This window comes from Bradyrhizobium sp. SSBR45G (assembly GCF_030159255.1).
Taxonomy (GTDB): domain Bacteria; phylum Pseudomonadota; class Alphaproteobacteria; order Rhizobiales; family Xanthobacteraceae; genus Bradyrhizobium.
Genome location: NZ_BSCT01000003.1, coordinates 287,797 through 393,026, shown reverse-complemented (window position 1 = coordinate 393,026; position 105,230 = coordinate 287,797). Strand labels below are relative to the sequence as shown.

The following is a 105,230-nucleotide window of genomic DNA, read 5'->3' as shown; positions in this document are numbered from 1 at the left end:
CCGAGAAGAAAACGTCGCTATCAAATGATGCTAAAACTATCTTAGCGCCTATGGGCGTTCGCCGGGACGACACCGTTGTTCGGGGCAGCCGCTCGACCTGCATTGGCATGAGCGTGCTACGCAAGGCATCAAAAACGAAATCGTGTCCTGCAGCAGCTTGCTGACGGTTGCTCACCGAGTTCCTATCTCCTCAAGAGATCAACCAGTCCCGGACGTCCCCTCCATGCCCACCCGTCAACTCAAGCTTGGCGCCTTCATGCGCCCGGTGTCGATCCATACCGGAGCGTGGCGCTATCCCGGCGCCTGGCCCGACGCCAACTTCAATGTCGGCCATCTCAAGCAGCTGATCCGCAAATTGGAGGCCGGCAAGTTCGACGCCTTCTTCATGGCGGATCATCTGGCCGTGCTGAACATGCCGATCAATGCGCTGAAGCGCAGCCACACCGTGACGTCGTTCGAGCCCTTCACGCTCTTGTCCGCGCTGTCGGCGGTCACCGAGAACATCGGGCTGATCGCGACGGGGTCGACGACGTTCGACGAGCCCTACCACGTCGCCCGCCGCTTCGCTTCCCTCGACCATCTCTCCGGCGGGCGTGCGGGGTGGAACATCGTCACCACGTCCAATCCGGATGCGGCGCTGAATTTCGGCCTCGACGACCATATGGAGCACGCCGAGCGCTACAAGCGGGCACGCGAGTTCTATGACGTCGTCACCGGCCTGTGGGATTCGTTCGCCGACGATGCCTTCGTGCGCGACGTCGAGAGCGGGCTGTTCTTCGATCCCGACAAGCTGCACGTGCTCGATCACAAGGGCAAATATCTCAAGGTCCGCGGCCCGCTGAACATCGCCCGCCCGGTGCAGGGCTGGCCCGTCATCGTCCAGGCCGGCGCCTCCGAGGACGGCAAGCAGCTCGCGGCGGAGACGGCGGAGGCCGTGTTCACCGGCGGCGGCAGCCTGGCAGATGGGCAGAAGCTCTACGCCGACATCAAGGGGCGGATGGAGAAGATCGGGCGCGATCCGGAGCATCTGAAGATCCTGCCCGGCGCCTTTGTCGTGGTCGGCGACAGCGTCGACGAGGCGAAGGACAAGCGTGCCCTCCTCGACAGCATGGTTCACTACGACAGCGCCATCGCCTCGCTCTCCGTCATCCTCGGCACCGATGCCTCCGGCTTCGATCCGGACGGCCCGCTGCCCGAGATCCCCGAGACCAACGCCTCCAAGAGCGGCCGCCAGCGCCTGGTCGACGTCGCGGCCCGTGACAAGCTCACGGTGCGCCAGCTGGCGCAGCGGGTCGGCGGCTATGGCGGGCTCGCCTTCGTCGGCACGCCTGCGACCATCGCGGACCAGATGCAGGACTGGCTGGAGAGCCGCGGCTCGGACGGGTTCAACATCATGTTCCCGTACCTGCCAGCCGGCCTCGACGACTTCGTCGACAAGGTGATTCCCGAGCTGCAGCGCCGCGGGATCTTCCGCAAGGAGTATGAGGGGCCGACGCTGCGGGACAATCTGGGCCTCCCCAGGCCGAAAAACCGCTTCTTCGAGGCCTAGGGGCGCAGATTCTGGCCGGCAAACCTTGACTTTGGGGGCCGGCTGGGTAGGTTGCCGGCCAACGGCGCCCCGTCTTTGGCCGGTGCCCACCCCAGATCCCATTGCAGAGGTTCAAGACATGGCCAAAGCGGTCACCATCAAGGTCAAGCTCGTGTCCACGGCCGACACCGGCTTCTATTACGTTGCCAAGAAGAATTCGCGCACCATGACCGACAAGATGGTCAAGAAGAAGTATGACCCGGTCGCGCGCAAGCATGTCGAATTCCGCGAAGCCAAGATCAAGTAAGATCGCGGTCTGCTGCGACTTCAACGGGGCCGTTTCGGCCCCGTTTTTTATTGTCCTTTGCTCTTCCAGCCATCCGCCGTTACCTCTGCTCCGCTCAAATCGGGCAACCTTCCCGGTTCGGTTGAAATTTGAGCTCCGCCCGTAAGGAACCATCAACCAAACCCATGCAATTCTGGGGTAACGAGGCACCCCGCAGCGCGGCGTCTCCCTTGCGTATCGTCTTTCGGGTGGACCAGCGATGACCGATCTCCAGACCCTGCAATCCCGTCTCGACTTCATCGGCATCGACAACGCGACCCGAGAGCACCTGCGCGAGTTGCGGCCGCTGATCGGCAAGGTGCTGCCCGGCCTGCTCGAGAACTTCTACAGGCATGTCGCCAAGTATCCGCAGCTGGCGAAGATGTTCACCGGCCAGGCCGCCATCAAGCACGCCTCGCAGGCCCAGCTCGACCATTGGATGTCGCTGGCGACCGCCAAGTTCGACGACGCCTATGTGAAGTCGGTGACGCGGATCGGCGAGGCGCACAACCGGATGGGGCTGGAGCCGCGCTGGTACATCGCCGGCTATTCGCTGATCGTGACCGGACTGCAGAAGGCGATCGAGACGGAGCTGTCGGACGGCTGGTTCGGCGGCCAGGCCGCGCGTGAGAAGCGGGCGGCGCTGCAGGCCGCGATCACCAAGGCGGCGATGATCGACATGGATCTCGCGATCTCGGTGTATCTCGACGCCGCGAAAAAGGAGCAGCACGTCGCCATGCGTCGCATGGCCGACGAGTTCGAATCCACCGTCGGCCAGATCATCACCAAGGTCCATGCCGATGCGCGCACGCTCGAAGTCTCGGCCAACACGCTGAGCCGGACCGCCGAGCAGACCCAGCAGCTGTCCACCAGCGCCGCCGCGGCCTCGACGCAGGTCTCGTCCAACGTTCAATCCGTTGCCTCGGCCGCCGAGGAGATGACCTCCTCCGTCCACGAGATCGGCCGCCAGGTCACGGCATCGACGACGATCGCCAAGGAGGCCGTCCGCCAGATCGAGCAGACCGATGTCGGCATCAGCGAGCTGTCGCGCACCGCCGAGCGCATCGGCGACGTGCTGAAGCTGATCACCTCGATCGCCGCCCAGACCAACCTGCTTGCGCTGAATGCCACCATCGAGGCCGCGCGCGCCGGCGAGGCCGGCCGCGGGTTTGCGGTGGTCGCCTCCGAGGTCAAGGCGCTGGCGTCGCAGACCGCCAAGGCGACCGAGGAGATCGGCCAGCAGATCGAGGGCATCCAGAACGCGACGCAGTCCTCGGTCGCATCGATCAAGCAGATCGGCGGCACCATCCAGCAGATCTCGGAGATTGCCGCCGGCATCGCCGCCGCCGTCGAGCAGCAGGGCGCCGCCACAGGACAGATCTCGCGCAACGTCCAGCAGGTGGCCGGCGGCACCGCGCGCGTCGCCGGCAATATCGACGAGGTCAGCCAGGGCGCAAGCGCCACCGGCAGCGCCTCCTCGCAGGTGCTCGCGTCAGCGCACTCGCTGTCGCGCGAGAGCGATCACCTCAAGGACGAGCTGGAAAAATTCCTGCGCAAGGTCCGCGCGGCCTGACGACAAGCCAAGGGCGGATCAGCCTGAGCTGTCCGCCCTGCGACCTTGCGAAGGCAAAGCCGGCCTACATGCCGTGACTTTGGAACACCGCCGAGCAGCGCTTGCTCAGCTTGGCCCGGTTCTGCGTCAGACAATTCTGAACCCCGAAATCGTCGCCGAGCTGACTGCGGCAGAGGCGCTTGGCATCGGGTGCGCACGCCTTCTGTTCTTGTGGCGTCCCCATGTGGCCCTGAGCCAGGGCGAATGACGGCAGAACGGACAGCGATACGGCAGCGGCGAATACCAGCTTTATCATTGGGGGCTCCTCCTTGGGTTCAGACAAACGTCTGCCGCACCGGGCGGTTCCGGTGGAACCACGACCTCAAAGGTCGCGGATGCCCCTGCGCTGACCGATGCTCCGACCGGACTAAGCCACGGCCCGCGTCAGCGCCGCGCGCGCGAGCAGCCGCGTCGAGTCCAAGGTCGGCAAAGGCGAGTTGGTGTCGTCGATGATCAGCGGGATCTCCGTGCAGCCGAGCGCGACGGCGTCGCAGCCTTTCGCCTTCAGCCGCGCGATGATCGCCTGAAATGCGGCGATGGATTGCGGCTCGAACCGGCCGCAGACGAGCTCATCCATGATGATGCGGTTCGCCGTGATGCGGTCGGCCTCGTCTGGTCGCGCGAAGCTCAGGCCGTGCGCCGCAAGGCTGTCGGGATAGACATCGCTGTCGACGAGCCATGTCGTGCCGGTGATGCCGACACGCTTGTAGCCTCTCTTGGCAGCTTCCTTCGCGACCTCGTCGGCGATGTGCAGCCACGGCAGCGGTGAGCGCGGCAGCACCAGCGGCAGCGCCTGATGGATGGTGTTATCGGGGCAGATCAGAAAGTCCGCGCCGGCCGCCGCGAGCTTGCGCGCCGAGGCCAGCATCAGCTCGGCCACCCCTTCGAGATCACCGCGGTCGAGACATGTCACGTAGTCGGCGAGCGACGGCGTATGCATCGACACTTCGGGATGCGCGTGCGCGCCGAGGAGCTCGGTACCCTCCTTGCAGATCGTGCGATAGCACAGCGCGGCGCCCTCGGCGGAGCAGCCGACGATGCCGATATGGTGTCTCATGCGTCGCGTCCTCTCACGCTGCCTCGCCGCTGATGTTCGGAAACGTACGACTTCTCCTGCATCATTGCGAGCGCAGCGATTTGTCCTCGCCAGAGCAGATCAAGCAGATCCGCCCTGGCGACGACCACCGCGATGTCCAGCGTCGGCGCCGGGTCGCGCGCAGCTACATCACGCCGCGCGACATCATGAGATGGGCCGTGTTGTCCTTGAACCGTTCGAGAGCACGGTGCGCGGCGATGTGGTCGATATCGACTCGGCTCAAGCCGATATCCACCAGCTGCGCCTCGCTCAGGTCACTGAGATCGAGTCTCATCCGCCTGCGCCGGCGACCGTCCTGAAACGCGAGCCAGTATTGCGCGAGCCGGCCAAGCCATCCCGGCGCCGCTGCGCCCGGCGGCCCCGCCGCGTCCTTTTCCGACACGGCGTCACGCAGCACCGCGATGGACGCGGCCGGTCGCGGCGCGGCTTGCACGCCACGTGCAGCGTTCGCCGCTGCGGTCTTGGCGCGATCGAGACCGAGAGCGGCGCCATCGCGCGCGATCTCGGCAGTGAGGTGGGTCTGGGGCGGCATCGGATGCTCCTGCTGTGGGGTGCCAGCAGGGAGCGTGGCCAACAAAAAGGCCCCGTCCGATGCCGGCGGGGCCTGGTGGAATGATCGTGTCGACGAAAACCTAGCGCACGACTCCTCCCACGGCCCGGCTGCAGCGGGTCGTATGTTTGCGGTTGGAGCGGCGCACGACGTTGATCATGATTTGCAAATACCACGAAGGTGACGCGAGATCAAGCGATGGATGCCGCTCTCATCACATCTCAGCTTGAGAGTCCGATCAGCTCGCGCGAGGGGCGCGCAACGCTCATGCTCACAGGCGCAGTATGATCTCGTTGTTGCCGCCGCCGCGCTCATCCGACAGCACGACCGTCACGCCGGCCTTGAAGACGGGCAGCTTGCGCAGGCGCTGCTCGATCCGCGTCATGTCGAACTCCGTATTGGCGAACACCTGCGCATCCGGACAGAACGTGATCTCCGTCCCACGCCGGGGCGTGCCATCAACGACCTCGGCATCGCCGACGATGCGCAAGGGTCCATCGGGACGGCCGCGGCGGAAGCGTAGGCGATGCTCCTTGCCGTTGCGCCAGATGCGCAGATGCAGCCATTCCGACAGCGCATTCACCACGAGCAGCCCCATCGGGCCTAGCGCGCCACGACGAGTCATGATGAGCTCGACGGCTGGGATGCCCTCGGTTGGATGCCTATCGGTGGGAATGCCGCGGCCATGGTCGCGAACGCTGACCGCGCCGTCGGCCTTCAGGACAATGTCGAGCCGATCGCCATGGCCGGCCAGCGCTTCGTTGATGGCATTGTCGACCACCTCGTCGATCATCCGGTGCAATCCCGAGCCGTCGGTCGTATCGCCGACATACATGCCAGGACGCTTCTGCACGGCCTCGATAGGATCCAAACGTCCCTCCTACAGGCACGCGGCGCGTGTTGCTTCAAGACAGACTGATGATCAGATCGATCATAGCACGCGGAGCTGATCAGCGTAAGCATCATCCGCGGACAGACCCTCGCGATGAAGACCGCTTGAGCAGGACCACGGGCATGGGCAGCGATGTGAGCGATTTGGAGCGATGCGATGACGAACCGTCATGACCTTGCCCGAGCCTGGATCGACTATCACCGACTGCCCCAGCGCGAGGCCAACGCCCACCCTCTCTTCTCTGCATGGGAAACGCTGGATGCGCTCGTCCGCGACCAGCCCGAAGCGGCGTGGCCGATCATCCGGGACCTCTGGGCGCTCGACCCGTCTGATCGCATGCTGGCCCTCATCGCCGCAGGCCCCGTCGAAGATCTGCTGTGTCAGCACGGCGCAGATTTCATCGGGCGGATCGAGCAACTCGCCCGGCAGGAGCCGGTGGTGAGAAAGATGCTCGGCGCCGTCTGGGGACAAAGCCGCATGGCTGACGACGTCTGGCGCCGACTGAAGGCCGTGGCAGGTCCGAGCTTCTAGCAACGCAAGATCGCCGACTCCCGGCGCCACGAGCCGGATCAGCACGCTGTCATCGCGGCCAAAAGCGAGCGGCGGATCACGCGGCACTGATCCGCCCCTCAGCGATTGACCGTGACCTGCCATCGGCTACATCACGCCGCGCGACATCATGAGGACATCGTCCTTCAGCCGGTCGAGCGTGCGATGCGCCGCGATGAAGTCGATCTCCGCGCGCGTGATGCCGATATCGGTCAGCTCCCGTTCGCTCATGTCGGACAAGCTCGCGCGCACGCCCTCACATTCGCGCCAGTCCTGGTATGTGCGCCACCATCGTCCGATCAGGCGAATGATGGTCCAGGTCGGTGCGGCCGGTGGTCCCGCGGCCTGCTTTTCCGACAGCGCATCTCTCGGCGCCGCAACGGGTGCATCGGGACGAGCCGCGGCTTGCGCTTCCTTCCATGCGGTGGAGAGGTCGACACCGAACGCGGCGGCATCGCGCTCCGTCTCGGCGGTGAGGTCGGTCTGATGAGGTGGCATCGGTCGCTCCTGCTGTTGTGCCGGCAGGGACCGTGGCCAAACAAAAGGCCCCGTCCGATGCCGGCGGGGCCTGGTGGAAAGATCGTGTCGTCGAAACCCTAGCGCACGACTCCTCCCACGCCCCTGCCGAAGCGGGCCATGTGGTTGAGGTTTACGATGCGCACGTATTTGCTCATGGCATCTAACTACCACAACAGCGCCACCGCATCAAGCGACATGTCGGTGTGATACGCAACCTCTCAGCGAATGGCAGGAGCTGTCAGCATGAAGGCCTATCTGTTCGATCTGGACGGCACGCTGGTGCAGAGCGAGGCGCACAAGGCGCGGGCTCTGGCCGCGGCATGTGCTGCGTTCGGGGCTCCGCACGCGGATCCGACATTGTATTCCGAGGTGATGGGCCAAGACTGGGAGACGGTCACCAGCCATTTTTTCACGACATATCGAATCGACGTCGGCCTCGCAGACTTCAACCAGCGGTTTCGCGCGATCTACAGCGATCTCATCGAAGCCGGCGTGCCCCTGACCGACGGAGCAAGGGAGTTCATCCGCGCCTGCCGGAACACGGGCGCGCTGCTCGGCCTCGTCAGTTCGGCCGATCACTGGATGGTCGACAGGATTCTCGATCGCGTGGGCATGGCCGATGGGTTTGATGTCATCATCACGAAGGATGATGTCATGCACCACAAGCCTGATCCGCAAGCCTATCTCCTGGCGATGTCGCGCCTGAACATCGCTCCCGAACGGACGCTTGTGTTCGAGGACTCGGCAGCCGGTCTGAAAGCGGCGACGGACGCCGGCTGCCGCTGCGTCGTGGTTCGCCATCCCTTCAACCAGCGCCATGACCTGTCGGCGGCGTTTCGCGAGATCGTGAGCTTCACTGAACCCGACGTCATGGGACACGATGCCTGTATCGGACAGAGAACCACATGACGAGATCTGACACGACGTCTTCGTTTCGGTTCGCAGCCCATCGAAGCGTTCAGCAAGTGTGATCCGCCGCACGATGGCGAGCAGCGATGAACGGCGGATCACGCCTGTTTGCCTCGGTCACACAGGTTGCGCTCTGCCGATCAGTCCGCCGGGCTTATGAGTTCGGCCGGGCGCCGCGCATCGCCGAGGATCAGCAGCGCCAGCGGCGCGAGTGGACCGACCATCGCGGCGGTCCACAGCCATCGCCGGGCTGATCGGTTGCGCTCGATGGCCATCGCCGATGCGAGCGGGATCGATCCGATCGACACGATCACGAAAATCCACCACGCCATGGTCTTTCTCCTGATCCTCAGCCGGATCTTAGCACGACGGCCGTCGGGTCGATCGATCCTCATCGAAAAGTGAGATTGCCCCCGGGCGACGCAGATCGCCGGACGCGCTGCGCCGAAAAACTCATTTGTTCAATCCGCTTCAAGGACTGTAGGGCGGATTAGCGCAAGCGTAATCCGCCGTTTCACGGGAAGACGAACGGCGGATTGCGCTGACGCTAATCCGCCCTACAGCCCAGGCGCTCGGATACGCAAAGTGATCTCGTTGTTGCCGCCATCCCGCCGATCCGACAGCATGACCGTAACCCCGGCCTTGAACACGGGCAGCTTGCGCAGATGATGCTCGATCCTGGCCAGATCGAATACCACATTGGAGAACACCTCCGGATTCGGACAGAACGTGATCTCCGTCCCGCGCCTTGGTGTGCCGTCCACGATCTCGGCTTCCCCGACGATGCTCAAGGGCGCCTCGGACCGACCGCGGCGGAAGCGCATGCCGTGCTCCTGGCCATTACGCCAGACACGCAGTTGCAACCACTCTGACAGTGCATTGACCACGAAAAGCCACGAAGGCTGACCAAACGCGTAGGAAAGGCGCGTCATGACCAGTTCGACGGCCGGGATGCCTTCCGATGGATGGATCTCGGTCGGAATGCCGCGACCATTGTCGCGGACGGTGACCGAACCTCCAGCATTCAACACGATGTCGAGCCGATCGCAGAACCCGGCGAGCGCCTCTTCGACGGCATTGTCGACCAAGACCTCAATCATCCGGTGCAAACCCGTGCCGTCGGTCGTATCGCCGACATACATCCCGGGACGCCGTTGGACGACATCGATACCATCCAAAGCCATGTGATCCATCACCGCGATCATAATGAGCCGGACAATATCATTTTGTTCTTTCTATTTTTCAGAATTCATGCTATCCCCCACGCATCCCACCTCGCCACGAGGGGCGCATCGCGATCGTCACGAGCGTGAGGTGGGTTGCGGTGGGCGTGTCGGGGTGCAGCGTGGCTTGTCCGCGCCGACGAACATCCTGATGCGCACGGTGAAGCCGTGTGGTCCTGGCCTCCCGACGCTGAGGCCAAGCGGGCGCGTGCTAACGACGCGCGCTCGCGACGGGGGCAAGAACGCCGGTCCCCGGGGAGAGCACGGAGTAAGCCGTAAAGCCATCGCGCAGGGAGGGCCGGATGTCCGGCTCGTACCTGTGGTTCTGCCGCGTGCTTTTTTGCTGCACGCGGACCATGGGTGCGACCTGCACCCGGCCTTCCCTGCGCCCTCTGTTCTCGAAGAGGGTTTCGATGGGCACAGCTCGGGCGCGGATGCGCGGCGAGGATGAAGCGTCATGTGTGGAAGCAAGCTGCTCCAAACTCGCCGTCATTCCGGGGCGCGACGCAGTCGCGAGCCCGGAATCCATAACCACGATCGGGAGTATGGATTCCGGGCTCGCGCTACGCGCGCCCCGGAATGACGATGTGGAAAGAGATTTGGCTACTCACACACGCCCGCACCTGCGGCGACCCGGCAGGTCGTCGCCCCTCTACCGGCCGCGGCCGGCCGCTTGTGGCAGGAACGGCGCCGGCGGGTTGGCAGGCGCGATCGCCACCGCGCGATTGCGGCCTTCGTTCTTGGCGCGGTACAGCGCGGTGTCGGCGCGCTTCATGACGTCGGCGATCGCCTCGCCCTTCTGCTCCAAGGTGGAGATGCCGATCGAGGTCGTGACCTCGATGCGCTTCTCGCCCTTGTGCACGGCGAACGGCTCGTTGGCGACCGAGCGGCGCAGCCGTTCGGCGACCATGCCGGCGACGTGGAGATCGGTCTCGGGCATCACGATCACGAACTCCTCGCCGCCGTACCGGCAGGCGAGATCGATGCCGCGGATCGACTTGCGCACGCGCATCGCGAACTCGCGCAGCACGTCGTCGCCGGCATCATGACCGTAATTGTCGTTGATCGACTTGAAGAAGTCGATGTCGAGCATCATCAGCGCCAGCGGCTTGCCGCGGCTCGCGGCCTGGTCGGCGAGCGTCGCCAGATGCGTTTCCATGTAGCGGCGGTTGTGCAGGCCGGTCAGCGCGTCGGTGATCGCCATCTCGATCGAGTTCTGGACGTTGTCGCGCAGATGATCGGTGTAGCGCCGCTTGCGGATCTGGGTGCGCGCGCGCGCCAAGAGCTCGTTCTTGTCGACGGGACGCAGCAGATAGTCGTTGACGCCGATCTCCAGCCCCCGCAGCAGCCGCGAATTGTTCTCCGCTTCCGCGATGGCCAGGATCGGCACGTGCCGGGTGCGCTCCAGCGAGCGCAGCTGGCTGCACAGCCGCAGGCCGTCGAAATCGTCGAGATCGAGCGAGACGATGACGAGGTCGTAGTTGCCGTCGGCCGCGTTGAACACGGCTTCCGACGGATTGGTCTCGACGTCGACGGTGTGGTCGGTGGCCAGCATCGGCCCCAGCCGTTCGTAGGACGAGGGCCGGTCATCGACCAGCAGAACCTTCCCGCCCCTGCCGGCATCCGCGACCGCGTTGCGCTCGGGCGCCTGCACGCCGATCTCGAGCGAGGTCAGCGCGCGCATGCGCAGCTCGTCGGTCATCATCTTGAGCCGGGTCAGCGAGCGTACGCGCGCGATCAGCACGACGTCGGACACCGGCTTGGTGAGGAAGTCGTCGGCGCCCGCCTCCAGGCCGCGCACGCGGTCGGACGGGCTGTCCAGCGCCGTCACCATCACCACCGGAATGAAATGCGTCGCGGGATTCGACTTCAGCCGGCGGCAGACCTCGAAGCCGTCCATGTCCGGCATCATCACGTCGAGCAGGATGATGTCGCATTCGGCGCGCTGGCAGATCTGCAGCGCCTCGGCGCCGTTCGAAGCGGTCAGCACGTCGAAATATTCGGCCGACAGCCGCGCCTCCAACAGCTTGACGTTGGCCGGGACGTCGTCGACGACAAGGATGCGCGCGGACACTGGAGAAGCTCCCTAGCCGATGAAACGTCGCACGGTTTCAATGAATTTTCCGACCGAGATCGGTTTCGACAGATAGGCCTCGCAGCCACCCTCGCGGATGCGCTCCTCGTCGCCCTTCATCGCAAAAGCCGTCACGGCAACCACCGGGATCGCGCGCAGGTCCGGATCGTCCTTGATCCATTTCGTCACTTCCAGGCCCGACACCTGCGGCAGCTGGATGTCCATCAGAATGAGATCGGGACGCGTGCGGCGCACGATGTCGAGCGCCTCCACGCCGCTGGATGTACCGGACGTCTGGTACCCATGGGCTTCCAACAGATCGCGAAAGAGCTTCATGTTGAGCTCGTTGTCTTCCACGATCAGGACGGTCTTGCCCATCCGCCCCTCCGAATCACTGACACCCGACTGCCCTCCGGTGGACGCCTGTCCACCGCTACCCATCTAATTCAAACTAGCCCCAGATTCGTTCAAAGCCGTTAAGGCGGTATTCCATCTTCGACCGAGATGGTTTCCACTTGCTTGAACCCGCTCCGAAGACTCGGGCATGATGGTCGCAAAGTAGAGACGACAAGTTAATGGAAAGGCAAATGCCCCGTTGAAAAAGCGTTCTCAAAAACCGCGCGAAGTCGCTGAAATCGTTGCCGTTCAGGCCCTCTCTTTCCTGGCCGGGGAGCCCGAGCGTCTCGGCCGCTTCCTGGCCGAGACCGGGATTGGGCCGGAAACGCTGCGATCCTCGGCCGCCGACCCGCAATTCCTGGTCAGCGTGCTCGATTTCGTGCTGCGCGACGACGAGACGGTAAAGGCTTTTGCCGCCCACTCCAAGTTACATCCGACCAATATCATGGCAGCAAGGCAGGTATTGGGCGACCGGCAGTGGGAGCGCGACGTGCCGTGACCACGACAGCGCCAGAGGGAGCGTCGCGCGCGGCCGCCGGGCCGACCTGCTTCTGCCGCGACTGTCTGACGGATCTGGAGATCGGCGCGCGCCGCTGTGCCGCCTGCGGTTCGCCGCGCCTGGTCCGGCACCGCACCCTTTCGGCACTGACGCTCGCCCATATCGACTGTGATGCGTTCTATGCGACCGTCGAGAAGCGCGACAATCCCGAGGTGGCCGACCGCCCCGTCATCATCGGCGGCGGCAAGCGCGGCGTGGTGTCGGCGGCCTGCTACATCGCCCGCACCTATGGCGTGCGCTCGGCGATGCCGATGTTCAAGGCGCTGGAGCTGTGCCCCTCGGCTGTGGTGATCCGCCCCGACATGGCGAAATATGTCCGCGTCGGCCGCGAGGTGCGGCAGGCGATGCAGGCGCTGACGCCGCTGGTCGAGCCGCTGTCGATCGACGAGGCGTTCCTCGATCTCTCCGGCACCGAGCGCGTCCACGGCATGATCCCGGCGAAGGTGCTGGCGCGGTTCGCCCGCGAGGTCGAGGCCAACATCGGCATCACCGTGTCGGTCGGGCTGTCCTGCAACAAGTTCCTGGCCAAGATCGCCTCCGACCTCGACAAGCCGCGCGGCTTCGCCGCCCTCGACCAGGACGAGGCGCGGCAGATGCTGGCGGACAAGCCGGTCGGCTTCATCTTCGGTGTCGGCCCCGCCACCCAGCAGCGGCTGGCGAGCCACGGCTTCCGCAGCATCGCCGACCTGCAGCGCGCCGACGAGATCGAGCTGATGAAGCAGTTCGGCGGCGACGGCCGGAGGCTGTGGCGGCTGGCGCGCGGCATCGACGATCGCAAGGTCGTGGCCGATCGCGGCGCCAAGACGATCTCGAACGAGACCACCTTCGACATTGATATCCGCGACTACGCGCCCCTGGAAAAGACGCTGTGGCGGCTGTCGGAGAAGGTGTCCTCGCGCCTCAAGTCGAGCCAGCTCGCGGGCTCGACCATCACCTTGAAGCTGAAGACGGCGGATTTCCGCCAGCGTACCCGCTCGCAGTCGATCGCGGCGCCGACGCAGCTGGCCGGCAAGATCTTTGCGATCTGCAAGGAGATGCTGGCGCGCGAGACGGATGGCACCGCGTTCCGGCTGATGGGCGCCGGCGTCAGTGCGTTGCGCCCAGGCTCCGAGGCGTCCGACACCGACATGCTCGATCGCCGCTCGGCCTCAGCGGAGCGCGCGATGGACGCATTGCGCAAGAAGTTCGGTCAGGCCGCCGTCATCCGCGGCATCGCCTATGACGGTCCGGAGCAGACGGAATGAGCACGCCGTCAGTTGCTGCGAAGTTAGTTGCTGCAAGGCTTGCCGTCCTTCGCGTCCTTGACGTCGAACTTGCCGAGCGCGCCGGAAATGACGAAGTCGTTGTAGTCGAGCACGAGGGCCCGCGAGACGCCGTTCTCGTACAGCTCGAACGACATCGCATAGACCGGCGTCTGCTCGCCCTCGGTCCGCTTGGCGTCGCGGTCATAATAGCTGACCGTGACTGGCCAGCGCGTCAGCGTCTTCATGTCGTTGCTGTCCGTCGAGGCATCCGGCTTGGCGGGAGCCTTGTCCCCGGTCACCGGCGCTCCGATCACGGTAAGCGTGTTGTAGACCTTCTCGCCATTGTCGGAGCCGTCATACACCGACAGCTCGAGCAGCGACTTACCCTCGCGCGCAGCCGCGATGATGCGCTGGATCTGCTCGGTCGGAAACACGGTCGCCCCGTCGAGCGTGAAGGTCTTCGCCTCCGGCTGCTTGAGCTTGACGGTGATGTGATCGCCGATGCGCTCGGCCATGCCGTCGACCGGGCTGGAGGCCTGATCGTTCATCCGCGAGTCGATCTTGAAGCGATAGCTCTTGCCGGCGCCGTCCTCCCAGGCCGTCGAGCGCAGGTCGCTCAGGGTCACCTTGCCCTCGCCGAGATCGAGCTCGGACACCTGGCGGAAGTCCGAGGTGTAGCCGCTGCAGGCGTTGCCGGAGAAATTATACAGGATGCGGCCGCGCGCGCTGTTGACCGGGCTCGACCCGCGCGACTTGACCAGGCTCAGCTCATACAGCGCCTGATGCGGCAGAAACGGCACGCCCGCCCCGGCCTGCGCCGGACCGAACGTGATCGCGGCAACAGCCAGCGCTCCCATCGACAGTCGAAACGAATAAGCCATGAGTTTTCCTCGGGGGGCGTATCTCTGAACCGTCACATTAAAGACCGCTGCATTACGTCGCAACTGCGGCTGTCTCACGGAAACGTGCGATCAAACCGGCAAGTTAACGGCCGCCGCGGCGGCTTGCATGTCACTGGCAACTGCGCCAAACAGGGCCGCGGTCCGGCACGGGACCGGCGCTCACGCGACAGAATGGGGATTTGAGATGGCGGGTACGGTTGAACAGACTCTGGCAGCACAGGGCATCACATTGCCGGCGCCGAAGGCTCCGGTGGCCAATTATGTCCCGTTCGTGCGTACCGGAAACCTGCTGTTCGTGTCCGGCCAGGTCTGCCTCGGCGGCGACGGCAAGATGATCGCAGCCGGCAAGCTCGGCGGCCCCGTGTCGATCGAGGAAGGCTATGCGGCGGCAAAGGGTTGCGGCGTCAATCTGCTGGCCCAGGTGAAGGCGGCGGTCGGCGATCTCGACAAGGTCGTGCGCGTGGTCCGACTCGGCGGCTTCGTCAACTCGGCGCCCGAGTTTCTCGATGGGCCGAAGGTGCTCAACGGCGCCTCCGACCTGATGGTCGCCGCCTTCGGCGACAAGGGCCGCCATGCCCGCACCACCGTCGGCGTCGCCTCGCTGCCGTCGGATGCCGCGGTGGAAGTCGAAGGCGTGTTCGAGGTCGAGTAGCAGAACGGAACGGATGGACGGGGCGAATGCGCGCACCTGACTGGCTGACGGCCCGCCCCGTCGCTCATCGCGGCCTGCACGATGCGGCCAGCGGCATCATCGAGAACATGCCGGCCGCCGCGCGCGGCGCTGTTGCCGGCAACTTCGCCATCGAATGCGACATCCAGCTGTCGGCCGATGGCGAGGCGATGGTCCATCACGACTACGGGCTCGGCCGTCTCACCGAGGGCTCCGGCCTGGTGATCGAGAAGACCGCCGCCGAGCTGAAGGCCGTCCGCTTCAAGCAGACCGACGAGCGGATGATGACGCTCAAGGAGCTCTGCGACCTGATCGGCGGCCGCGTGCCGCTGGTGGTCGAGGTCAAGAGCACGTTCCAGGGCGATCATCGCCTGGTCCGGCGCATGGCCGAGGTGCTCGCGTCCTATTCCGGCCCGGCGGTGGCGATGTCGTTCGATCCAGACCTGGTTCGCGTCATGCGCGAAATCGCGCCCGGCCTGACCCGCGGCATCGTCGCCCAGCGCACCTATCAGGACGGCTATTGGGAAAAGCTCACCCAAGCGCAGCGCGACGGCATGCTGCATCTCAAGCACGGCCTCGGCACGCAGCCGCATTTCGTGGCCTATTGGGTGCAGCAACTGCCGGCGGCAGCGCCCTGGGTCGCCCGCAACGTGTTCGGCTGCCCGCTCCTGACCTGGACGGTCCGCACGCCAGAGCAGCGCGCCATTGCGGCCCGGTACGCCGATCAGATGATCTTCGAAGGGTTTACGCCGGAGACGTGAGGTCAGCCTTGAAGTCGGTGCTGCGATGCACGATCTTGGGGGAGCAATCCAGACGCCTCCGCTGAGCGTTCCCTGCCAGTCTGATGTTCAAGGGTTCGATGGCCTCACCTGAGATTACGCTCGAAGCCGTTCCCGGGATCAGCGACATCCCGGCCGCCGCCTGGGACGCCTGCGCCAATCCCGCCGGCCGCGTCGCGCCGGGCTCATCCTCGGCCTGCGGCCCCTCCTACAACCCGTTCGTCTCGCACGCGTTTCTCTTGGCCTGCGAAGCCTCCGGCTCGGCCACGCTCCGCACCGGCTGGGCGCCGCGCCATCTGGTGGCGAAGCTGGGCGACGAGATTCTGGGCGTCGTACCCTGCTATCTGAAATCCCACTCGCAGGGCGAATACGTCTTCGACCGCGGCTGGGCCGACGCCTATGAGCGCGCCGGCGGGCGCTATTATCCGAAGCTCCAGGTCTCCGTCCCCTTCACGCCGGCGACCGGGCCTCGGCTCTTGATCCGCGCCGACCAGGACCGCGAATTGATCGGCAATGCCCTGGCGCAGGGGCTCAAGGCGCTGTGCGGGATCAGCGAGGCGTCCTCGGTCCACGTCACCTTCGCCCGTCAATCCGAATGGGAACTGCTCGCCGCGCAGGGTTTCCTGCAGCGCACAGACCAGCAGTTCCACTGGCACAACCAGGGCTTTTCCACCTTCGACGACTTCCTGGCGACGATGAACTCGCGCCACCGCAAGGCCATCAAGCGCGAGCGGCGCGATGCGCTAGCGAATGGCATCACCATCCATTGGCTGACCGGCAAGGACATCACCGAGGAGGCCTGGGACGCGTTTTTCGATTTCTACATGGACACCGGCTCACGCAAATGGGGCCGCCCCTATCTCACCCGCAAGTTCTTCTCGCTGATCGGCGAGAGCATGGCCGAGGACGTGCTGCTGGTGATGGCCAAGCGCGATGGACGCTGGATTGCCGGCGCCATCAACTTCATCGGCTCGGACACGCTGTTCGGCCGCAACTGGGGCGCCATCGAGCACCGCCCGTTCCTGCATTTCGAGGTCTGCTACTATCAGGCGATCGACTTCGCCATCCAGCACAGGCTGGGGGTGGTCGAAGCGGGCGCGCAAGGAGAGCACAAGATCGCGCGCGGCTACCTACCGCAGACCACCTACTCCGCCCACTACATTGCCGACCGCGGCCTGCGCCGCGCGATCGACGACTACCTCAAGCGCGAGCGCGCCTATGTCGAGGAAGCCAGCCGGGAGCTGGCCGAGGCCGCGCCGTTCCGCAAGAGCTCCGACGAGGCGCCTTGACCTCGGATGCATGCCGGTGAGAGTAAGGCGCAACGAGAAACTGCCGAGGGACCGCCCATGACCGCCTATGATCCCAACAACCCGTTCGCAAAGATCCTGCGCGGCGAATTCCCCTGCGTGAAGGTCTACGAGAACGACCATGTGCTGGCCTTCCTCGACATCATGCCGCGCGTGCCCGGCCACACGCTGGTGATCCCGAAGGCCCCGGCCCGCAACATCCTCGACATCACCGAGGACGACTACCTCCATGTCGGCCGCGCCGTGCGCACGATCTCGCGCGCTGCCAAGACGGCGTTCGCCGCCGACGGCATCACCGTGCAGCAGTTCAACGAGCACGCCGGCGGCCAGATGGTGTTCCACCTCCACGTCCACATCATGCCGCGCCACACCGGCGATTCCCTCTTGCCGCCGGCGAGCCGCAAGGAAGATCCGAAGGTGCTGGAAGAGAACGCCGCGAAGCTGATCGCGGCGCTGAAGGGCTGATCACGCCTCGTCGAGCCCGATGTCCAGCGCAGCCGACGAATGCGTGATCCAGCCGACCGAGATCAGGTCGACACCCGCAGCCGCGATGGCGGGCGCGGTGTCGACGGTGATCCGGCCCGACGCCTCGGTGATCGCCCTGCCCCGGGCCATGCCGACGGCCCGTTCGAGGTCCGCCGGCGTCATGTTGTCGAGCAGCACCGCATCGACGCCGAGCGCCAGCGCCTCCTCGAGTTGCGCGAGCGTGTCGACCTCCACCTCGATCTTCACGAGATGGCCGGCATGAGCCTTCGCCCTGGTGATCGCAGCCTTGATGCCGCCGGCGATGGCGATGTGGTTGTCCTTGATCAGGACGGCATCATCCAGCCCGAACCGATGATTGCCGCCGCCCCCGGCGCGCACGGCGTATTTCTCCAGCGCGCGCAGCCCTGGCGTGGTCTTGCGGGTGCACACGATCTGCGCCCGCGTGCCCTTCACCGCCGCGACCAGCGTCGCCGTCACTGTCGCGACGCCGCTGAGATGGCAGAGGAAGTTGAGCGCGACGCGCTCGCCGGTCAGCAAGGCCCTGGCCGGGCCGCTGATGGTGGCGATCACGTCACCAGGCGAGACGGCGCTGCCGTCGCCCCGGATGATCTCCATGCGCACATCGGGCGAGACCATCTGGAACGCAGAGCGCGCCACGTCGAGGCCGGCGATCACGCCAGGCTGGCGGGCCCGCAGCTTGAGGGAGGCGCGCTGCTCGGCCGGCACGATCGCATCCGTGGTGATGTCGCCGGCACGGCCGAGATCCTCGAGCAGCGCCATGCGAACCAGCGGCTCATAGAGCAAGGGCGAGAGAGGATTGAGGGTCATGACACGACGCTCCTGAGAGATGGACGCTCGCTATCCGCAATCTCCCGTGCGGCAGCGATCGCTGATGACAGCGTGAGGCTGGACGGCTGCGCGACGGGCAGCGTATCTGGACAGTCACTGCGGAAATGCCCGCCGCGGCTCTCCTCGCGCGCATGAGCCGCGACCGACATCATCAATCCGACCAGGGCTGGATCGGACGCGACCCCTGCCCCTTGCGCGAGCGGGAGAAGGCTTCGAACAGCCTCCGCCAGGCTACTGCGGTCCCGCAACACGCCGAGCGCGTCGGACAGCAGCGGCCGCACCGCCGACGGATCGGACGCTGGCGGGATCGCCGGGAGCTCGCTCGGCTCGCCCGCGCCGTGCGCGGCGCCGGCCACACTCTCCGCCACCCATTGCGCGCAGACGATCGCTTCCATCAGTGAATTGCTGGCAAGCCGGTTGGCACCGTGCAGGCCGGTGCGGCTGGCTTCGCCACAGGCCCACAAGCCCGCGATCGAGCTGCGCCCCATCGCATCAACGGCGATACCGCCCATATGGTAGTGCACCGCAGGCCGCACGGGAATCGGATCGACAGCGGGGTCGATGCCGGCCATGCGGCAGAACGCGCTGATCACGGGATAGCGCGCCGCGAACGCCTTGCCCGGCTTCTCTCGCGCATCGAGAAACACGCGGTGGCCCTGCGCGCGGCGGCGCCATACGGCACGCGCGACGATATCCCGCGGCGCCAGTTCGGCGCCGGGCTCGTCGGCCATGAAGCGCGTGCCGCTCTCGTCGATCAGCACAGCACCATCGCCACGGATCGCCTCGGTCAGCAGCGGCAGCGGACGGGACGGCCCGTCGAAGGCGGTGGGGTGAAACTGCACGAATTCGAGATCGGACAGCACGGCCCCGGCCCGCGCCGCGAGCGCCAGGCCCTGCCCGAAACAGCCGGATGGATTGGTGCTGTCGAGGAACAGTCCGCCGATGCCGCCGGTGGCGATCACGACGCGCGTCGTGGCGAGAACCACGGCCTCGTCGCCGCGCACCGCAACCACGCCGGTGATCACGTTGTCCTCCACGATCAGCCGGCGCGCCTCGACGCCTTCCAGCAAGGTGACGGAAGCACACCGCCTGACGGCTGCGATCAGAGCGCGCATGATCTCGCGTCCGGTGCCGTCGCCGGTGGCGTGGACAATCCGGTTGCGGCCATGAGCAGCCTCCAGGCCCAGGCGCCAGCGCCCGTCTGCGTGGCGATCGAACGCAACGCCGAGCCGGGCGAGGTGCTCGACCGCGACCGGCGCCGCGCTGACGATGCGGCGCGCCGCGGCTTCGTCGCACAGGCCGGCGCCCGCTGCGATCGTGTCATCGAGATGCAGCGCGGGATCGTCATCGTCACCGACCGCAGCCGCCAGCCCGCCCTGCGCCCACATGCTCGATGCCTCGGCGCCAAGCGGCGACTTCGACAGCAGCACGACGGGTTCGGGAGCCAAGTGAAGCGCGGTCATCAGCCCGGCCGCGCCGCCGCCGATGATCACCGGACGGCCTATCAGTTCAGCGAGATCGTTGCTCATAGCGCCAGCATCCTTTCCACCGAGCGCCGTGCGCGCTCGGCCATGGCAGGATCGATCGTGACCTCATGCGTGTTGGTCTCGAGCGCATGACGGATGTTCTTCAAGGTGATCCGCTTCATGTGCGGGCACAGATTGCAGGGCCGGACGAATTCGATGTCGGGGTACATCACGGCGACATTGTCGCTCATCGAGCATTCGGTCAGCAGCACGACGCGCGCCGGACGCTTCGCGCCGACATAGTCCGACATCGCCGCCGTGGAGCCGGCGAAATCGGCTTCGGCCACCACGTCCGGCGGGCATTCGGGATGGGCGAGCACGGTGACGCCGGGATGATTGTCGCGCAGCGTGCGGACATCCTCGGCGCTGAAGAGCTCATGCACCTCGCAATGGCCCTTCCACGCCGTGATCTTCACCTTGGTCTGGGCGGCGATGTTGCGGGCGAGATATTCGTCCGGCAGCATGATGACGTGATCGACGCCGAGCTTCTCCACGATCGCGAGCGCGTTGCCGGAGGTGCAGCAAATGTCGGACTCCGCCTTCACCGCCACCGACGTGTTGACGTAGGCGACGACCGGGACGCCGGGATGGCGCGCGCGCATCAACCGGACATCCTCGGCCGTGATGGACTCCGCCAGCGAGCATCCCGCCTCAAGGTCGGGGATCAGCACCGTCTTGTCGGGATTGAGCAGCTTGGCCGTCTCCGCCATGAAGTGCACGCCGGCGAGCACGATGATGTCGGCATCGACCTTGGTCGCCTCGCGCGCCAGCAGCAGGCTGTCGCCGACGATATCGGCCACGCCGTGAAAGATCTCGGGCGTCTGGTAGTTGTGCGCCAGCACGACGGCGTTGCGCCGGCGCTTCAGCGCCAGGATGGCTTCGACATCGTCTTCGAAGACCGCCCATTCCGGCGGCGGGATCACCCGCCTCAGACGGTCAGAGAGCGCGGAATTCGGCGCAATCGCAGGCAGGACAAGCTCGGCCATTTATACTCTCCATGAGCATAAGATGGATTATACTTATCCTGAGCATAAGTCTTGTCAAGAGCGCGGGATCACGACCGCGAGAGCGGGAGCTTGGTTCCGACCACGGCCCGTTCGGCCAGCACGCCCTGGCGAAAGCGAAACAGCTTGGCCGGACGCCCGATCGTGTCCGGGGCCATGGCCCCCGTTTCTTCAACGAGCTCCTGCTGCTCGATGAGGCGGCGGAAGTTCTGTTTGTGGACCAGCCGGCCAGCCAACGCCTCGACGCTGCGCTGCAGTTGCAGCAACGTGAATTCGTCCGGCATCAGCTCGAACACGACCGGACGATATTTGATCTTGGCGCGCAGCCGAGCGATCCCGGTGGCGAGAATGCGGCGATGGTCTGAGGTCATCGCGCGGCCGGGCACGATCGCCTCGCTGCCGCCCGTGTCACGGACGCTCTCCGGGATCAGCGCGGCCTCATACAGCAGCTCGTAACGCTGCAGCGCCAGCTCCTCATTCCACTCGCGGCCGTCGAGGCCGAAGGTGATGGCGGCGCGGCGCCACCTCGTCTTCTGCAGCGCCGGCTCGTCGGCGGCGCGCGCCCAGGCCTTGAGCTTCGGCGCGATGATCTTCGCCAGGATCGCCGGCGGTCCATCGCGATGATCCTCCCACGGGAAGTAGTCGTACCAGGATGACCATTGCGCATCCGCGCCCTCGCGCCCCTCCTCCTCGCGGGTGAGGCCGAGATAGCTGATCGAGATCCGGTGCGGCGCGTCCGGACCGCCGCTGCGACCGCGGTCGGCAAAAGTGTAGAGCTGCTCGACATAGCCGAGCGGATGGCCGGTCTGCGCCTCGACCCAGGCGCGCAGGCCCATCTGCAGCGAGCGGTGCCCGAACTGAAACGGTCCACTCGGCAGCGCCGCTTCGTGCTCGATCGTCATGATCCTGGGATCGCCGTCCGTCACCGCCACCAGTACGGCGACGAGGTCCGCGGTAATGGCATCCAGAGCCGTCACGGTCGTCTGTGGCCGCTTGTTCACTTTCGACATTCCTGTCCACCGGCCTGTCGGTCGATTTGTCCTGACAACATGCAAATCATCTAACTGGCTTCGCTCACGCTACGCCAGCACGATAGCTCATGTCAGACGTTTGCGGACTGCTTGCTTCCGAACCAACGGCTCGCTGCGGAACGGCTCGGCGACGACTTGGTGTTCGTCCTCGAAGACCAGATAGCCCGGCCTATCGGTCCTGATCTGACTGACCCCGATGCCGTTCCGTTCAAGAATGGCACTGAGCTCGCGCATTTTGCTGACATGTTCATAAGCGGTTGATTTGAGCCACGACACTCCGGCCGTCCTCCGGCGGTAAAATCCTTTCGACTTGCTGCGATTGAAGCGGCGCGGCACGGCGAGGTTCGCCCCGAGCCAGGACAGCACAACGTCCAACTCCTTGCGATCCTGCGACGACGTCTTCGGGTTTTTCTGGAGACCATAGGCGGCGCGGAAGATCCCCTCGTCCACCCCCGTATCGGGATGGGGCTGTTGCAAGACAAAACGCAGCAGATCTCCCGACAACTAGCTCGCCTCGCCCGCCGCCGCCGGCGTGAACACGCAGTGATCCGGTTTCAGGTCGATCAGCGGCGTTTCGTCGAGGCAATCGAGGCCGCGCACCAGCACGGTGCGGCCCTCCAGCGCGACGAAGCGGACGGTCGACACGCCGATCGGATTGGGACGCACCGGCGAGCGCAGCGCGAAGGTGCCGCGGGTCTCGCCATCATGATGCCGCGGGCTCTGCAGCACGAGATCGCGGCGCGCCCGGTTGAGCCAGTACAGCACCTGCAGATAGGGGAACGCCTCGATGCCCTGAAGCGCCTGCCCCCACGGCTCGAAGATCTCCAGCCGGCATACCGGACCCTCGAAGCTGCCCTGGCGCGGCGTCTCCAGCCGCGAGGTCCAGGGGGTGCGGATGCGGCCGATGAAGGTCAGCGCCGCGTCGCGCGGCAGCGGCGCATCGACGGCGACTTCGCCAGGGCGCAGATCGGTCTCTGTGGTCATCTCGGAGTCCTTCAGTCGTGACGGCAATCTAGCCGAACCCCGGCCTACCGCAATTGCGCACGCGCAACTCAGCCAAGCCACCATTTGCCGGCCAGCATGATGACCTCGCCGCAGACGACGCCGGCGAAGATCGAGCGGCGCGTGGCCATGAAAGCCGCGAGGCCGGCCACGACCGCGCCATAGCGCAGGCCCCAGGGCACGCTGGCGAGCGCGCCCGGCGGCTGCACCAGGATCTGGGCGATGACGCCGGCCAGGATCGCGGTCGCCACCGCCTTGACCCACATCAGGAGGTCCGAGCCCTCGTCGAGCCCGCTGCCGAACCACAGTCCGAGCAGCCGCCAGATCTGGTTCGGGATGACGCCTGCGACCAGCAGCACGACGAGCGCGTGCCAGTCGCCGATGAAATCGCTCATGCCGCCCTCCGCTCGCGCCATTTGTGGACGCTGAACGCGAGCGTGCCGGCCACGACGCCGCTGACGAGAATGTCGACACCGCTGTTGAGCTGCGCGGCCACCGGATAGAGCACGAGGCCGAGGCCGAGCGCGAGCACGTCGGCGAGCTCCCTGGCGTTGCGCAGGGTTGAGAACAGGAACGCCAGCGGAGTCAGCAGCAGCACCGCGGCCCCGAAGGTCTGCGACAGGTTGGCAGCGAGGAGATAGCCGATGATGGTCGCGACCAGTGCCACGCCCATCAGGCCGCAGCCGAGCCCGTGCACGAAGGCGATGCGGCGCTCGCGCGGCACATGCGGCAGGAAGCGATAGCACTCCACCCACAAGGTCACCGCGGTGAAATGCGCGATCAGCACCAGCTGCCGCCGCTTGGTGTCAGGCGAGCGGATCAGCGGCAGCACGGCGACGACCATCGGAAACAGCCGGATCGCGCTCATGGTGACCGCGATCGCCGACTGCAGGATGGTCTGGCCGGAGCCGAGCGTCGACACCAGGATGATCTGGGCCGGCCCGGCCCACACCAGTACGGTGCTCAGGATCGCCCAGAGCATGCTGAAATGGGTGTCGTGCGCGAGCGCGCCGATGCCGATGAAGGTGACGAACAGAACGACCGACAGGATCGTCGCCGAGGTCGCGCGCAGCCCCCAGCCGAAGGCGCGCATCGACCCGTGCCATTGCGGCGAATCGAGTGGAGGAAGTGTCACGGCAGCGAGCGGCCCAGCGGAATGGACCGCGATAAGGCTGGCGAAAGCCCCTCACGTCAACCGTCATCCGGCGCGCGCGGCTCTGCATCCGGCGCAAGCCGTCCCGGCGTCAGGCCCGGTTGCGCAGCACGAAGCACGCGCCGCCGGCCTGGCGGATGCGGCTGCAGAGGTTATTGGCCTCGGGCCGGGTCTCCGCGCCGATCCGCACCTGGTAGAACGCCCGGTTGCCGCGCGAGCGCATCACCGACGACAGCAGGCTCGGATCACGATCGCCGATGACGGGGCCAAGTCCCTTGATGGCCCGCGCATACATCGCGAGCGCCCTGTTCCGATCGAAGCCGGCCGCGAGCTGCACGCCCCAGGTTTTCGCGGCCGAGACGGCGACATGCTGCTCGAGCTGGGTCACGAACGGGTTCGGCGCGCGCTTCAGCAGCGCCATCAGCTGATGACACGAGGTCGGCCGCGCAGCCGGCGGCGTCTTGCTGCCCCTGCCGGCCGCCGCCCAGTCGTCGATCGACGAGCCCGTGATGGCCGAGACGTAGTTGCGGGTCTCCCAGGGAATTTGGCCTTTGCCGCCGAGCCAATCCTGAACGCGGCGCGGGCCGGCATTGTAGGCGGCGGCGGCCAGACCGAGATTGCCAAACTGATCGCGAAGCTCGGCCAGGAAATGCGCCGATTTCGGCAGCGCCTGCACCGGATCGAACGGATCGAGCAGCTGCCGCTCGCTCGCGGTGGCCGGCATGAACTGGGCGATCCCCTGCGCGCGCTGGCCGTTGCGGGTCACCGGCCCGACCGCGTCGGTCTGGAAACGGCTCTCCTGCCAGATGACGCGCGCGAAGAATTCGAGCGGCAGATCGTTGGCCTTGGCCGCGGATTCGATCATCAGGCAGATCGCCTCGCGCGTGCCGCTCTCCTTCGGCTCGGCCGGCTTTGCAGCCGCCTCATCGCGATCTTCCTGTGCCGGAGGTGCACCGTCCACCAACGGCCAGACGGTCTCGCCCTCGTTGGCGGCGACGCTACCGGTCGTCGCGACCATGAGACAGACGACGACACTGAAGGACTGGCAAGCTGCCGCGAGCGAAATAGGCATGGACACAATGAAAAACGGCCGGCCTGGCGCCGGGGACCTCGTGCGGACAGTTAAAGCCCCAGGCTCGCACTGGTTCCAAGGCGCGGCGCCTTGACACGGCTCGCCGCGCGCGAGCAAATCGCCCATGGCTTCAGGGACAAAGGCCTCAGGAACAAGGGCTGCAGGAACAAGACCGATGACCGCATCGACCGACGACAAGCTCGGCTTCGCGCCCGAAAGCGATGCGCCGCTGTCCTACATGGCGCGCACGCGCGACTACTATCTCGCGATCGGCTATGACACGCCCTATCGGTGGGCCCACTACACATCGGCGCCGTTCCAGCCGCTGCGCAAGCCGCTCGCGCAGTCGCGCGTCACGCTCGTCACCACGGCTGCGCCCTATGATCCCGCCAGAGGCGACCAGGGCCCCGGCGCGCCCTATAATGGCGGCGCCAAATTCTACGCGGTGTATGACGGCGACACTTCGGCGAAGCACGATCTGCGCATCTCCCACATCGCCTATGATCGCACGCATACGTCGGCCACCGACTCCGGCACCTGGTTTCCGCTACCGCAACTGATACGGCTCGCCCGCGACGGACGTATCGGCGCCATCGGCCCGCGCTTCTTCGGCGCGCCGACCAATCGCAGCCAGCGCGTCACGATGGCGACGGACGCCCCGGACATTCTCGCGCGCTGCCGTGCCGACGCGATCGACGCCGTCGTGCTGGTGCCGAACTGCCCGGTGTGCCACCAGACCGTGACGCTTGTGGCGCGGCATCTCGAAGCCAACGGCGTCGCCACCGTGGTGATGGGCTGCGCCAAGGACATCGTCGAGCACGCCGCCGCACCGCGCTTCCTGTTCTCGGATTTTCCGCTCGGCAATTCCGCCGGCAAGCCGCACGATTCCGCATCGCAGGCGTTCACGCTCGAGCTGGCCCTGCGCGTTCTGGAGAGTGCGCCAGCCGCACGGACGACCGTGCAATCACCCTTGCAATGGAGCGATGATCACAGCTGGAAGCGCGACTACAGCAATCCCGCCATGCTCGCGCCGGACGAGCTGGCGCGGCGTCGCGCCGAGTTCGATGCGCAGAAGGCCGCCGCACGCGGCGTTCGCGAGACGTTGACCTAGCTCTCGTGGACCCTGCGCTCTTGAACTGCTTCGGTCCTGTGAGAGGAAGTCAAACAATCTTACTTTCCTTCAGCCTTCGGCTCGGGCTTTTGAAATTGAATATTGCACTTCTTCGAGATCGAAGCCTGCTCGATGGCAACCATCTGCCCTTTCATATTGCCCAACTCGGCAGCCGTTTGCTTATCCCCACCGACAAGAAATGCTGCTGGCCAGAATATCACGACGGCAGCAGTGGTCGCGATCGTATCATTCGTCCGCTGCTTGTCTTGAGCCCCAGAAAGTGTGGCTGCACGAGTGGAGACGCTCTGGGCCTCCATCGCCAACTGCTGGCAATTATAGGACTGATAGATCATTGGCGAGACATATGTCGGCGTGATGTCGGCCGAACTCGAGGCACAGGCGCAAAGAAAAAGAGCACCTAGAAAACTGGTATTGCGCCAACGTAAAAACATGATTCACCCCTCGCCCCGAAAAAATGTGAAACAATCTGAGAGCGAACGCAAGATCCGCGGTGAATCTCCAATGGATTTCAGTTGGGATAATCTCGCGATACGGGCGAGGAGATGAATGGCGGTATGATTTAAGGGTACGTTTGTCGCGCTGCAACCGCGTCTCCTGGCGGCCGCAGCGCACGCAGCGGCCGCCACGGAGCTTAACCACCGGCCGCGCTCGCCTCTCCGGTGGCCACCGTGTCCACCGGCAGCGCAAACGCCTCGACCCGGTTGAGCGGCTTCTTGTTGAGCAGCAACCGTGTCACGTCGGGCCGTGAATAGTGCCCGGCCGGATCGGCGGCATTCTTGGCGATGCCGATCATGCCGAGATCGATCTCGGCGATCAGCAGGCCTTCCTGCTCCGGCGGCAGCTTCTCGGCGAGTGAACTGCCGTCGGGCCCGAAGATCGCGGCATGACCGCCGCCGACATGCAGCAGCGCGTGCTTGTCGGGCCGGTCGCACAGCTCATCGATCATCGCCTGCGAGACCGTGGCGCAGGGGGCCAGCACGAAGCACGAGCCTTCCACCGCATAGACGCGCGAGGCGGCGTTGTTGACCTCGGCGCCGAGCGCCGGCGCGAACGGATCGTACAGCGAGAAGCTCGGCCAGGCCGCGACATGCACCTGCTCGTTCTGCGCATACATCGCGTATTTCGACAGCGGCTGCAGATGCTCCCAGCAGCACAGCGCGCCGATCCGGCCGATGTCGGGACGATCATGGACGGCGAGATCGCTGCCGTCGCCCTCGCCAAACACCGTGCGCTCGGCATGGGTCGGCCGCAACTTGCGGCGCCTGGCGATGGTCTCGCCATCCGGCCCGATCAGCCATTGCGCGATGTACAGGCTGCCGCCGTCACGCTCGGACAGGCCGAGCACGGCCGTGAGCTTGGCCTTGCGCACCGCGGCGCGCAGCGCCTCGGCCTGCGGGCTGTCATAGGCCAGCGAATTGTCGAAATAGCGCTGCACGAAGCCACGCCCGATGCACCAGGCCGGCGAGTCCATCCAGATGTGCCAGGGGTAGCCTGGGATGAACACCTCCGGAAACGCGATCAGCTTGGCGCCCTTGTCGGCCGCCTCCTCGATCAGCGCGATCGTCTTCTTGATCGAGGCGTCCAGGTCGAGCCAGGCCGGTGCCGCCTGCACCACCGCCACCTTGTACTTCGGATGTGCCAGTCCCATCGCTGTCGTTCCCTGCTCCCGAGTGGCGGCGCGCGGCGCCGCGTCCTCGCCTACTCTTGACGCCGCAGAGCATTCGCGCTCGTCTCACAGGGAACGAAAACTCGACTGCGGTCGCGACCAAGGGGCCAGGCGGCCCGGAATTTGCTGCATTGCCGGTGATCCGATCGACACCGGTGCAGAGGGAGCGAGAGCGATGCCGATCCTGTTCACCACGGACGGAAGCCCGGGCCACCGCCGGCTGGCGCTGTGGCAGGACATCGTTTGTGACGTCTATGTCGGCCTCGACTGCACGTCCGATCTCGGCAGCGCGTTTCGCGGCTCGGTCACGCATATCCCATTCGGACAAGCCGTCTGCTCCGAGGTCTGCTCGGACCGGCAGCGCGTGCACCGCACATCGCAGCGCATCGCACGCGCGGATGCGGACTACGTGCTGGTCGCGCTGGGGCGCGAGGGACTCGGCGGCGTGATCCAGGATGGCCGCGACACGGTCATCCGTCCCGGCGAGTTCGCGATCTACGATACGACGCGTCCCTATGAGCTGCAGTTCGACGCCGCGTTCAGGCAGACGGTGTTCAAGCTGCCGCGCGAGATGCTGCAGCGCCGGCTCGGCGCCACCGAAGCGGTGACGGCGATCAGCTTCGGGGCCGACATCCCGTTGCAGCCCCTGGCCTTCGACTTCATCGTCAGGCTCTGCGAGCGCGCCGAGCACATCGGCGCCGAGCACGCCGATCGCCTCGCCGATCAGGCCGCCGACCTGCTGGCGATGACGCTGGCCGAGCAGCTCCGGACGCAACCCCTGCCCGCCTCCAGCCACCGCGCGGCGCTGCTGTATCGCATCAAGGCGCATGTGCGGGCACGTCTGGCCGATCCCGACCTCGCTCTGCCGGAGGCCGCGCGCGAGCTCGGCCTGTCGGCCCGCTACATCAACGACCTGTTCTCCGACGAGGAGACCTCGTTCCAGCGCTTCGTGCTGTTGGAACGGCTCAAGCTGTGCCGGCGCGATCTCGCGGCAGCGGCGCTGGCGCATCGCCAGATCGGCGAGATCGCCTTCAGCTGGGGTTTCAACGACCTCTCGCATTTCGGCCGCGTGTTTCGCGACCAGTTCGGCCTATCGCCGCGCGAGTGGCGGCGCAGCAGCCCGGCGCGCTAGACTGGGCCGATGCCGACTCCCTCGATGTGTCGGCCCGCTGACGGGATCGCCTGGATGCGCCGCTTCGCCATGAAAGCCCTGTTCTCCCTGCTGACCCTGCAGCGGGACGATGAGACACGGCTGCGCTGGGATCGCATCGTGCTGATCGGCTCGACCCTGGTGACGCTCGGGCTGATCACGCTTTATGCCTATGGCAAGGCGGAGGGCCGCTGGTAAGCCGCTGCAACCGAGACCGGGAAACGAGGCCCTCAATGAGACGAGCCGTACACGCGCTTGTGCTGCTGCTCCTGACCGCCACCGCCAGCCATGCGCTGGACAGCGAGCAGAGCCGAGGAAAAGCGCTCTTGCAAAGGCTTTGCAGCAGATGCCATGCGGTGGGGGCCAGCGGTGCGAGCCCGCATCCCGATGCGCCACCGTTCCGGACCTTTGGTGACAGCAAACTCTACGACGACGATTTTGCCCAGCGACTGCAGAGCGGCCTCTCCACCATCCACAAGGACATGCCGAGCTTCCGGTTCGATCGGGCCGATGCCGAGGCCGCTGTCAATTATCTCAAGGCGATCCAGGTCCACCCCAAACCGAAATGACGCCGGGGTGTGGCCGGCCGCGCTGGAACGACGTCTCGTCAACTCGCTTGCCTGGTCCCGTTGGTTGTCTGCGGCCCGGCTGCGGCCGGAGCCTGCATCATGACGCCGCCGACCCCGGTCCTGCATACCGACGGCCTGCCGCTGCCGCAGCGGACCTGGGCGATCGTGACGATTGCGCTCGGCATCGTGCTGGCCGTCGTCGATGGCGCGATCGCCAACGTGGCGCTGCCGACGATCGCCCGTGACCTCAATGCCAGCCCTGCGTTCTCGATCTGGATCGTCAACGGCTATCAGCTTGCGGTGACGATCTCGCTGCTGCCGCTGGCTTCGCTCGGCGAGATCATCGGCTACCGCCGGGTCTATCTCGCCGGGCTCGTGCTGTTCACCGCTGCGTCCGCGCTCTGCGCGCTCGCCGACAGCCTGCTGCTGCTGACGCTCGCGCGCATCCTGCAGGGGTTCGGCGCCGCCGGCATCCTCAGCGTCAACTCGGCGCTGGTGCGCTTCACCTATCCGCAGGCCCTGCTCGGCCGCGGCATCGGCATCAACGCCATGGTGGTCGCGGTATCAGCCGCGGTGGGACCGACGATCGCAGCCGGCATCCTCGCGGTCGGCAGCTGGCCCTGGCTGTTTGCGATCAACGTGCCGCTCGGCATCGTCACCTTTGCGTTCGGCTTCCGCTTCCTGCCGCACACGCCGCGCGCGCCGCACATGTTCGACTGGCAGAGCGCGGCGCTCAGCGCGGTCACGTTCGGCTTCCTCATCGCCGCAGTCGACAGCCTCGGGCATGGCGAGGCGCTTCTCACCTGCGCCATCGAGCTCGTCGTCGCCGTCACCGCCGGTGTGTGGCTGGTCTGGCGCCAGACCCACATGGCCTCGCCGCTGCTGCCGCTCGATCTCTTGCGCATCCCGGTGTTCGCGCTGTCGATCGCGACGTCGATCTCGTCGTTCTGCGGCCAGATGCTCGCCTTCGTCGCGATCCCCTTCTATCTCGAAAGCCATTTCGGCTATTCGCCGGTGCAGATGGGCCTGCTGATCACGCCCTGGCCGATCGCGGTCGGGCTGACCGCGCCGATCGCCGGCCGGCTGGTCGAGCGCGTGCCCGCCGGCCTCCTCGGCGGCATCGGGCTGGTGATCTTTGCCGGCGGCCTGTGCGCGCTCGGATTGCTGCCAAAGGACCCGTCGGCATGGGACGTCGTCTGGCGCATGGCGCTGGCCGGCTGCGGCTTCGGCCTGTTCCAGACCCCGAACAACCGCACCATGATCGCGGCCGCCCCGCGCGAGCGCGCCGGCGGCGCCAGCGGCATGCTCGGCACCGCGCGCCTCCTCGGCCAGACCACGGGCGCGGCGCTGGTCGCGATGTTCCTCGCCCTCGACCCGGCCGACGGCACCCGGCTTTCCCTGCTGACCGGCGTCGGCTTCGCGCTGGTCGGCGCGTTCCTGAGCATGCTCAGGCTGTCGCCGGCGGGGGCGCGCGGCGCCGAGCATGTCCGCGTTCACGACGCCCAGCGGCTCAAGGGCGAATGATGCACGCTCCGGAACATCATACCGGCTTCGGCGGGATCAGGCGAGACGAGCGGGCGACATGACGGACTGGACCATGCTCGCTCTGCTCGCGCTCGCCGCCTTCGGCTCCGGCATCGTCAATGCGCTGGCGGGCGGCGGCGCCTTCCTGACCTTTCCGACCCTGCTCGCGGCCGGCATCCCGGCCATTGACGCCAACGCCTCCAGCACCGTCGCGCTGTGCCCGGGGCAATTCGTCAGCGCCTTCGCCTCGCGCGGCATTCTCAACAATTCCGACGCGCCGTGGCGACGGGATCTCATCAGGCTGTCGGTCATCAGCCTGATCGGCGGCACGCTCGGCGCGGTGCTGCTGCTGGTGACGCCATCGGCCGCCTTCAGCCGCCTTGTGCCCTGGCTGCTGCTGTTCGCGACCGCGGTGTTCGCCTTCGGCATGCGCTTCACGCAGAAGGACGGCGCGCGCTGGTTCGGGCCGCTCACCATCCAGGCCGTGCAGTTCGGCATCGCCATCTACGGCGGCTATTTCGGCGGCGGCATCGGCATCATGATGCTGGCAGCGCTGGTGTTCTATGGGATGCGCGACATCCGCGCCATGAACGGGCTGAAGATCTGGCTGGCGGCGCTGATGAACACCATGGCTTCTCTGATCTTCGCGTTTTCAGGCCGCGTGCACTGGCTGGAGACGCTGACCATGATGGCCGCCGCGATGGTCGGCGGCTTCGTCGGCGCCCGGCTCAGCCAGATCATCCCACCGGCCCATGTGCGCCGCTTCGTCATCGCGGTCGGTTGCGGACTGACGGTGTATTTCTTCATCAAGCCGGCATGATCCCGTCGCAGAGAACATCCCGCCACAAACAAAAAGGCCGGCATGACGCCGGCCTTTTGCATTGGTTATTTTTGTCCGAGCCTCAGGCCTTGACCAGCGGGCCCTTGGAGGCCGGGCCCTTCGAGCCACCGCCGCCGGACTTCGGCTTGCGCTTGCGCGCCGCCGGCACTTCCGACTTCGGCGTAACCGGCCCCTCGACGAACTCGAAGCCGATCTTCTCCTCGACCCCGGACTCGTCCTTGACGAGGACGACGCGGACGTGGCCGCCGCCCTTCAGCTTGCCGAACAGCACCTCGTCGGCGAGCGGCTTCTTGATGTGCTCCTGGATCACACGGCCCATCGGGCGCGCACCCATCTGCTCGTCATAGCCGTGCTGGATCAGCCAGGCCTTGGCCGGCTCCGACAGCTCGATCGTGACGTCGCGGTCGGCGAGCTGAGCTTCGAGCTGCAGCACGAACTTCTCGACGACCATTCCGATCACCTCGACATTGAGGTGCGCGAACGAGACGATGGAGTCGAGCCGGTTGCGGAACTCAGGCGCAAACTGCCGATTGATCGCCTCGTGGTCGTCGCCTTCCCGCTTCGAGCGATGGAAGCCGAACGCCTGCTTGGCCATGTCGGCCGCACCGGCATTCGTGGTCATGATCAGGATCACGTTGCGGAAATTGACCTGCTTGCCGTTGTGGTCAGTGAGCCGGCCGTGATCCATGATCTGCAGCAGCACATTGTACAGATCCGGATGCGCCTTCTCGATCTCGTCCAGCAGCACCACGCAATGCGGGTGCTGGTCGACGCCATCGGTCAGCAGGCCGCCCTGGTCGAACCCGACATAGCCGGGAGGTGCGCCGATCAGGCGCGACACCGTGTGCCGCTCCATGTACTCCGACATGTCGAAGCGCAGCAGCTCGACGCCCAAGGTCGAGGCGAGCTGCTTGGCCACCTCGGTCTTGCCGACGCCGGTCGGACCCGAGAACAGATAGCAGCCGATCGGCTTCTCCGGCTCGCGCAGGCCGGCTCGCGCCAGCTTGATCGAGGCCGACAGCGAATCGATCGCCTTGTCCTGGCCGAAAACGACGCGCTTCAGCGTCTGCTCGAGATGCTTGAGCACCTCGGCGTCGTCCTTCGACACGCTCTTCGGCGGGATCCGCGCCATCGTGGCGATCGTGGTCTCGATCTCCTTAATGCCGATCGTCTTCTTGCGCTTGTTCTCGGCCAGCAGCATCTGCGCCGCGCCGGATTCGTCGATCACGTCGATCGCCTTGTCCGGAAGCTTACGGTCGTGAATGTAGCGCGACGACAGCTGCACCGCGGCCTCGATGGCCTCGTTGGTGTATTTCAGCCGGTGATAATCCTCGAAATACGGCTTGAGGCCCTTCAGGATCGCGATCGCATCCTCGACCGACGGCTCATTGACGTCAATCTTCTGGAACCGGCGCACCAGGGCGCGGTCCTTCTCGAAGTGCTGGCGATATTCCTTGTACGTCGTCGAGCCCATGCAGCGGATCGATCCCGAGGCCAGCGCCGGCTTCAGCAGGTTCGAGGCGTCCATGGCGCCGCCCGACGTTGCACCGGCACCGATCACGGTGTGGATCTCGTCGATGAACAGGATCGCGTTCGGATGCGCCTCGAGCTCCTTGAGGACCTGCTTCAGCCGCTCCTCGAAGTCGCCGCGATAACGGGTGCCCGCGAGCAATGTGCCCATGTCGAGCGAGAACACGGTCGCAGCCGAGAGCACCTCGGGCACCTCGCTGTCGACGATGCGCTTGGCGAGCCCTTCGGCAATCGCCGTCTTGCCGACGCCAGCCTCGCCGACGAACAGCGGGTTGTTCTTCTGGCGGCGGCACAGCACCTGGATGGCGCGGTTGATCTCGGAGTTACGGCCGATCACCGGATCGATCTTGCCGTCCCGCGCTTTCTTGTTGAGATTGACGCAATAGGTTTCCAGCGCCTCGCCCTTTTTCTTGGAGTCATCGGTGCCCTTGGTCTCGGTCTCTTCGTCGACGCCGCGCACGGGGCGGGCTTCGGAGACGCCGGGTCGCTTGGCGATACCGTGGCTGATGTAGTTCACGGCGTCGTAGCGCGTCATGTCCTGCTCCTGCAGGAAATACGCAGCATGGCTTTCGCGCTCGGCAAAGATCGCGATCAGCACGTTGGCGCCGGTCACCTCTTCACGGCCCGATGATTGAACGTGAATCACGGCGCGCTGGATCACACGCTGGAAGCCGGCCGTCGGCTTGGCGTCGTCGCTGCCGTCTGTGACCAGGTTTTCGAACTCGGTCTCGAGATAATTCACAAGACTGCCGCGCAGCTTGTCGAGGTCGACGCTGCATGCGCGCATCACGGCCGCTGCATCGCTGTCATCGATCAAGGACAGCAGGAGATGTTCCAGTGTCGCGTATTGATGATGACGCTCGTTGGCAATCGCCAGCGCACGATGCAGGGATTGTTCAAGGCTTTGAGAAAAAGTCGGCATGCGCGTCCTCTGTGGCCCCCTGCCATCATGATCGCCGCCGCCCGGTCAGGCAACAACAACCTTCGTCAAATATAGTTATAACCGAGTGCGACAAAAGACCGGACGAGCACATCGATTACGGGTTCACCGGATCGTCAATGCAAAACCCGTTCCGATTGCGGCAACACCGGCTGCGACAACCGAACGGCGCCCATCGGCCAGACCGGAGGGGATCCCGGCGCTGGCCGTGTTTCTGCGGGGCGGGCCTGGGGCTCGCGCTACCTGTGGCTCGCGCTACGCAGATCTGCCACGGAAGCCGCCGCGGGGGCCTGTCCTGCCGGCCGTCCCCGCCTGCGCGAGGCCCCAGGCTATTTCTTCTCCATCACACACTGCAACGGATGCTGGTGCTTGCGGGCGAAATCCATCACCTGCGTCACCTTGGTCTCGGCGATCTCGTAGGTGAAAACGCCGCACTCCCCGATGCCGTGATGGTGCACGTGGAGCATGATCTTGGTCGCGGCCTCGACGTCCTTGTTGAAGAACTTCTCCAGCACGAGAACGACGAACTCCATCGGCGTGTAATCGTCGTTCAAAATCAGGACGCGATAGAGATTGGGCCGCTTGGTCTTCGGCTTGACCTTGGTGATCACGGATGTGACCGGACCCCCGGTGCCACCGGACTTATTGTCGTTATTGCTCATCCTAGGCGCGGATCGGTTCAATCTGGAAGTTGGCTGCGACATCTTGCACGCGTTAGATATTGGCTGCGAGGACCCCAATAAAGGGTTTCTCGCATTGTCCTTGCCGGGTCACTTCGCCAACCCGGTCCTGCGTTCCAGATCGCCTGTCCCGGCCGACCGGTCCGGTCGGACCGACACCAGGAATATGGGTCAGCGGCCGGTTTGCCGCAAGCGCATCCCTGAACGGATCCGCGCTCCGGCAAGTCCGATTCCCTGCCCCGGCGATGAGTCCGAAGGTTAATCAAACCGACCGCATTTTACAAAGCCGATTCACTGGGCATTGACGGGGAACCCGCGCCGTTGCGAACGCGGTGCCATGCTGCGGTATTTGCTGCGTTTTTCGAGGTTTCGATTCACCCGCCCTTGACGAAGGCGGCCCGAAATGGCCCGCGGAAAACCATGATTGGTGAGCGACATGACCGCCGAGCCCCTCGTCCGCCTCTGCCGCCTTACGCTGCGACGCTTCGCCCGCGACCGCGGCGGCAACATCGCCGTGACCTTCGCCATCGCGCTGTTGCCGATCCTGGCCTTTCTCGGGGCCGGCATCGACTACAGCCGGGCCAATGCCGCCAAATCGTCGATGCAGGCCGCCCTGGACTCGACCGCGCTGATGCTGTCGCGCGATCTGTCCCAGGGCACGATCAGCGCAACCGACATTGGGACGAAGGCTTCCGCCTATTTCAAGGCGCTCTACACCAGCCCCGACGCAAAAAACATCTCCGTCACCGCCAACTATACCGCCTCGAGCAGCACCACGGCGTCCAACATCCAGCTCACCGCCTCCGGCCAGATCGTCACGCAATTCATGAAGCTGGCCGGCTTTCCGACCATGGACCTCAGCACCAAGGCGACCACGACCTGGGGTGACGTGAAGATGCGCGTGGCGCTGGCGCTCGACAATACCGGCTCGATGGCCTCCAGCAACAAGATGACCGCCCTGCAGAACGCGGTCGCCGGCAGCGGCGGGCTGATCGATCAGCTCAGCGCGCTCGCCAAGAGTCCGGGCGACGTCTACATCTCCGTGGTTCCGTTCGCCAAGGTCGTCAACGTCGGCGCCAGCAATTACAGCCAGAACTGGATCGACTGGACCGACTGGCAGAACCCGCCCAACATTCAGCCCAACAACGGCTCCTATCAGGCCGCAATCCCGAACGGGAGCTTCACCCAGGCGCAGTGGGACATGGTCGGACCGGGATCCTCCTGCCCGTTCAAGTCCGGCAACGGCTTCTCGTATTTCGGATGCGTCAGCGGTCCAACCACCGGCAGTTCGAGCACGTCGACGATCCCGAAGACCGGCGACGCCAATGCCGGCCAGATCTGTCCCGGCTACGATTCGGCCTCGCACAGCTACTACAATGGCTGCTGGACGACCGCCAAGACCTCGACCGTGGTCACCTACTGCACCGGCTCGAGCTGCAGGTGCAGCAATGGCGCAAATGAAAGCTGCACCTGCACCGGCACGTCCGGCACGAGCGGTTACACCTGCAAGGTGAACAACTACACCAAGACCTGGGTCGCCAACGCCAAGAGCACATGGACGGGCTGTGTCGCCGACCGCACCCAGCCGAATGACGCGAATGCCGTGTCGCCTGCGATCTCCGACGTGACGACGCTGTTCCCGGCCAACCAGCACATGGAGAACAGCACCCAATATTGCAGCAGCAGCGCCGCGACCAAGCTCGCCGAGATCGTCCCCCTCAGCTACGATTGGAGCGCGCTGAAGAGCGCCGTCAACGCCATGGAGCCCACCGGCGGCACCAACCAGGCGATCGGCCTTGCCTGGGCGGTTCAGTCCTTGATTCCGAATGGTGTGCTGAGCGCACCTGCGGAAGATGCCAACACCACCTACAATCGCGTGATCATCCTGCTGTCGGACGGCCTCAACACGGAGGACCGGTGGCCGGACTACGGCAACGGCTCGTCGCAGGCGTCGGGCAATCCGATCGACGCCCGCCAGGCCCTGCTCTGCTCGAACCTGAAGAGCTCCAAGGACGCGAAGGGCAACGCCATGTACACGATCTACACGATCCAGGTGAACACCAGCTCGCCTGCCGATCCGACCTCGACCGTGCTGCAGAACTGCGCCAGCAGCCCCGACAAGTTCTTCATGCTGACGAGCTCGAGCCAGATCGTGACCACGTTCAACTCGATCGGGACCTCGCTGTCCAAGCTGCGCGTGGCCAAATAGCGGCGGCGCCGTCCGACAGATCGTTTCAGCCAACAAAAAAGCCCGGCGCGAGCCGGGCTTTCCGCTGTCACGACGCGAAGGCTGCGATCAATGCGCGGCCGGCGGGGTGAACTTGGCAGCGATGCCTTCGAACGGCTTGAACGCCTGCTTGGCGAGGTCCGAATACAGGCCCGCGATCTTCTGCGAATCGGCGACGAACGTCTCGTAGGCCGACTTGGCGAATTCGGTCTGAACCTCGAGCACCTTGTCGATCGACTTCACGCCCTGGAGCTTCTCGACGAACGACTTGGTGTCCTCGAAGGACTTCTTGGTGTAGTCGCCATAGGCGGTGGCGATGGCCTGAAGCCCGTGCTGAACCGTGGTCGCGGAATTCACGACGGTCTCGAACTGCTCTTTGCCGTAGTTCTGGAAGTCTTCAACCTTAAACATGTGGCATTCCTTTCCCTGATTTTGAGCGCCCTCAGGGAAGCCCCGGCTCCCTGACGCATTCACAATATAGTGCATCGCACAAAAAGATCAAGAATCTTTGTGCAATGCACCATTGCTGGCATTGCGGTGGAGTCGGCGGCAAGGCGCCTCAGGTCAGGCCAGATCGCGCGAAATCTGCAGCATCGGCGCAAGGTTTCTTTAATCCTTTGGCAACTCGCCCGTCCTAACCTCTCCTGTGGTCCCGGCCAGCGTCGGCCGAACCGTAAAGCTGTTCTAAAACAGCGTCTTAACAAAACCTCAGTTCGGGCCCTTCGATGCAAAGCCGCGTCAAGGCGCGAACCGGAGGTCCGACAGGCAAAGATCACGGGGACGTTTTGGCACAATTTCGCCTCAACTCCCGGTGATCACGTCAGAAATTGGACGGGGATTTCATGCTTCGCAAAAACTTGGCTTCCTCGCGCCTGCTGCGGGTTGGCGTCTACGGTCTCCTCACCCTCACGGTGGCGGCAGTGGTCACGGTCGACAGCGCAGAAGCGCGCCGGCGTCATCGGCACCATCATGCGCGCCACTCCCCCCACAATGACGAGGGCAGCTACAGCCCGGCCTTCGCCTCGATCGTCGTCGACGGCAATTCGGGCGCGACGCTGACCGCGACCAATCCGGACGCCCTGCGGCACCCCGCGTCGCTGACCAAGATCATGACGCTCTATCTGCTGTTCGAGCGGCTCGATTCCGGCAAGTTGAAGCTCGACACCGAGATGCCGGTGTCCGAGCACGCCGCCGAGCAGTCGCCGACCAAGCTCGGGCTGCGCCCGGGCCAGACCATCCGCGTCGAGGATGCGATCAAGGGCCTGGTGACCCGCTCGGCCAATGATGCGGCGGTGGTGATCGCCGAGGCGATCGCCGGCGACGAGGACGAGTTCGCCAAGCTGATGACGCGCAAGGCGCGCTCGCTCGGCATGAGCCGCACCACCTACGTCAACGCCTCGGGCCTGCCCGCCGACGAGCAGATCACGACGGCGCGTGACCAGGCCACGCTGGGACGGGCGATCCAGGACCGCTTTCCGCGCCATTATCGCTACTTCTCGACCGTGGTGTTCAATTACCGCGGCCAGTCGATCCGCAACCACAACCACCTGCTCGGCAATGTCGAGGGCGTCGACGGCATCAAGACCGGCTACACCCGCGCCTCCGGCTTCAACCTCGTGACCTCGCTGCGCCGCGGCAGCCGTCATCTTGTCGGTGTCGTGCTCGGCGGCCGCAGCGGCGGCTCGCGCGACGCCATCATGCGCAACCTGCTCGCCGAGAATCTCGAGAAGGGCGCGACCAGGCGCACCGTCGCGGCGATCGGTGAGCGCGGCGGATCCGATGGCGGCGACGGCGGCGACCAGGGCACGGTCCAGCTCGCCTCGGCTGCGCCGGAGACGCCGGCGCCGAGCCGCGCCGCCAAGCTGATGTCGACCCTCTCGGAGGCGACTGCGGCACTGCCGCCGCCGGCACCGAAGGAAGCCAGGGTCGAGCCCGCCCCGATGACCTCCGGGGTGATCCAGAGCCAGCCGATGTCGATCGCTCCCGGCTCGACCGAGCCGATGAAGCCGGTCAAGGTCAGGACGGTCCAGGTCAAGGCCGGCGCCGTCAAGCTCGCCACCGCCGCGCCGCAGCCGGTGGCTCCCGCTCCCGCGCCGTTCGCGCAGCGCGTCGAGGCGATCGAGCCGGCGCCGCCGATCGCCCGCGCCGAGGCCGCCCGCCCCGACATGCCGCCGCAGCCGCCGGGCCATGGCACCGGCAACGGCATTCTCGGCGTGCTGCCGGCCTCCAGCCTCCCGCCCGCCTCGTCGCAGGCGATGGCCTATGCCGCGCCGCCGGCCCAGCCGGCACCGCCGCCGGCCCAGCTGGCGTCCGCCAGCCCCGCTTCCGAGTCCCCGGCCCGCCCGGCCGCGACGCGCAGCGGCTGGATCATCCAGGTCGGCGCGCTCGACAACGAAGCCGAGGCGCAGAAGCGGATCGAGGCCGCGCGCAGCTCGGCGCAGGGCCTGCTGAGCAAGGCGGATCCCTTCACCGAAACGGTCGCGAAGGGCGACAAGACACTCATCCGCGCCCGCTTCGCCGGTCTCGATCGTGATCAGGCGGAAGCGGTGTGCAAGAAGCTCAAGCGCGCCGACATCTCCTGCATGGCCGTGCACAACTAACTCACCGGCATCACCGCCGAAGATGAGGCCCGCGCGACACACGCGCGGGCCTTTTCATTTGGGGCAGCGCGCGCGATGCCGCGGCTGGCCAGTGCAAACCTCTCGTCAAGGATTTGCCGCTAGAACTTCTTCACCATGAAGAACGATCGCGCCGTGTAACGGCGAATGCCGCGGACCTCGATTTAAGGCCGCGGCGGCAGCAGGTTCTGATCTTGTGGCGTTGGTGGCGTTGCCGGAGTTAGCCGTGATGCGTACGAAGCAGAGTATCCTTGGCCTCGTTCACCCGGGCGGCGAGATACGTCGACCCCCCCTGGTCGGGATGCAGTTTCTTCATGAGCGCACGGTGGGCACGCCCGATCTCGTCGCGCCCCGCGCCCGGCTGCAGGCCAAGGATCTGATAGGCCTCCTCCTGCGTCATTTTGGAGCTCGACGCCGCGCGGCGCTCCCCCCCTGCCGCATCGCGCTGCGCGTGCTGACGCCAAGCGGGAAACCGGCGGTCCAGATACGTTTCAAGTAGCGCGCTGCTGTCGGCGTCGAGGCCCGGCAGCATCGCCACGAGCTGCGACGGATCGAACGCGTCGAGAGGCTGGCCGGCATGGACGCCGGCGATGAAGCGGCCCTGAAGCTGGCCGCTGCGGGGATCGAGCGTCAGCTCGATCAGCTGCGAGCTCATCCGCGAGCCCTGACCGGACGCCCGCGGCCCGCGCAGGCCGAACAGGCTGCCGACATGACCGAGGCCGTCCGGCGACCAGCCCAACAGCCCCGCCCCGAACAGCCCGATCGGGATCGCCACCACCAGCTCGCCACGCAGGCCGGTGAAGGCCGCGACCGCGAGGCAGCCGACGCCTCCAGCCATCTTGACGCCACGCGCCAGCGCCGCCGGATTGGCCGCGCGGAACATCTGCAGCAACAGATAGAGGGTGATGACGGCAATGGCGCCAGCGATCAGTGTCATCAGCCGTATATAAGGCGTGTCGGAGCAAAAAGCATGAACTGCGCCACTGCACCGGGCGGCGCATCCGGCCACGACGAATGGCGCAACGGATCTGCGGCCTCGGCATCACTCCCAGCTGACCCGAGAGACCTCCGGCGCGGGCGGTCAGTGGGTCAGCGGCTTCGCCGGCGTCGCCGTCTTGCCGACCGGCGCATAGGGCGCCACCGGGCCCGGATCGAGCAGCGGCGTCTTGGCCTTGACCGGCCCGATGTCGCTCGAGCTGTCGCTGTCGGCGAGGAACTTGTCGAGCATGGCCTGGATCGACGACTTGGCCTCGTCGGGTCCGGTGTCACGCATGTCGTTGTGCTGGAAGTCGGTCTTGACGACCGTGATGCCTTCCTTCTCGCAGATCTCGTTGTCCGGGATGACGCCAGGATCGGTCTTGAACTGCGGGTCGTTGGAGCGGAACGACAGGATCTTGAACTTGCCTTCCGTGACGAACGGAACGCGCAGATTGTCGAGCGTCACGACCTTCTTCACGTCGTCCGGATACTGCTTGGCGAAATACATCGAGATGTCGCCGCCCATCGAATGACCGACCATCGTCAGGTGCTCGTAATCCGCATTCGGCTGGATCTGGCGCATCTGCTCGACCGCAAAGCGGATGTTGGCGACGCCGCGCTGGATCTGCGGCAGCCGGCCGACATAGGGCTCGCCAACCTTGGTCACCATCGGCGGGTCGGTCGGCAGGTCATGCTGGATGCTGACCGCCATGTAGCCACGCGCGGCAAACACGTTGGCCACGAACGAATACTCGGTGAACTTCACGGTGTTGCCGTGATTGAGGATCGCGACCGGCAGCTTGATCATGCCGGCTTCGGCCTGCATCTCCTTGTCGCGGCGGATGGCCACGGAGACCTCGACGAGGCGATTGTCGCGAGAGGCGTCGTAGAACCGGACGGTCTCGTGCCGGATCGCCCACTTGCTCGCGGTGAAGTAGCCGACGGCCGCCAGGATGCTGACGGACAACAGGACGGTTATTCCACGCTTCATGTTCGTCCCTCGGGAGCTACAATCAAAGGTAGTTCGGAACCTGCAAGACTCTCGTGACCCGTTCTGTTTAGTATATGTAACGGCGCTGTGACAGGAAGGCCAAATGTTGTGTATTCATCGCCCGTTCGTTGTGCGGCGCACCTAGTTGCTGTGCAGCATAGGCCCGCGCCGGCCCTTTCCATGTGACTTGAACCCTGAACGTCGGGTTCAAATCAGTCATGAATTTGACGGTAATCTAGCGAAAAATACGGCCTCGGTCTTGACCTGCAACAAATCCGGCCGCCGGCCGGGGCCATTGACGGAGTCGCGGCGATCGCCAGAACCCATTGTCATGGTGTTGGGTCGTATTGTTAACCAACGCGCCGGCACTGGTTCAAGGCGCACGATGTCTCAGGCCGGGCGGACTCGCGGCGGCGGACACTTCCCCGCCCCGGAGCGCAGAGCGGGCTCAGGCGCTGATGATGTCGTGCAGATCGAGCGGCTTGTCGACCTGGGCGAACCATTCGGCGCGGTTGGCGGCGCGGCGGCGGCCGCGCTCGTCGAGCGGCAGCTTGAGCTGGCGCAGCAGGGTCGTGACTTCCTCGCGCGCCGTGACATGGCCGAGATTGGGGCGCGTGCCCAGGGTCGCCTCGTCGATGTCGTCCAGCGCGGTCAGCCCGCGCGGGAAGAACTCGCGATAGACGACGCGCTCGGCGAAGCCGTCGATGGCGCGAAAGCCGAGCCGCAGCGACAGATCCTTCAGCCCTTCGGCGACCAGCTGCTTGTTGCGCGACCCCAGCATCGACAGCCGGTTGCGGACCACGATCCAGTCGGTCATGGCGCCATCGACCTGGCGGCGCTTGCGCCGGACGTCGCGCACCATCTCCGCATAGTGGCTCTCACCGGTCACCGCATAGGTCGCGGCATCGACCGTTCCCAGCACGTCGAAGTCGAGGAAGCTGTCGTTGATCGGGGTCACCAGCGTATCGGCCATCGAATGCGCCAGCCGCATCAGATAGCTGTCGTTGCCGGGCGTATCGATGACGATGAAATCGAACGACCGTTCGACCGCGCTCACCGCCTCCATGAACTGCTGGAACTCGGTGTTCTCGTTCTCGTCGATCTGCATCGTCTGGCCGAGCTGGATGCAGTAGTGAGTCGGCAGCTCGAGGCGCAGGCCGGTGCGGCGCGCCCAGGCGCTGCGGTTGTTGATGTAGTGCGTGAAGCTCTGCTGGCGGCAGTCGAGATCGATGGTGGCGACGCGCTGGCCAGCCTTGAGAAGTGCCACGGCAATGTGCAGGGCGGTGGTCGACTTGCCCGACCCGCCCTTCTCGTTTCCAAGCACAACCACGTGGGCCGAGCCCGATTGTCCTTGGCTAGTCTGCACCAGCATGTTTTCGACCCCTTACGATCATCTTCGAGTCACGGTCGTCTGCGGTCAAGTGAAATGCATCATCATCGTGAATCCACGGGGGACGCTTCCTCCGCTACTACTTGGCGCGTGCGTTTACCAACTCCGCAAGTGATGCGGAGCTGTGCTAACAGGCGTATTCAAGTAGGCTGAGCGGTGTGCCTCGCCCTTGTTAAGGACGGTCGCAGAAGCGTCAAGGCCGAACAGAAGAACCGCGATTTTTCGCTGTGAGATCGAGCAAAAATGTCACGACATCCGCGCATCGCCCGCACCGTTACCGCCCTCCGCCGCGAGCTCGATACCTTGCGCACGCGAAAAGCCAGCATCGCGCTGGTGCCGACCATGGGCGCGCTGCATGAAGGCCACATCTCGCTCGTTCGCCTGGCGAAGCGCCGCGCCGACAAGGTCGTCGTGTCGATCTTCGTCAACCCGACTCAGTTCGCGCCGACGGAGGATTTCGGCTCCTACCCGCGTACCTGGAAGGAGGATGTTGCAAAGCTCAGCGCCGAGCGCGTCGATCTGATCTGGCACCCCGACGCGAAGGCGATGTATCCGGACGGCTTCGCGACTCGGATCGTTCCGGAAGGCGCGGCGCTGGCCGGTCTGGAGGATCGCTTCCGTCCGCACTTCTTCGGCGGCGTTGCCACCGTGGTCGCCAAGCTGTTCACGCAATGCCGGCCCGACGTCGCGATCTTCGGCGAGAAGGACTATCAGCAGCTCCGCGTCGTCGCGCAGATGGCGCGCGACCTCGATCTCGGCGTCCGTGTCGTCGGCTCGCGTACGGTGCGCGAACGTGACGGGCTCGCGATGTCCTCGCGCAATGTCTATCTCGGTGCAGACGAGCGGCAGGCCGCGCCGACGCTGCATCGTGTGCTGAAGCAACTGGCGCAGCGGCTGCGCGCCGGCGACGACATGCAGCGCGCGGTCCGTGACGGCGCAGCTGAGATCACCGACGCGGGCTTCACCCTGGACTATCTCGAGGTCCGCCACGCCGAGACGCTGGCGCCGATCGCCCCGACCGAGTCCGGCCCGAGGCGGATCCTGGTTGCAGCCAGGATCGGAACCACGCGCTTGATCGACAATATCGCGGGGTGAGACTTCCGAGGGAAAGCCTCACGAGCGCCGGAACCAGAACCAGTCGGATGAAACGACTGCGCCTTGCCAGTGACTGCGCCCTCTCCCCTTGCGGGAGAGGGCATGTACGGCCTCTCGGCCCGCTCGGTTGGGTGAGGGGTATCTATCCACGCCTCGCGCTCGTGGAGAGATACCCCTCACCCCAGCGCACGTGTTGCACTGTCCTACATGCCCTCTCCCGCAAGGGGAGAGGGCGCAGCAACTGGCGCCGCGCGGATGATGCATTGGCCCTGCTGTGGAGGCAGAAGTGCCTTTATGGCGCGTTGCTCACGCCAATGAGCCGCTACAACAACCCGAGATCCCGCAGTTCCCGGCGCAGCGGCTCGGGCATCGCTTCGACGCTGGCCGCGCTGGCCTTGCCGAGATCGGCCGGCGCGTCCTCTGCGCTGAGATAGCGCCAGCCCTGGAACGGGCGCATCGGCCGCGGCGACACCGCGATCACCTTAGGCTGCATGATGATGCGGCAGCGGCCGATGCCGTCGCCGTCGCGGAACGGCTCGAGGCCTGTGATCTTCTCGCGCGCGGCGACCTCGCCGCGAATCACCCAGTACAGCGAGCCGCCGGCGAGGATGTCCTCCACCCGCTTCGGCATCATGCGCGTGACATGGACGTGCTGCTGCGGCAGCCCCTTCTTCTTGGCCGCGAGCATACGCTCGGCGATCCACTCTTTCAGCTCTTTGACCGACTCACAGCCGACGGCCAGCTTGATCAGATTCAGGGGCATGATGGCGGTTCGATCAACGCATTCTACTCGTTGTTGGCCGGCTCAGCGGCGTCAGGCGCGGCCTGCGGCGCGGCCGCCGCGGGCTTCGTCCTCGGCGCGGCCGCCTTCTTGGCTGCGGCGGCCGGCGGAGCCTGGGCATGGCTGGCCGTGACACTTGGCGGCGCTGCAGCGGCCGGCGCGAGCTGGGTCGGCGGCTTCGGCGCCGCGGGCGCAACCGAACGCGTCGAAGCCGTCGGCTCGGGGTTCATGATGCTGACCGGCGGGGTGTTGGCCGAGCTGGGGAACTCCGCATTGGTCGGCTTGCCGGGCGGCGCCGACGGCGCAAGGCCGGCAAAGGTGCCGGCCGCCGGCTGGGCTTGCACGGCCGACGGCGGCGCATTCCACTGCGAGGCGTAGCGCGTCACCAGCCCCTCATAGGTCCGCCCCTCCATGTTGTTGACCAGCTGCTGGCGGTCGGCCACCGCGCGGAACATCACGCAATCATTGGGCGTGCAGCGGTCGCGCGTCAGCAGCACATAGGCCATCAGCCCGTAGCGATCGCGCTCGACGGCCCGGCGCAGCGCCAGCAGCTCCGCTGTCATCACCTTGTTGGCGTTGGCGAGGTCGCCGGCCTGGGACAGCCGGGTCAGTATCCCCGCCGCATAGCTCACGGCGGCCGCCGTCATCTCGGCCGATCCGAACAGGCCCCTCTCGCAATTCGACAGCACGAGGTCGCCGGCGAGGTCATCGATGCAGGCCAGAGCCGGCGGTGAGAGGCCGATCGAGGCGGTCGTCGCGGGATCGCCATTGCCGCCCCGCTGCAAGGCGTCCTGGCTGCGCATCATCGAGGCGACCGCGATTCCGACCGCAAGCAGCGTGATCACGGTCAGCGCGCCGTTGGCAACGGACTTCTCGGCCCGGAGCAGCGTGATCAGGACGATCAAGGCAAAGAAGCCGGCCGCGGCCACGGTGAGCCACATCGGAAACGACGGCGAGTTCAGGAGCTGGTCGAATGACGAGGGCAAAGTGGAATTCATGCGCGCTGATTCCTGACGCGGGCCCACGACAACGGCCCCGATGGCGTCCCGGCAAGGGCCGCCCGTGAAACGATCACCAAATTCAAATGACCACCCAAATCTCTGACCGCCCCACCCCACGACAATACGACGATTCCATGTGCCTTGCGGGCACAGGATGGTGTGAAGCTACCCGCTATCCCCAAAGGGATCGCGCAACACTTCCAAGACCCTCGCCCCAGAGGCTGTCAGCCCCGTGGCGATTGCGGCTTCTCCTTCCTCGATCCAAACCAGCAGAATCAGCCGGCGCACCATCGCTTCGGGCGACCGGCATGCGCGCAGCCGGCCCGCTCAAGACAAGGCCAATTGGCTCTCTCTGGCAACCCGCTCAAAGGCTTCCGTCGAGCTTTTGATCCGGTACTGGCAGTCGTCGCCTTCCGTCGGCAGCTGACGGATGATCTCGTAGGTGCCACTGGCCGCCGGGCGAGACACGTTGCTCGCGGTAAAATAGACTGTCGTTCCAATGGGAAACTTATGTTTCAACGCCCTCTCCTGCTCGCATGCCGGCAGGAGCCCCTGGTCCCGCTGCCCGGGCCGGCGTAACTGAAAACATGGCGTCTTATAGCATGAAGCCGCCGGCGCTGGCCAGCGGCCTCAGATAGGAAATTCGCAATTCGGCTGCTCTATCAGCGGGATACCATAGTCGAACCGGTTCCGGCGGGGGCCGGCAGGTTTCCGCTCAGGCCGAATGCGGCAGCTTGCCGTCGGGGCTTGCGTGGTCGATCGCCAGCGGCAGCTGTTCAGCCAGGATTTTCGACAGCTGGTCCACCGGCACGTTGAAGCGCGCGGCCAGCTGCCTGACGACATCGCTGCCCAGCACCGCCTGCAACTGCTCGGCGGAGATCGGGAGGTTCTGGCCGTTGCCGAGCCAGGACTTGACCTCGGCACCCAACCCGGCCTGCTCGAGCTTGGCCACGATGGCATTCAGGCCGCCCTGCCCGTCCTGGCCGAGCACCTCCTTGAGCACCACCGGCAGCACGGCCGCTTCCAGCTGTCCCAGGGCGCCCTGGAGCGCCCCGGAGTTGCGCAGCGTATCGAACAGTCCCATCGAAGGCTCCCGTGACTGAGATCTCAGCGCTCAGAGGACCGCGCCGGGGCGGCCGCGTCAAGGTTGCGCGGGATCTTCCGCGGTCAGACCTTCTCGACCCGGTCGATGATCCACGTCTCGGCCAGGCCGTCCCTCACCCAGGCCGCGAAGGCGGGCATCGCCATCATCGTGTCCATATAGGCTCGGGTCTCGGCTGACACCGGGACCGCGAAGCTGTGGAAGCGCGTCACGACCGGCGCGAACATCGCGTCCGCCCCGCTGAAGCGGCCGAACAGGAACGGGCCGCCGGCCCCAAAGCTGGCCCGGCAGTCGCGCCAGATGTCCTCGACCCGGGCGATGTTGGCCTTGGCGTCGGCGGACAGCTCCACCGGCCTGATCTCGCGGTGCAGGTTCATCGGACACTCGTTGCGCAGCGCCTGGAAGCCCGAATGCATCTCGGCCGAGACCGATCGCGCCTGCGCACGCGCCGCCGCGTCGGCCGGCCACAGCGCGGCCTCGGGAAAACGCTCGGCGAGATATTCGATGATGGCGAGCGAATCCCACACCGTCACCGCGCCATCGATCAGGATCGGCACCTTGCCGGCGGGAGAATGCTTGAGGATCCGCGCCTTGTCGGCGGGATCGCTGGTGTAGAGAGGAATCACGATCTCCTCGAAGGCGATGTCGCAGCCGCGCAGCGCCAGCCACGGCCGCATCGACCATGAGGAATAGTTCTTGTTGCCGATCACCAGCTTCAGCGTCATGTCGAACCGTCTCCGAGCTCAAGGCGTGTGTGGGCCGCTCATCGTCATCCGCGGCCTTGCTGTCGCGGACGCATACAGGATCAGCGGCCGCTGCGTCGACAGCGACATTGTCCCGGTGTGCCGCTGAGCTGGCGGCGCGCGCGCATGCACCGCCGGGTCAGCGGCTGAAATCCTGCGGCGTGAACGACATTTCGATGACTTTCCACTCGTTGTATCGATCCGGCGGCAGCATCGAATAAGGCTGGCAGGCGTTCAAGGCCTGCACCGCGCTCTCTTTCAGCTGGGCAGCCTTCGACGCCGAGACGACCTCGATCACCTCCGGCTCCGTCGCCAGCCTGCCATCGGGGCTCATCGCGAATCGCAGCCTGACCAGAACGCGATCGTTGGGGGACATCGACGCCGACGGGCGCGCGCAGCTCCGGACCCGCTGCCGCAGGACCGACTCGAGATTGGCCGCGAGGTTCGTGGTCGCGATCGCCCCGGTGTCCTTGCCGTCGTCCGGGCCGCTCGCCAGCGGCAGCGGCGCCGGCAGACCGAGCATGACGCCATATTTCACCGTGAGGTCCGGCTCGGGCGGCACGTAGCTCGGCGCGGGAGCCGGCAGCGGCGACGGCGCGGGCCTGGCAGCAAGCTTGGCCTCGGCCTTCGCCTCCGACTTCTTCGCGGCCCTGGGCGATTGAGTTGGGGTTGGCTGGGGCTGCTCGGGTGAAGGCGAGGTCTGCGGCTGCTTGGCCTCGCGCAGGGGCGTCTGCGAGGGCTGTGGCGCCGCAGGCGGCGCGGCGGCCGCCGGTGAGGCGCTCGGGAACGGCTGCGGCAGGGTCAGCTCGGAGGACGGCGATGGCGACGGCGTGGCGACGGGCTCGGGCGTCTTCTTCGGCTCGTCAGCGTCGACGATGCTGACCTCGATCTCGTCACTCTTGGGCAGCTCAAAGGGACGCACCGAGGTCGAGACCACGGCCCCGCCGACGATGAGAAAATGCGCGAGAACGGACGCAGCGATGCCCCAACGTATGACCTGCCAACGTTCCATGCCGCTTCATTTGCGCCCGCTTGCGACCCGGCGCATGCGCACGCGCCGTCGCGGCGATCATCGCCAGGATTGGGAGCGGACAAGCCGCCCGCCGCACGCACTCTAGCATGCCAGCGCGGGCGCCGCTCAATCCCATTTCGGTGCGAAGGCGAAGTTGGTCATCCGTCCCTCGGGGCTGCCCATGGCGAAGATGTCGGCCATGTCCTGCTCGGACAGCGCGAAGTCGAAGACGTCGAGATTCTCGGACAGCCGTTCGATCTTCGAGGTGCGCGGGATCGCCACCACGTTCTGCTGCACCAGCCAGCGCAGGCAGATCTGCGCCGTGCTCTTGCCGTGGGCGCGGCCGATCCGCGTCAGCGTCGGATCGTTCTTGATCCTGCCCTTGGCGATCGGGCTGTAGGCCACGACCGCCAGGCCATGCCGGGCACAGGCTTCACGCACCTTGGTCTGGTCGAGATAGGGATGATACTCGACCTGATTGCAGACCAGGGGTTCCGGCGAGATCGCCACGGCTTCGTCGAGCATGGCCACGGTGAAATTGGAGACGCCGATGTGCCGCGCCAGCCCAAGCGTCTTGGCATGCGCCAGCGCGCCCAGCGTCTCGGCCAGCGGCACGTGCGAATTCGGCCAATGCAGCAGCAGCAGATCGACCTCGGAGACGCGCAGGCGGACCAGGCTGTCCTTGGTCGAGCGCTCGAGATCATGAGGAGCAAAATGCGTGGTCCACACCTTGGTGGTCAGGAACAGCTCGCTGCGCCTAACGCGCGACGCGCGCAGGCCCTCGCCGACCTCCTGCTCGTTCTCATAGACCTGCGCGGTGTCGATGTGCCGGTAGCCGAGCGTCAGCGCCTGCTCGACGATGCGGGCGCAGGTGCGTCCACGCAATTCCCAGGTTCCGAGACCCAGAGCGGGAACCCTGGCACCATTGGCCTCGATCATCAGCATGGAAGTGCACTCCAAGCGCGTGCATGATTATGCACACCACACGCCTGCCGTGCCACGCGGGACCGGTTTTTAGCTTAAGTCTTAGCTAAGGCCGCGAACACGGTATCGGGCGCATGCGCGATGACCGTCAGTAGCGCGCGCGCCGGGCCTCGCGGCATGCGCTTGCCCTGCTCCCAGTTGCGAATGGTCTCGACGGGAACGCCGAGCTTGGCGGCGAACTCCTGCTGCGTCAGCTGCACCCGCCGCCGGAGATCGCGCACCTCGAGCGGCGCCGCCGGCGCAGCCGTCGACGGCACCAGCGGAAATTCGCCGCCATCGCGCAATTCCACGATTCGTCCGTCTGCCTTCAGCCGCAAGCGTTGCATGGTCCGACTCCGTCTCGCCACACAGTGTCGCCGAGCCGCGTTAAGGCCGGATTAACGATATAAGTCGTTCAGCGGCCGCGCTTATTTCAAGCCGAACCAGAGCGTGGCGATGCCCAGAAACGAGAAGAAACCGACCACGTCGGTCACCGTGGTAACGAAGGTTCCGGAAGCAACGGCGGGATCGGCGCGGACGCGTTCCAGCACCATCGGGATCAGGATGCCGCCGAGCGCGCCGGCCACGAGGTTGGAGATGATGGCGAGCCCGATCACGATGCCGAGCCCCGGCATCTTGAACCAGGCCACCGCGGCGATGCCGGTGATCAGCGCGAAGGCGAGACCGTTGACCAGCCCCACCAGGGCCTCGCGCATCACGACACGCATCGCGTTGTTGGGCCCGAGCTCGCGGGTGGCCAGCGCGCGCACCGCTACCGTCATGGTCTGGGTCGCGGCATTGCCGCCCTGGCTCGCCACGATCGGCGCGAGCACGGCGAGCGCCACCATCTGCTGCAGCTGGCCTTCGAACAGGCCGAGCACCGAGGAGGCCAGGAAGGCGGTGGCGAGATTGATCAAGAGCCAGTTGAAGCGGCCCTTGGCGATGGTCCAGACGCTGTCGGAAAGCTCCTCGTCGCCAGACACGCCGCCGAGCGCCTTGAAGTCCTCGTCGGCCTCCTCCTCGATCACGTCGACGACGTCGTCGATGGTGATGACGCCGGCCAGCCGGTTCTCGGCATCGACCACGGGCGCGGCGACCAGATTGTACTTGCCGAACAGCCGCGCGACCTCGGCGAGATCGTCCGTCACGGTGACGCGGCGGCGGTCCTCGTCGATCAGTTCGGCGAGCGGCACCGGGCGGCGGGCGCGCAGCAGCGCATCGAGCGCCACCGCACCCTGCCAGCGCCGCGCATCGTCCACCGCGTAGATCTCGTAGAAGCGCTCGGGCAGATCCGGCGTCTCGCGCATGTAGTCGATCGCCTCGCCGGCCGTCCAGGCCAGGGGAACCGCGATGAACTCGCTCTGCATGCGCCGGCCGGCCGAGCCCTCGGGATAATCGAGGCTGCGCGCCAGCACGTCGCGCTCCGACGGCGGCAGGCGCTCGAGGATCTCGTCCTTGTCCTCGTCGTCGAGGCTCTCGAGCAGCTCGACGGCGTCGTCGGATTCGAGCTCGCGAACGCCCTCGGCGACGGTGGCCGGCTCGAGCTCTTCGAGGATCTCCTCGCGGACGGCGTCGTCGACCTCGTTCAGCGCCGAGAAGTCGAAATCGGTGCCGGTCAGCTCGACCAGCCGCACGCGGTCGTCGGGCGCGAGCGCCGCGATCAGGTCGCCGAGGTCCGCCTCGTGCAGCTCGGCGACTTCGGCGCGCAGGAACGCCTCGTCCTCGGCCGCGATCGCAGCGCTCATGGCTGCGATGAATTCGGCGCGAATTTCGCCGGACTCCGTGCGCATCGCCGCGCGATCGGCTAGGGTTGCGTCGGCGGGGGCAACGTCCAGGGTGTCGTTCATGACGTGCCTCACGAGCCATCGTTCAGACCATTGGTCTGATGTGTGCTTTCACGCATTACATAATGCGCAACAGCGAGCGCAACGGGAAAAGATGTCTCAGGCACGACGGATAGCGCGATGGGTAAACGCAGCAGCCGCGGTCGCCGCGCTGCTCGTGATGCACGGTGCCGCCGCTCAGCCAGCCGACTGCCCGCGCGAGGGCACGCTGGGGACCTCGCGCGTGCTGAGCGTGAACCCGAAGAACTATCCGCGCGTCGGCCTGAAGAGCTTTCCCGATACCCTGCCGCTGCAGGACGGCGAGGTCGTACTCACCTTCGACGACGGCCCGTCGCCGCCAATGACCAACAAGGTCCTGGCGGCGCTCGCCAGGGAATGCGTGCGCGCGACGTTCTTCCTGGTCGGCCAGCCCGCGTCAGGCCGCGCCGAATTGGTACGGAAGATCGCAGCCGAAGGCCACACGGTCGGCCATCACACCTACACGCACGCGCATCTGGCGCACATCTCGCCCGATCAGGCGATCGAGGAGATCGATCGCGGCATCGCCGCGGACGAGAAGGCGCTCAACGGCGTCGAGACGACGACGCCGTCCACGCCGTTCTTCCGGTTCCCCTACTTCGAATCGACGCCGGCGACGCTCGACCTGCTGCAATCGCGCGGCATCGCCGTGTTCGGCGCCGATCTATGGGCCAGCGATTGGAGGGCGATGTCTCCGCAAGGAACGCTGAAGCTCTTGATTCGCAGGCTGACCCAGGCGCGCAAGGGAATCATCCTGCTGCACGACCCACAGCCACGCACCGTCGCGATGCTGCCGGCGTTCCTGCGATACTTGAAGGATCATGGTTACAGCGTGGTCCATGTGGTGCCGGCCAACCGCGAACAATCGCCGGAACTGCCCCATGAACAACATAGCGAGCGTCCCGCGCCGACGACGCCGCATGAAGGTGGTTAATCCGCCGTTCAGAGCGTCTGTTTACACTTGACTGCTGCGCCAACGGCAAATCCTGCCTCTTGCAACCATGCAACAGCCATGGGGCAAACCGGAACCAGGTACGATGTGATGTCGCGACCGCCGAACATCCCTGCTATGTCTTGGCGGTCGTATGCCCCCTTGGCGCGGCATGCGACATGATCGACCGTCGAACAGCTTCGGCCGAAGGAACTCGGCCGGTCAGGGGAATGTGACAGCGTGATGCGTGATCGTCGAAGGGCCTGCATCGGACGTCCAACATGGCTCGCAATGCTGCTTGGCACCGCCGCCTGCTTTGCCTCGGGTCTCGGATCGTCGGACGCATCGGCGGCGGATTGTCCCGGCCATCCCAACGCGCTCGGCACGTCGCGCATCCTGGTCGTCGACCCGCGCGAGCATCCGCGGCTCGGCGCCATGCAGTACAAGGAGACGCTGCCGCTCAAGGACCACGAGGTGGTCATCACCTTCGACGACGGTCCGCTGCGCAAGTACAGCAATCAGGTGCTGCAGATTCTCGCCGACGAATGCGTCAAGGCGACATTCTTCACGATCGGGCGCCAGGCCAAGGATGATCCCGAAGGCGTTCGCAAGCTCGCGGCCGCCGGCCACACCATCGGCACCCACAGCCAGAACCATCCGCTGAGCATGAACAGGATGACCTTGGACAAGGTCAAGCCGGAGGTCGATCAGGGCATCGCCTGGACCACGGCGGCGCTGACCGATCCGTCGGCGCTGTCGCCGTTCTTCCGCGTGCCCGGCCTGCTCCGCGGCGACGCCGTGGAGAGCTACGCGGCCTCGCTCGGCCTGCAGGTGTGGAGCGCCGATTTCCTCGCCGATGACTGGCGCAGCATTTCCGGCGCCAAGGTCCACGATCTCGCGATCAAGCGGCTGGAAGCGCGCGGCAAGGGCATCCTGCTGCTGCACGACATCCAGGCGCGCACCGTCGCGGCGCTGCCGAAGATCCTCGCCGATCTGAAGGCCAAGCACTACCGCATCGTGCACGTGGTGGCTGCAACGGCCGACCGGCCGGCGACGCCGACCGAGCCCGAGGACTGGCTGGTGCACCGGCCGTCGGACGAGATCCCGGTCGCGCAATGGCCGGCGATCAAGCCCGCTGATCTCGCCGGCGCCGAGACGGATGCGCGCGCGGCACTTGACGATTTCGGTCATCTCGATGTGCCGGCGGCCGCGCGCACGCTGCCCAAGCCCGCCTGGCCGCGTCCCGCGGTGACGGCGCGGATCGCGACGGCGCCGGCGCTGCCCGCCCCGTCGGCCGAGCTGTTCACCTGGCCGCCGGCTGCGCCGTTGCAGGCGCGTCGGCATCAGGTCGTCCGCGTCGAGGGCCAAGCCGCCGGCAGGCCGCAAGCCGCCGGCAAGGCGCAGGCCGCCGCCAAGCCGCCTGCCCGCCCGGTGCGCCTCGCCAGCCTGCGCAAGCGCTGAGGCTCGGGCCACCCAAACGAAAAAAGGGGCGCCAATGCGCCCCTGTTTCGATGCGTCCCCCGGTGCTGTGACGCAGGTCGTCGGCCGGTCAGTTGGTGATCAGCTTGCTGACGCAGAGAATGACGACGGCGGCCAGGAAGAACAGGTCCATGTAGGACTTCTGCTCGCCGTCCTTGCGCAGCGAACCGACGTCGGACACCACCTGCTTGTTGATGACCTGGCCGACCGGCCCTTCGCCGAGCATGCCGGCGAGCCGGCGAACGTCGGACTCCAGCTTCTCGATCCGTCCGAAGAAGTGGAAGGTGCGCACCACCGTCACGGCGCGCATGCCGGCATAGATCAGCACCACGAGCGCGAGCACGGCGCGGTTCTGGTACTTCTCGATGTAGTTCAGGCTGAGAAAGACGGCCGCCAGAAATGTGAAATTCGAGAAGAAGCGATAGGCGAGGCCCGTGAAGTTCATCTGTTCCCCCACACGATGTCAGGATCGCTGGCCGACAGACATCACGAATCGTGCTTCGCCCCGCGTCCTGGCCCAACCCACGCAAACCTAGTCGAGCCGGCTTGCAAATTCGTGAAGCCACCGGCCGCGTGCGGCCATCGCTTACCGATCGCGCGGCACGACGGCTCCTGTGGTAAACAATCAGCTGCAGGGAATGCCGGTTTGCAGCCTGTAATTGCAGCGGCCCCGGCATTCACACGTCCAGCGGCGTGGCCTGGCGAACCTACGCGCCGAATCGCGCCGGCGCACAGGCCGTGGCGTCGACGCTCGGCGCCTCGCCGCTCATCAGCTCGGCGAGGATGCGGCCCGTCGCCGGCCCCAGCGTGAAGCCCTGGTGGCCGTGGCCGAAATGCAGCCACAGGCCCTTGTGCCGCGCCGCCTGTCCGACGACGGGAAGCATGTCCGGCATGCAGGGCCGCGTGCCGAGCCACGGCTCGGGCTCGACCGGCTTGCCGAGATCGATCAGCTGGCGTGCCGCGGCTTCTGCCTTGCCGAGCTGCACCGGCGTCGGCTTGGCGTCCGGCGCTGACAGCTCGGCGCCGGTGGTGATGCGCACGCCCTTGGCCATCGGGTTCATCAGATAGCCGAACGCGGCGTCGCGCAGCGGCAAATCGAGCGGCGCGCCGCCTGAGTAGTGGCGGTGATAGCCGCGCTTGCGCACCATCGGAATGTCGTAGCCGAAGCGCTTCAGGAATTCCGGCGACCACGGCCCGAGCGCAACCACGACCGCCTCGGCCTCGATGCGGCCTTCGGACGTCGTCACGGCCCACCCGCTGCCCTGTGGCGCCAGCGTGGTGGCGTCGCCCTGCAGCAGCTTGCCGCCGCGCTTGACGAACAGGTCCGCATAGGAGGTCACGAGGCTGCCGGGATCCGACACCGTCCACGGCTCCTGCCAGTGCAGGCCGCCGAGGCCGCTCTCGTTCAGGCCGGGCTCGGCCTTGGCGAGATCGCTCGCGCTCAGCAGCTTGAACTTGACGCCGAACGCCTTGCCGATCGCCTCGGCCTCCCCGGCCTCCTTGTCGAACTGCTGTTGATTCCGGTGCAGCACGCGAAAGCCGTCGCGGCGCACGAGATTGCCGGCGCCGGCGGCTTCGATCAGCGGCTCGTGCTCGGGCGCGGCGCGCGAAATCAGCTGCGCATAGGTGCGGGTCAGCACCTCGTGGCGCGCGGGAAACGAATTCCACCAATATTGCAGCAGCGGCCGGACGTGATGCGGCAAGCCGGCGAGCGTGTAGTGCACGTCGTTGGTGTGCGCCAGCGCGATGTCGAGCACGCCGGCGATGTCATGGGGCATCGCGTAGGGCCGGACGGCCTCGCTCTGGATGATGCCGGCATTGCCGTAGCTGGTCTCGCGGCCCGGCTCGCGGCGATCGACCAGCGCCACCGACCAGCCCCTGCTCTGCAGATGCAGCGCTGTGCCGACACCGACCATGCCGCCGCCGAGAACGATTGCGCTTCGCATCGTCATGCCTCCTGTCAGGTCCGCGCCGCCGCGACGACGGTGACCTCTAGTCGAACGTCCGCGATCATCTGGGCCTGCACCGTGGTGCGCACCGGCAGCGGAGCCTTGAAATGCTTGCGATAGGCCGCGTTGTATTCGGCGAAGTCCGCCTTGTCGGCGAGATGCACCATGCAGGACACGACGTCGTCGAGCGTCAGCCCCTCGCCCGCAAGCGTCTCAGAGATGTGCTTGAAGACGAGGTCGGTCTGCGCCGTGATGCCCACCGGAATCGTGCCGTCATCGGCGACCGGGACCTCGCCCGACAGGAATACGAGGCCGCCGGCGCGGCGCACCAGCGAGAACGGCCAGGAAGATGAATCGGACATCGTTAGCTCCAGAACATGTTGATCATGACGGCGCGCCTCAATCCCACGCCATGAAGCCGGGCGCCTGCGCCAGCGGCGGCAGCGCGGCGAGCTTGTCGAGATCAGGCAACGGACGGCGCAGCTCGGCATCATCAGCAAAGGCCTGCTCCAGCGCCGCGGCGACACCGAGCACCAGCGCATCGCCGCCGCGGGGACCGACGATCTGCAGCCCGAACGGCAGGCCGTTCTCATCGACGCCGAGCGGCAGGCTGAGCGCCGGGTGCCCGGCAAGCGTCACCGCATAGGCCAGCGCCAGCCAATGGAAGTAGGACTTCGTCGCCACGCCGTCGATCTCGGCCGGATACAGCTCCGACCACCGCCGCGGACTGAGCGTGATGGTCGGGCTGATCAGCACGTCATGCGCGGCGAAGAAGCTCTGATAGGCGCGGTAGATGCGGGTCTGGTTGGCGGCCGCGCGCGAAAAATCCTCGAGGCTGTAGGACAGCCCCTCCTCGACATTGGCGCGCACGTTCGGCCCCAGCATCTCAGGCCGTTCGCGATAATTCTTGCCATGCTGGGTGAGGAACAGCGAGGCGCGCAGCACCGCGAAGGTCTCGTCGGCGCCGCTGCAATCCGGCGTCGCCTCGCTTGCGCCCGCAAACAGCGGCGCGATGCGTGCCACGCGGGCGCGGAAGGCGCGCCGGATCAGCGCCTCCGTCGGGGCAAAGCCAAAATCCTCGGTGAAAGCGAGCCTGAGCTTGCGCAAGTCGACCGTAGGCGGCACGGCCCAGCGCGCGGGCGTGCCGCGCACCGCCTCGCCCGGCAGCGTGTAGGCGAGCGGATCGCGCGGATCGTCGCTCGCCATCACCGACAGCATCAGCGCCGTATCGGCGACGTTGCGCGCCATCGGCCCGTCGGTCGACAGGCACGACCAGCCATGGGCGCGCTTGTCGCTGGCGACGAGCCCATAGGACGGCCTGATCCCGACGATGCCGGAGAAGCCGGCCGGGTTGCGCAAGCTTCCACCCGTGTCCGAGCCCGAGGCGAGCGGCGCCATGCCGCAGGCCAGCGCCACCGCCGAGCCGCCGGACGAGCCGGCCGCCGAGCGCTGGGGATCGAACGGATTGCCGGTCGCGCCGAACACGGGATTGCGGGTGTTGCCGCCCGCCGCCCATTCCGGCGTGTTGGTCTTGCCGAAGATAACAGCGCCGGCCGCCCGTAGCCGTGCCACCGAGGCCTGGTCTGCCGTCGGCACATTGTCGGCCAGGATCGGGCTGCCATAGGTGGAGCGCATCCCCGCGGTATCCTGGGTGTCCTTGATCAGCACCGGCAGGCCGTGCAGCGGACCCTTGTCCTCGCCCCTGACGAGCTCGGCCTCGGCCACCTTGGCCGCGGCGCGGGCGCCGGCCTCGTCCAGGGTCACGACCGCATTGACCGCCGGATTCACCGCCGCGATCCGCGACAGGCACGAATCGAGCAGGCCGACCGGTGAGATCGCCTTTGTTTTCAGGAGCTTGACCAGCTCGACGGCAGTCTTGTCGGAAATCGATTCCACGGCCACTTCTCTTTTCCAATTCGGAAAACTATTTAGCACATAAGAAATCGAATGCACGATCTGAAAACGCATTGTTCCACGGCAGCTCATGCATGCCGCTCAGGCTGACTCGCAAATGATTGAGTTTCCTGATCTTCTGCGCTGATCTTGCCGAGCCTGCCCCCCAGCCGATAATCTGATCCGCTAAACGGATTTTCCGGAGACCCCCGTGACCGACACAGCCGTCAGCGAGCACGCCTCCGAAGGTCCCCATTCCCAGCTCGGCCAGTGCCTGAAGGCGGCCCGGCAGGCGCGCGGGCTGACCCTGAAGCAGGTGGCGGAGAAAACGGGGATGGCGCTGTCGACGCTGTCCAAGGTCGAGAACGGCCTGATGTCGCTGACCTACGACAAGCTGCTGCAGCTGACCTCAGGCCTGCAGATGGACATCGCCGAGCTGTTCAGCCCGGCCGCGCCGCGCCCCGAGCCGGGCCGGCCGGTGACCGCCCGCCGCAGCATCAGCCGCGCCGGCCAGGGCCAGGTGGTGAACACGAGGTTCTACACCTACGTCTATCAATGCACCGACCTGATCGGCAAACGCATGGTGCCGATGATCGCCGAGGTCCGCGCCCGCACCCTCGACGAGTTCGGCCCCCTGCTCCGCCACAGCGGCGAGGAATACTTCCTGGTCACGAGCGGCACCATCGCCGTCCACACCGAGTTCTACGCCCCCGAGATCCTTCACGAAGGCGACGGCATCTACCTCGACAGCACCATGGGCCACGCCTACCTCAACGCCGGCGAAGCGGACTCGGCGCAGGGCGTGTGCCTGTGCACGAGTGAGCAGGCGGATCTGTTCGAGCAGTTGCATCGGATTGCGAAGAAGGATGCGGTGGAGTGAGATCCGCCCGCCTGGGCCTTGCAGGCAGGCTGCTGGACGCAACGTCAGACATGCGAGCTTCTTGTCACGGGGCGAACGTGATACATCACGCCTTCGAGGCTCGAGCGGTCAGCCGCGCCAGAGTCACAGCGAGCACCGCGAACCATCCCAGCGCCAGCGGCGGCACGATGGTGCTGAGGATCTCGAATGCCGGCACGAGTGAGCGCAGCGCGGTCGTTGCAAAGGCGGCACCGATCACCAGACCGGCGATACCGTTGATGCCAAGATTCGTACGCAGCAGCATGATCCCGACCAGCATCAGCCAGAGGCCGGAGAACAGCTGGACGCCCAGCAATTCGCCGACGCTGCCGGCATAGCTATTGAGCGCGACATAGCTGACCTCGGCCGCGACACGGATGATCGGATCGGTCGTGGCGGCATGGAGCCCGGCGAGGTTCGGCATCGCGCTCAGCCAGCGCACGATGCCGAGCGTCTTCAGGACGGCTGCCGCAACGCCCATGGCCGCCATCGTGTCGGACAAGCCGCCATGCAGGCCTTGCGCCTGTGCAAAGCGGCGCAAGGCGAGCGCGAGCGGCACCATCGCGGTCGCGGTCAGGAGATAGCCCCAATAGCCGATCTGCACGGCCATCGCGTGGCCTGCAATCAGCGGCAGCGCCTCGCTGGCAGGCAGACGCAGGCTGGCTGGCCAGCTGATCGCCCGGCCGAGCACGATCAGCGGGACGAGGAACAGGACGACCTGCGCGGCGACGAGCAGGACGAGCGTGAGCAATTCGGCGCGCGTCATCGGCGCCGCAGGCGATGCGGTGGTCATGGCTTCGATCCTCTTGGAGTTGTGAGTTCAGCTGACAGGTTGGAGCGCCGCCTTGACGGCGTCGTCGAGCGGCGTATGCGGCTCGGCGCCGAGCAGGCCGACGAGCCTGCGGTTGTCGAGCGCGAGGCTCTGCGTCCACAGCCATCTCATTTCCAGCACCTCGCGCATGAAGCGCACGAACGGCGCGCCGATCCAGAGCATGATCCACGGCAACGCCTTCACCGGCAGGTCGCTCCGGCCGAGAACGCGGCGCACCGCATCGGTCATGTCCTGGCCGGTCGCATCGTAATGACCGGCGAAGTTCAGCATCGTGTAGGCGGGCAGATCGGCCCTGATGTCGACGAGGCGCGCGAAGGTCTCGGCGAGATCGGGCACGTAGGCCCAGGCATGGCCGATGCCCGGCTGTGTCAAGCGCTGCACGGATGTGGCGGCCATACCGCCCTTCGCCAGCGCCTGCGCGAACCAGGAATTGCCGACACCGGGGCCGAAGAAGTCCCCGGCCCTGATCGCGATGACGCGGATGCCGTGCTCGTGCGCGGCCTGCTCCAGCATCTGTTCCATCTCCAGCCGCACCTGGCCCTTCCGCGTCACAGGCTGGCGCGGCGTGGTCTCGCTGACGATGGCTGGCGATGCCGACGAATAGACATAGACGTTGCCCGGAAACAGGATCGTCGCGCCGACCGCCTTCGCGGCGGCGATGGTGTGGGCGAGCATCGGCAGCGCGTCCTCGCGCCAGCGGGCATAACCCGGCGGATTGACGCCGTGGACGATCAGGCTGGCGCCTTCCGCCGCGGCGCGGACCGACGCCGCATCCAGGGCATCGCCGTCGCGCCAGTCGACCGCAAAGCCGAGCGCGGGCCGGTCTGCCGCCGGACGGCGCGTCAGGGTACGGATGGCAAAGCCGCGCCGCGCCAGGGCTGCGGCGACGGCGCCGCCAATGGCCCCGGTCAAGCCGAGCACCAGGGCGACGGGGGTTTGGGAGTGATGGGACATGGCTGATCTCCTTGCTGTCCCAGCAATCTGGAGCGGCCGCCGCAAAACGAAAATTGTCAAACAATCTTTAGTCGCTATACTTTTTTGTATGATCGAACTGTCCGACTGGAGCCTGCTGCGCTCCTTCCTCGCCGTCGTCCGGCGCGGAAGCCTGTCCGCCGCGGCGCGCGCCACCGGGCTGACCCAGCCGACGGTCGGCCGCCATATCGCCGAGCTCGAGGCTGGCCTTGGCGTCGCCCTGTTCACCCGCTCCCAGGCCGGCCTGCTGCCAACCGAGGCCGCGACCGCGCTGGTGCCGCATGCGGAGGCGATGGAATCAGCGTTCGCGGCGCTGGTGCGGACCGCCAAGACCGGCGGCGATGCGCTGCAGCCGCGCGGCGTCGTCAGGATCTCGGCGAGCGAGATCGTCGGCACCTTCGTGCTGCCGCCGATCCTCGCCGGCATCCGCCACCGGTTTCCGGACATCGTGATCGAGCTGGTGCTCAACAACCGCACCGACGACCTGCTGCGGCGCGACGCCGACATCGCGGTGCGGATGATCCGGCCGAAGCAGGACGGCCTCGTCGCGCGCCGGCTCGGCAGCATTCCGCTCGGGCTGTTTGCGCATCGCGACTACGTCGATCGGTTCGGCCTGCCGGATACGATCGAGGCACTTGCCACGCATCACGTCATCGGCTTCGACCGCGACGATCATTCGGCGCGCTCGGTCGCCAGCACGCAGCTGCCGATCTCCCGCGAGATCTTCTCCTACCGGGTCGACTCCGATGTCGCCCAGGTCACGGCCATCGAGGCCGGGCTCGGCATCGGCGGCATGCAGAAGGCGATGGCCAGACGCAATCCGGCGCTGGTGCCAGTACTCGCCGACAAGGTCGCCTTCACGCTCGACTGCTGGCTCGCGGTGCACGAGGACCAGAAGGACTCAGCCCCGATCCGTGCGATGTTCGATGGACTTGCGGAAGGGCTGGCGCGGTGGGTCAGCGAAGGAGCGCGGTGAGCAGCGCGCGGACCCGTCCCAAGTGGCGCTCGCGTCTGCCGCGCCGCGGCGTCATGCCGTGTACGACGACAGCCGCGCATCGAGCGAAAACTCGTGCGCGAGATGATTGATGATGGCGCGCACCTTGAGCGGAACGAAGCGGCGTGAGGCATAGACCGCGTGCATCGGCAGCGGCCGCGGCGCGTATTCCTTGAGCAGCACTTGGACTGCGCCGGTCTCGATCTCGCGCGAGAAGGCAAAGGTCGGGATCACGGCGATGCCGAGCCCACCGAGCACGCCATCGCGCACGGCTTCCGAATTGTCGGCGCGAAAGCGGCCACCGACCTCGACGGTGACCGGACCGTCGGGTCCCTCGAACATCCAGCGGTTGCCCGTGGCGAGCCGGGTATAGACGATGCATTGATGCGCGCTCAGATCGGCCGGCACCTTCGGCGCGCGATGCGCCTTGAGATAGGCCGGCGCGGCCACCGTCACGCGCTGCACCGTGCCGATGCGCCGGGCGATCAATCCGGGATCGGTGATGTCGCCGACGCGGATCGCGACGTCGATGCCCTGCTCGACCAGATCGGCAAAGCCGTCGCTCATGATGAGATCGATCGCCACGTCCGGATAGCGTTTCAGGAACGCCAGCAGCCGCGGCACCACATGCAGCCGGCCAAACACGACGGGAGCGGCGAGCCGCAACAGGCCGGACGGCTTCTGCCGCCGCCGCCCGACCGCGCCTTCCGCCTCGGACACGGCCTCCAGCGCGCGCAACGCGTGCTCGTAGAACACCCGGCCGTCATCGGTCAGCGTCAGTGCCCGCGTCGTGCGTGTGAACAGCCGCGTCCGCAGATGCTCCTCGAGCGCGCCGACCTGCCGGCTGATGGTCGGCTGCGTGGTGTTGAGCTCGGCGGCGACCGCGGTGAAGCTGCCGGTCTCCACCACCCGCACGAAGGTCCGCATCGGTCCCAGGAGATCCATCTCGGCCGCCTCATACGGAAAACGTATGAATGATATCAAACCGGCGCCAATTATCCAAGCCTGCCGAATGAGCGATGGTCTTTCCCGTCAGCCACAGCCGGCGCATCGCCGGCGCCACCGTCAGGGAGAGAGCCATGACCCCGTCCTACTTCACCCGCTTCGCCCATCTGCGATTGAGCCGCGATGCGCAGGGCGTCCTGCTGGTCGAGATGCACAGCGACGGCGGCCCGACCCGCTTCGACGCCCGCGACCATACCGAGTTCACCGATGCGTTCTATGAAATCGGCCGCGACCGCGACAACAAGATCGTCATCCTCACCGGCGTCGGCGACTACATGGCCGAGATCGACTTCGCCAGCTTCGGAAATGTCGGCGATGCCAATGCCTGGTCGCGCGTGCACGACGAGGGCACACAGATCCTGGAGAACATCGCCAACATCCGCGTGCCGCTGATCGCCGCGATCGAGGGCCGCGCCCACATCCACACCGAATATGCGCTGTTCGCCGACGTCATCATTGCCGGCCGCAGCGCGACCTTCCACGATCTGCCGCACTTCGCCGGCGGCATCGTTCCGGGCGACGGCATCTTCACCACCTGGTCCTACCGCGCCGGCGCCGGCCGCGCGCAGGCGTTCCTGCTGAACCCGCAGCCGCTGTCGGCGCAGGAGGCCGCAGGCTGGGGCGTGGTCAACCACGTCACCGACGACGGCAAGACGGTCGCCTTCGCGCGCGAGCTCGCGGCGCTCTATCTGCGCCAGCCCGAGGTCACCCGCCGCAACAGCCGCATCCATTTCATCCAGCCGCTGAAGGAGCGGATCGTCCGCGAGGTCGGCTATGGCCTCGCGCTGGAAGGCGCCAGCGCCAACGCGCTGGTGCAGCAGATGATGGCAGGTCAGCGCTGAGCTGCATCGAACATCCTCCCTGCACCACGCGCCCCCGCGCACTGATTGCATCTGGCGATGCCATCCGACCTCTCCGCGCAAGCGGCAGGCGATCGCATACGGCGCTCTATGTGTTGCGCCTGTCTGTTTCTACGTCGTCATGGCCGGGCTTGTCCCGGCCATCCACGTCGGTTTGACGTGGAAAGAACGGCGTGGATGCCCGGGTCAAGCCCGGGCATGACGGAGTAACTCATTGGCAGGCTCCCATGGAGCGCGCCGACATCTGCTCATATGCGATAGCCCTGCCGCAAGCGGGGAGAGTTGAAGACCGAGCAAGCCGCACGATCACACCAACTCATCAGGATCCCATCATCATGTCCCTGCAAACCGAACTCGATGCCTTCAAGTCCGCCTGGACCTCCCGCGTCGGCGACGATATCGCGAGCCTCGTCGAGAACGACAACGCAACGCTGCAAGACCTCGCAGCGCGCGCCGTCGGCGAAGGCGCAACGTTCCCCGCGCTCACTCTGCCCAACCACAAAGGCGGCGTCACCGACCTCGCGGCTGTCATGGCGGAGAGCGCCCTGATCGTGACCTTCTATCGCGGCGGCTGGTGCCCCTACTGCAATCTCGAGCTGCGCGCCTATCAGGCGCTGCTGCCGGAGATCTCAGCCCGCGGCGCGCGGCTGGTCGCAGTCTCGCCCGAGACGCCGGACCACACGCTGACGACGGCTGAGAAGAACGCGCTTGCCTTCGACGTGCTCTCGGACACCGACGGCCGCCTCGCCGACGCGCTCGGCATCCGCTACGAGCTGTCGGCGTCGATCAAGGCGCTGTATCAGAAGTTCGGTCATGACCTTCCCGTTCACAATGGCGACGGCCGCTGGTCGCTGCCGGTGCCCGCGACCTATGTCGTCGGCAAAGGCGGACGCATCCTGCGCGCTCACGTGAGCCCGGATTATCGCACGCGGCTGGAGCCAGCCGCTGCACTGGCTGCGCTCGCAGCCCCTGCAACCTTCGCTGCCTGATCACCGCGCGCGCCGAGGAGAAAATGCCATGACACTCGACGGCAAGGTCGCTCTCATCACCGGCGGCGGCAGCGGCATCGGCCGCAGCACCGCCCTCGCGCTCGCCGCACGCGGCGTTCACCTCGTGTTGTTCGGCCGGACCCGCGCCAAGCTCGCGGAGACCGCTGCGCTCGCCGCCGCTCACGGCGTCCGGATCGAGACGGTCGACGGCGATGTCGCCGACGGGACCGCCTGCACAGCGACGCTCGCCGCCGCAAGCGAGCGTTTCGGCCGGCTCGACATCCTCGTCAACAATGCCGGCAATGTGCGCGCCGGCCGCCTGGATGCAACCGATGTCGCCGAACTCCGCGCCATGATCGAGGTCGACCTGCTCGCCCCGATCCTGTGGACCCGTGCTGCGCTGCCCCAACTGCGCGCCAGCGGCGACGGCGCGATCGTCAATGTCGCCTCGGGCATCGCGCTGGTTGGCGCGCCGTTCTACGCCACCTATGCCGCAGCGAAAGCGGGCCTTGCACGCTTCGGCGAGGCCTTGCACCGCGAGTTGCTGGACGAGGGCGTGCGCGTGCTGACGGTCTATCCCGGGGCCACCGAGACGCCGATGATGGCAAGCAACAAGGCCGGTCCCGATCTCGGCTTCGCACGCGAAGCGCCGGAGATGGTCGCTGATGCGCTGGTCGAGGGCCTCGTGTCCGGCGCCCGCGAGGTGATCCGTGCCAACGAGACCCGGCGCGCGATGATCGCGCTCAACCGCGACCGTCCCGAAGCGATCGACGAGCGTTTCCGGCAGATGAAGGCGCGGCTCGAAGACGCGGTGGCCGGCCATCACGCGCCCTGACCGGCCGCGAGCCCGCGCATCAGTCGCAATCGACCGGCCCGGGCAGGTCCAGGGCCGAGCGGAGACGCCCCTGTCCCCGCCGGTACAGGGTCGCATAGCTCGCGGCCGCCAGCAGGTCATCGTACGGCACGAAACCCTCGACGACCTTGTTGAACGCAATGGCGCCGCAGCCCAGCGTTGCGCAGTCGCGCTTCTGCTTCGGGCAGCTGTTGAAGTCGCAGAGCCGGCCGAGATAGCGATCCGTCCCCGGCTCGATCAGGAAGATCTCCACCTGGTGTCCCACCGTGCCCGGCCCGGTCCCGGCCTTGTAGGCTGCAGACATGGTGGCATCGCGGGCCCGGCGGATGTCGGACAGACGATGCTGCGAGCTGATCCACACCGCAAGGTCGAGGTCCTTGCACTCGTGCCAGACCTCGATGCCGGCCCGGCGAAACTCGCGAAAGCGCGGCACCTCCTTCCACAGTGGCTTCGCAACCGAGCCGATCACGGCAATCGCCTCGATCTCCTCGAATGCGGCCAGCGCGTCGGTGACAATGTCCGCGGCCCTGCGGAAGTCGTGCTGTTGACGCAGCAGATAGTCGTTCTGCTGTTTGATCTCGGTGCGCGATACCATCTCGTTCCGGTCGGTCGTGCGCGGCTTTGGCGCTCAGGTCATTCCGCACTCATGATTGGGGTTCCATCGGGCCATCATGAGTCATGGTTATAACATTTCGAGCCTGCCTTTTTATTGCACGAGCTCGACATTCGGAAGTCTCGACGACGACCCTGCCCGTCGGGCGACTCAATCAGCGCCTTCACGCGGACGGCCGACCTCACGCGATTGGCGCGCGCCACATCCGGCCCGCGCGCAAGAGAATTTTTCTGCAGCGCTCTCAATGCACTGAGCGATTCTGCTCAGAGCGAGCGAAAGATTTTGCTTTCGTTTTTCCGAATTTCATGAAACACTGCCCCGTCCCGCCTCGTCATGAGGGGCGCTTCGCGATCGTCACGAACGTGGAGGCGGTGATGCGATGGGCGCAGTTCTGCCGCAGCATGGTTTTCCGTGCGGACGAACGGCAGGATGCGCCGGCGAAATCGTGTGGTCCTGGCATCGCGGTGCTGATGCCAAATCGGCGGTGATGATGATCCGTCGGTGACGGGGGCAAGACAGCCGATCCCCGGGGAGAGCACGTATAAGCCGGAAAACCGTTGCGCAGGGAAGGCCGGAATGTCCGGCTGAGCCTGTGGTTCCTGCCCCGTGCACTTCTTCACGCACGGGGGCCGCGGGTATCAGCGGATACCCGGTCTTCCCTGCGCCCTCTGTTCAAGAGAGGGACATCGTTCTGATATCACCCGGGTGCGCAACGCACCGCGGGATCGCAAGCGCACGGGCTGTTTGACATTCACGTCAGAACGACACGCACATGATGCATGTGTGCCAGCCTACGTCCCGTGGCCTACTTCCCGTCATCGAGATGGACCAGCACCGCGGCGTTGGCGATGATGATGGCATCGCTGCCGGCCTCAGCGGGAATCTCGAGCCCGCCCTTCACGGCGGTCACGGTCACCGTGCCATAGGGCAGCTCCTTGGCGACCGCTGCGGTGTCGACGGCCTCCGGATTCGGCACGGCGATCGTGACGTCGACCAGCATGTCCTGCGGCGTCTTGCCGACCATGCGGAAGAAGCCGAGGCTGGAATGGCGGATCGCATCGGACACCGCGCGCTTCGCAGCCTTGGTGGCGTCGCGGCCATGGACGTCGACGCCCATGCCCATCTCGGTGATACAGCGGATGCGCGCCATGTCTTGTTCCCTCGATATTGCGTTATTTGGCGCGCGACCTTAGCGCGCACGATGCCAAGCGCAACTGCGGAGAGGATCGCTCTGCTGTCCCTCAATGGGAGGCGCGCTGCGAACAGGCGCTTTGCGGCCGTCCTTCGAGACGCCCGCCTGCGGCGGGCCCCTCAGGACGAGGACCGAGTGCGCGGCCTGACCTCTTTGGCGAACCCCGCTTGCGACCCTCTCCATGAACACGCTGCTTATGACCAAACTACTGCGCCGATCTCGAAACCCGCCCCTCATGGTGAGGAGCGCCGTCTTCGGCGCGTCTCGAACCATGAGGCCCCCACAGCCGATCGCCGTGCCACTCAGGCGATCACGACCTCGCCGACCACGCCGCGCAGCGCAGCGAGCCCGGGCTCATCAGCAGCGCGCGCATCGGTGATCAGGCTGTCGATGCGGTCGGGCGCGCAAGTGGCGACGCGGCTGGTCTGGCCGATCTTGCTGTGGTCGGCGAGGATCAGCACGCGCTTGGCCGCGGCCGCCATCGCGCGGGCGACGTTCGCCTCCTCGATGTCGAAGCTGGTGGCGCCATAGCGATGGTCGATCCCGACCGGCGACAGCAGCGCGATATCGGCCTGCCAGCGCTGGATCTCGGCGACCGTGGTCGAGCCGAACGTCGCCGCCAGGGTGCTGCCGAGTTCGCCGCCGAGCACCATGACGCGGTTGCTGCGCTCCCCGGAAGCACCGCCGATGATGGTCGCGACCTCGAACGAATTGGTGACGATGGTGAGGCCCGCCAAGGTCGCGAGCTCGCGGGCGAGGATCGAGACCGTCGAGCCGACATCGAGAAACAAGGTCTGGCCAGGGCTGACCATGCGCGCCGCGGCCTGCGCGATGCGGGTCTTCTCGGCGAGGCGGACGCGGGCGCGGACCGTGATCGGCGGCTCGGCCTCCGGCGCGATCGCTGCGACGCCGCCATGGACACGGCGCAGTTCGCCGCGCGCTTCGAGCGCGAGGACATCACGGCGCACGGTCTCGCGGGAGACGCCGAGATCGGTGGCGATGCGATCGGTGGTGGCGCGGCCGACAGTGGCGAGCAGCGCGCGGATGCGCTGGTGGCGATCCTCCTGCAGCATCATCGGCGCCCGCCGCGCGCCGCCAGCCATTTCAGCGCCAGCTGCATCGCCAGCGCCGCCGCACAGACCACCAGCATGATGCAGGTCGAGAACGCCGCGGCCTGCGATACGAAGCCGGCCTCGTCGAGCCGCATTACAGACACCGCGGCGATGCCGAGCGAAGGCGTGACCAGGAAGATCACGGCCGACAGCGTCACCATCGAGCGCATGAACAGGAAGAAGAACACGGAGATCAAAGTGGGCGTCATCACCGGAATGATGACGTTGGCGAGCACCTCACCGGCACCGCTGCCGAGGCAGGTCGCAGCCTCCTCCAGCGCCGGCGGCACCGCGCGCATGCCGGTGACCATCGTGAGAAAGCCCTGGGTGTGGTAGTGATAGAAGTTGCACAGCGCGAGCAGCAGCGCCGACCCGTACAGCACCGACAGCGGCGATCCCGCGATGTTGAAGGCGAAGATGTAGGACAGGCCAAGCACGAGGCCGGGCACGCCGACCGGCATCGTCGCGACGAGATAGACGATCTTGGCCGGCAACGACGGCAGCCGGCGGATGCCATAGACCAGCGCGAACAGCAGGAAGGTGCCGACGCTCGCGGCCACGACGGAGACCAGAAGCGAGGTCCACAGCGGCGCATAGCCGCCGCTCAGGGTGATGTCATAGTGCTTGAGCGTGAAGGTCAGCCGGTACGGCCAGAGACGCATGAAGCTCGCATAGATGACGACGCCGATGACGGCCAGCACCGACAAGGTCGCAAGGCCCGTGACGATGGACAGCGGCACGTCGCGCGCCGGCACGAAGCTGAGCTGCGGCGGCACCGCCCCTTCGGCGCCGCCGCCGAACTGGCGCTGCGCGGCGACGCGCTCGATGTAGACGGCAATCCCGGTCGGCGCGAGCAGCAGCAGGCCGACGACCGCGCCGATGCCGAACTTCATCTGCCCGGTGACCTGGTTGTAGATCTCGGTCGCGAGCACGGCATAGTCGCCGCCGATGACGGCGGCATTGCCGAAATCGGTGATGGTCACCGTGAACACGACGAAGCCAGCGCTGAGCAGGCCGAACTTCACGTTCGGCAGGGTGATGTCGAAGAACTGGCGCCAGCGGCCGGCGCCCATCACCTCGGCGGCGTCGTAATAGCGCGCATCGGCATGGGCGAGCGCGGCTTTCAGGATCAGTACCGCCTGCGGCAGCGCGTACAGCACGTCGGCGATCAGGAGGCCCGGCAGGCCGTAGATGTCGATGCGCTTGCCGAGCATGCCGCTGATCAGGCCGTTGCGCCCGAGCAGGAAGATCAGGCCGAGCCCGAGCACCAGCGACGGCGCCAGCATCGGCAGCGCCAGCACCGCGGAGATGATGCGCGCGCCGGGCACGCGGGTCCGGGTCATCGTATAGGCGAGCACGAAGCCAAGGACGAGGCAGACGGCTGTCGTGGCGAGCCCGAGCGTCAGGCTGTTGAGGGTCGCCTTAAGGATGCCAGGCGTGCGCGCCAGCGCCACGTAGTTGGCAAAGCCGATGCTGCCGTCATCGGCGACCAGGCTGCGCCGCAGCATCATCGCCAGCGGGAAAACGAAGAAGATCAGCAGCGCGAGGCATGGCAGCGCGATGGCCGCAGCGATCAGCAGGCGATCGTTGCCGGCCCGGCGCAGCCGGAAACCGCTGCGCTCGGCGACCTCGACGGCGGCGATGCTCACGCGCGCACCCAGCCGCAGCCGGCGGCGTCGACCGACACCGCGACGGCAGCTCCAGGAGCGACGCCCCCGACATGGCCGGTCTGCACCATCAGCTCGCGGCCCTTCCAGGCGACCTTGGTGCGGCTGATGTTGCCGAGGAAGGTGACGTCGACCACCCTCGCCTCGCCCGCGTCGAGAGGTTGAAGCCGCACATGTTCGGGACGCAGGCAGGCGAGATAATCCGCATCGGCGCCGTCGGGGCGCGAATTCATCAGTGCCGGCATGGCGTCGCGCACCCAGTCGGTCGGCAGCAGATTGCTGCTGCCCATGAAGTCGGCCACGAACTTCGTCGCCGGCCTGAGATAGAGGTCCTGGGGCGCGCCGACCTGCTCGATACGGCCGGCATTCATGCAGACGATCCGGTCGGACAGCATCATCGCCTCCTCCTGGTCGTGGGTGACCATGACGGTGGGGATGCCAAGCCGGCGCTGCAGCTCGCGGATTTCGACGCGCAGATCGGCGCGCACCTTGGCATCGAGCGCCGAAAGTGGTTCGTCGAGCAGGATCAGCCGCGGATCGACCGCCACGGCACGCGCCAGCGCCACGCGCTGCTGCTGGCCGCCGGACAGCTGATACGGCAGGCGGTCGGCCAGATGCGGCAGCTTGATCAGCTCCAAGAGCTCGGCGACGCGCGCGGCGATCTTCGCGCGCTCGGCTTTGCGGATGCGCATGCCGTAGCCGATGTTCTCGGCCACCGTCATGTTGGGGAACAGCGAGTAGGACTGGAACACGATGCCGAAGCCGCGCTCGCGCGCCGGCACCGCGCTGAGGTCCTTGCCGTCGAGCAGCAGCCGGCCGCTGTCCTGGGTCAGCAGGCCGGCGATGATGCGCAGAAGCGTGGTCTTGCCGCAGCCGCTCGGCCCGAGCAGGCAGACGAACTCGCTGCCCTCGACCGTCAGGGAGATGCGGTCGAGCGCTGTGAAATCGTCGAACGTCTTGTGCAGGCGGTCGAGCTCCAGCGTCATGAGAGCCCCCGCTCAGCGGCCGATGCTGGTCTGCCAGTTTTTCAGGATGCCGTCGCGCTCCTTGGCGGAACGGGCGAAGTCGATCGGATACACCGCCTTGGCGACGTCGGCGGGAAAGCCTGCGGTCTGCGCGGCTTTCGACGGCGCGGTGCCGGCGATGGTCACCATCTCCTTGTAGCTCGTGTAAAGCGTGGCGGCCTCGGGCGACAAGGTCCAGTCGAGGAAGCGCTTGGCATCGGCCTTGTTCTTGGCCGCCTTCATCAGCCCGGAGGCCTCGAGCTCATAGCCCGCGCCGTCGGTCGGGATCACCATCTTGATCGGAAAGCCCTCCTCGATCGACTTGATCGCGGCGAAGGCCAGCGAGCCGCCGATCGCGAATTCACCGCCGCGCGCCGCCTTGCACGGCCGCGAGCCGGACTTGATGTACTGCGCGACGTTGCCGTCGAGCGCTTTGAGAAACTGCCAGCCCTTCTCCTCGCCCTGCGACTGCAGGATGCCGGCGATCTGCATGTAGCCGGTGCCGGAGGAGACCGGGTTCGGCAGCACCACCTCGCCCTTGTAGACGGGATTGGTGAGATCCTTCCACGAGGTCGGCATCGGCAGATTCTTCGCCTTCAGCACCTCGGTGTTGACGCAGAACGCGGTGACGTAGCCGGTGGCGGCGAACCAGCTGGCGTCAGCGCCCTTGGCGGAGGCCGGCAGCTTGTCGGCGCCCTTCACCTCATAGGGCTCGAGCAGCGCCGTGATGCGCGGATCGAGCATGTTGGTGACGGCCCAGCCCCAGATCACATCATGCTGCGGATTGCCGGACTCGGCGATGATGCGGGCGCCGAGATCGCCGGTCGACAGCCGGAGCACCTTGAGATCGACGTCGGGCAGCGCGGTCTTGGCGGCCTTCACGTAGTCGGCGATCTCGTCCTCTTCCAGCGCGGTATAGACCGTCACCGTCCCCGCCTGAGCGGCCGCCCCGAGCATCAAGAGAGCGAGACTTGCGGAGAGGCCCTTCAACAGCTGCAACATCGTCATGTCCCTCATGAGCCGCGGCGCAGGCCCGGTCTATTGTGGATTTGAGTGATTATTTGCAAATTTGTGGAACCGCGTCTACTCTGATTGCGCATATGTCGTGCAAATCAGCAATTGCCCACGATAGAGGCATCCGCTCTGGGCCGAGCGCTCGCGTCGCCTGGCCGGACCCGCGCATGCGGTTTGCAGGCGCAGCAGCGCGCGAGCGTTTGTTTGCGATGCCGACATTTGCCGCTGATAGTCACGGGACGGCGTGACGAGACAGGACAGAAGGCCAATGGGTTTTTCACACACGCTGGGCGGCACGATTTATCGCTTCGATGACCTCAGAACCCTGCTGGCGAAAGCCACGCCGTTGCGCTCGGGCGATGTGCTCGCGGGCCTCGCGGCGCAGGATGCGGCCGAGCGCGTCGCGGCGAGGATGGCGCTTGCCGACCTGCCGCTGCGGCACTTTCTCAACGAGGCCGTCATTCCCTATGAGAGCGACGAGGTCACGCGGCTGATCGTCGACCAGCATGACGGCCACGCCTTTGCACCGGTGGCGAGCCTCACGGTCGGCGCGTTCCGCGAATGGCTGCTGTCGGACGCGACCGACGCGACGATGCTCGCCGCGGTCTCGCCCGGCCTCACGCCCGAGATGGTCGCTGCCGTCTGCAAGATCATGCGGCTGCAGGATCTCGTCACGGTCGCCGCGAAATGCGAGGTGGTCACCCGCTTCCGCTGCACCATCGGCCTGCCCGGCCGGATGTCGACGCGTCTGCAGCCCAATCACCCACTCGACGATCCCAAGGGCGTTGCGGCCTCGATCCTCGACGGGCTGATGTATGGCGTCGGCGACGCCACCATCGGCATCAATCCGGCGAGCGACGACGTCGACACCATGATGCGGCTGCTCGACATGATCGAGACGCTGCGGCTCGCGTCCAACGCGCCGATCCAGTCCTGCGTGCTCGCGCATGTCACGACGGCGCTGAAGGCGATCGAGCGCCGCGCGCCGGTGGATCTCGTGTTCCAGTCGCTCGCCGGCACCGAGGAGGCCAACCGCGGCTTTGGCATCACGCTGTCGCTGCTGGATGAGGCGCTCGCCGCAGCCGAAAGCCTGCAGCGCTGTCCGGCCGGCGGCAACGTGATGTATTTCGAGACCGGCCAAGGCAGCGAGCTGTCATCAGCCGGACATTGCGGCGTCGACCAGCAGACCTTGGAGGCGCGCTGCTATGCGGTGGCGCGGCGCTACCGGCCGCTGCTGGTCAATACCGTGGTCGGCTTCATCGGCCCGGAATATCTCTATGACGGCAAGCAGATCATGCGCGCGGGGCTGGAGGATCACTTCTGCGGCAAGCTGCTCGGGCTGCCGATGGGCTGCGACGTCTGCTACACCAACCACGCCGAGGCCGACCAGGACGACATGGACGCGCTGCTGACCTTGCTCGGCGTTGCCGGCTGCACCTACATCATGGGCGTGCCCGGCGCCGACGACATCATGCTGAACTATCAGAGCACCTCGTTCCATGACGCGCTCTACGTCCGCAAGGTTCTGGGCAAGCGCGCCGCGCCGGAGTTCGAGGCGTGGCTGGCGGCGACCGGGATCAGCGACGCCCAAGGTGAATTGCGCTTCGAGCCGGCGCGGCTGATGCCGGCGCTGCCGCTGCTGGAGGCCGAGCGATGAGCGGCCCGGACGATGTGAAGACACCGGCGACGTCGTCACCCGACGACTGGACCTGGCTGTCGCGCTACACCGAGGCGCGCATCGCGCTGGGACGTTGTGGCCCGGGCCTGCCGACATCGGCGCATCTCGGCTTCCAGGCCGCACATGCCGAGGCGCGCGATGCCGTGCTGAAGCCGTTCGATGCCGAGGGCTTTGCTGTGGACGTCGCTGCGCACGGCTGGGATGCGCTCGCCGTGCACAGCCGCGCCGCCGATCGCGCCACTTATTTGCAGCGTCCCGACGCAGGCCGCCTGCTCTCGCCAGCGTCAGAGACGCTGCTGTCCGAGCCACGCGCGCCGGCCGACATCGTGCTGGTGGTGGCCGATGGGCTGAGCAGCCGCGCGGTGCAGGTCAACGCCCTGCCCGTGCTCGAACAGCTGATGCCACGTCTGGCGGCCACCGGCCGACGACTGTCGCCGATCATCGTCGCATCACAAGGCCGCGTCGCGCTCGCCGATCATATCGGCGAGCTGTTCGGCGCGTCCGCCTCGATCATCCTGATCGGCGAGCGGCCGGGCCTGAGCGCGGCGGACTCGCTCGGCCTCTACCTGACGTGGATGCCGCGCCGTGGCCGCGTCGATTCCGAACGCAACTGCATCTCCAATGTCCGCCAGGGCGGACTCGCGCCGGCGGATGCCGCGGCCCAGGCTGCAGAATTGATCGAACGCATGTTCCGCCATCAGGCCGCCGGCGTCAGCCTTGCGCGTCTGCCGCAGCTTCCAGCACTGGAGAACGATGGATCGTCATGATGCCGGCGAAGGCCGAACCATCACACCGCGCAATAGCGGTCCTGGATGTCCTTGTCGGCGAGCAGCGCGGCCGCGCTGCTCTCATGCACGACCTCGCCCTGATCGATGATGACGGCGCGATCGGCCAGCCGCAGCGCCCATTCGACGTTCTGCTCGACCAACAGAAGCGTCTTGCCCTGGTCGCGCAGCCGGCGGAACAAGACGCCCATCTCCTCGACCAGCACCGGCATGATGCCTTCCGACGGCTCGTCGAGCAGCACCATGCGCGGCCGCGCGATCAGCGCGCGGGCAATCGCCAGCATCTGCTGCTCGCCGCCGGACAGCGTGACGCCCTCCTGGTCGAGCCGCTCCCGCAGCCGCGGAAACGTCTCCGCGATCTCGGCGAACGCCGCGCGCTCCTCGATGTCAGCCTTGGCCGCAACGAGGCCCAGCCGCAGATTCTCGCGCACCGAGAGACCCGGCACGATGCGCCGCTCCTCCGGCACATAAGCGAGGCCGAGATGGAAGCGCCGATGCGCCGCGAGCGGCAGCAGGTCCTGGCCGGCGAAGCGCACCCGGCCCTCGGCCTTCGGCATCAGACCCATGACCGTGCGCAAGGTGGTGGTCTTGCCGGCGCCGTTGCGGCCGACCAGGGCAACCACCTCGCCCTCGTTCACGCGCAGGGAGATGCCGTGCAGGACATGGCTCGCGCCATACCAGGCCTGGACGCCGTCGAGCTCGAGCAACGCGGTCTCAGCCATAACCTTCACTCTGTCCCAGATAGACCCGGCGAACGTCGGGATTGCTGCGGATGTCCTCCGGCTTGCCGTCGGCGAGCAGCCGGCCGTGATGCAGCACCAGCACCCGCTGGCTCAGGCCCAGCACCATCTTCATCTTGTGCTCGACCAAGAGCACCGTGCGCCGCTCCGCCAGCCGCTCCAGCAGCGCGACCATCTCCTTGGTCTCTTCCGGGCCCATGCCGGCGGTCGGCTCGTCCAGCAGCAGCAGTTCCGGCTCGGACACCAATGCGATGGCGATCTCCAGCGCGCGCTGCTGGCCATGCGCCAGATACTTGGCAAGCTCGCCGCGCTTTCCTGTCAGCCCAACCGCTGCCAGCGCGGCATCGGCGCGGTCGCCAAGCTCAACGAGGTCAGCGCGGTTGCGCCAGATGTCATAGCTGACGACCATGGCCTGCGCGGCCACCCGCACGTTCTCGTGCACCGACAGATCGGGGAAGATGTTGGTGATCTGGTACGACCGCGAGATGCCCTGGTGCACGAAGCGATGCTGCGGCAGACCGTTGAGATCCCGCCCCTTGAAGCGCAGCGTGCCGCTGCTCGGCGGCAGCGTCCCGGAGAGGATGTTGAAGAACGTGCTCTTGCCGGCGCCGTTCGGCCCGATGATCGAGGTCAGCTCGCCCGCCGCGAACGACACCGAAATGCCTTCGAGCGCGACGAAGCCGCCGAAGCGGCGGCCGATGCCCTCGGCGCGCAACAGCTCGGTGCTCATCGCCGCTCCCTCGCCCACGGCAACACGTCCAGCAGCGTGCCCCAGATGCCCTTGGGCAGGAACAGCACGAAGACGACGAAGATCGCGCCGACCACGATCTGCCAATGCGGCGTCCACAGCGAGACGACGTCCTCCAGGATCAGGAAGGTCGCGGCGCCAATGAACGGTCCGAAGAAGCTGCGGGCGCCGCCGAGCAGCACCATCATCACGATCATGCCGGAGGTCTGGTAGTGCAGAATGTCGAGCGGGACGATCGACAGATGCAGCGCCGACATGCAGCCGCCAATGGCCGAGATCGCGCCCGACAGCATGAACACGATCAGCTTGCAGCGCTCGACGTCATAGCCGCAGGCCCGCGCCCGCTGCTCGTTCTCGCGAATGGCCTCGATGACGGCGCCGAACGGCGAATTGAGGATCCGCGACTGCACCCAGATGGCCAGCGCCGCAAAGGCCATCAGGACGTAATATTTGTTGAGCGGATCGAGAAAATTGACCTGCACGCCGAGCAGATTGATGTGATCGACCGTGAAGCCGCGCAGCCCGTTCTCGCCGCCGGTGAAGGACGACGCCTGCAACGCCACGTAGTAGACCAGTTGCGCGAGGGCGAGCGTCACCATCGAGAAATAGATGCCGCGGGTGCGCGTCGAGATCGTTCCGATGGCGGCGCCCAACGCCGTACTAGCGGCGATCGCCAGCGGCACCGCGGCGAACCAGGGCAGACCCCAGCGGCCGATGGCGATGCCCGTGAGATACGCGCCGGTCCCGAAGAAGGCGGCGTGGCCGAACGACAGCAGCCCGGTATAGCCGAACAGCAGATTGTAGCCCATCACCACGACGCCGTAGATCAGCACATTCACCGCGAGCGCCTTCGACGGCAGCAGCCAGGGCAGCAGCGCAAGGGCTGCTATCGAGACCAGCACGCGATGGTCGGCCAGCACCGCGAACAGGCGCTGCGCCTGGGGAAGCGGCGGTGCCTCGCCGGTCGACTGCACCGTCATCACGCTCTCCCCTTGAGGCCGAACAGGCCCTGCGGCCGGACCAGCAGCACCGCCGCCATCAGCGCGAACATTACGATGGTCGCCATTTCGGGCGCGAACAGCGCCACCATGCTGATGCAGATGCCGACCATCAATCCTGCGATGACGGCGCCGACGATCGAGCCGAGGCCGCCGATCACGGTCACGACGAATGCCTCCGCGAGCACCAGCGTGCCCATCTCAGGATTGACGCTGCGCATCGGTCCGGCGAGCACGCCGCCGAGCGCGGCGAGGCCGACGCCAAGCCCGAAGATCGCCAGCCACACCTTGCCGATGTCGACGCCGAGCACGCGCATGATCTGGGGGTCACGCGCGCCGGCGCGGACGATGAGGCCGACACGGGTCTTCTCCAAGGTCAGCCACAGCGCCACGAGCACGACGGCCACCAGCGCTATCACGAACAGCCGATATTTCGGAAAGAAGCCGACACCGAGATCGACGACGCCGATCAGCTGCGACGGTGTCGGAAACGGAATGCCGTCGCTGCCGAACACGATGCGCACGCCCTCGACCAGGATATAGCTGAGGCCGAAGGTCAGCAGCAGCGGATCATCGATGGAGCGGCCATAGAGACGCCGCACCAGGACGAACTCGATCAGCATGCCGAAGGCACCGACCAGCAAGGGAGCGAGCAGCAGCCCCCACCAGAAACTTCCGGTCAGCGACGCCAGATACAGGCCGGCATAGGCGCCGATCATGAACAGCGCACCATGCGCGAAATTGACCACGCCCAGCATGCCGAACACGATGGTCAGGCCGAGCGCGGTGATGACCAGCACCGCCCCGAGGGCGATGCCGGAAAACAGCTGCATGATGATCAGCGAGAGGTCCATGCGATCGGGATCAGGTCGCGTGGCCGAGCTCGCTGCAGCTGCGCAGCAGGTCCTCGGTGCCGGCATCGCTGGCCACGATCGTGAACAGATCGTTGTCGTTGGCCATCGCCGATTTCTTCTTGGACTCCAGCACCAGCACCGACTGGACCGATTGATGGTCGCATTTGCGATATTGCTGCGGCCCCTTGGTCAAATCGTATTTCAGCGCCTCGAGGGCGGCGATGACCTTGTCGGTGTCGGTCCCGCCAGCCGCTTGCATCGCCTGCAGCAGCGACCCGACGCCGGAATAGCCGTAGGCGCCGTAGTCGGTCGGGATCGCGCCGCCATTGGCGGCCCGGAACGCAGCGTTGAACTCGGCTGCGGTCTTGTTCTGGGTCTCGAGGCCCCAGTAATAGTTCGCACCGCCGACCACGCCCTCGAACACGTCGGGACCGACGGCGAGGCGCTGGTTGTGCAGGATCACCGGCACCACGATCTTCATCTGCTGCTTGATGCCGAAGTCGACCGCCTGCTTGATCGCATTGGCCTGGTCGCGGCCGAAATTGCTGATGCACAGCACGTCGGGGCGCAGCGACATCAGACGCGGCATGAAGGTCGAATAGTCGGGCGCACCGAACGGATGCAGGATCTCGCCGACGCTCTCGGCGCCGATCGTGGCCTGGGCGCGCTTGAAGCCGCGCAGCATCTCGTGGCCATAGGCATAGTCCGCCACGAGGTGCGCCACCTTCATGCCCTTCTTCAGGGTCTGACGCGCGACCGCAGCCGTGGTCATGTGCGGATTCAGCGCCTCGTGGAAGGTGTATTTGCTGAAATCCTTGACCTCGTTGATGGTGTCGGACTGGCTGATCGAGACGTAGATCACACCTCTCGCGCGGGTCACCTCGTTGACGGCGAGCTGGACGGCGCTGGACAGCGCGCCGACGATGGCGTGCACCTTGTCCTTCTCGATCAGCTCCAGCGTCCGCGTCGCCGCCTCGCCGGCATTGAGCTTGTCGTCGCGCACCAGGAGCTCGACCTTGCGGCCGCCGATGCCGCCCTTGTCGTTGACCAGCTTGACGGCCAGCTCCGCGCATTTGACCTGATCGCGCGCCTCGGCCGCGAAGGGACCGGTCAGCGGCGTCGGGAAACCGATGCGGATGGTGTCGTCCGCCGCACGTCCCAGGCGCGGCATCGCGAGGCTGGCGAGACCAGCCGACATTCCCATGAGCGCCGTGCGCCGGGACACTCCCGTTCGTCGCAGCTTCGTGTCGCGCCTAGCCATGATGTTCTCCCCTGATGATGTGTTCTAGAATCGCCCGAGCGCCTCGAGCACCCGCGCGGGCGTGATCGGAACCGCATTGATGGATGCACAAAATGGCGCGAGTGCATCATTGACCGCATTGAGGACGCAGGCGGATGCCGCAGCGGTGCCGGCCTCGCCGCAGCCCTTGGCGCCGAGCGCGGTGTCGGCCGTCGGCGTCTCGACATGCGCGATCACGATGTCGGGCATCTCCATCGCCATCGGCACGAGATAGTCGGCGAGCGATCCGTTGAGCAGCTGGCCGGTCTCGCCGTAACGGCATTCCTCGAACAGCGCAGCCCCGAGCCCCTGCACGACGCCGCCGCGCACCTGCTCGTCGACGAGCATCGGATTGATGATGCGGCCGCAATCCTCGACGACGAAATGCTTCAGCAACTTGATAAATCCGGTGTCGGCGTCGACCTCGACGTAGCAGCCCTGTATCCCATTGGTAAAGGCGAAAGGATAGCCTTGTGGCGCGAAATGATGACTTACCGTGAGTTGCGCCTGCGTGCCCGGCGGCAGCGTGTCGGAGCGGAAATAGGCGATCCGTGCGATCTCGGCGATGGCCAGGCGCGGCTGCCGCGTCGCGGCGTTGACGACCTCGCCGTCGATGATGTTGAGCGCCGCCGGCTGCTCCTGCAGCACCAGCGCCGCGATCTCCAGGATGTTCGCCTTGAGCTTTCGCGCCGCCTGCAGCGCGGTCTCGCCGCCGATGCCGGCACCGCGGCAGGCCCAGGTTGCCCCGCCATGCGGCGTCACCTCGGTGTCGCCGGTGATGACCTTGACGTGCTCCTGGGCGAGGCCGAGCTGGTCGGCGACGATCTGGCTGATGATCGCCTCGGTCCCCTGCCCCTGCTCGGTCACGGAGATCGCGCAGCGCACCTCGCCCGAAGGCGTGAGGCTGATGGTCGCACCGTCCTGGGACGAGATGCGGGCGCCGCCGACGCCATAGAAGGCCGGGCTTGGATTGGTGATCTCGACGAAGGTGGCGATGCCGATGCCGCGATGAATACCGCGCTGGCGCAGCTCGCTCTGCTCGGCGCGCAACGCGTCATAATCCATGATCTCGCGCAGGCGCTGCAGGCAGACCTGGTGCGACAGGGACTCGAACCTGTAGCCGGTCGGCGACGCCGTCGGATAGGCGTCGTCGGGGATGACGTTTTTGGCTCGGATCGCGAACGGATCGAGACCTATTCTGGCCGCGGCGAGATCGACCATGCGCTCGGTCACCGCGCAGGCGATGGGATGTCCGACCGCGCGATACTGGCTGGTCTGCACCTTGTTCTGGAACACGACCTCCAGCGCCGCACGATAGGACTTGAAATCATAGGGCGCACCGATCAGGCGGATGACCTGGTTGCCTTCGACAACGCTGGTGCGCGGATAGGTCGAGAAGGCGCCGATGGCCGTGGCGTCGTGCACGTCCATCGCGAGGATCCTGCCATCGGCATCGATCGCCATGCGCGCCCGGACGTGATGATCGCGCGCGTGAATGTCCGAGACGAACGATTCGAGGCGGTCGGCGACGAACTTCACGGGGCGGCCGAGCAGGATCGAGAGGCCGACCACCGCCATGTCCTCGTGATAGACATGCAGCTTCAGGCCGAAAGAGCCGCCAATATCCGGCGCGATCACGCGCACGCGTGCTTCCGGGATACGGTAGTGACGGGAATAGAGATCCTGGAACTGATACGGTGTCTGGGTCGCATGATGCACGGTCAGCATGCCGCCGTCGGGATCGTAATCCGCGACGATCGCCCGCGGCTCCAGTGTGACCGGCGTATGACGGCCGAAGCTGAACTCCTCCTCAATGATATGCGCCGCCGACGCAAACGCCTCATCGACCCCGCCACTGTCGAGCTGGGCACGGAAGCAGATGTTGGAGCTTCCAGCAGGATTCACCCGCGGCGTTCCAGGCTCACGCGCCGCGTCGAGATCGACGATGGCCGGCAGCTCCTCGTAGTCGACCGAGATCAGCTCCAGCGCATCCTCGGCAATCGCCCTGCTCTCGGCGACAACGGCTAAGACCGCCTGCCCCGCCCAGACCACACGGTCGAGCGGCAGCGGCAGCTGCGGCTCCGAGGTCATGCCTTTGAAATGATCGAGGGTGCCGGTCCAGGGCGTGCAGATTTTTGCGAGATCAGCGCCGGTGGCGACCAGATGAACGCCCGCGAGCGCGCGGGCCGCATCGACATCGACGCGCGCGATCCGTGCGTGTGCATAAGGGCTGCGCAGGAATGCCGCATGCAGCATGCGCGGCAGGCGAATGTCCGTGACATAGCGGCCACGCCCGGCCAGCAGGCGCTTCGCATTCGGGCGCGGCACGGAGCGGCCGATATAGGAGTTCGGACGGTCCAGCGAGGTGAGCGGCGTCATTCCGGCGAGCCCTTCTGCGACGCCTTTGCGGCGCGAGCGTCGGCCACCGCGGCGATCGCATCGACGATCGCCTCGTAGCCGGTGCAGCGGCAGAAATTTCCGGAGAGCGCATCGCGGATCGCGGCGCGGCTCGGCTCCGCGAGCCGGGACAGCAATTCGTGGGCATTGATCAGCATGCCGGGCGTGCAGAACCCGCATTGCAGCGCATTGCGTCGATGAAACTCGGCCTGAAGATCGGCGATATCGCCACTTTCGGACAGCCCCTCGATGGTATCGATCCGGGCGCCATCGGCCTGCACGGCGAACATCAGGCAGGCATGCACGGCGCGGCCGTCGAGCCGCACCAGGCAGGCGCCACAGGCCCCCATCTCGCAGCCGGCATGCGTCCCGGTCAGCTCGAGCGAATTGCGCAGGCAATCGACCAGCGTGTCACGTGGCGCGACCTCGCACGCGACCTTGCGGCCGTTGACGATGAAACGGACCCGCACCGCCTCCTCAGCCTCGTCGATATCGCTGCTCATGCCACCTCGCCAAGTCTTCCGAGCAACCGGCCGAGCAGCACCCGCGCCAGGTGCAGGCGCATGGCCGGCGGCACCTCGTCGCTCTCCGGCGGTGCGAGATCGCTGTCGAGCGCGGCCTGCGCCGCAGCGATCCGCTCGGCGTCGATACGGCCACCGCTCACGGCAGCCTCGGCCGACCTGGCGCGGGTCGGTACGTTGCCGACCGAAAAGAAGGCAATGCGGATGCCCTCGATCAGGCCATCCTTGCAGGTCGCCTGCATGCCGCACCCCACCAGCGCGTAGTCGCCGCGACGGCGTGCCAGCTCATCGAAGCAGATGCGCTGGTTGCAGCGGAACCGCGGGACAAAAATCGCGGTCACGAGCTCGCCCGGTGCCGCTGCCGTTTCGAACAGATCAATGAAGAACTCATCGGCCCTGACGCGGCGCCGACCCGAAGCGCCCGCGATTTCGATTTCGGCATCGAGCGCCAGCATCATGGCAGGAAACTCGGACGCCGGGTCGGCCAGCGCGACGCTGCCGCCCAGCGTGCCACGATTGCGAATGGCGGGATGCGCCACGAACGGAGCAGCGGCGCGCAGCAGCGGCGCAAACTCGGCGATCAGCGGCTCCGTCAGCATTTCGCAATGACGCGTCAAGGCGCCAATGCGCAGCCATTCGCCTTCGCGTGTCACGCCGCGCAGCTCTTCGATGTGGTTGATGTCGATCAGGATTCGCGGCGCCTGGAGACGCAGGGCGAGAGCTGGAACGAGACTCTGTCCGCCGGCGATGAAGCGCGCATCGTCGCCGTTGCTCGCGTGAGCGTCGAGCGCTTCGTCGACCGTGTATGCCCGACGATAGCTGAAAGCCCTCGCCTTCATCCATTTCCTCGCTGCCAGGGCTCTCGCGCCCGAAGCCCCAAATTTGTGACCATCTGGTCTCAAAACAGTTGCACAACCATACCTTCGCGGTCAACCGGAAACGAACGATTGGTCACAAATCTGCTTTCGGCTATCAAGCCAGCTCCGTGCACAATCGATTCAGGACATGGCCAGACCACCGAGGACAACGAGCGCAAACAAGGCGGCGGCCCGCGTCGGGCGCACGCGGCAGGCTGGCCGTCCCTCGCAGACGGGTCGCCGCAACATGCGCGCGGCCGACCGCGAGCGACTGATCGTCGACGAAGCGATCCGATTCTTTGCCGAGCGCGGCTTCGAAGGCCAGACCCGGGAGCTCGCCAAGCGCATGGGCGTCGCGCATTCGGTGATCTACCGGCACTTCCCGAGCAAGGAAGCGCTCATCGAGCGGGTCTATCAGGAGGTCTATCTGAGCCGCTGGTCGCAGGACTGGAATCCCCTGATCCGCGATCGCAGCCAGCCCCTGCAGATGCGGCTCACGAGCTTCTATCTCGATTACGTGGCCCGCGTGTTCGAATACAATTGGGTGCGGATCTTCGTCTTCTCCGGACTGAAGTCATTCGGCATTGCCGGACGTTATCTCGATCTCGTCAGGCGCGAGATCATCGAGCCCGCCGCCATCGAGTTGCGTCACGAGCTGAAGCTGCCAGATGTCGACACCTGCCCGCTGGGGAGCCGCGAGACCGAGATGTTCTGGGGGCTGCACGGGCGCATCTTCTATCTTGCGATCCGCAAGTTCATCTACGAGACGCCGGTTCCATCCGATCTCGACCAGACCGTGCGCGATGCGATCCTGCTGTTCCTCGACGGCGCACGCCTCGCGCTTCCCGGTCTGTTGCAGGACGGCGAGCTCAACAAGGCTCCGTGATCGCGCAGGGCGCCCGATCCGCGATCCGCATCGACGTCTTCACGCCGCGCGCACCTGCGATGCAGGTCTCATGACACCGCCGCGCTGCCCTTCGCTCGCGTCACCACGCGATGTCGAAGCGCCGCTGTGTCGAAACGCCATCATGTCGAAGCGCCATCCGCCGCGCCTGCAAGACTCGACCATTCGCGGCGATCATCCTCAGGTGGTGTCCGCTCAACTTGACGCGCATAACGACAGAAGTTATCCTGGTTGAGTATTGCGGTGCTTTCTATTTTTTTCGATACAAACTCATTGACGACTTGAACCATTTCAACCGGTCCGCGCACACACGCTTAACGACCACATTGCGCGAACCTCTACGCCAGATCGAGCCGACGATCGAACGGCCGTAAACATCATATCGCGATCGCATGGTCGCGGTGCTCTTCGCTACGTCGTTGCCAGCTGTGAGTTGCGGAGCGGGACGTGATTGATCAAGCGATGATTTTCCTTCGCGATCTGCTCAACGCGCAACTGATCGGGCCAGCCGTGCCTGGTCACGCGGCGCCCGCCGAAGATGCCGTGGTCTTTCTCGACGGCGACAAGACCGATCCGATCTCATTCCGCATCGGCGCCGTCACCACCATGCTGATCAATGTCGAGCAGGAGCCGATCCTGCGCGCCGCCAATCCCTACCAGCGACTCGGTTCCGACGGCACCGCCTATCGAATCCAGCCCGACGTCCGCCTCAACATGCGCGTGCTGTTCGTGGCGCGCTTCAAGCAATATGAGCAGGCGCTGTCGCGGCTGTCGCAGATCATCAGCTTTTTCCAATCGCATCCGGTTCTGGATCGCCAGACCATGCCGAACATGCCGGCCGGCATCCCGCAACTGGCGCTCGAACTGGTGACGTTGCCGCTCAACGAGCAGAACGATCTGTGGAATGCGTTGCGCGCGGCGTTCCAGCCGTCCCTGCTCTATCGCGTCCGCATGCTCGTGTTCGAGGACCGCCGGGAAGAGATGACGCGGCCGGTGTCCGGTCCGCCCGAACGGAGGCTGGAGCATGCCATCGGCCCCGCTGTTTGACGTCCGCGTGACGCACGACTACTACGCCGACCAGCGCTGCGGCGACTTCGCGATCGTGCCGGCAGCGGCAACGGAATCCGCGATGGCGCGGCTTCGGCTGACCTGCAAGAGCTTCGCCGATCGCATCCGCATCTACGCCGAGCTCGATGCCAAAGGTGATGTCGTCGCCGCGGCGGCGGCGCCGCTGTCCCTGCAGTTTGCGCTTCAGCCTCGCGGATCCAGCTATGCCGCGATCACCCGGCTCAGCGACATCGCCCAGCAGCCGGCGCCCCTGTTCACCAATGAGGGGGTCCAGCTCGCCGATCCGTTGCCGCTCCGCCTGACCACCCGCAGGGCAACAGCGCGCGAGAGCCTCGTGGTCTCGGCACCGGCAGCAGCGGAGACCTTCGTGCTCTCCGGCACGCCGCTCAACGGCACAGTGCCGGCGGATGTGACGGTTGCCGGCGCTGGCGCCGTCACGAGCGTGAGGCCCGGCTCCAAGCGCATCACGATCGATACATCCGCGCTGGCGCGTGGCACCGTTTTCCAGGTGTCCTACCCCGTCCGCGCCGCGACGCCACGCGGCGCTCTCGCGGAGATCGCATTGACGTTGGATGCACAGGCGCTGAAGCCGATGCCGGCGCCGCGGGGTTTCGTCGTTCCGCTGAGCTCGGCCGATGCACGCTGGGCCTATTATGTCGTGACGGATTTTTCCGGCGACCTCTCGACGCTTACCGTTGTCGATGCAACGGCCGGCAACGGGCCGCGCGCGATCACCGTATCCGATGCCGGCCGGGCCGAATTGACGACGGCGACGGTGGGTGCCGACCCGGTCGGCGCCGACCTGCTCGGACGCGCTCGCGGCCGGCGCGTCGTACGCCTGGTCTCCGACGCGGCCATCCCGACCCGCGACACGCCGCTGGGCGCGCTCGAGCTGCGGCTCGACAACGCGCCGCTGCTGTCGCGCCTGCCCAATCCGCCACCCGATCGCCTCGTGCTGCTGCAAACCGGCGCGCCGTCATCGCGCCAGATGGTCCGCTACCAAGTCCTATCGCTGCTGACGAACTGATTGCCTCCACCTCTCCTCACCACGTTCCGAAGGTGCATTGTCATGCCGATCTACAAGACCCCGGGCGTTTACGTCGAAGAGATTTCCCGATTGCCGCCCTCCGTCGCCGAGGTCTCGACCGCGATCCCGGCCTTTCTGGGCTACACCGAGAAGGGTCCGGCCATGGCGCGGATCAGCTCGCTGCTGGAGTACAGCGCCACGTTCGGAGGCGCGAAGTCGACCGCCTTCGTCGCCTCCTCGTCGACCGATCCGGCCACCGGGCTGCCGACGATCACTCTGACCGATCCCGCGGCGGCGACAGGGCCGAGCCCGGACCGCCTTCTCTATTATGCCGTCAGCCACTACTTCGCCAATGGCGGCGGTCCCTGCTACATCTTCTCGCTGGGCGACTATACCGCTCCGCTGGCCAAGGCCGACTTCCTCAAGGCGATCAACCTCCTGGCGCTGGAGGACGAGCCGACATTGATCGTGCTGACGGACGCGGTGCTGCTGGGCGCGGGCGACTATTTCGAGCTCGCCCAGGCGGCGCTGAGCCAGTGCGCGCGGCTGAAGGATCGCTTCACCATCCTGGACGTGCCGAAGGGCGATGTCACCGCCTTCCGCAATCAGATCGGCGTCGACTATCTGTCCTACGGCGCCGCCTATCATCCCTATCTCAGGACGTCGCTGAACTTCTTCCCCGACGAGAGCAAGATCCAGGTCAACATCACCGACGGGCCGGTGCCGCCGACAATCAAGGAGGTGCAATTTCCGGCCAATGATCCCAATGGCATGGTGATCTCGTTCCAGAGTCCCGATCCGGCCAGTACGCCGAAGGTCCAGCTCGTCGGTGGCGACAACGCGCAAGCGATCGACATCTCCGTCGCCAATGGCAAGCCGACCCTGATCATCACCAACATCGCCGGCGGCAAGACCGCCAAGGTGGTGGTCGATCGCTGGACGGCCGTGAAGGCCAGCCTGCAGGCGAGCGGCTTCGATATCCGCCTGCAGGGCAACGGCTCGGCCGCGCTGCAGCCCACACCCGCCGGTGACGGCGCCGACCTCGTCAAGGTCGGCGGCGGCGCGCCGCCGCCGCCCGTCCTCAAGGACATCAAGCTCAGCGACACCGCGCGCTACAACCAGATCAAGGATGCGCTCAGCCGCCAGCGCGTGACCTTGCCGCCGAGCGCTGCGATCGCCGGCATCTATGCCCGCGTCGATCGTGACCGTGGCGTCTGGAAGGCACCGGCCAATGTCGGCGTCATGGCCATGATCAGCGTCGACAAGAAGATGACGGATGCCGATCAGGAATCCCTCAACGTCGACCCCACCGCCGGCAAGTCGATCAATGCGATCCGCGACTTCACCGGCAAGGGCACGATCGTCTGGGGCGCGCGCACGCTCGCCGGCAACGACAATGAATGGCGCTACGTGCCGGTCCGCCGCCTGTTCATCGCCATCGAGGAGAACACCCGCAAGGCCTCCGGCTTTGCCGTGTTCGAGCCGAACGACGCCACCACCTGGCTGAAGGTCAGGGGCATGATCGAGAGCTACCTGTATTCGCTGTGGGAGCGCGGCGCGCTGGCCGGCTCGACGCCGGAGGCCGCCTATTACGTCAATGTCGGCCTCGGCAAGACCATGACGCCGCAGGACGTGCTCGAAGGCCGGCTGATCGTCGAGATCGGTGTCGCGGCCGTCAGGCCGGCCGAGTTCATCGTGCTGCGCTTCATGCACAAGCTGCAACAAGCCTGATCGACACCAGGACATAAAGGAGCGCAGAGATGGCTGTCAGCGCCAGCGAAATCAAGGCCACCTACCCGTTGCCGGTCTACAACTTCCGCGTCGAGATCGGCCCCAACGCTGTGGCGTTCTCGGAAGTGTCGGGACTGTCGATCCATTACGAAGTCACGACCTTCAAGGAGAGCCCGACCGGCGGCGGCAGCGCCGGTCCCCGCATCGTCCACATGCCGTCGCAGCCGCAGCCGGTCAACATCACGTTGAAGAAGGGCGTGGCGCGCAGCGCCAGCGTGTCGGCGCTGTACAGCTGGATCAAGACCGTCGCGCTGAACCAGGTCGAGAAGAAGGACGTCGTGATCAGGCTGTGCGACGAGCAGGGCAAGCCGGTGATCAGCTGGACGGTCATCAACGCCTTTCCGACCAAGCTCGATGGTCCGGCGTTCGACGCCAAGTCGAACGAGGTCGCCGTCGAGTCGCTGGAGCTGCGCGCCGACGCCATCACCATGACCGAAGGGTAATCGCGCCGATGCCCGACGACAAGGCGACGCAGAAGCGGCTCTACCCGTTGCCTGGATATAATTTCCAGGTCACGGTGGATTCGGACTCGGCGAGCTTCGTCGAGGTCTCCGGGCTCGCCAGCGAGTACGAGACCGTGACCTACCGGCACGGCTTCAGCCGCTGGGAGGGCGAGGACGTGACGCGCTTTCCCAAGCGCGGGCATGGCACGGTGACGCTGAAGAAGGGCGTGATGCGCGGCGGCAGCTTCCTGTCGCAATGGCTGAGCGCCGATCCACCGTCGGCGCGGACGCTCGCCATCAGCCTGTGCGACGAGGCCGGAGCGCCTGTCGTGGTCTGGCACGTCAAGGAGGCGATCCCGGTCAAGCTGTCTGCGCCCGGCTTCGACGTCAACACCACGCAGGTCGCCATCGAGACGGTCGACCTGCTCACGAGCGGAATCTCCGTCGAGTATCTGTGACATGCCGGTCAAGGACCTCCCCTTAAGCTTCCGCTTCGGCGTGTTCTTCTTCGTCGGCGGACTCGTGCCGAATCCGATCGACATCCGTTTCCAGAAGGTGTCGGGCCTCGGCGCCACCGTCGCGCTGAAGACGCATGCCGAAGGCGGGCAGAACCTCTACACCCACCGCTTTCCCGAGACGATCGGCTACCAGAACCTCGTGCTGGAGCGCAGCGCGCCGCTGATCTCGCCGCTCGACATCGAGTTCAACATCTCGCTGTCGCTGTTCAAATTCTCCGCCTCCAACGTGCTGGTGACGCTGTTCGACGACAGCGGCGCGCCGACCGCGGGCTGGATGTTCCTCAACACCTATCCGGTGCGCTGGGCGACCTCGGATCTCGACGCCGGGCAGAACGGCGTCGTGATCGACACGATGGAGCTCGCCTACACCCGCATGCAGATCATGAGGCTGTGACCATGCCTGTCGAAATCCGCGAGCTGATCATTCGTGCCGTGGTCGACCCGAACAAGGTCGACGCCCGCAGCCCTGCCGCGAACGCTCCGCCGCTCGACCACGACGCGCTGGTGCAGGCCTGCGTCGACGAGACCCTGCGCATCCTGCGCCGCGAGAAGGAGCGCTGACGATGGGCTTTCCCGACCTGTTCAAGCTCGAGAAGCTGCAGATCTCCGCCTTCACCGATGCCAAGCGGCAGAAGAGCAAGGAGATCGACGGCTCGCCCTTCGTGGCGATGTTCAACCCGCAGACCTTGAGCCAGACCCACAGCAACCTGTTCGAGCCAGGCAAGGCCGCCGGCGGCGCCGAGCAGGTCGCGACCTTCATCCGCACGCAGCCGAGCGCGATCGAGCTGACCTTGCTGCTCGACGGCACCGGCGTCGAGGAGATGGGCCTCGTCAACCTGTTCTCCGACACCAAGACGGTCAAGGACCGCATCGACGGCTTCCTCGCCATCGCCTACCAGCCGCAGAGCGACACGCACGAGCCGAGCTATCTGAACCTGAAATGGGGCAAGTTCAGCTTCAACTGCCGCCTCACCACCGTCACCATCAACTACACGAGCTTCGAGCGCGACGGCTCGCCGCTGCGCGCCGAGCTGGTGCTGAGCCTGACGGCGGACGACGATGTCGCCAAGCAGCAGTCGCAGCTCGCCTTCACCTCGCCGGACGTCTCGCACGCCAGGCTGGTGCGCGGCGGCGACACGCTGCCGCTGCTGGTCCATTCCGTCTATGGCAGCACGATCCATGCGCCGCGCGTCGCGCGCGCCAACGGCCTGAACCATCTGCGCGGGCTGGAGCCCGGCCGCACGCTGATCTTCCCGCCGCTGTCACGCTGAGGGCCTGGAATTGGCGGACGGCTTCACCATTCCCACCATCCTGGTCGCCGGCAGCGCGCTGCCGCCGAACCTCGCGCCGCTGTCGATCGACGTGACGCATGCGGTGAACCGCATTCCCACCGCGATCATCTCCATCCACGCCAAGGGCACGGTCGCGGACGAGACTCCGCTGCTGGCCGGCGGCCCGTTCAAGCCGGCCGCGGAGGTGGAGATCAAGCTGCGCCGCGCCGGCGAGGATGATGTCAGCGTCTTCAAGGGGGTCGTGACCGCCCTCTTCGTCCAGACGCGCGACGGCCTGCCGACGCTCGATGTGGTGGTCAAGGACAAGACCGTGAAGCTGACCGGGGCGCGCCGCAGCCGGATCTGGACCGACACCGCCGACAGCGACGCGATTCGGGCCATCCTGGGCGAGGCCGAGCTGTCGGTCGACGACGCACCCGATACGGCGCCAACGCACAAGACGCTGGTGCAGCATGACTGCACGGACTGGGACTTCATCCTGACCCGTGCCGATGCGCAAGGTCTCGCCGTCGTCGCCTTCGACGGCGCGGTATCGCTGAAGAAGCTCGCCGTCGACGGCGACGCCGCCTACAGCTTTTCGCTCGGGCTCGATCCGGTCACCGACCTGCATTTCGAGCTCGACGCCGCGAGCCAGGCGCCGAGCATCGAGGGCGTGGTGTGGGACCCGAAGGAGCTGGCGCCGGCGGAGCCTGCGACGGCCGAGCTGCTGAGCCTGCCCCAGGGCGAGATCGGGACGGCGTCGGTCGGCGATGAACTCGGCATGGCGCCCGTCCGTCTCACCCATATGGTCCCGCTGCAGCCCGACGAAGTCAAAGCGTGGTCGAATGCGCGCGCCGCCCGCGCCAGGCTGGCGCTGATCCGCGGCCGCATGTCGGTGGCCGGCCTTCCGAACGCCAAGCCGATGGACATCGCCGGGCTGGATGGCCTCGGCGATCTGCTCAACGGCAAGGTGCTGGTGACCGGCGTGCGGCACCGGCTCGACGCGCGCGGCTTCTCGACCGACCTGCAATTCGGCCTGTCCGCCGATCCTGCCGGCCGCCTGCCCGAGCTCGTCAACATGGCGGCCGGCGGCCTGCTGCCGCCGATCTCGGGGCTGCATCTCGGCACCATCGCCGACTCCTCCGAGCGGGACCCGGACGGCGAGAGCCGCATCCAGGTCAACGTGTCCTCGGTTCTCACCGATCCGCCGAAGCCGCTCTGGGCGCGCATCGCCAGTCCCGATGCCGGCGACAAGCGCGGCTTCTGTTTCCGGCCCGAGCCGGGCGACGAGGTCCTGGTCGGCTTCCTCGGCGGCGATCCGCGACATCCGATCGTGCTCGGCCGCCTCTGGGGCGGCAAGAACAAGCTGCCGGAGACGTTCACCGATGCCAAGCAGAAAGGTCTGATCGGCAAGCAGAATACGCGCATCGTGCTGTCGGAGGCCGACAAGCCGTCGATCACGATCAGCACGCCGGGCGGACGGACCATCATTCTCGACGATGACGGCGGCAGCATCACGCTGTCGGACAAGAACAACAACAAGCTGACGCTGGATGCCGACGGCATCACCATCGAGTCCGGCAAGGACCTCGTCATCCAGGCCAAGGGAGCCATCAAGATCAAGGGCAGCACGATCGACCTGAACTGATGTGAACCAAAAGCGGGCGCGGAGGAAGAGCATGCGTGATTTCATGGTGCAGCGGGCGGGCGGAACATGACGGCCTCCGCCGGCTATCTCGGGCGCGGCTGGGCGTTTCCGCCGCAGTTCGGGCCCAACGGCTCCGACGTCGCCATGGTCGCGGGCGAGGACGACATCGTCCAGAGCCTGACCATCCTGTTCGGGACTGCCCTGGGCGAGCGCGCGATGCGGCCGGATTTCGGCTGCGACGTGTCGCGCTACATGTTCGAGGAGATCGACCAGACGCTGCTGACCTCGATCCGCGAGGCGGTGTCGGACGCGATCCTCTATCACGAGACCCGCATTCGCCTCGACGGCGTCGACGTCACCGGCGACGGCCAGACCCCGGGCCTCGTTCTGATCGCGATCCGCTTCACGGTCCGCGCCAACAATTCGAGGTTCAACATGGTCTATCCCTATTACCTCAACGAGGCCGTGAGAGCTTTGCCGTGAGCGACGTGATCGTGATCGATGGCGACATGGCGAGCTTCCAGCCGGGCTTCGGCGCGGCGACGGTGGTCGTGCGCCCGGGCCCGATCACGGCAAGCGGCAAGGTGCGGGTCACCGGCAAGCCCGCCTGCGTCGCCGGCGACGAGGGCAGCGTCTCGGTCGCAGGCTGCATGTACACGGCCGGCCCGTATTCGATCCCCGGCACCGGGACGCTCTCGATCGCCTCGCTCGCGGGCGATCAGCAGGCCAAGACCTCGCAGACCGGCAGCAAGAAGCTGCTGCTCAAGGGCGGCTCGTTCACCGCGCGCTTCACCGTCTCGGTGCCGGCGATGCAGCCGCCGCCAGGACCCGGCTCGCCGATTCCCGATCCGACCCCGACCTATAGCGGCAGCGGCAACTTCATCGCCACCGACGCAACCGTCAAGGCGGGGTGAGCGATGGCGCAGCAGCCTCCCGCCGAGATCCCCCCGCCGCGGCGTGACGGCACCAGCCAGCACGCGCGGCTGCAGGCGGCCCGCGTCATCTCGGACCGCTCTCCCGACGGTATCGGCATCGACGAGCGGACGACCCGTGACCTGCTGGCGTTCCTGCGCAGCTATCTCGAGAACCTGATCTACTATGATGCCGACAACGAGCCGGCCGGCGACTGGTCGGGCCTGCTCGGCGATCTCACCGACGATCAGATCCTCGCCTTCATCGATAATCCGGCCGCGGCCGCCGACGAGCGGCTGCGTCGGCCGCATCTGGTGCTGCTGCTGGTCCTGTTCAAGCTGCTCGGCACCGCCCGGGACGCGCTGAACGGCGTGGTGCCGCGTCATCTCGACTACTACTATCGCGAGGTGCTGCGGCTCGCGCCGAGGCCGCCGGTCGCCGACCGCGTCTTCGTGCTGTTCGATCTCGCCAATGGCGCACCGGCGGTGCAGATTCCCGCGGGCACCCGGCTGCCCGCAGGGCGGGACGCCAGCAAGCGCGAGCGCTTCTTCCGCACCGAGAGCGACCTCGTCGTCAATCGCGCCCGGATCGGCGCGCTTGCGACCGTCTTCACCGACAAGCTCCTGATCGGGCTCGCCGAGGCGCGCGATCCGCGCAAGGGCGCGCTCGGCACCAAGGAGGACCGCTTCCTTGCGATGCTCCGGCTGGCGCTGGGCGAGCCCGCGCCCGGCGGCCCGCTGCCGCCCTATGCCGGCAAGCCGGTCACCTACCCGCTGCTGCAGTCGCTCGCCGCGCTGGTCGCCTTCGCGCCGGCAACGCTGCATCTGCAGCACTACGAGCTGCGCGAGCTGATCGACCGCAAGCAGAGGCGCGACAACGCCGCGGCCGACTGGGCCAAGATCAACGCCATCCTGCAGGCGGCGGGCCGTGACGCCCGCCACGATCCGAACTTCGTGCTCAACCCGGCCAATCCGCGCGACTTCAAGACCAACCTCGCCGCCGCGCTGAACGGCGCGCCGAGCTTTGCCGGCCTCCCGGAGATTGCCACCATCGACGACCTCTATGTGCAGCGTTATCGCCAGGACGTGCGGGATGCGATCCAGCAGAAGCTGCACATGTCCGTCGAGACCTTCGTGGCGATGATGGACCTCAAGCGCGCCTCCGATGCCGACTGGCGTGTCATCAACGGGCTGCTCGAACATGCCGGCCAGACCAAGCGCAACAAGACCGACTACAGCCTGCCGGTGACCGACCCCACCGATTTCGCCGCCAACATGAAGGAGGCGATCGGGCTGATCGACTACACGCCAACAGGCACGAATTCGATCGACACCTATGCCGCGGCGGTGCGCAACCTCGAAGCCAGCTTTTACATGTCGGCCGAAGCCTTCGGCAGCATGATGGCGACCGCCGAGCAGCCCGAAGCCGGCGTCACTGAAAACACCTGGCGGCTGACCTACGACACGCTCGAAGATGCATTGCGCAAAAAGGTCTTTGCAGCGCGGCGCGAGGCCCTGCGCAAGATGCGCGAGGCCGCGGTCGATCCTGAGACCGGGCTCCGACAGATCCTGATCGACGCCGCCGGGAGATCGAGCAGCGCCACGGCGATCCAGTTGCTCGAGGACCTGAAGGATTGGGTTTCGGCCGCAGACATGCAGGTCCTCAAAGCCGTCGCCGACGCGCCGAAGACCGCGAGCCCCAATCAATGGGTCCAGGTCTACGACATCCTCGAACGCGCGTCGCGCAAGCGCACGCAGCTGCCGGATCCGCAGCCGCAGCGCCAGGACTGGCTCAATCTGTACGCCTATGCCGACGCCTCCATCGTCCATCCCAGCGCGGAGCTCGACACGCGCTGGAAGACGTTCGGCGCAGCCCCGCCCGCGCAATCACCCGACCAAGCGCCGCCCGAAACCATCGGTGTCGCGATCGGCTCGCCGCTATTCGCGCTCAGCGCGGGGACGCGGCAGATCACCCTGGTGTTCGGCTTCTACGATGACGGCGGCGGCGCGATCGTGGTCGCGCCGGAGCAACCGTTCTCGGTTCAGGTCAGCACGGCCGACGGCTTCGTCACGCTCGGCGCCGACAAGATCGAGGTCACCGGCGATGCCGGCATCGACTACAGCAAGCTCGACGACATCGCGCCGATCCCCGGCACGACCAAGCTGATCGGGCTGCGCGTTCGCCTGACCTTGCCCGCCACGATGCCGGCGATCGCGCCGCTGCCGGCGGCGCAGGCGCTCGCCTCATGCCCGTGGCCGGTGGTCCGGTTGACGCTGCGCCAGATCTGGGACGGCACACTCAAGCGCTGGGTGATCCGCTACGCGCGGCTGCGCTCGCTGCGGTTGGCGCGCATCCATATGCGTGCGGCCATCGGGTCCTACGTCCTGCCGGCACCGAGCGGCGAGCCGCTCGGGCCGCTGGTGCTGGAGAACGATCTGGGCCCGCTCGACGGCAAGCGACCGTTCGAGCCGTTCGGCCCGCAGCCCGAGGCCGGGGCCATGCTCTGGGTCGGGCATCCCGATCTCCTGAACAAACGGCTGCGGGCGGCCAGGCTGCGGCTCGACTGGATGGGCGGCCCCGCAAATCTCAAGGAGACCTACAAAGCCTATCAGCTGGATCCGTTCACGACCAAGGTCAGCCTGATCTCCGGGCCGTCGATCACGCCGCAGGGCGACGCCAGCGCTCTGTTCATCAGCGATCCAGCCGACCGAAGCGGACGGACGCAGGATGCCAGCAAGCCGCAGACGCTGAAGATCGATAACATCAGCGATACCGTGCTGCCCTATGCCGTCCCCCCGGCTGCGGCGGCCTCGGCCCGCAACCTGCCGCACGCGCTGCGGCTGGAGCTGTCGGTGGGATTCGGCCACCGCGACTATCCCGCGCTGGCCGCCACCAAGGCCATCGCGCTGGCGGTCGACGCCGCGGTGTTCGCCAAGAACGGCGGCACGATCAATGCGGCCAGCTACGCCGTCGGCCTGCCCTACACACCCAAGCTGAAGTCGCTGACGCTCGACCTCCTCGCCGGACACGAGATCCGCATTGAGGCCTATCAGCAGGGCCCGTCGTCCGACATGGTGCTTCACCTGCATCCGTTCGGGACCGCAGAGGCCAGCGCCGCGGCCTCCGGCGTTCCGCTGCTGCCCGACTACGGCAATGAAGGCGAACTGCTGATCGGCCTCGACGGCCTGCGGCCGCCGGAGACGCTGTCGCTGCTGTTCCAGATGGCCGAGGGCAGCGCCGATGCCGACGTCGATCATCCCCAGATCCGCTGGAGCGTGCTCGATCAGAACGGCTGGGCCGAGCTGCCCGGCGAGGCCGTGCTGCAGGACGGCACGCGCGGGCTGATCAATTCCGGCATCATCACCTTCGCGCTTCCACAGGCCAGTCCGGACGCACGGCTTCCCCTCGGCCCCTATTGGCTGCGCGCCAGCGTGCCTGTCGGGGCCCGCGCCGTGTGTGACACGATCGCGATTCATCCCCAGGCGGCGCTCGCCACCCGCGAGCTGGCCGACACGGCCGCCGTCGACCTCACCCCTTTGCCGCCCAAGGCCATCAAGGCGCTGTTCGCACCGCTGCCCGGCGTCGCCGCGGTCCGCCAGCCCTACGCCTCGTTCGGCGGACGGCCCGCCGAGGATCCTGCCGCCTTCTATGCGTCGTCGAGCGAGCGGCTGCGGCACAAGCAGCGTGCGGTCACGGCCTGGGACTATGAGCGGCTGGTGCTGCGCCGCTTTCCCGAGATCTACAAGGTCAAGTGCCTGCCGGCGACCTCGAACGAGGCCGCGATCGACGAGCGCGACGCGCTCGGCCTCGTGCGGCTGGTCGTCATTCCGAACATTCGCGGCAAGAGCCTGTTCGATCCGTTCGAGCCCAAGGCCTCCTCGGCGCTGCTGGCGGACATTGCCGACTATCTGGCGCCGCTGCTGCCGGGGTCCGCGCGGCTCAGCGTCGAGAACGCCAGATACGTCCAGGTCCGCATCCGCGTCGGCGTGCGCTTCGTCGACCAGAGCAATCCGGCGCTGTGGAAGCAGCGGCTGGGCGATGACCTCAACCGCTTCCTCTCGCCCTGGGCGTTCGACGACGGCGCCGACATCATGATCGGACGCCGCATCTATGCCAGCAGCATCGTCAACTTCATCGACCAGCGCGCCTATGTCGACTACGTCGCCGGGATCAAGCTGTTCTCCAGCGAGGACGGCGAGACCTTCACGCTGGCGGCGCCGGGGAGACCCGACGGCGACAGCGTCGGCTCCGAGCGGCCCGACGCCGTGCTGGTGGCGGCGCGACGGCACGAGATCGACCTGATCGCCGACGAGATCTATCCGGCCGATCAGTTCAAGGGGATCAACTACATGAAGGTCGAGCTCGATTTCATCGTTGGTTAGAAGTTCACAGATGATGGCGATTGCGAGGTTCCCATGAATATCGATGACAACAAGAAATCGCGGGCGGCGCTCAAATCCTACTTCGTCAAGAATGCGATACCGACCGAGCAGCAATTTTCCCAGTTGATCGACAGCGTGCTCAACCAGCGTGATGATGGTGTCATCAAGCCAGGAAGTGGCGAGCCACTCTCGATCGAGGCGGTCGGCGACTTCGAGAAGGCGTTGAACTTCTACATGCAGATCACCGACGCCAGCCCCGCCTGGACGCTGTCGCTGCGGCCACGCTCGAACCCCGCCGATCCGCAGACCGGGAAGCCGGGCCTGTCCTTCAACGACCCGAACGGCGTCAGCCGCCTTGCGATCAATGCAGCGACGGGCTCGGTCGGCATCGGCGTCGTCACGCCAACTGAAGCTCTCGAGGTCAACGGGCGCATCAAGGCCACCCAGCTCGTGATCGGCCCGTGGCCGGCCAACCCTTCGCAATACGGGTTCGTCGGCGTGACGTCGCTGGATCAGACCCAGGGACAGAACTATGCGCTGCTGCAGAGCTCATCCGGCGCCGACCTGGGCACGACCTACCTGAACTCGCCGGTGGCCGTTCGCCTGCGCATCAAGAACGCCGATCGCATGGTGGTGACGACGAACGGCAATGTCGGTATCGGCACTGCGACCCCCGCCAACCTGCTCGAGGTCGCGGGCGTCGCGAAATTCGGATCGCTCGGCATCGGTCCGTGGCCGACTGGCGGGAACTACATGCATTTCGGGGTGACGACGCTCAATCAGGCAGCTGCCGGCAATTACGCGCTGCTGCAGAGCGCGGCCGGCGGCGATCTCGGGATGACGTTCCTGAACTCGCCGACCTCGGTGCGGCTGCGGATCGGCAATGACGACCGTCTGGTGATCGATCCCGGCGAGACCACCTCGTTGCGGCCCTTCAAGACGCAGGGCGCCCACATCATCAAGATCGGTCATCCCTCGCCCAACGGCCGCTACGGCAATGACGGCATCCGCGGCGAGCCCAATCTGTGGCTCGACTCCTCCGGCACGGTCTTCATCAAGCAGGGTTTCCAGGCCACCGGCCTCGACGTCGCCGAGCGTTTCCCGGCCGGCGAGCCGCTCGTGCCCGGCGACGTCGCGGTGTTCGACGAACACGATCGCAAGATTCGCCGCTGCGACCGCGCCGTCGATCGCCGCGCCGTCGGCATCGTCTCCGGTGACGCCGCCTTCATCCTGGGAATCGAGGCCGAGGAGGTGCCGATCGCGCTGTGCGGCCGCGTCGCATGCAAGGTGGACGCCGACATCGCACCGATCGTCGCCGGCGACCTGCTGACAACGAGCGCGACCCGCGGATACGCGCAGAAGGTCGACGATCCCGCAACCTGCGCCGGTGCGATCATCGGCAAGGCGCTGACGTCGCTCGCCAGCGGCCAAGGCGAAATTCTCGTCATGGTCCATGGGAGGTGAACATGTTCGTCGTCGGCACGACAAATCAGACAGCTGAGGGCCAGCCCGAGACGGAGCAATCGAGCATGGAAGACCGCCTCAAGGAGCGGCTGACGCAGTTGCGCGAGGAATTCGCCAACGGCCAGACCCAGCTGATGCAGGCCGAGGCGCGCGTGCGCGACCTGCGCGAGACGCTGCTGCGCATCAGCGGCGCCATCCAGGTGCTGTCGGAAGAGCTCGGCGAGACCAGCGAGGGCTGACATGGACGCCATGCCGATCTCCACCGGGCCGCCGGAGCACCCGCTGCTCGATTTCAAGACCCTGCTGCGGCAGGGCTTGTCCGAGCTCGAACGCATCGCCGGCGACCAGTGGACCGACTTCAACGCCCATGACCCCGGCATCACGCTGCTGGAGGCGATGTGCTACGCCCTCAGCGACCTCGGCTATCGCACCTTCCACCCGATCCCCGATCTGCTCGCCGAAGCGGGCAGCGACACGGCGAACGGGCTGTTCACACCGGCGCAGGCCCTGACCTGCCGGGCGGTCACTCCGGATGATCTCAGGCGCGTCGTGCTCGACGTGCCCGGCGTCAAGAATGCCTGGATCGTCGGCGCGGACGGGACCTCGCCGCCGCTCAGATATGATCCTGCCGCCAAGACGATCACGATCGATCGCGACCCGACGCCACCGGCGAACAGCGAGGCCGTGGTGCCGCGCGGCCTGTGGCGCGTGCTGGTGGAAAAATCCGATCTCCAGGACATCGATGCCTCGGTGGTCCGGCTCGCCGTCGCGCAGCGCCTCTATGCCAACCGGCCGCTATGCGAGGACTTCGACGATATCGTCATGCTCGATCCGATGCCCGTCGCGGTGCGCGCCTCCGTCGAGATCGGGGAAACCGAGAACGGCGCCGACGTGCTGCTCGGCATCTTCGAGCGGGTCAGCGCGCTGATCTCGCCGTCGGTCGGCTTCCTCCGGCTCGACCAGGCGCTGGGACGCGGCGCGCGCAGCGATGAGATCTTCGAAGGCCCGCCGCTGCTGCGCGGCTTCGTCGATGCCACGACCTTGCCGGGCGCCGAGCGCCGCGTCGCGCTGCATACGTCGGACGTGATCCGCGCGATCATGAGCGTGCCCGGCGTGCGCGCGGTCCGCTGGATCCTGCTCGCGCGCGCCGGCAGCGCGTCCGGCGAGCCGTGGTCGCTGACGCTCGACGAAACCGGCGCCGCGCGGCTCGATCTGACCGCAAGCCAGATCGAGCTCGTCAAGGACCGCCAGCCGGTGATCGTCGATACCGGGCGCGTGATCGGCGCCTTCGGCACGCGCGCGCGCACCGCGCAATTGTTTCCGTCGCTCGGCGCTGCCGATCGCGATCTGATCCCCAGCGCAGGGCAAAAACGGGACGTGGCGCACTATCTGCCGCTCGAGACCGACCTGCCGCGGCTCTATGGCGTCGGCGCCGGCGCCCTGCCCGACTCCGCCGACGAGGCACGCAAGGCCGAGGCCAACCAGCTGCGCGGCTATCTGACCGTGCTGGATCAGCTGCTGGCGAACGAGTTCGCCCAGCTCGGCTATGTCGCCTCGCTGCTGAGCATCGACGAGACATCGCCGCGCAGCTATGCCGCCCAGCTCGTCGGCGACGATCCCGATCGCGATCCGATCATCGACGCCGGATTCGGCCTCGACGATCTGGCCGAACTGGTCGAGCCCGCGCAGCCGCCGAGCGCCATGCAGCGGCGCAACCGCCTGCTGAACCACCTGCTCGGTCGGTTCGCCGAGACCGTGACCGACGATCCGTCACTGCCGGGAACGGCAGCGCCGCTCGATGCGGACAGCGCGACGGCCCGCCTGCTGCAGGCCAAGCGCGAATTCCTCCGCCGCATGCCCGAGCTCGGATCGGCGCGCGGCACCGGCGTCGACCTGCTCGCGCCCGGATCATCGCCGGCCCTGATCGACCGGGTGCGCCTCAGGCTCGGCTGGCCGGCGGAGGCCGGCAACCGCTTCCTGCTGGTCGAGCACATCCTGCTGCGCGTGCTGCCGCAGGACGAGGTCAACGCCTTGCCGCTGCTCGCCGCGGCCCCGCGCAACGATCCGTGGACGGCCCAGCTCACCTTCGTCTTCCCGGCGCGCTTCAGGGAGCTCGAAACCATGATCCAGCGCATCATGCGCGAGGAGACGCCCGCCCATCTGACCGCCTACCTGCTCTGGCTCGACCCCGCCCCCTTCGCCGCCTTCGCCGCGACCTATGACGATCTCCTGCTGGCGTTGCAGCAGCACCGGCTTGCCGACCGGCTCGGCGGCAAGGCCGGCACGCCGGCGCCATCGCCATGAGCGGCGCAACCACGAGCACCACCACGGTGCTGCGCCTGCGCGAGGCGCGCAATCGCATGCTCGACGCGCTCCGGCTCGGCGAGACCTATCCGGTGCGCGACCTACCGGTGCCGAACGAGCGGCTGACCGTGGCCTTCAACGACATCGCCACGATCAAGGTCGAAAGCAGCGAGAAAGGCGTCGAATACGGATTGCGCAACAAGGCCGGCGATGCCGTCGGCGCCACGCTCCTCGGCACGGGCGCCACGGTGGCGCTGACGACACCGCCGATCCGCGACGACGTCACCTTCACGATCCATGCGCGCGCACCGAGCGGACGCGAGGCGGACCTGCTGGAGACGGCCGGCGTCAAGGTCGGCCTCGATGGGTCGCTGGCGGCGATCCTGTTGCCCCAGGACGGGCCGTCGCCGCGGGTCCTGGACTACAACACGGCCGTCACGGTGCGACTGCCGTCGAGTCAGGACGGTGTCGACTATCGGCTGGTCCGCTTTGCGGGCGGCGATCCGGCGAATCCCGAAGACGTCGCCGCGGCCGCCCAGGACGACATCGTGTCGGTCGGAAACCAGGTCGTCCGCGGCACCGGCGGACCGATCGAGCTCCCGAGCAAGCCGCTGCAGGCCGACACCGAGATCAGGATCCGCGCGACCAAGACCTTCGATGCCGCCCTGGCACGTCCGCCGCAGACCAAGATTCTCGCGATCCGCCTGCCCGTCTTCGTCAGGGCCAATCCCGATCTCGTGCTGACGCCGGAGCCCGGCGCCGTCGTCGACTTCCAGGCGGTGCCGAAGGTGAAGCTCGCCGCCGCCCAGAGCGGGGTCGAGTATCGCGCCGTGATGCTGCGCCTGCCCGACGCGGCCTTCGCGCAAGGCGCGGCTCCTGGTCCCGGCCTGCTCGCCGTGCCGGTGCCGGGACAGCCGGACGCGATGATCCGCCTGCCGCCGCTGGCAACAGTGGATCCGAGCGTCGTGCCGCAGGGGTTCACGCTCGGCATCGACTGGCAGGCCGGAGGCAATGCCGACCTGCGGCTCACGTTGCCGCTTGCTACCGCCGACAGCGTCATCGCGATCGCGGCCCACAAGACTCATACGAACGGCGCAGCATCATTCTCGTCCTGGATCTGGCTGCGCCAGATACTTGCGGTGCTGGTGCGCCCGAACCCCCGGCCCGAGCTCGGCGTCACCGTGACGCTCGCGGGGGCGGCGAGCGACGGCGCGATGACCATCGCCGGGGGCCAGCCCGGCGTCTACTACACGCCGCGGCCGACGCCTCCCGTGCCCGGCATTCTTCCAGCCTATGTGCATCAGCGCAGTCCGGACGATCCCGCCGCCAACAAGGGCATCGGCCAGCTCGAGCTGGAGGTCGACTTCGCGGTCGCACGTGACGGCCAGCCGCCGCTGCCGCCCATCGTCGACACCGGCGCCGCCGCCGTCGGCAGCTCCTGGACCGTCGGCGCGATGGTGGCGCAGAGCCGCGTCGGCATCGATCTGCCGAACCCGGTGGTCATCGCCGCCGTGCCGGCCGCCCAGCTCACGGCCGGATTGATCGATCGCGGCGGCATCGCCCATGTCGCGGTGCCGGCGAGCGCGGCCACCGACAGCTATGCGCTGTTCCAGGAAGCCATGCCGAATGACGTTGCGATTGGCGCGGCGCGCGACGGCAACGGTCAGGCGCTCGACTTCGCCTCGGCCGCGATCGCCAACGATACCGTGCTGGTGCTGTCAGCGACGAGCAAGGCGCCGATTCCCGTGCGGCGCAGGATGCGCTTCACGGTCGCCGTGCGGCCCGATCCGTCGTGCCCCGTCCGTGCCGGCGATGCCGCGGTGCCCGCCGGCAACCGGACCAAGATCCTCGTCGACAGGACGCAGACCGAGATGAGCTATCAGCTGGTCGCGGCCGGCGCCCCGGTCGGCGCGGCGCAGCAGGGCAATGGCGACACGCTGGTGTTCATCACCGATCCGATCGGCGCGGCCACCACGTTCTCGATCACCGCGACCCGTATCAATCCGCCGGCCGCAACCGCAACGCTCGCCGCAACCGCCGCCGTCACGCTCAAACCGAACTAGGACCGTCCATCGCACCGCCATGTCGCAGCGTCACACCATCCATCGTGAGATCGTCGAGGTGACCGTCGCCCATGCGGCGACCGCCGAGCGCCTCAGCACGGCTGTCTCCGACGCGGTCCGCCAGGCGGTGACGCCGCTGCTGGAGCGCATGTTCGATGAGCTGACGCCGCAGGCCGAGCTGATCCGCATCGACCGGCTCGAGCTTGATCTCGGACGGCTCGAGCTCGCGACCCTGGCGCGCGAGCTGCCGGCCCGGATCGCAGCCCAGCTTCCAGCCGCGCTGCGGCAATCGGCGGCGCTCGCCGGCCGGTCCGACGTGGGATCGACCGGCCCGGCACAAGGCGCGCGAGCGAAGCCCGCGGCCGATGCCGCGGCGCTGCTGGTCATCAATCACTTCGCAGCCTCTGGCACCTTGCCATGGTGGTGCGACGGCCGCGAGCGCGAGCTGCTGGACCGCGCGGCCGGCGACGCGCTGCAGCGGTCGCCCGCCAGCCTCGGCCACAGCCTGCGCGGCCTGATCAGCAATCCCACCGCCATGAACCGGCTGGTTGGTCATCTCACTGACGCCACGCTCGAGCGGATCATCGCCGCGCTGGCGCCGGACCGCGCCGCCGATCTGCGCGCGCTCGCGATGCTGCTGCAGAACGTGTCGATCGACGATCTGACACCGCGGCAGACACGGCTCGCGATCTGGCGCGGACAGCTGCAGGCGGCGCTGGCCGGATCCCCGGCGGACGCCGTCGAGACCGCGATCACGGCCACGGCCGTCGCCGCGCGCGTACCTCTGCTGTCGATGCTGCAGGCCTGCGAGGCCGCGATCGCGAAGCAGCCCGCGCCAACGGATGCCACCGCTCGCGTAGTTGAGCTGGCGCGCCTCCATTCCGGCCTCGGAGCCGCACAGCCGGGGACAGCACTGCAGGCCGAGCTGGCGCCGCTCGGGGCCCGGCTGCCGGAGCACGCTCAGCCGGCCTGGACGGACGCTGTCATGCGGCTCGCGCAGGCTGCGGCGGGGCCGGGCTTCGACGCGTTGCTGTCCGCCGTGCTGCAGCCGTTGCGGCAGGCTGGGCTGATCACATCGGCCGATGCCGAGCGCCTGCGGGCGCGGCTGTCGCCGGCTCCAGCGCATCAGCCGCCGCGGCCGCGTAGCGATCCCGACGAGACCCATGCCGTGATGGCGGCGGGCGTTTGCCTGCTGTGGCCATTCCTTCGGCGCATGTTCGCACGGCGCGGCTTGCTCGACGACAAGGAGACCGGCTTCGTCAGCCTGGCAGCGCGGCAGCGCGCGGTGCTGCTGCTTCATCATCTGGCGACCGGCGAGACCGACGCGCCCGAATTTGCGCTGCTGCTGCCGAAGGTGCTGTGCGGCCTGCCACCATCAGACCCTTGCGAGATCGCCGAGCCGGTCACCGAGACCGAGCAGGCCGAGGCCGCGCAGTTGCTGGACGCCGCGATCGCCCATGCAAGCTGTCTCGGCGCGATCTCGCCGGCCGGCCTGCGCGAGACCTTCCTGATGCGGCCGGGCCTGCTCGGCACGCGCGACGGCGCGTGGCTGCTGCGGCTGGAGCGGCGCAGCCCCGACGTGCTGCTGGAGCGGCTTCCCTGGACCCTGCAATGGCTGCGACTGCCATGGATGCAGGCAGCGATGCGGGTGGAATGGTGAGCGCGCTCGAGCACAACGCGGCCGATCTGGAGGCCGAGCTGGGCTGGCTCGCGCAGCTGATCGACGCGCGCTTCAAGCTCTATTTCAACCTGGACGGCGCCGCGCCGGCGGCGATTGCCGAGCCGCCCGATTTGTCGGGATCGGCGTCGCCCTATGCGGCGTTCCTGCGCGAGAACCAGTGCGGTTTTGCCGAGCGGGTCGCGCTGGTGCTGGCGCTGGCGCCGCATCTGCGGCCGCAGCTGCTCGACGTCTTCTTCACCCGCAACCAGACCTTCGACCGCCGCTTCACCGAGTTCGGCGGGGTGCGCAAGGATGCGGACGCGGATTTCTGGCCGACCGGCGAGACGCTCGCCTTCATCATCGGCGGCACCGATCTCGCCAGCCGCTTCCGCCTCCAGGCGCTGTTCGAGCCGGACCACCTGTTTGCGCGGCGCGGCCTGCTGCGGGCCGCCGGCGCCGGCAGCGACGAGCCGGCGATGAAGGCGCGGTTGATGCTGTCCGAGGATGCGCTGGCGCTGTTCACGCGCGGCGAGCAGCGACAGCCTAGCTTCGGCGCGCATTTCCCGGCGCAGCTCGTCGAGACCAAATTGGACTGGAGCGACCTCGTGC

General features: G+C 66.6%; 107 protein-coding genes (1 of these 107 running past the window's edge). 48 read left to right on the top strand and 59 right to left on the bottom strand.

The annotated features are described in order from the left end of the window. Window positions 1-223: 223 nt before the first annotated feature. The 3 genes from QQL87_RS06540 (at window position 224) to QQL87_RS06530 (ending at window position 3,426) form a co-directional block, all read left to right on the top strand. Window positions 224-1,549 carry an LLM class flavin-dependent oxidoreductase gene (locus tag QQL87_RS06540; protein ID WP_284416459.1) on the top strand — a complete coding sequence of 442 codons (1,326 nt, stop codon included), beginning with the start codon at window positions 224-226 and terminating at the stop codon, window positions 1,547-1,549. Between the two features lie 118 nt (window positions 1,550-1,667). Continuing rightward, window positions 1,668-1,835, top strand: a complete 168-nt coding sequence (gene rpmG, locus QQL87_RS06535) for a 50S ribosomal protein L33 (RefSeq protein WP_015666342.1) — start codon at window positions 1,668-1,670, stop codon at window positions 1,833-1,835. A gap of 238 nt (window positions 1,836-2,073) precedes the next feature. Continuing rightward, complete coding sequence (locus QQL87_RS06530; RefSeq protein ID WP_284416461.1) at window positions 2,074-3,426, top strand: globin-coupled sensor protein; 1,353 nt, start codon at window positions 2,074-2,076, stop codon at window positions 3,424-3,426. A gap of 64 nt (window positions 3,427-3,490) precedes the next feature. On the opposite strand, the gene QQL87_RS06525 is transcribed toward QQL87_RS06530, so the two are convergent. The 4 genes from QQL87_RS06525 to QQL87_RS06510 all read right to left on the bottom strand — a co-directional run bounded on the left by QQL87_RS06525 (window position 3,491) and on the right by QQL87_RS06510 (window position 5,982). Beyond that, complete coding sequence (locus tag QQL87_RS06525) at window positions 3,491-3,721, bottom strand: hypothetical protein (RefSeq protein ID WP_284416463.1); 231 nt, start codon at window positions 3,719-3,721, stop codon at window positions 3,491-3,493. Between the two features lie 111 nt (window positions 3,722-3,832). Next, window positions 3,833-4,522, bottom strand: coding sequence for an aspartate/glutamate racemase family protein (locus QQL87_RS06520; protein ID WP_284416465.1), 690 nt, complete (start codon window positions 4,520-4,522; stop codon window positions 3,833-3,835). A gap of 163 nt (window positions 4,523-4,685) precedes the next feature. Next, on the bottom strand, window positions 4,686-5,093 hold the full coding sequence (locus QQL87_RS06515) for a YjiS-like domain-containing protein (protein ID WP_284416467.1): 408 nt from the start codon (window positions 5,091-5,093) through the stop codon (window positions 4,686-4,688). A 289-nt stretch (window positions 5,094-5,382) separates the two neighbouring features. Beyond that, a complete protein-coding gene (locus QQL87_RS06510) occupies window positions 5,383-5,982 on the bottom strand; it encodes an ATP-binding protein (protein ID WP_284416468.1) in 600 nt (199 codons plus the stop codon). A gap of 177 nt (window positions 5,983-6,159) precedes the next feature. On the opposite strand from QQL87_RS06510, the gene QQL87_RS06505 reads away from it, so the two are divergent. Then, a complete protein-coding gene (locus tag QQL87_RS06505) occupies window positions 6,160-6,534 on the top strand; it encodes a DUF6869 domain-containing protein (protein WP_284416469.1) in 375 nt (124 codons plus the stop codon). A gap of 126 nt (window positions 6,535-6,660) precedes the next feature. On the opposite strand, the gene QQL87_RS06500 is transcribed toward QQL87_RS06505, so the two are convergent. Next, a complete protein-coding gene (locus QQL87_RS06500; protein ID WP_284416470.1) occupies window positions 6,661-7,050 on the bottom strand; it encodes a DUF1127 domain-containing protein in 390 nt (129 codons plus the stop codon). Window positions 7,051-7,314: 264 nt separating this feature from the next. Here QQL87_RS06500 and QQL87_RS06495 point away from each other — a divergent pair, with 264 nt between their 5' ends. Then, window positions 7,315-7,980 carry an HAD family hydrolase gene (locus QQL87_RS06495; RefSeq protein ID WP_284416471.1) on the top strand — a complete coding sequence of 222 codons (666 nt, stop codon included), beginning with the start codon at window positions 7,315-7,317 and terminating at the stop codon, window positions 7,978-7,980. A gap of 140 nt (window positions 7,981-8,120) precedes the next feature. Here the strand turns inward: QQL87_RS06495 and QQL87_RS06490 are convergent, their stop codons facing one another. From QQL87_RS06490 to QQL87_RS06475, 4 genes are all read right to left on the bottom strand, one after another. Next, complete coding sequence (locus tag QQL87_RS06490) at window positions 8,121-8,312, bottom strand: hypothetical protein (RefSeq protein WP_284416472.1); 192 nt, start codon at window positions 8,310-8,312, stop codon at window positions 8,121-8,123. Window positions 8,313-8,537: 225 nt separating this feature from the next. Beyond that, window positions 8,538-9,173 (bottom strand): ATP-binding protein, encoded by a 636-nt coding sequence (locus QQL87_RS06485; RefSeq protein ID WP_284416473.1) that lies wholly within the window; start codon window positions 9,171-9,173, stop codon window positions 8,538-8,540. Between the two features lie 682 nt (window positions 9,174-9,855). Beyond that, a complete protein-coding gene (locus QQL87_RS06480; protein ID WP_284416474.1) occupies window positions 9,856-11,277 on the bottom strand; it encodes a PleD family two-component system response regulator in 1,422 nt (473 codons plus the stop codon). A gap of 12 nt (window positions 11,278-11,289) precedes the next feature. After that, a complete protein-coding gene (locus QQL87_RS06475) occupies window positions 11,290-11,655 on the bottom strand; it encodes a response regulator (RefSeq protein ID WP_008964019.1) in 366 nt (121 codons plus the stop codon). Window positions 11,656-11,872: 217 nt separating this feature from the next. Here QQL87_RS06475 and QQL87_RS06470 point away from each other — a divergent pair, with 217 nt between their 5' ends. Both QQL87_RS06470 and QQL87_RS06465 read left to right on the top strand, forming a co-directional pair. Next, complete coding sequence (locus tag QQL87_RS06470) at window positions 11,873-12,172, top strand: DUF3572 domain-containing protein (protein ID WP_284416475.1); 300 nt, start codon at window positions 11,873-11,875, stop codon at window positions 12,170-12,172. Further along, the gene (locus QQL87_RS06465) at window positions 12,169-13,476 is read left to right on the top strand and encodes a DNA polymerase IV (protein WP_284416476.1); all 1,308 of its coding nucleotides are present in this window, start codon (window positions 12,169-12,171) and stop codon (window positions 13,474-13,476) included. Before QQL87_RS06470 ends, QQL87_RS06465 begins: the two co-directional genes overlap by 4 nt. A 23-nt stretch (window positions 13,477-13,499) precedes the next feature. On the opposite strand, the gene QQL87_RS06460 is transcribed toward QQL87_RS06465, so the two are convergent. After that, window positions 13,500-14,357, bottom strand: a complete 858-nt coding sequence (locus QQL87_RS06460; RefSeq protein ID WP_284416477.1) for a cell envelope integrity EipB family protein — start codon at window positions 14,355-14,357, stop codon at window positions 13,500-13,502. Window positions 14,358-14,562: 205 nt separating this feature from the next. On the opposite strand from QQL87_RS06460, the gene QQL87_RS06455 reads away from it, so the two are divergent. The 4 genes from QQL87_RS06455 (at window position 14,563) to QQL87_RS06440 (ending at window position 17,599) form a co-directional block, all read left to right on the top strand. Next, entirely contained in the window at window positions 14,563-15,030 is a 468-nt protein-coding gene (locus QQL87_RS06455; RefSeq protein WP_284416478.1) for a RidA family protein, read from the top strand. Window positions 15,031-15,056: 26 nt separating this feature from the next. Beyond that, window positions 15,057-15,809, top strand: coding sequence for a glycerophosphodiester phosphodiesterase (locus QQL87_RS06450; protein WP_284416479.1), 753 nt, complete (start codon window positions 15,057-15,059; stop codon window positions 15,807-15,809). Between the two features lie 98 nt (window positions 15,810-15,907). Further along, window positions 15,908-17,116, top strand: a complete 1,209-nt coding sequence (locus QQL87_RS06445; RefSeq protein WP_284416480.1) for a GNAT family N-acetyltransferase — start codon at window positions 15,908-15,910, stop codon at window positions 17,114-17,116. Window positions 17,117-17,173: 57 nt separating this feature from the next. Continuing rightward, window positions 17,174-17,599, top strand: coding sequence for an HIT family protein (locus QQL87_RS06440; protein WP_284416481.1), 426 nt, complete (start codon window positions 17,174-17,176; stop codon window positions 17,597-17,599). Here QQL87_RS06440 and nadC read toward each other — a convergent pair whose 3' ends face one another. The 9 genes from nadC to QQL87_RS06395 all read right to left on the bottom strand — a co-directional run bounded on the left by nadC (window position 17,600) and on the right by QQL87_RS06395 (window position 25,257). Next, on the bottom strand, window positions 17,600-18,448 hold the full coding sequence (gene nadC, locus QQL87_RS06435) for a carboxylating nicotinate-nucleotide diphosphorylase (RefSeq protein ID WP_284416483.1): 849 nt from the start codon (window positions 18,446-18,448) through the stop codon (window positions 17,600-17,602). It abuts the gene before it with no gap. Beyond that, a complete protein-coding gene (locus tag QQL87_RS06430) occupies window positions 18,445-19,998 on the bottom strand; it encodes an L-aspartate oxidase (protein WP_284416485.1) in 1,554 nt (517 codons plus the stop codon). Before QQL87_RS06430 ends, nadC begins: the two co-directional genes overlap by 4 nt. Next, entirely contained in the window at window positions 19,995-20,981 is a 987-nt protein-coding gene (gene nadA, locus QQL87_RS06425) for a quinolinate synthase NadA (RefSeq protein WP_284416487.1), read from the bottom strand. The genes QQL87_RS06430 and nadA overlap by 4 nt, the downstream gene beginning before the upstream one ends. Window positions 20,982-21,049: 68 nt before the next feature. Next, complete coding sequence (locus QQL87_RS06420) at window positions 21,050-22,009, bottom strand: NUDIX hydrolase (protein ID WP_284416489.1); 960 nt, start codon at window positions 22,007-22,009, stop codon at window positions 21,050-21,052. An 87-nt stretch (window positions 22,010-22,096) separates the two neighbouring features. Next, entirely contained in the window at window positions 22,097-22,534 is a 438-nt protein-coding gene (locus QQL87_RS06415; protein ID WP_284416491.1) for a hypothetical protein, read from the bottom strand. Beyond that, window positions 22,535-23,014: a tRNA (N6-threonylcarbamoyladenosine(37)-N6)-methyltransferase TrmO gene (gene tsaA, locus QQL87_RS06410; RefSeq protein WP_284416493.1), complete on the bottom strand. Its 480-nt coding sequence runs from the start codon at window positions 23,012-23,014 to the stop codon at window positions 22,535-22,537. 68 nt (window positions 23,015-23,082) lie between these two features. Beyond that, the gene (locus tag QQL87_RS06405) at window positions 23,083-23,427 is read right to left on the bottom strand and encodes an AzlD domain-containing protein (RefSeq protein WP_284416496.1); all 345 of its coding nucleotides are present in this window, start codon (window positions 23,425-23,427) and stop codon (window positions 23,083-23,085) included. Then, on the bottom strand, window positions 23,424-24,167 hold the full coding sequence (locus tag QQL87_RS06400) for an AzlC family ABC transporter permease (RefSeq protein WP_284416498.1): 744 nt from the start codon (window positions 24,165-24,167) through the stop codon (window positions 23,424-23,426). The genes QQL87_RS06405 and QQL87_RS06400 overlap by 4 nt, the downstream gene beginning before the upstream one ends. Before the next feature lie 109 nt (window positions 24,168-24,276). Then, window positions 24,277-25,257, bottom strand: coding sequence for a transglycosylase SLT domain-containing protein (locus QQL87_RS06395; protein ID WP_284416856.1), 981 nt, complete (start codon window positions 25,255-25,257; stop codon window positions 24,277-24,279). A 175-nt stretch (window positions 25,258-25,432) separates the two neighbouring features. Here QQL87_RS06395 and QQL87_RS06390 point away from each other — a divergent pair, with 175 nt between their 5' ends. Then, window positions 25,433-26,368: a glycine reductase gene (locus QQL87_RS06390; RefSeq protein WP_284416499.1), complete on the top strand. Its 936-nt coding sequence runs from the start codon at window positions 25,433-25,435 to the stop codon at window positions 26,366-26,368. Window positions 26,369-26,427: 59 nt separating this feature from the next. On the opposite strand, the gene QQL87_RS06385 is transcribed toward QQL87_RS06390, so the two are convergent. Next, complete coding sequence (locus tag QQL87_RS06385) at window positions 26,428-26,820, bottom strand: hypothetical protein (RefSeq protein WP_284416500.1); 393 nt, start codon at window positions 26,818-26,820, stop codon at window positions 26,428-26,430. Window positions 26,821-27,020: 200 nt separating this feature from the next. Beyond that, window positions 27,021-28,037, bottom strand: coding sequence for a carbon-nitrogen hydrolase family protein (locus tag QQL87_RS06380; protein WP_284416501.1), 1,017 nt, complete (start codon window positions 28,035-28,037; stop codon window positions 27,021-27,023). 193 nt (window positions 28,038-28,230) lie between these two features. On the opposite strand from QQL87_RS06380, the gene QQL87_RS06375 reads away from it, so the two are divergent. The 5 genes from QQL87_RS06375 to QQL87_RS06355 all read left to right on the top strand — a co-directional run bounded on the left by QQL87_RS06375 (window position 28,231) and on the right by QQL87_RS06355 (window position 32,118). Then, window positions 28,231-29,187, top strand: a complete 957-nt coding sequence (locus tag QQL87_RS06375; RefSeq protein ID WP_284416502.1) for an AraC-like ligand-binding domain-containing protein — start codon at window positions 28,231-28,233, stop codon at window positions 29,185-29,187. A gap of 54 nt (window positions 29,188-29,241) precedes the next feature. Further along, window positions 29,242-29,403 (top strand): hypothetical protein, encoded by a 162-nt coding sequence (locus QQL87_RS06370; RefSeq protein WP_284416503.1) that lies wholly within the window; start codon window positions 29,242-29,244, stop codon window positions 29,401-29,403. 35 nt (window positions 29,404-29,438) lie between these two features. Next, on the top strand, window positions 29,439-29,774 hold the full coding sequence (locus QQL87_RS06365; protein ID WP_284416504.1) for a c-type cytochrome: 336 nt from the start codon (window positions 29,439-29,441) through the stop codon (window positions 29,772-29,774). 99 nt (window positions 29,775-29,873) lie between these two features. Next, window positions 29,874-31,298 (top strand): MFS transporter, encoded by a 1,425-nt coding sequence (locus QQL87_RS06360; protein WP_284416505.1) that lies wholly within the window; start codon window positions 29,874-29,876, stop codon window positions 31,296-31,298. Window positions 31,299-31,356: 58 nt separating this feature from the next. Further along, window positions 31,357-32,118, top strand: a complete 762-nt coding sequence (locus tag QQL87_RS06355; RefSeq protein WP_284416507.1) for a sulfite exporter TauE/SafE family protein — start codon at window positions 31,357-31,359, stop codon at window positions 32,116-32,118. An 82-nt stretch (window positions 32,119-32,200) separates the two neighbouring features. On the opposite strand, the gene clpA is transcribed toward QQL87_RS06355, so the two are convergent. Together clpA and clpS are read right to left on the bottom strand one after the other, a co-directional pair. Then, a complete protein-coding gene (gene clpA, locus QQL87_RS06350) occupies window positions 32,201-34,591 on the bottom strand; it encodes an ATP-dependent Clp protease ATP-binding subunit ClpA (RefSeq protein WP_284416509.1) in 2,391 nt (796 codons plus the stop codon). A 347-nt stretch (window positions 34,592-34,938) separates the two neighbouring features. Continuing rightward, window positions 34,939-35,271 carry an ATP-dependent Clp protease adapter ClpS gene (gene clpS, locus QQL87_RS06345; protein ID WP_284416510.1) on the bottom strand — a complete coding sequence of 111 codons (333 nt, stop codon included), beginning with the start codon at window positions 35,269-35,271 and terminating at the stop codon, window positions 34,939-34,941. Between the two features lie 454 nt (window positions 35,272-35,725). On the opposite strand from clpS, the gene QQL87_RS06340 reads away from it, so the two are divergent. After that, window positions 35,726-37,498, top strand: coding sequence for a TadE/TadG family type IV pilus assembly protein (locus tag QQL87_RS06340; protein WP_284416511.1), 1,773 nt, complete (start codon window positions 35,726-35,728; stop codon window positions 37,496-37,498). 87 nt (window positions 37,499-37,585) lie between these two features. Here QQL87_RS06340 and QQL87_RS06335 read toward each other — a convergent pair whose 3' ends face one another. Next, window positions 37,586-37,927, bottom strand: coding sequence for a phasin family protein (locus QQL87_RS06335; protein WP_284416512.1), 342 nt, complete (start codon window positions 37,925-37,927; stop codon window positions 37,586-37,588). 431 nt (window positions 37,928-38,358) lie between these two features. Here QQL87_RS06335 and QQL87_RS06330 point away from each other — a divergent pair, with 431 nt between their 5' ends. Then, complete coding sequence (locus QQL87_RS06330) at window positions 38,359-40,116, top strand: D-alanyl-D-alanine carboxypeptidase (RefSeq protein WP_284416513.1); 1,758 nt, start codon at window positions 38,359-38,361, stop codon at window positions 40,114-40,116. 238 nt (window positions 40,117-40,354) lie between these two features. Here the strand turns inward: QQL87_RS06330 and QQL87_RS06325 are convergent, their stop codons facing one another. The 3 genes from QQL87_RS06325 to QQL87_RS06315 all read right to left on the bottom strand — a co-directional run bounded on the left by QQL87_RS06325 (window position 40,355) and on the right by QQL87_RS06315 (window position 43,475). Then, complete coding sequence (locus QQL87_RS06325; RefSeq protein WP_284416514.1) at window positions 40,355-41,071, bottom strand: DnaJ domain-containing protein; 717 nt, start codon at window positions 41,069-41,071, stop codon at window positions 40,355-40,357. Window positions 41,072-41,215: 144 nt separating this feature from the next. Beyond that, a complete protein-coding gene (locus QQL87_RS06320) occupies window positions 41,216-42,103 on the bottom strand; it encodes an alpha/beta fold hydrolase (RefSeq protein WP_284416516.1) in 888 nt (295 codons plus the stop codon). A 448-nt stretch (window positions 42,104-42,551) separates the two neighbouring features. Then, window positions 42,552-43,475: a division plane positioning ATPase MipZ gene (locus QQL87_RS06315; RefSeq protein ID WP_284416518.1), complete on the bottom strand. Its 924-nt coding sequence runs from the start codon at window positions 43,473-43,475 to the stop codon at window positions 42,552-42,554. Window positions 43,476-43,736: 261 nt separating this feature from the next. On the opposite strand from QQL87_RS06315, the gene panC reads away from it, so the two are divergent. Beyond that, window positions 43,737-44,588, top strand: a complete 852-nt coding sequence (gene panC / locus QQL87_RS06310) for a pantoate--beta-alanine ligase (protein WP_284416520.1) — start codon at window positions 43,737-43,739, stop codon at window positions 44,586-44,588. A 322-nt stretch (window positions 44,589-44,910) separates the two neighbouring features. On the opposite strand, the gene QQL87_RS06305 is transcribed toward panC, so the two are convergent. The 9 genes from QQL87_RS06305 to mgtE all read right to left on the bottom strand — a co-directional run bounded on the left by QQL87_RS06305 (window position 44,911) and on the right by mgtE (window position 52,037). Further along, window positions 44,911-45,351: a DUF1489 family protein gene (locus tag QQL87_RS06305; protein ID WP_284416521.1), complete on the bottom strand. Its 441-nt coding sequence runs from the start codon at window positions 45,349-45,351 to the stop codon at window positions 44,911-44,913. 23 nt (window positions 45,352-45,374) lie between these two features. After that, on the bottom strand, window positions 45,375-46,367 hold the full coding sequence (locus tag QQL87_RS06300) for a hypothetical protein (RefSeq protein ID WP_284416522.1): 993 nt from the start codon (window positions 46,365-46,367) through the stop codon (window positions 45,375-45,377). A 330-nt stretch (window positions 46,368-46,697) separates the two neighbouring features. After that, entirely contained in the window at window positions 46,698-46,889 is a 192-nt protein-coding gene (locus tag QQL87_RS06295; protein ID WP_284416523.1) for a hypothetical protein, read from the bottom strand. 196 nt (window positions 46,890-47,085) lie between these two features. Beyond that, the gene (locus QQL87_RS06290) at window positions 47,086-47,454 is read right to left on the bottom strand and encodes a YidB family protein (RefSeq protein WP_284416524.1); all 369 of its coding nucleotides are present in this window, start codon (window positions 47,452-47,454) and stop codon (window positions 47,086-47,088) included. Between the two features lie 83 nt (window positions 47,455-47,537). Then, a complete protein-coding gene (locus QQL87_RS06285; protein WP_284416525.1) occupies window positions 47,538-48,197 on the bottom strand; it encodes a glutathione S-transferase family protein in 660 nt (219 codons plus the stop codon). 157 nt (window positions 48,198-48,354) lie between these two features. Next, the gene (gene tolA / locus QQL87_RS06280) at window positions 48,355-49,227 is read right to left on the bottom strand and encodes a cell envelope integrity protein TolA (protein ID WP_284416526.1); all 873 of its coding nucleotides are present in this window, start codon (window positions 49,225-49,227) and stop codon (window positions 48,355-48,357) included. Between the two features lie 126 nt (window positions 49,228-49,353). Continuing rightward, window positions 49,354-50,172, bottom strand: coding sequence for an aldo/keto reductase (locus tag QQL87_RS06275; RefSeq protein WP_284416527.1), 819 nt, complete (start codon window positions 50,170-50,172; stop codon window positions 49,354-49,356). A 74-nt stretch (window positions 50,173-50,246) separates the two neighbouring features. Further along, window positions 50,247-50,537, bottom strand: coding sequence for a helix-turn-helix domain-containing protein (locus QQL87_RS06270; protein WP_284416528.1), 291 nt, complete (start codon window positions 50,535-50,537; stop codon window positions 50,247-50,249). Window positions 50,538-50,618: 81 nt separating this feature from the next. After that, window positions 50,619-52,037: a magnesium transporter gene (mgtE, locus tag QQL87_RS06265; protein ID WP_284416529.1), complete on the bottom strand. Its 1,419-nt coding sequence runs from the start codon at window positions 52,035-52,037 to the stop codon at window positions 50,619-50,621. A gap of 91 nt (window positions 52,038-52,128) precedes the next feature. Between mgtE and QQL87_RS06260 the strand changes: the two genes are divergently transcribed. Together QQL87_RS06260 and QQL87_RS06255 are read left to right on the top strand one after the other, a co-directional pair. Beyond that, window positions 52,129-52,986 carry a polysaccharide deacetylase family protein gene (locus QQL87_RS06260; RefSeq protein WP_284416857.1) on the top strand — a complete coding sequence of 286 codons (858 nt, stop codon included), beginning with the start codon at window positions 52,129-52,131 and terminating at the stop codon, window positions 52,984-52,986. A gap of 288 nt (window positions 52,987-53,274) precedes the next feature. After that, window positions 53,275-54,444: a polysaccharide deacetylase family protein gene (locus QQL87_RS06255; RefSeq protein WP_284416531.1), complete on the top strand. Its 1,170-nt coding sequence runs from the start codon at window positions 53,275-53,277 to the stop codon at window positions 54,442-54,444. Window positions 54,445-54,532: 88 nt separating this feature from the next. Here the strand turns inward: QQL87_RS06255 and QQL87_RS06250 are convergent, their stop codons facing one another. From QQL87_RS06250 to QQL87_RS06235, 4 genes are all read right to left on the bottom strand, one after another. Then, window positions 54,533-54,907 carry a hypothetical protein gene (locus QQL87_RS06250; RefSeq protein WP_284416533.1) on the bottom strand — a complete coding sequence of 125 codons (375 nt, stop codon included), beginning with the start codon at window positions 54,905-54,907 and terminating at the stop codon, window positions 54,533-54,535. A gap of 262 nt (window positions 54,908-55,169) precedes the next feature. Further along, window positions 55,170-56,408, bottom strand: coding sequence for an NAD(P)/FAD-dependent oxidoreductase (locus tag QQL87_RS06245; protein ID WP_284416534.1), 1,239 nt, complete (start codon window positions 56,406-56,408; stop codon window positions 55,170-55,172). Window positions 56,409-56,422: 14 nt separating this feature from the next. Continuing rightward, window positions 56,423-56,773: a RidA family protein gene (locus QQL87_RS06240; protein WP_284416535.1), complete on the bottom strand. Its 351-nt coding sequence runs from the start codon at window positions 56,771-56,773 to the stop codon at window positions 56,423-56,425. A 37-nt stretch (window positions 56,774-56,810) separates the two neighbouring features. Further along, entirely contained in the window at window positions 56,811-58,307 is a 1,497-nt protein-coding gene (locus QQL87_RS06235) for an amidase (RefSeq protein WP_284416536.1), read from the bottom strand. Between the two features lie 208 nt (window positions 58,308-58,515). Here QQL87_RS06235 and QQL87_RS06230 point away from each other — a divergent pair, with 208 nt between their 5' ends. Beyond that, a complete protein-coding gene (locus tag QQL87_RS06230; RefSeq protein WP_284416537.1) occupies window positions 58,516-59,184 on the top strand; it encodes a helix-turn-helix domain-containing protein in 669 nt (222 codons plus the stop codon). Between the two features lie 85 nt (window positions 59,185-59,269). On the opposite strand, the gene QQL87_RS06225 is transcribed toward QQL87_RS06230, so the two are convergent. Together QQL87_RS06225 and QQL87_RS06220 are read right to left on the bottom strand one after the other, a co-directional pair. Beyond that, entirely contained in the window at window positions 59,270-59,995 is a 726-nt protein-coding gene (locus QQL87_RS06225; protein ID WP_284416539.1) for a DUF4386 family protein, read from the bottom strand. 27 nt (window positions 59,996-60,022) lie between these two features. After that, window positions 60,023-60,988, bottom strand: coding sequence for an NAD-dependent epimerase/dehydratase family protein (locus QQL87_RS06220; RefSeq protein ID WP_284416541.1), 966 nt, complete (start codon window positions 60,986-60,988; stop codon window positions 60,023-60,025). An 88-nt stretch (window positions 60,989-61,076) separates the two neighbouring features. Here QQL87_RS06220 and QQL87_RS06215 point away from each other — a divergent pair, with 88 nt between their 5' ends. Then, the gene (locus tag QQL87_RS06215; protein ID WP_284416543.1) at window positions 61,077-61,982 is read left to right on the top strand and encodes a LysR family transcriptional regulator; all 906 of its coding nucleotides are present in this window, start codon (window positions 61,077-61,079) and stop codon (window positions 61,980-61,982) included. Between the two features lie 51 nt (window positions 61,983-62,033). Here the strand turns inward: QQL87_RS06215 and QQL87_RS06210 are convergent, their stop codons facing one another. Beyond that, the gene (locus QQL87_RS06210; RefSeq protein WP_284416545.1) at window positions 62,034-62,945 is read right to left on the bottom strand and encodes a LysR family transcriptional regulator; all 912 of its coding nucleotides are present in this window, start codon (window positions 62,943-62,945) and stop codon (window positions 62,034-62,036) included. A gap of 10 nt (window positions 62,946-62,955) precedes the next feature. Then, window positions 62,956-63,081 (bottom strand): hypothetical protein, encoded by a 126-nt coding sequence (locus QQL87_RS06205; RefSeq protein WP_284416546.1) that lies wholly within the window; start codon window positions 63,079-63,081, stop codon window positions 62,956-62,958. Between QQL87_RS06205 and QQL87_RS06200 the strand changes: the two genes are divergently transcribed. The 3 genes from QQL87_RS06200 (at window position 63,080) to QQL87_RS06190 (ending at window position 65,689) form a co-directional block, all read left to right on the top strand. Next, window positions 63,080-63,847 carry an enoyl-CoA hydratase/isomerase family protein gene (locus QQL87_RS06200; RefSeq protein ID WP_284416547.1) on the top strand — a complete coding sequence of 256 codons (768 nt, stop codon included), beginning with the start codon at window positions 63,080-63,082 and terminating at the stop codon, window positions 63,845-63,847. The two genes, QQL87_RS06205 and QQL87_RS06200, sit on opposite strands and share 2 nt — an antisense overlap. Window positions 63,848-64,200: 353 nt before the next feature. Next, window positions 64,201-64,854, top strand: coding sequence for a peroxiredoxin-like family protein (locus QQL87_RS06195; RefSeq protein WP_284416548.1), 654 nt, complete (start codon window positions 64,201-64,203; stop codon window positions 64,852-64,854). 28 nt (window positions 64,855-64,882) lie between these two features. Further along, window positions 64,883-65,689 carry an SDR family NAD(P)-dependent oxidoreductase gene (locus tag QQL87_RS06190; protein ID WP_284416549.1) on the top strand — a complete coding sequence of 269 codons (807 nt, stop codon included), beginning with the start codon at window positions 64,883-64,885 and terminating at the stop codon, window positions 65,687-65,689. 19 nt (window positions 65,690-65,708) lie between these two features. Here QQL87_RS06190 and QQL87_RS06185 read toward each other — a convergent pair whose 3' ends face one another. From QQL87_RS06185 to QQL87_RS06160, 6 genes are all read right to left on the bottom strand, one after another. After that, complete coding sequence (locus tag QQL87_RS06185; RefSeq protein WP_284416551.1) at window positions 65,709-66,302, bottom strand: hypothetical protein; 594 nt, start codon at window positions 66,300-66,302, stop codon at window positions 65,709-65,711. Between the two features lie 823 nt (window positions 66,303-67,125). Beyond that, window positions 67,126-67,470, bottom strand: a complete 345-nt coding sequence (locus QQL87_RS06180) for a Lin0512 family protein (protein ID WP_257165521.1) — start codon at window positions 67,468-67,470, stop codon at window positions 67,126-67,128. Window positions 67,471-67,814: 344 nt separating this feature from the next. After that, complete coding sequence (locus tag QQL87_RS06175) at window positions 67,815-68,588, bottom strand: DeoR/GlpR family DNA-binding transcription regulator (protein ID WP_284416553.1); 774 nt, start codon at window positions 68,586-68,588, stop codon at window positions 67,815-67,817. Further along, window positions 68,585-70,273, bottom strand: a complete 1,689-nt coding sequence (locus QQL87_RS06170; protein WP_284416554.1) for an ABC transporter permease subunit — start codon at window positions 70,271-70,273, stop codon at window positions 68,585-68,587. Before QQL87_RS06170 ends, QQL87_RS06175 begins: the two co-directional genes overlap by 4 nt. Next, window positions 70,270-71,277 (bottom strand): ABC transporter ATP-binding protein, encoded by a 1,008-nt coding sequence (locus QQL87_RS06165; protein ID WP_284416555.1) that lies wholly within the window; start codon window positions 71,275-71,277, stop codon window positions 70,270-70,272. Before QQL87_RS06165 ends, QQL87_RS06170 begins: the two co-directional genes overlap by 4 nt. A gap of 12 nt (window positions 71,278-71,289) precedes the next feature. Then, window positions 71,290-72,297 (bottom strand): ABC transporter substrate-binding protein, encoded by a 1,008-nt coding sequence (locus tag QQL87_RS06160; protein ID WP_284416556.1) that lies wholly within the window; start codon window positions 72,295-72,297, stop codon window positions 71,290-71,292. Window positions 72,298-72,577: 280 nt separating this feature from the next. Between QQL87_RS06160 and QQL87_RS06155 the strand changes: the two genes are divergently transcribed. Together QQL87_RS06155 and eutC are read left to right on the top strand one after the other, a co-directional pair. Further along, complete coding sequence (locus QQL87_RS06155) at window positions 72,578-73,966, top strand: ethanolamine ammonia-lyase subunit EutB (RefSeq protein WP_284416557.1); 1,389 nt, start codon at window positions 72,578-72,580, stop codon at window positions 73,964-73,966. Beyond that, complete coding sequence (gene eutC, locus QQL87_RS06150; protein WP_284416558.1) at window positions 73,963-74,754, top strand: ethanolamine ammonia-lyase subunit EutC; 792 nt, start codon at window positions 73,963-73,965, stop codon at window positions 74,752-74,754. The genes QQL87_RS06155 and eutC overlap by 4 nt, the downstream gene beginning before the upstream one ends. 20 nt (window positions 74,755-74,774) lie before the next feature. On the opposite strand, the gene QQL87_RS06145 is transcribed toward eutC, so the two are convergent. Genes QQL87_RS06145 through QQL87_RS06110 form a run of 8 tightly spaced genes read right to left on the bottom strand, consistent with a single transcriptional unit; the run spans window position 74,775 to window position 83,148 of the window. Further along, window positions 74,775-75,494 carry an ABC transporter ATP-binding protein gene (locus tag QQL87_RS06145; protein WP_284416560.1) on the bottom strand — a complete coding sequence of 240 codons (720 nt, stop codon included), beginning with the start codon at window positions 75,492-75,494 and terminating at the stop codon, window positions 74,775-74,777. Then, window positions 75,487-76,242 carry an ABC transporter ATP-binding protein gene (locus QQL87_RS06140; RefSeq protein ID WP_284416563.1) on the bottom strand — a complete coding sequence of 252 codons (756 nt, stop codon included), beginning with the start codon at window positions 76,240-76,242 and terminating at the stop codon, window positions 75,487-75,489. The genes QQL87_RS06145 and QQL87_RS06140 overlap by 8 nt, the downstream gene beginning before the upstream one ends. Next, window positions 76,239-77,240 carry a branched-chain amino acid ABC transporter permease gene (locus tag QQL87_RS06135; RefSeq protein WP_284416564.1) on the bottom strand — a complete coding sequence of 334 codons (1,002 nt, stop codon included), beginning with the start codon at window positions 77,238-77,240 and terminating at the stop codon, window positions 76,239-76,241. The genes QQL87_RS06140 and QQL87_RS06135 overlap by 4 nt, the downstream gene beginning before the upstream one ends. Next, on the bottom strand, window positions 77,240-78,112 hold the full coding sequence (locus QQL87_RS06130) for a branched-chain amino acid ABC transporter permease (protein WP_284416566.1): 873 nt from the start codon (window positions 78,110-78,112) through the stop codon (window positions 77,240-77,242). Before QQL87_RS06130 ends, QQL87_RS06135 begins: the two co-directional genes overlap by 1 nt. Window positions 78,113-78,122: 10 nt before the next feature. Further along, window positions 78,123-79,373, bottom strand: coding sequence for an ABC transporter substrate-binding protein (locus tag QQL87_RS06125; RefSeq protein WP_284416568.1), 1,251 nt, complete (start codon window positions 79,371-79,373; stop codon window positions 78,123-78,125). A gap of 24 nt (window positions 79,374-79,397) precedes the next feature. Further along, window positions 79,398-81,770 (bottom strand): xanthine dehydrogenase family protein molybdopterin-binding subunit, encoded by a 2,373-nt coding sequence (locus QQL87_RS06120; RefSeq protein WP_284416570.1) that lies wholly within the window; start codon window positions 81,768-81,770, stop codon window positions 79,398-79,400. Further along, window positions 81,767-82,291, bottom strand: coding sequence for a (2Fe-2S)-binding protein (locus QQL87_RS06115; RefSeq protein WP_284416572.1), 525 nt, complete (start codon window positions 82,289-82,291; stop codon window positions 81,767-81,769). Before QQL87_RS06115 ends, QQL87_RS06120 begins: the two co-directional genes overlap by 4 nt. Continuing rightward, window positions 82,288-83,148, bottom strand: coding sequence for an FAD binding domain-containing protein (locus QQL87_RS06110; protein WP_284416574.1), 861 nt, complete (start codon window positions 83,146-83,148; stop codon window positions 82,288-82,290). The genes QQL87_RS06115 and QQL87_RS06110 overlap by 4 nt, the downstream gene beginning before the upstream one ends. Window positions 83,149-83,413: 265 nt before the next feature. Here QQL87_RS06110 and QQL87_RS06105 point away from each other — a divergent pair, with 265 nt between their 5' ends. Next, a complete protein-coding gene (locus QQL87_RS06105; RefSeq protein ID WP_284416576.1) occupies window positions 83,414-84,052 on the top strand; it encodes a TetR/AcrR family transcriptional regulator in 639 nt (212 codons plus the stop codon). A 140-nt stretch (window positions 84,053-84,192) separates the two neighbouring features. Here QQL87_RS06105 and QQL87_RS06100 read toward each other — a convergent pair whose 3' ends face one another. After that, window positions 84,193-84,360, bottom strand: a complete 168-nt coding sequence (locus QQL87_RS06100; RefSeq protein ID WP_284416578.1) for a hypothetical protein — start codon at window positions 84,358-84,360, stop codon at window positions 84,193-84,195. A gap of 172 nt (window positions 84,361-84,532) precedes the next feature. On the opposite strand from QQL87_RS06100, the gene QQL87_RS06095 reads away from it, so the two are divergent. The 18 genes from QQL87_RS06095 to QQL87_RS06010 all read left to right on the top strand — a co-directional run. After that, window positions 84,533-85,117 carry a Pvc16 family protein gene (locus tag QQL87_RS06095; protein ID WP_284416579.1) on the top strand — a complete coding sequence of 195 codons (585 nt, stop codon included), beginning with the start codon at window positions 84,533-84,535 and terminating at the stop codon, window positions 85,115-85,117. Next, the gene (locus tag QQL87_RS06090) at window positions 85,095-86,165 is read left to right on the top strand and encodes a hypothetical protein (protein ID WP_284416580.1); all 1,071 of its coding nucleotides are present in this window, start codon (window positions 85,095-85,097) and stop codon (window positions 86,163-86,165) included. Before QQL87_RS06095 ends, QQL87_RS06090 begins: the two co-directional genes overlap by 23 nt. A gap of 42 nt (window positions 86,166-86,207) precedes the next feature. Continuing rightward, complete coding sequence (locus tag QQL87_RS06085) at window positions 86,208-87,896, top strand: phage tail sheath family protein (protein ID WP_284416581.1); 1,689 nt, start codon at window positions 86,208-86,210, stop codon at window positions 87,894-87,896. A gap of 29 nt (window positions 87,897-87,925) precedes the next feature. Next, the gene (locus tag QQL87_RS06080) at window positions 87,926-88,399 is read left to right on the top strand and encodes a phage tail protein (protein ID WP_284416582.1); all 474 of its coding nucleotides are present in this window, start codon (window positions 87,926-87,928) and stop codon (window positions 88,397-88,399) included. 8 nt (window positions 88,400-88,407) lie between these two features. Then, entirely contained in the window at window positions 88,408-88,857 is a 450-nt protein-coding gene (locus QQL87_RS06075; protein ID WP_284416583.1) for a phage tail protein, read from the top strand. A gap of 1 nt (window position 88,858) precedes the next feature. Then, entirely contained in the window at window positions 88,859-89,311 is a 453-nt protein-coding gene (locus tag QQL87_RS06070; protein ID WP_284416584.1) for a phage tail protein, read from the top strand. A 2-nt stretch (window positions 89,312-89,313) separates the two neighbouring features. Next, window positions 89,314-89,478 (top strand): DUF5908 family protein, encoded by a 165-nt coding sequence (locus QQL87_RS06065; protein ID WP_284416585.1) that lies wholly within the window; start codon window positions 89,314-89,316, stop codon window positions 89,476-89,478. 2 nt (window positions 89,479-89,480) lie between these two features. Further along, the gene (locus tag QQL87_RS06060; RefSeq protein ID WP_284416587.1) at window positions 89,481-90,188 is read left to right on the top strand and encodes a CIS tube protein; all 708 of its coding nucleotides are present in this window, start codon (window positions 89,481-89,483) and stop codon (window positions 90,186-90,188) included. Between the two features lie 10 nt (window positions 90,189-90,198). Continuing rightward, a complete protein-coding gene (locus tag QQL87_RS06055) occupies window positions 90,199-91,836 on the top strand; it encodes a phage baseplate assembly protein V (protein ID WP_284424102.1) in 1,638 nt (545 codons plus the stop codon). A 66-nt stretch (window positions 91,837-91,902) separates the two neighbouring features. Further along, the gene (locus tag QQL87_RS06050) at window positions 91,903-92,319 is read left to right on the top strand and encodes a GPW/gp25 family protein (RefSeq protein ID WP_284416590.1); all 417 of its coding nucleotides are present in this window, start codon (window positions 91,903-91,905) and stop codon (window positions 92,317-92,319) included. After that, window positions 92,316-92,750: a contractile injection system spike tip protein gene (locus QQL87_RS06045; protein WP_284416591.1), complete on the top strand. Its 435-nt coding sequence runs from the start codon at window positions 92,316-92,318 to the stop codon at window positions 92,748-92,750. The genes QQL87_RS06050 and QQL87_RS06045 overlap by 4 nt, the downstream gene beginning before the upstream one ends. A 3-nt stretch (window positions 92,751-92,753) precedes the next feature. Further along, window positions 92,754-97,130 (top strand): baseplate J/gp47 family protein, encoded by a 4,377-nt coding sequence (locus tag QQL87_RS06040; RefSeq protein ID WP_284416592.1) that lies wholly within the window; start codon window positions 92,754-92,756, stop codon window positions 97,128-97,130. Between the two features lie 33 nt (window positions 97,131-97,163). After that, window positions 97,164-98,594, top strand: coding sequence for a hypothetical protein (locus QQL87_RS06035; RefSeq protein ID WP_284416593.1), 1,431 nt, complete (start codon window positions 97,164-97,166; stop codon window positions 98,592-98,594). Window positions 98,595-98,659: 65 nt separating this feature from the next. Continuing rightward, complete coding sequence (locus QQL87_RS06030) at window positions 98,660-98,833, top strand: hypothetical protein (protein WP_284416595.1); 174 nt, start codon at window positions 98,660-98,662, stop codon at window positions 98,831-98,833. 1 nt (window position 98,834) lies between these two features. Further along, window positions 98,835-100,898: a baseplate wedge protein gene (locus QQL87_RS06025; protein WP_284416596.1), complete on the top strand. Its 2,064-nt coding sequence runs from the start codon at window positions 98,835-98,837 to the stop codon at window positions 100,896-100,898. Then, entirely contained in the window at window positions 100,895-102,961 is a 2,067-nt protein-coding gene (locus QQL87_RS06020; RefSeq protein ID WP_284416597.1) for a hypothetical protein, read from the top strand. The genes QQL87_RS06025 and QQL87_RS06020 overlap by 4 nt, the downstream gene beginning before the upstream one ends. A 19-nt stretch (window positions 102,962-102,980) precedes the next feature. Continuing rightward, window positions 102,981-104,621: a contractile injection system tape measure protein gene (locus QQL87_RS06015; protein WP_284416598.1), complete on the top strand. Its 1,641-nt coding sequence runs from the start codon at window positions 102,981-102,983 to the stop codon at window positions 104,619-104,621. Further along, window positions 104,573-105,230 carry the beginning of an ATP-binding protein gene (locus QQL87_RS06010; RefSeq protein ID WP_284416599.1) on the top strand. The gene runs 731 nt beyond the window's last position, so 658 of the gene's 1,389 nt are visible here — the first part of the coding sequence; the start codon lies at window positions 104,573-104,575; its stop codon lies beyond the right edge, outside the window. The genes QQL87_RS06015 and QQL87_RS06010 overlap by 49 nt, the downstream gene beginning before the upstream one ends.

Bases quoted from the DNA above. Each gene is read 5' to 3' on its own strand.
- QQL87_RS06020 (WP_284416597.1), top strand. From the start codon at position 100,895: ATGAGCGGCGCAACCACGAGCACCACCACGGTGCTGCGCCTGCGCGAG.
- QQL87_RS06530 (WP_284416461.1), top strand. From the start codon at position 2,074: ATGACCGATCTCCAGACCCTGCAATCCCGTCTCGACTTCATCGGCATC.
- QQL87_RS06245 (WP_284416534.1), bottom strand. From the start codon at position 56,408: ATGCGAAGCGCAATCGTTCTCGGCGGCGGCATGGTCGGTGTCGGCACA.
- QQL87_RS06130 (WP_284416566.1), bottom strand. From the start codon at position 78,112: ATGGACCTCTCGCTGATCATCATGCAGCTGTTTTCCGGCATCGCCCTC.
- QQL87_RS06165 (WP_284416555.1), bottom strand. From the start codon at position 71,277: ATGACGCTGGAGCTCGACCGCCTGCACAAGACGTTCGACGATTTCACA.
- QQL87_RS06430 (WP_284416485.1), bottom strand. From the start codon at position 19,998: ATGAGCAACGATCTCGCTGAACTGATAGGCCGTCCGGTGATCATCGGC.
- QQL87_RS06500 (WP_284416470.1), bottom strand. From the start codon at position 7,050: ATGCCACCTCATCAGACCGACCTCACCGCCGAGACGGAGCGCGATGCC.
- QQL87_RS06120 (WP_284416570.1), bottom strand. From the start codon at position 81,770: ATGACGCCGCTCACCTCGCTGGACCGTCCGAACTCCTATATCGGCCGC.
- QQL87_RS06365 (WP_284416504.1), top strand. From the start codon at position 29,439: ATGAGACGAGCCGTACACGCGCTTGTGCTGCTGCTCCTGACCGCCACC.
- QQL87_RS06360 (WP_284416505.1), top strand. From the start codon at position 29,874: ATGACGCCGCCGACCCCGGTCCTGCATACCGACGGCCTGCCGCTGCCG.
- QQL87_RS06385 (WP_284416500.1), bottom strand. From the start codon at position 26,820: ATGTTTTTACGTTGGCGCAATACCAGTTTTCTAGGTGCTCTTTTTCTT.
- QQL87_RS06035 (WP_284416593.1), top strand. From the start codon at position 97,164: ATGAATATCGATGACAACAAGAAATCGCGGGCGGCGCTCAAATCCTAC.
- QQL87_RS06135 (WP_284416564.1), bottom strand. From the start codon at position 77,240: ATGACGGTGCAGTCGACCGGCGAGGCACCGCCGCTTCCCCAGGCGCAG.
- QQL87_RS06490 (WP_284416472.1), bottom strand. From the start codon at position 8,312: ATGGCGTGGTGGATTTTCGTGATCGTGTCGATCGGATCGATCCCGCTC.
- QQL87_RS06095 (WP_284416579.1), top strand. From the start codon at position 84,533: ATGATTTTCCTTCGCGATCTGCTCAACGCGCAACTGATCGGGCCAGCC.
- QQL87_RS06155 (WP_284416557.1), top strand. From the start codon at position 72,578: ATGGGTTTTTCACACACGCTGGGCGGCACGATTTATCGCTTCGATGAC.
- rpmG (WP_015666342.1), top strand. From the start codon at position 1,668: ATGGCCAAAGCGGTCACCATCAAGGTCAAGCTCGTGTCCACGGCCGAC.
- QQL87_RS06475 (WP_008964019.1), bottom strand. From the start codon at position 11,655: ATGGGCAAGACCGTCCTGATCGTGGAAGACAACGAGCTCAACATGAAG.
- QQL87_RS06370 (WP_284416503.1), top strand. From the start codon at position 29,242: ATGCGCCGCTTCGCCATGAAAGCCCTGTTCTCCCTGCTGACCCTGCAG.
- clpA (WP_284416509.1), bottom strand. From the start codon at position 34,591: ATGCCGACTTTTTCTCAAAGCCTTGAACAATCCCTGCATCGTGCGCTG.
- QQL87_RS06015 (WP_284416598.1), top strand. From the start codon at position 102,981: ATGTCGCAGCGTCACACCATCCATCGTGAGATCGTCGAGGTGACCGTC.
- QQL87_RS06320 (WP_284416516.1), bottom strand. From the start codon at position 42,103: ATGAAGCGTGGAATAACCGTCCTGTTGTCCGTCAGCATCCTGGCGGCC.
- QQL87_RS06270 (WP_284416528.1), bottom strand. From the start codon at position 50,537: ATGCAACGCTTGCGGCTGAAGGCAGACGGACGAATCGTGGAATTGCGC.
- QQL87_RS06225 (WP_284416539.1), bottom strand. From the start codon at position 59,995: ATGACCACCGCATCGCCTGCGGCGCCGATGACGCGCGCCGAATTGCTC.
- QQL87_RS06440 (WP_284416481.1), top strand. From the start codon at position 17,174: ATGACCGCCTATGATCCCAACAACCCGTTCGCAAAGATCCTGCGCGGC.
- clpS (WP_284416510.1), bottom strand. From the start codon at position 35,271: ATGAGCAATAACGACAATAAGTCCGGTGGCACCGGGGGTCCGGTCACA.
- QQL87_RS06040 (WP_284416592.1), top strand. From the start codon at position 92,754: ATGGCGCAGCAGCCTCCCGCCGAGATCCCCCCGCCGCGGCGTGACGGC.
- QQL87_RS06495 (WP_284416471.1), top strand. From the start codon at position 7,315: ATGAAGGCCTATCTGTTCGATCTGGACGGCACGCTGGTGCAGAGCGAG.
- QQL87_RS06275 (WP_284416527.1), bottom strand. From the start codon at position 50,172: ATGCTGATGATCGAGGCCAATGGTGCCAGGGTTCCCGCTCTGGGTCTC.
- QQL87_RS06050 (WP_284416590.1), top strand. From the start codon at position 91,903: ATGACGGCCTCCGCCGGCTATCTCGGGCGCGGCTGGGCGTTTCCGCCG.
- QQL87_RS06110 (WP_284416574.1), bottom strand. From the start codon at position 83,148: ATGAAGGCGAGGGCTTTCAGCTATCGTCGGGCATACACGGTCGACGAA.
- QQL87_RS06340 (WP_284416511.1), top strand. From the start codon at position 35,726: ATGACCGCCGAGCCCCTCGTCCGCCTCTGCCGCCTTACGCTGCGACGC.
- QQL87_RS06285 (WP_284416525.1), bottom strand. From the start codon at position 48,197: ATGACGCTGAAGCTGGTGATCGGCAACAAGAACTATTCCTCATGGTCG.
- QQL87_RS06330 (WP_284416513.1), top strand. From the start codon at position 38,359: ATGCTTCGCAAAAACTTGGCTTCCTCGCGCCTGCTGCGGGTTGGCGTC.
- QQL87_RS06450 (WP_284416479.1), top strand. From the start codon at position 15,057: ATGCGCGCACCTGACTGGCTGACGGCCCGCCCCGTCGCTCATCGCGGC.
- QQL87_RS06405 (WP_284416496.1), bottom strand. From the start codon at position 23,427: ATGAGCGATTTCATCGGCGACTGGCACGCGCTCGTCGTGCTGCTGGTC.
- QQL87_RS06030 (WP_284416595.1), top strand. From the start codon at position 98,660: ATGGAAGACCGCCTCAAGGAGCGGCTGACGCAGTTGCGCGAGGAATTC.
- QQL87_RS06140 (WP_284416563.1), bottom strand. From the start codon at position 76,242: ATGAGCACCGAGCTGTTGCGCGCCGAGGGCATCGGCCGCCGCTTCGGC.
- QQL87_RS06065 (WP_284416585.1), top strand. From the start codon at position 89,314: ATGCCTGTCGAAATCCGCGAGCTGATCATTCGTGCCGTGGTCGACCCG.
- QQL87_RS06540 (WP_284416459.1), top strand. From the start codon at position 224: ATGCCCACCCGTCAACTCAAGCTTGGCGCCTTCATGCGCCCGGTGTCG.
- QQL87_RS06080 (WP_284416582.1), top strand. From the start codon at position 87,926: ATGGCTGTCAGCGCCAGCGAAATCAAGGCCACCTACCCGTTGCCGGTC.
- QQL87_RS06520 (WP_284416465.1), bottom strand. From the start codon at position 4,522: ATGAGACACCATATCGGCATCGTCGGCTGCTCCGCCGAGGGCGCCGCG.
- QQL87_RS06195 (WP_284416548.1), top strand. From the start codon at position 64,201: ATGTCCCTGCAAACCGAACTCGATGCCTTCAAGTCCGCCTGGACCTCC.
- QQL87_RS06240 (WP_284416535.1), bottom strand. From the start codon at position 56,773: ATGTCCGATTCATCTTCCTGGCCGTTCTCGCTGGTGCGCCGCGCCGGC.
- QQL87_RS06115 (WP_284416572.1), bottom strand. From the start codon at position 82,291: ATGAGCAGCGATATCGACGAGGCTGAGGAGGCGGTGCGGGTCCGTTTC.
- QQL87_RS06485 (WP_284416473.1), bottom strand. From the start codon at position 9,173: ATGGATCACATGGCTTTGGATGGTATCGATGTCGTCCAACGGCGTCCC.
- QQL87_RS06215 (WP_284416543.1), top strand. From the start codon at position 61,077: ATGATCGAACTGTCCGACTGGAGCCTGCTGCGCTCCTTCCTCGCCGTC.
- QQL87_RS06190 (WP_284416549.1), top strand. From the start codon at position 64,883: ATGACACTCGACGGCAAGGTCGCTCTCATCACCGGCGGCGGCAGCGGC.
- QQL87_RS06515 (WP_284416467.1), bottom strand. From the start codon at position 5,093: ATGCCGCCCCAGACCCACCTCACTGCCGAGATCGCGCGCGATGGCGCC.
- QQL87_RS06325 (WP_284416514.1), bottom strand. From the start codon at position 41,071: ATGACACTGATCGCTGGCGCCATTGCCGTCATCACCCTCTATCTGTTG.
- QQL87_RS06160 (WP_284416556.1), bottom strand. From the start codon at position 72,297: ATGTTGCAGCTGTTGAAGGGCCTCTCCGCAAGTCTCGCTCTCTTGATG.
- mgtE (WP_284416529.1), bottom strand. From the start codon at position 52,037: ATGAACGACACCCTGGACGTTGCCCCCGCCGACGCAACCCTAGCCGAT.
- nadC (WP_284416483.1), bottom strand. From the start codon at position 18,448: ATGACCCTCAATCCTCTCTCGCCCTTGCTCTATGAGCCGCTGGTTCGC.
- panC (WP_284416520.1), top strand. From the start codon at position 43,737: ATGTCACGACATCCGCGCATCGCCCGCACCGTTACCGCCCTCCGCCGC.
- QQL87_RS06355 (WP_284416507.1), top strand. From the start codon at position 31,357: ATGACGGACTGGACCATGCTCGCTCTGCTCGCGCTCGCCGCCTTCGGC.
- QQL87_RS06315 (WP_284416518.1), bottom strand. From the start codon at position 43,475: ATGCTGGTGCAGACTAGCCAAGGACAATCGGGCTCGGCCCACGTGGTT.
- QQL87_RS06125 (WP_284416568.1), bottom strand. From the start codon at position 79,373: ATGGCTAGGCGCGACACGAAGCTGCGACGAACGGGAGTGTCCCGGCGC.
- QQL87_RS06505 (WP_284416469.1), top strand. From the start codon at position 6,160: ATGACGAACCGTCATGACCTTGCCCGAGCCTGGATCGACTATCACCGA.
- QQL87_RS06305 (WP_284416521.1), bottom strand. From the start codon at position 45,351: ATGCCCCTGAATCTGATCAAGCTGGCCGTCGGCTGTGAGTCGGTCAAA.
- nadA (WP_284416487.1), bottom strand. From the start codon at position 20,981: ATGGCCGAGCTTGTCCTGCCTGCGATTGCGCCGAATTCCGCGCTCTCT.
- QQL87_RS06255 (WP_284416531.1), top strand. From the start codon at position 53,275: ATGCTGCTTGGCACCGCCGCCTGCTTTGCCTCGGGTCTCGGATCGTCG.
- QQL87_RS06075 (WP_284416583.1), top strand. From the start codon at position 88,408: ATGCCCGACGACAAGGCGACGCAGAAGCGGCTCTACCCGTTGCCTGGA.
- tsaA (WP_284416493.1), bottom strand. From the start codon at position 23,014: ATGACCACAGAGACCGATCTGCGCCCTGGCGAAGTCGCCGTCGATGCG.
- QQL87_RS06335 (WP_284416512.1), bottom strand. From the start codon at position 37,927: ATGTTTAAGGTTGAAGACTTCCAGAACTACGGCAAAGAGCAGTTCGAG.
- QQL87_RS06105 (WP_284416576.1), top strand. From the start codon at position 83,414: ATGCGCGCGGCCGACCGCGAGCGACTGATCGTCGACGAAGCGATCCGA.
- QQL87_RS06525 (WP_284416463.1), bottom strand. From the start codon at position 3,721: ATGATAAAGCTGGTATTCGCCGCTGCCGTATCGCTGTCCGTTCTGCCG.
- QQL87_RS06205 (WP_284416546.1), bottom strand. From the start codon at position 63,081: ATGGCTCTCTCCCTGACGGTGGCGCCGGCGATGCGCCGGCTGTGGCTG.
- QQL87_RS06200 (WP_284416547.1), top strand. From the start codon at position 63,080: ATGACCCCGTCCTACTTCACCCGCTTCGCCCATCTGCGATTGAGCCGC.
- QQL87_RS06375 (WP_284416502.1), top strand. From the start codon at position 28,231: ATGCCGATCCTGTTCACCACGGACGGAAGCCCGGGCCACCGCCGGCTG.
- eutC (WP_284416558.1), top strand. From the start codon at position 73,963: ATGAGCGGCCCGGACGATGTGAAGACACCGGCGACGTCGTCACCCGAC.
- QQL87_RS06100 (WP_284416578.1), bottom strand. From the start codon at position 84,360: ATGGTTCAAGTCGTCAATGAGTTTGTATCGAAAAAAATAGAAAGCACC.
- QQL87_RS06175 (WP_284416553.1), bottom strand. From the start codon at position 68,588: ATGATGCTGCAGGAGGATCGCCACCAGCGCATCCGCGCGCTGCTCGCC.
- QQL87_RS06260 (WP_284416857.1), top strand. From the start codon at position 52,129: ATGTCTCAGGCACGACGGATAGCGCGATGGGTAAACGCAGCAGCCGCG.
- QQL87_RS06250 (WP_284416533.1), bottom strand. From the start codon at position 54,907: ATGAACTTCACGGGCCTCGCCTATCGCTTCTTCTCGAATTTCACATTT.
- QQL87_RS06380 (WP_284416501.1), bottom strand. From the start codon at position 28,037: ATGGGACTGGCACATCCGAAGTACAAGGTGGCGGTGGTGCAGGCGGCA.
- tolA (WP_284416526.1), bottom strand. From the start codon at position 49,227: ATGGAACGTTGGCAGGTCATACGTTGGGGCATCGCTGCGTCCGTTCTC.
- QQL87_RS06460 (WP_284416477.1), bottom strand. From the start codon at position 14,357: ATGGCTTATTCGTTTCGACTGTCGATGGGAGCGCTGGCTGTTGCCGCG.
- QQL87_RS06420 (WP_284416489.1), bottom strand. From the start codon at position 22,009: ATGTCGAAAGTGAACAAGCGGCCACAGACGACCGTGACGGCTCTGGAT.
- QQL87_RS06300 (WP_284416522.1), bottom strand. From the start codon at position 46,367: ATGAATTCCACTTTGCCCTCGTCATTCGACCAGCTCCTGAACTCGCCG.
- QQL87_RS06390 (WP_284416499.1), top strand. From the start codon at position 25,433: ATGACCGCATCGACCGACGACAAGCTCGGCTTCGCGCCCGAAAGCGAT.
- QQL87_RS06085 (WP_284416581.1), top strand. From the start codon at position 86,208: ATGCCGATCTACAAGACCCCGGGCGTTTACGTCGAAGAGATTTCCCGA.
- QQL87_RS06180 (WP_257165521.1), bottom strand. From the start codon at position 67,470: ATGGCGCGCATCCGCTGTATCACCGAGATGGGCATGGGCGTCGACGTC.
- QQL87_RS06145 (WP_284416560.1), bottom strand. From the start codon at position 75,494: ATGGCTGAGACCGCGTTGCTCGAGCTCGACGGCGTCCAGGCCTGGTAT.
- QQL87_RS06220 (WP_284416541.1), bottom strand. From the start codon at position 60,988: ATGTCCCATCACTCCCAAACCCCCGTCGCCCTGGTGCTCGGCTTGACC.
- QQL87_RS06185 (WP_284416551.1), bottom strand. From the start codon at position 66,302: ATGGTATCGCGCACCGAGATCAAACAGCAGAACGACTATCTGCTGCGT.
- QQL87_RS06395 (WP_284416856.1), bottom strand. From the start codon at position 25,257: ATGCCTATTTCGCTCGCGGCAGCTTGCCAGTCCTTCAGTGTCGTCGTC.
- QQL87_RS06025 (WP_284416596.1), top strand. From the start codon at position 98,835: ATGGACGCCATGCCGATCTCCACCGGGCCGCCGGAGCACCCGCTGCTC.
- QQL87_RS06455 (WP_284416478.1), top strand. From the start codon at position 14,563: ATGGCGGGTACGGTTGAACAGACTCTGGCAGCACAGGGCATCACATTG.
- QQL87_RS06060 (WP_284416587.1), top strand. From the start codon at position 89,481: ATGGGCTTTCCCGACCTGTTCAAGCTCGAGAAGCTGCAGATCTCCGCC.
- QQL87_RS06445 (WP_284416480.1), top strand. From the start codon at position 15,908: ATGGCCTCACCTGAGATTACGCTCGAAGCCGTTCCCGGGATCAGCGAC.
- QQL87_RS06090 (WP_284416580.1), top strand. From the start codon at position 85,095: ATGCCATCGGCCCCGCTGTTTGACGTCCGCGTGACGCACGACTACTAC.
- QQL87_RS06070 (WP_284416584.1), top strand. From the start codon at position 88,859: ATGCCGGTCAAGGACCTCCCCTTAAGCTTCCGCTTCGGCGTGTTCTTC.
- QQL87_RS06290 (WP_284416524.1), bottom strand. From the start codon at position 47,454: ATGGGACTGTTCGATACGCTGCGCAACTCCGGGGCGCTCCAGGGCGCC.
- QQL87_RS06210 (WP_284416545.1), bottom strand. From the start codon at position 62,945: ATGGATCTCCTGGGACCGATGCGGACCTTCGTGCGGGTGGTGGAGACC.